Source organism: Streptococcus oralis, assembly GCF_964238205.1.
Taxonomy (GTDB): Bacteria; Bacillota; Bacilli; order Lactobacillales; family Streptococcaceae; genus Streptococcus; species Streptococcus oralis_CZ.
Genome location: NZ_CAXSLF010000004.1, coordinates 57,672 through 173,014, shown reverse-complemented (window position 1 = coordinate 173,014; position 115,343 = coordinate 57,672). Strand labels below are relative to the sequence as shown.

The window sequence follows — 115,343 nt, the reverse complement described above, 5'->3', positions numbered from 1 at the left end:
ATCGACCACCTCCAAAGTGTGGCAGATGTATTGAAAGCCATTAAAGATAAAATCTAACATATAACAACATGCAAGTCATGTTGTTTTTTTGTTTCTCGAAAAAAGATAAGATTTTGAAATTTTACAGTTGAGTTTACGAATAAAGAGATGAGAACAAAAAAGGAGGATTACTGATGTATGTGACAGGTCTTTATCCGTGGTTGATCAAGTGGTTTTTAAAATAAATTTGACTTAGTTGTTTATTTTGAAATTATTTTATCGAATAGATAAGTAAGAAGAAAAGGAAAGGAGTTTGATTAATGTATTTACCAATTTTACTTCCATGGTTTATCAAATTGTATTTTAAATAAAATAAATTTATTCATTAATTTTAAAATGATTTCTCGAATAGATAAGTGAGAAGAAGAGGAAGGAGATTAGAAATGATTATTTCAGTTATTTATCCAACTTGGCTTTTAAAATAGTTTAAAGGTTAAAAATTATAAACAAAAAACTATAAAAATAAAGGAGGAAACAAATGACAAACTTTGACAAAATGGAACAGAACTTTGTAGCTCTTACGGAAGAAGAGCTGATGGAAGTGGATGGGGGAGTTGCACCACTAGTAGTAGCATTTGGAGTAGCTGCGTTTAAAGGTTTTTCTGTAACAGGGGGCGCTATTATGCTAGGAGCAGGACTTTATCACGTTGGAAAAAATTTGAAATAAAACTTTAGGTGAGTTTTATGAATATAATGTTGAAAAATATATATGTAGGATTTGTTTTAATATCTTACAGTATATTATTAATTTATTCTCTACTTAATTTAGAAAAGGTATCATTGGAGAACTGCATTCTGTTAGTGGTATTGACATACTATATTAATAGAAAAGAAATATTTAAAGTGAAAGTGAATTAGAGTAAGGAGATTCAAAAATGGAGATTTTAGTAAATGATAGTCGTTTTACAGCAATGACAGAAAATGAATTAGCAACGGTCGCTGGAGGAGTAGTTCCTGCAGCAGCAGTAGCTGTTCCGGTAGGAATTAAGGTTGCGGGGTATGTTGTCGGAGGAATATCTGCTGTAGGACTAGCTGTATGGGGTTATTTTAGCTAAGATAAAATACTTTGTAGAAATCAGATACATACTATTAAAAATTAAATAGGATTGTCATAAAAAATTTTTTATCGGGATTTTCTGAAGGTTATTTTATCGTGTCAGTCATTATCTATATTGTAACGTATTTGATTTTGAAAAAACCGATCAATACCTTGTTTTATCTAGAAACCTATCCAATTCTGTTTGGTCTGTTTTATGTAGGGTATAAGTGTAATTCAGAAAATAAAAAATGATCTATTAGAAACTAATCATTAAGTTGAACTAAAAAGGAATAAAAGTGAACTTGTATGAAAAATCTAAAAAATGTAATGGGAGCCTTTTTAATTATTTTTGGAGTGCTTTGCATATTAGGAGATTTAAATGTAATTACCTTTAATGTTGAAAAATATTTCCAAACAGAGTTATTTGTTCCGATGCTTATTTTGATGATGAGTTATTTAGATTCAGGTAAAGACAAGGTTTAAAGAGAATTATTATTAGTATGTGGCAAATGCTATAGAATAATCATCTTTTAGTTGTTATCAATGAAATAAGAACTAAAAAAATGGAGAAATAAATGAATATCTCAGAAGAATTTGCGGCAATAATTATATCAGCCTCAGGAATAGTAGGACTTTTGGTTGGAGTAGCTATTGGATTAGCTAGTATTGTTTAAAAAGGAGTAGATGAAAGATGAAGAAACTGAATAAAAAATTTGCTATTATGACAGAGGAAGACTTGGCTGTAACTAAGGGAGGTTTCATTGCTAGTGCTTCTACGGCGATTGCTTGGGGAGTTTTAGGAGGAACTTCTTATATGTTTGGACGTTATCTAGGAAGTAGACGTTAATTTAAAAATTTGTGGCAAATCGTAAAAAAATTTGAAAAGGTAAGAAATATTAATCATTATACTTATATTTTCTAGGTAGGACGTTTGTTCTACCTATTTTTATTTAGGAAAAAGTGCCGTTCAGGTGCAGTTATTGTTTTTTTAGAAATAATTTTCTTTTTGCTTCTTTGTTTGGATAAAATAATCTTACAAAGTTTTCTTTGGAGATTGTTAGGAAAAGGAGTAGGATATGAAATTTAGTAAACGGCATTATCGTCCTCAGGTAGACCAGATGGACTGCGGTGTGGCTTCATTAGCCATGGTCTTTGGTTATTATGGTAGTTATTATTCTCTGGCTCACTTGCGAGAGTTGGCCAAGACGACCATGGATGGGACTACGGCTTTAGGCTTAGTCAAGGTTGCTGAGGAGATAGGTTTTGAGACGCGAGCAATAAAGGCGGACATGACCTTGTTTGATTTGCCGGATGTAACTTTTCCTTTTGTGGCTCATGTGCTTAAGGAAGGGAAATTGCTCCATTATTATGTGGTGACTGGGCAGGACAAGAACAACATTCATATTGCTGATCCAGATCCTAGTGTTAAGCTGACCAAGATTTCTCGTGAGCGCTTTGCCAAGGAGTGGACAGGAATCACTATTTTTATGGCACCATCTCCGACTTATAAGCCTCATAAGGAACAAAAAAATGGTCTGCTTTCCTTTATCCCTATATTAGTGAAACAGCGAGGTTTGATTGTTAATATCGTTTTGGCGACCCTCTTGGTGACCTTGATTAACATTGTGGGTTCTTATTATCTGCAGTCTATCATTGACACTTATGTACCAGATCAAATGCGCTCGACACTGGGAATTATTTCGATAGGGCTAGTCATCGTTTATGTCCTTCAGCAAATCTTATCTTATGCCCAGGAGTATCTCTTGCTTGTTTTGGGGCAACGCTTATCCATTGATGTGATTTTGTCCTATATCAAGCATGTTTTTCATTTGCCCATGTCCTTTTTTGCGACACGACGGACAGGGGAAATAGTGTCTCGTTTCACGGATGCGAATAGTATCATCGATGCACTGGCTTCGACTATTCTGTCAATCTTTTTGGATGTATCTACTGTCTTGATTATTTCAGTAGTTCTATTTTCGCAGAATAGCAATCTCTTTTTCATGAGTTTACTAGCCCTTCCTATCTACACAGTGATTATCTTTGCTTTTATGAAGCCCTTTGAAAAGATGAATCGGGAAACTATGGAAGCCAATGCGGTTCTGTCTTCTTCTATCATTGAGGACATCAATGGCATTGAGACCATCAAGTCCTTAACTAGTGAAAGTTTACGCTACCAAAAGATTGACAAGGAATTTGTAGATTATCTGAAAAAATCTTTTACTTACAGTCGGGCAGAAAGTCAGCAAAAGGCTCTGAAAAAGCTTGCCCAACTCTTGCTCAATGTTGCCATTCTCTGGATGGGGGCTCTCCTAGTCATGGATAATAAGATGAGTTTGGGCCAGTTGATTACCTATAATACCTTGCTTATTTACTTTACAAATCCTTTGGAAAATATCATCAATCTGCAAACCAAACTTCAGACAGCACAGGTTGCTAATAACCGTCTCAATGAAGTTTATCTGGTTGCATCTGAGTTTGAGGAAAAGAAAACAGTCTCGGATTTGAACTTGTTAGAAGGGAATATAGCTTTCAAGCAGGTTCACTACAAGTATGGCTATGGTCGAGATGTCTTGTCGGACATCAATCTAACCATTTCGCACGGTTCTAAGGTGGCTTTTGTGGGGATTTCAGGGTCCGGTAAGACGACGTTGGCTAAGATGATGGTTAATTTTTACGATCCTAGTCAGGGAGAGATTAGTCTGGGTGGTGTCAATCTCAATCAGATTGATAAAAAGGCTCTGCGCCAGTATATCAACTACCTGCCTCAGCAGCCCTACGTCTTTAACGGAACGATTTTGGAGAATCTTCTCCTCGGAGCTAAGGAGGGGACGACCCAGGAGGATATCTTGAGAGCAGTGGAGTTGGCAGAGATTCGGGAGGATATTGAGCGCATGCCACTGAATTACCAGACAGAATTGACTTCGGATGGAGCTGGCATTTCAGGTGGACAACGTCAGAGGATCGCTTTGGCGCGTGCTCTCTTGACCGATGCGCCTGTCTTGATCTTGGATGAGGCGACCAGCAGTCTAGATATTTTGACCGAGAAGCGAATTGTCGATAATCTCATGGCTTTGGATAAGACCTTGATTTTCATCGCCCACCGTTTAACCATTGCTGAGCGGACAGAGAAGGTTGTCGTTTTGGATCAAGGCAAGATTGTCGAAGAGGGTACACATATGGATTTACTGGCTCAGGGTGGTTTTTATGCCCACTTGGTGAATAGTTAGAGAGGAGAAAAGATGCAATCAGAATTTTTAGAAAGTGCAGAGTTTTACAATCGTCGTTACCATAATTTTTCTAGTTATGTGATTTTTCCAAGTTTTATCTTGTTTTTGTTCCTGATCGTTTTTTCAATCTTTGCACAAAAGGAGATAAGCTTGACAGCTGGAGCTACGGTAGAACCTGCTCGTATCATTGCTACCATTCAGTCTAGTAGTAATAGTAAGATTGTTGCGAACCATTTGGCTGAAAATAAGTTTGTCAAGCAAGGGGATCTTCTCGTTCAATACCAAGAGGGAGCAGAAGCAGTTCAGGCTGAGAATTATGCTAGTCAGTTGGAAATGCTCAAGGATCAGAAGGTTCAACTGGAGTATTTAAAAGCAAGCCTTCAAGCAGGAAGTGATCAATTTCCTGAAGCAGATAAATTTGGTTATCAGAATAGTTTTTTAGATTATCTAAATCAAGCTGCTAGTCTTCGAAGTCAGGTTGAGCAGCAAAATGCTAGTATATCATCTCAAAATGCAGCAGCCAGTGGTAGTCAGGCAGAGTTAGGCAATCTCATCGGAGAAACTCAGTCCAAAATTAAAGAATATCAGCAAGCCAAGTCTGCTATTCAGGGTGATGGACACTTAGAGAGTGATCATCCAGCTTATGCTATTTATCAGTCGACAAAGGAGCAAGGATCGGAAACCAAACAGCAGGCCTTATCTCAGCTAGATGCTCAAATCACTCAGTTGGAGTCAACTCTTGCAGGTTATCGAGTACAGTATGCAGGTTCAGGAGCCCAGCAAGCTTATGCATCTGGATTGGGAAGTCAGTTGGAGTCATTAAAATCTCAGCAACTAGCCAAGGTAGGCCAGGAATTAACGCTCTTGGATCAGAAAATTCTTGAAGCGGAGTCGGGTAAAAAGATTCAAGGGAATCTTTTAGAGAAGGAGAAAATTACAGCAACAGAAGATGGTGTTCTACATTTGAATCCTGAGCATAGTCGATCTACCATCATTCCAGAAGGAACTATCCTCGCTCACCTTTTTCCGCAGTTGGCTAGAGAGAGGAAGGCAAAACTGACAGCTTATATCAGTTCTAAGGAAGTGGCTGGTCTCAAGCCTGGAAATGAGGTACGATTTACAACGGTAACGGATGCCAATAAGCAGCTAGTATTGACATCCAAGATTACGAATATCGATACCAGTGCGACTCAGACAGAAAAGGGCAATTTCTTTAAATTAGAGGCAGAGACGGATTTGAATGCTGAACAAGCAGAAAAACTTCGTTATGGACTTGAAGGTCGTTTGACTATGATTACAGGTAGGAAGAGTTTTTTACGCTACTATCTTGATCGTTTTTTGAAACAAGAATAAAGTTCTCATTTTAACTCAATTCAATCTTAGAAAATCGCAAATGAAAATTCGTTTGCGATTTTTCTGTACTTTTTCAGATATGATATCAAATATAGTTCGTGAAATATTTGATTTTTGGTGTCTGTTGTGTTAGAATGATGTAAAGTAATACGAAAGGCGAACAAGAAAATGTCCAGTAAACTTATTTATACGGGAAAAGCTAAAGATATCTATACTACAGAAGACGAAAATGTGATTAAGTCGGTCTACAAGGACCAGGCAACCATGCTGAATGGAGCTCGCAAAGAGACCATTGAGGGTAAAGGTGTGCTGAATAATCAGATTTCGTCTCTTATTTTTGAAAAATTGAATGCGGCTGGTGTGGCGACACACTTTCTCGAACGTATTTCTGACACAGAACAACTCAACAAGAAAGTGACAATCATTCCTTTGGAGGTTGTTCTTCGTAACGTGACTGCGGGTTCTTTCTCAAAACGTTTTGGTGTGGAAGAAGGTTTGAATCTGGAAACTCCAATCGTTGAATTTTACTACAAGAACGATGATTTGGATGACCCATTCATCAATGATGAGCATGTGAAGTTCTTGGATATTGCCAATGATGAGCAAATTGTTTATATCAAGGAAGAAACGCGTCGTATCAATGAATTGCTGAAAGATTGGTTTGCACAAATTGGTCTTCGCTTGATTGACTTCAAATTGGAATTTGGTTTTGATAAGGACGGTAAGATTATCTTGGCAGATGAATTCTCACCAGACAACTGCCGTCTTTGGGATGCGGAAGGTCATCACATGGATAAAGATGTTTTTCGTAGAGATTTGGGCAGTTTAACGGATGTTTACAAGGTCGTTTTAGAAAAATTGCAGGGCTTGAAGTAACTTGTTTGAAACGGAAAACCTTCGTCTTCGATAACCTATTTGAATAGAAATAAAGGAAATAAAATGGATAAACGTATTTTCGTTGAGAAAAAAGCTGATTTTCGTGTGAAATCGGACTCATTAGTAAAAGAATTGCAGCATAATCTTCAGTTGAAAACGTTGAATGATCTTCGAATCGTTCAGGTTTACGATGTCTTTAATTTGGCAGAGGACTTGTTTGCGCGTGCGGAAAAACATATCTTCTCTGAACAAGTGACCGATACTGTTTTGGACGAGGCTGCGGTTAAGGCTGATCTTGAGAAGTATGCATTCTTTGCTATCGAAAGTTTGCCGGGTCAATTTGACCAACGTGCGGCATCTTCACAAGAAGCTTTGCTGTTGCTTGGTAGTTCAAATGATGTAACAGTTAATACAGCGCAACTTTACTTGGTTAACAAGGATATTGATGCGAATGAGTTGGAAGCTGTCAAAAATTACCTCTTGAATCCAGTGGATTCTCGTTTCAAAGATATCACTGTTGGCATTGCGAAGCAGGATTTCTCTGAGTCTGACAAGACCATTCCAAACTTGGATTTCTTTGAAAGCTATACAGCAGAAGATTTTGCTAAGTATAAGGCTGAGCAAGGCTTGGCAATGGAAGTGGATGACCTTCTCTTCATTCAAGATTACTTCAAATCTATTGGACGTGTGCCAACTGAGACTGAGTTGAAGGTTTTGGATACTTACTGGTCTGACCACTGCCGTCACACAACTTTCGAAACTGAGTTGAAAACCATCGACTTCTCAGCTTCTAAATTTGAAAAACAATTGCAGGCGACTTATGACAAGTATATTGCCATGCGTTATGAGTTGGGACGCACAGAAAAACCTCAAACCTTGATGGATATGGCGACTATTTTTGGTCGCTATGAGCGTGCCAATGATCGTTTGGACGACATGGAAGTGTCTGATGAAATCAATGCCTGCTCTGTTGAAATTGAAGTGGATGTTAATGGTGTCAAAGAACCATGGCTCCTCATGTTCAAAAACGAAACTCATAACCACCCAACTGAAATTGAACCATTTGGTGGGGCAGCTACTTGTATCGGTGGTGCCATTCGTGATCCATTGTCAGGACGTTCATACGTTTATCAAGCCATGCGTATCTCAGGTGCTGGTGATATCACAGCTCCAATTTCAGAAACTCGCGCTGGTAAATTGCCACAACAGGTGATTTCTAAAACAGCGGCTCACGGTTATTCTTCATACGGTAACCAAATTGGTCTTGCAACAACTTATGTTCGTGAATACTTCCACCCAGGTTTCGTCGCTAAGCGTATGGAGCTAGGTGCAGTTGTCGGTGCGGCTCCTAAGGAAAATGTTGTCCGTGAAAAACCTGAAGCAGGTGATGTGATTATCTTGCTTGGTGGTAAGACTGGACGTGACGGTGTCGGTGGTGCGACAGGTTCTTCTAAAGTTCAAACGGTTGAATCTGTTGAAACAGCTGGTGCTGAAGTTCAAAAAGGGAATGCCATCGAAGAACGTAAGATTCAACGTCTTTTCCGTAATGGAGAAGTGACACGTCTAATCAAGAAATCAAATGACTTTGGTGCTGGTGGTGTCTGTGTGGCTATCGGTGAATTGGCAGATGGTCTTGAAATTGATCTAGACAAAGTACCATTGAAATACCAAGGATTGAACGGTACAGAAATTGCTATCTCTGAATCTCAAGAGCGTATGGCTGTAGTGGTTCGTCCAGAAGATATAGCTGCCTTTATTGCAGCATGTAACAAAGAAAATATTGATGCTGTTGTCGTTGCGACGGTGACTGAGAAACCAAACCTTGTCATGCACTGGAATGGTGAAACCATTGTTGATTTGGAACGTCGTTTCCTTGATACAAACGGTGTACGTGTGGTTGTAGATGCTAAGGTGGTTGACAAGGATGTCAAGCTTCCAGAAGAACGTCAAACATCTGCTGAAACCCTTGAAGCTGATACTCTTGAAGTCTTGGCTGACCTTAACCATGCCAGTCAAAAAGGTTTACAAACCATCTTTGATAGCTCAGTTGGTCGTTCAACAGTTAATCATCCACTCGGTGGTCGCTACCAAATCACACCAACGGAAGCTTCTGTACAGAAATTGCCAGTTCAACATGGTGTGACAACAACTGCTTCTGTCATGGCGCAAGGATTCAACCCTTATGTAGCAGAATGGTCTCCATACCATGGCGCTGCTTATGCGGTTATCGAAGCAACTGCTCGTTTGGTTGCTGCTGGTGCAAAATGGTCTAAGGCTCGTTTCTCTTATCAAGAATACTTCGAGCGAATGGATAAACAAGCAGAGCGTTTTGGTCAACCAGTGGCTGCTCTCCTTGGATCCATTGAAGCTCAGATTCAACTTGGTTTGCCATCTATCGGTGGTAAAGACTCTATGTCTGGTACCTTTGAAGAATTGACCGTACCACCAACCTTGGTTGCTTTTGGTGTGACAACAGCAGATAGCCGTAAGGTCCTATCTCCAGAATTTAAGGCTGTTGGTGAAAATATTTACTATATTCCAGGTCAAGCTTTGGCACAAGAAATTGATTTTGATCTTATCAAGTCTAACTTTGCTCAATTTGAAGCAATTCAAGCTGACCATAAAGTCACATCTGCATCAGCTGTCAAATATGGTGGTGTGGTTGAAGCTCTTGCCCTTGCAACATTTGGTAACCATATTGGTGCAAACGTTGAATTAGCTGGCCTTGACACTAGCTTGACAGCTCAATTGGGTGGATTCGTCTTCACATCGCCTGAAGACATTGCAGGTGTTGCCAAGATTGGACGAACAGTAGCTGACTTTACACTTACTGTCAATGGTGTAACACTTGATGGACACAAACTTGACAGTGCCTTCCAAGGTAAATTGGAAGAGGTTTACCCAACGGAATTTGCACAAGCAACTGAGTTGGAAGAAGTACCTGCAGTGGCATCAGATGCTGTGATCAAAGCTAAAGAAACAGTTGGGACACCTGTGGTTTACATCCCGGTATTCCCAGGTACTAACTCTGAGTATGATTCAGCTAAGGCCTTTGAAAAAGAAGGTGCCAAAGTCAACTTGGTACCATTTGTAACACTGAATGAAGAAGCGATTGTCAAGTCTGTTGACACCATGGTTGATAATATCGAAAAAGCAAATATTATCTTCTTTGCAGGTGGCTTCTCAGCAGCCGATGAACCAGATGGATCAGCTAAATTTATCGTTAACATCTTGCTCAATGAAAAAGTGCGTGCAGCCATTGATAGCTTCATCGAAGGTGGTGGTTTGATTATCGGTATCTGTAACGGATTCCAAGCTCTTGTCAAATCAGGTCTTCTTCCATATGGAAACTTTGAAGATGCAAGCAGCACGAGTCCAACCCTCTTCTACAATGATGCTAACCAACACGTGGCCAAGATGGTTGAGACACGTATTGCCAACACCAACTCACCATGGCTTGCCGGAGTAGAAGTTGGTGACATCCATGCCATTCCAGTATCACATGGTGAAGGTAAATTTGTCGTGACAGCTGAGGAATTTGCAGAGCTTCGTGACAATGGTCAAATCTTTACCCAATATGTTGACTTCGAAGGGAAACCAAGCATGGATTCAAAATACAATCCTAACGGATCTGTCAATGCTATCGAAGGTATTACAAGTAAGAACGGTCAAATTATTGGTAAGATGGGTCACTCAGAACGTTTCGAAGATGGTCTCTTCCAAAATATTCCAGGAAATAAAGACCAGCACCTCTTTGCATCAGCTGTGAAATACTTTACTGGGAAGTAAGATTTGCAGATTTTTTAATAGATAACCATCAGTGAATGTAAAATCAAGTAGATGTAACTTGCGATAATTGCAAATGATTTGTTGTTGCGAGTGAAACGAGCTTCTACCGTATCATTCCGTTGTAGTATTGTTAAGGAATGATACACAAATAAAAATTAGGTATATAAAATGACATACGAAGTAAAATCTCTTAATGAAGAATGTGGTGTTTTTGGTATCTGGGGCCACCCAGATGCTGCCAAAATGACCTATTTTGGACTCCATAGTCTTCAGCACCGTGGTCAGGAGGGGGCAGGTATCCTCTCCAATGACCATGGACAATTGAAGCGTCATCGTGATATGGGGCTTTTATCAGAAGTCTTCAAAAATCCTGCTAATTTGGATAAATTGACAGGAACTGGAGCGATTGGACATGTGCGTTATGCGACTGCGGGAGAAGCTTCTGTAGACAATATCCAACCTTTCCTCTTTCGCTTTCACGATATGCAGTTTGGTTTGGCTCATAACGGTAATCTGACCAATGCAGAATCTCTCAAGCAAGAATTGGAACAAAGAGGGGCAATCTTCAGTTCAACCTCTGATTCAGAAATCTTGGCTCACTTGATTCGCCGTAGCCACAATCCAAGTCTAATGGGTAAAATCAAAGAAGCACTCAGTCTGGTTAAAGGTGGTTTTGCTTATCTCTTGATGTTTGAAGATAAGTTGCTTGCAGCCCTTGATCCAAACGGCTTTCGTCCTCTGTCAATCGGAAAAATGGGGAATGGAGCAGTAGTGGTTTCATCTGAAACCTGTGCCTTTGAAGTCATCGGTGCTGAGTGGATTCGCGATGTGAAACCAGGCGAGATTGTTATTATTGATGATAATGGCATCCAGTATGACAGCTATACAAATGATACTCAACTGGCTATCTGTTCCATGGAGTATATCTACTTTGCCCGTCCTGACTCCAATATCCATGGTGTCAATGTCCATACGGCTCGTAAGCGAATGGGAGCTCAATTAGCACGTGAGTTCAAGCATGAAGCTGACATTGTGGTCGGTGTGCCAAACTCCTCACTCAGTGCAGCTATGGGCTTTGCCGAAGAATCAGGTCTGCCAAATGAAATGGGTCTTATCAAGAACCAATATACACAACGGACCTTTATCCAGCCGACTCAAGAATTGCGCGAGCAAGGAGTTCGAATGAAATTGTCTGCCGTTTCTGGTGTCGTTAAAGGCAAACGTGTGGTCATGATTGATGACTCTATCGTACGAGGAACAACATCACGTCGCATTGTTCAGCTTTTGAAAGAAGCAGGAGCATCAGAAGTGCATGTTGCCATTGGTAGTCCTGCTCTTGCCTATCCATGTTTTTACGGGATTGATATCCAGACACGTCAGGAGTTGATTGCGGCCAATCATACCGTTGAGGAAACTTGCCAAATCATTGGTGCGGATAGCCTGACTTATCTTTCTATTGATGGATTGATTGACTCTATTGGGATTGAAACAGATGCGCCAAATGGCGGTCTCTGTGTGGCTTACTTTGATGGGAACTATCCAACTCCTCTCTATGATTATGAAGAAGAATATCGTAGAAGTTTAGGAGAAAAAACAAGTTTTTACGAATAAAAAATCCCATTGAAGGAAAGGAAAAGGAAAAAACAAATGACAAATAAAAATGCATACGCTCCACGTCTCACTACTGACTAAAAGCTAAAGCATTTGTCAGTAGACGCTTTCTCCTATGGGACCAAAGCTAGAGACCTGACTAGTATTTTTAGATAAAATAATTGTTTATCTAAAAATACGTCGCAGTCTTTCTCAAAAAAAGAAAAGGAATGAATAAAATGACGAATAAAAATGCTTATGCGCAGTCTGGTGTGGACGTTGAAGCGGGTTATGAAGTTGTTGAACGGATCAAAAAACACGTGGCACGTACGGAGCGTGCAGGTGTCATGGGAGCTCTTGGTGGTTTCGGCGGTATGTTTGACCTTTCAAAAACAGGTGTCAAAGAGCCGGTTTTGATCTCAGGTACAGATGGTGTCGGAACTAAACTCATGCTTGCTATTAAGTACGACAAGCATGATACCATTGGTCAAGATTGTGTAGCCATGTGTGTCAACGATATCATTGCTGCAGGGGCAGAGCCTCTTTACTTCTTGGACTATATCGCAACTGGGAAAAATGAACCAGCTAAACTAGAACAAGTCGTTGCAGGTGTTGCAGAAGGTTGCGTGCAAGCCGGTGCAGCTCTCATCGGTGGGGAAACAGCTGAAATGCCTGGTATGTATGGTGAAGACGACTATGACTTGGCTGGATTTGCTGTCGGTGTTGCAGAAAAATCTCAAATCATCGATGGCTCAAAAGTAGCTGAAGGGGATGTGATTCTGGGGCTTGCTTCAAGCGGTATCCACTCAAATGGTTATTCACTTGTCCGTCGTGTCTTTGCGGACTATACAGGTGAAGAAGTTCTTCCAGAACTTGAAGGCAAAAAACTTAAAGACGTTCTTCTTGAACCAACTCGTATCTATGTCAAAGCAGCTTTGCCACTCATCAAAGAAGAATTGGTCAACGGGATTGCCCATATCACAGGTGGTGGTTTTATCGAAAATGTACCACGTATGTTCGCTGATGACTTAGCTGCTGAAATTGATGAAAGCAAAGTCCCAGTTCTTTCAATTTTCAAAGCCCTTGAAAAATATGGCCAAATCAAGCATGAAGAAATGTTTGAAATCTTCAACATGGGGATTGGTCTTATGCTTGCGGTTAAACCAGAAAATGTGGAACGTGTCAAAGAACTTCTTGACGAACCTGTTTATGAAATTGGTCGTATTGTGAAGAAAGATGGCGCAAGTGTGGTGATTAAATAATGGCTAAAAAAATTGCTGTTTTTGCCTCTGGTAACGGCTCAAACTTTCAGGTGATTGCGGAACAATTTCCAATAGAATTTGTTTTTTCAGATCACCGTGATGCCTATGTCCTTGAGCGTGCAGAAAAACTCGGTGTTTTATCTTATGCCTTTGAACTTAAAGAGTTTGAGAACAAGGCCGACTACGAAGGAGCCATCGTCGAACTCTTGGATGAACACCAGATTGACCTCGTTTGTCTGGCAGGCTACATGAAGATCGTCGGTCCAACCTTGCTAGCAACTTATGAAGGCCGTATCATCAATATTCACCCAGCTTACCTCCCTGAATTTCCAGGTGCTCATGGCATTGAAGATGCTTGGAATGCAGGTGTAGACCAGTCTGGCGTGACTATTCATTGGGTGGACTCTGGTGTTGATACCGGTAAGGTCATCAAACAAGTCCGTGTGCCACGCCTTGAAGGGGATACCCTTGATATTTTCGAGACTCGCATCCACAAAACAGAGTACAAACTTTATCCAGAAGTCTTGGATAGTTTGGGAGTGGCACGCAAATAAGGAAGCGCTAGAGCTGAAGGAAAATTTTCGACTGTAGCAGAGAAAGAACTTTTTTAAAAAAGGAAAAGAAAGAAAATGACTAAACGAGCACTTATTTCAGTCTCAGACAAAGCGGGCATTGTTGAATTTGCCCAAGAACTTAAAAAACTTGGTTGGGATATCATCTCTACAGGTGGGACCAAGATTGCCCTTGATAATGCCGGTGTTGATACCATTGCCATTGACGATGTGACTGGTTTCCCGGAAATGATGGACGGTCGTGTGAAGACCCTCCATCCAAATATTCATGGCGGACTCTTGGCTCGTCGTGACTTGGATAGCCACTTGGAAGCGGCTAAAGACAACAAGATTGAGCTCATTGACCTTGTTGTGGTCAACCTTTACCCATTCAAGGAAACGATTCTTAAACCAGATGTGACTTACGCGGATGCGGTTGAAAATATCGATATTGGTGGGCCATCTATGCTTCGCTCTGCAGCGAAGAACCACGCTAGCGTCACAGTTGTGGTAGATCCTGCTGACTATGCTGTTGTTCTTGACGAATTGTCAGCGAACGGCGAAACAAGCTACGAAACTCGCCAACGTTTGGCAGCGAAAGTCTTCCGCCACACAGCAGCCTATGATGCCTTAATCGCAGAATACTTCACAGCTCAAGTAGGGGAAAGTAAACCTGAGAAACTCACTTTGACGTATGACCTTAAGCAACCAATGCGTTACGGTGAAAACCCTCAACAAGACGCAGACTTCTACCAAAAAGCTTTGCCAACGGATTACTCCATTGCATCCGCTAAACAGCTGAATGGGAAAGAATTGTCCTTCAACAATATCCGTGATGCTGATGCCGCTATCCGTATCATCCGTGACTTCAAAGATCGTCCAACCGTGGTGGCTCTCAAACACATGAACCCATGTGGGATCGGTCAAGCTGACGACATCGAAACTGCTTGGGACTACGCTTATAAGTCTGACCCAGTATCCATCTTCGGCGGTATCGTCGTTCTAAACCGTGAAGTAGATGCTGCGACAGCTCAAAAAATGCACGGTGTTTTCCTTGAAATCATCATTGCACCAAGCTATTCTGACGAAGCACTTGAAATCTTGACGACTAAGAAGAAAAACTTGCGCATTCTTGCCTTGCCATTTGACGCACAAGATGCCAGCGAAGCAGAAGCAGAATACACAGGTGTTGTTGGTGGTCTCCTCGTTCAAAACCAAGACGTTGTCAAAGAAAGTCCAGCTGACTGGCAAGTGGTGACTAAACGCCAACCAACTGAGACAGAAGCGACAGCTCTTGAGTTTGCTTGGAAGGCTATCAAGTACGTCAAATCTAACGGTATCATCGTGACCAATGACCACATGACACTTGGTGTTGGCCCAGGTCAAACCAATCGCGTGGCTTCAGTCCGCATCGCTATTGACCAGGCTAAAGACCGTCTTGATGGCGCTGTTCTTGCTTCAGACGCCTTCTTCCCATTTGCGGATAACGTGGAAGAAATCGCCAAAGCAGGTATCAAGGCTATCATCCAACCAGGTGGATCAGTCCGTGACCAAGAGTCAATCGAAGCGGCTGATAAATATGGCTTGACTATGGTCTTCACAGGAGTGAGACATTTTAGACATTAAGAAAATGAAAGGGAAGAAAACAGTTTCTTTCCTTTTTTTGATTAAAAAGCTGAACGAAACAAGATTAAAACGAACGTTTATGGTATAATGTTAGTAAATAATTCGCAAAAGAGGTTGAGAGATGAAACTGTTGGTTGTTGGCTCAGGTGGTCGTGAGCATGCGATTGCTAAGAAATTATTAGAGTCTAAAGACGTTGAGAAAGTTTTCGTGGCACCTGGAAATGACGGTATGACCTTAGATGGACTTGATTTGGTAAATATCTCTATTTCCGAACATTCTAAGTTGATCGACTTCGCAAAAGTCAACGATATTGCTTGGACCTTTATCGGTCCAGATGATGCCCTTGCTGCTGGAATCGTGGATGATTTCAATGCAGCTGGGCTCAAGGCTTTTGGTCCGACAAAAGCTGCGGCTGAGCTGGAGTGGTCCAAGGATTTTGCTAAGGAAATCATGGTCAAGTACGACGTTCCGACAGGGGCCTATGGGACCTTTTCAGACTTCAAGGAAGCTAAGGCTTACATCGAGGGAAAAGGCGCTCCAATAGTCGTCAAGGCAGATGGTTTGGCCCTTGGGAAAGGTGTCGTTGTTGCGGAGACAGTTGAGCAAGCAGTTGAAGTCGCTCATGAGATGCTTTTGGACAATAAATTCGGTGATTCAGGCGCGCGCGTGGTCATCGAGGAATTCCTTGACGGGGAAGAGTTCTCTCTCTTTGCCTTTGTCAATGGAGACAAGTTCTATATCATGCCAACGGCTCAGGACCACAAACGTGCTTATGATGGCGACAAGGGTCCTAACACTGGTGGGATGGGTGCCTATGCACCAGTTCCTCACTTACCACAGAGCGTGGTTGACACAGCGGTTGACACCATTGTCAAGCCAGTTCTTGAAGGCATGATCAAAGAAGGTCGTCCGTATCTTGGTGTCCTTTACGCGGGGCTTATCTTGACAACTGATGGACCGAAAGTCATCGAGTTCAACTCACGCTTTGGAGATCCAGAAACGCAAATCATCTTGCCTCGTTTGACATCTGACTTTGCAGAAAACATCACTGACATTTTGGATGGCAAAGAGCCAGCCATCACTTGGACGGACAAGGGTGTGACACTAGGTGTGGTTGTAGCCTCAAATGGCTATCCACTCGCTTATGAGAAGGGTGTCAAGCTTCCAGCTAAGACAGAAGGTGACATCATCACTTACTATGCCGGTGCAAAATTCGCTGAAAATAGCCAAGACCTCCTCTCAAACGGCGGACGTGTCTACATGCTCGTCACAACAGCAGACACCGTCAAAGATGGCCAAAACATTATCTACAACGAACTCAACAAACAAAACACAGAAGGGTTGTTCTACCGAAATGACATTGGTAGTAAAGCAATCAAAGATTAACAGATATTATAGTTGTCATTGGCGAGCGAAAGCGAGCTAGAATAGGATAATGGTCGCCGTGGTGAAAGGACAGAACAGTGAATGTTCTGGTCGGGGGGGAACTTTGAGACCTTAGGCTCAAAGTTTAGGAATGAAACCGAAGGTTTGCTTCCGTCCCCACCACCTAAGACCATTATCAAAAAAGAAGAGGATATTATTAACTATGAAACCAGTAATTTCCATCATCATGGGATCAAAGTCCGACTGGGCAACCATGCAAAAAACAGCAGAAGTCTTAGACCGCTTCGGTGTAGCCTACGAAAAGAAAGTTGTTTCCGCACACCGTACACCAGACCTCATGTTCAAACATGCGGAAGAAGCACGTAGTCGAGGCATTAAAGTCATCATCGCTGGTGCGGGTGGCGCTGCCCACTTGCCAGGGATGGTTGCTGCAAAAACAACCCTTCCAGTCATTGGTGTGCCCGTCAAATCACGTGCGCTTAGCGGTGTGGATTCTCTCTACTCTATCGTTCAGATGCCGGGAGGCGTACCAGTCGCAACTATGGCTATAGGTGAAGCAGGTGCGACCAACGCTGCTCTCTTTGCCCTCCGTCTCCTCTCAGTAGAGGACCAGGCTATTGCGACAGCACTTGCTAATTTTGCTGAAGAACAAGGAAAAATCGCAGAGGAGTCTACAAATGAGCTCATCTAAAACAATCGGAATTATTGGTGGCGGTCAGCTTGGTCAGATGATGGCCATTTCTGCTATCTACATGGGTCACAAGGTTATCGCGTTAGATCCAGCAGCTGATTGCCCAGCCTCCCGTGTGGCGGAAATTATCGTGGCTCCTTACAACGATGTGGATGCTCTACGTCAGTTGGCAGATCGCTGTGATGTTCTCACTTACGAATTTGAAAATGTGGATGCCGACGGTTTGGATGCTGTTATCAAGGATGGGCAACTCCCTCAAGGGACAAACCTGCTTCGCATCTCCCAAAATCGCATTTTTGAAAAGGACTTTCTCTCAAACAAGGCCAAAGTCACCGTTGCACCTTACAAGGTTGTGACCTCAAGTCAAGACTTGGCAGTTATCGATCTATCGAAAAACTATGTCCTCAAGACGGCGACTGGTGGTTACGATGGCCATGGTCAGAAGGTCATTCGTTCGGAAGCAGACTTGGAAGAAGCCTATGCACTAGCTGATTCAGCAGACTGTGTCTTGGAAGAATTTGTCAACTTTGACTTTGAGATTTCTGTCATCGTGTCAGGAAATGGAAAGGATGTGACAGTTTTCCCAGTTCAGGAAAATATTCATCGCAACAACATTCTTTCAAAAACCATTGTGCCAGCTCGCATTTCTGAAAGTCTAGCAGACAAAGCCAAAGCTATGGCAGTGCGAATTGCTGAACAACTGAACCTTTCCGGAACTCTTTGCGTGGAAATGTTTGCGACTGCTGACGACATCATTGTCAATGAAATTGCACCACGTCCACACAACTCAGGCCACTACTCGATTGAAGCCTGCGACTTTTCTCAGTTTGACACTCATATCTTGGGCGTTCTGGGAGCACCATTGCCAGACATCAAACTACATGCACCAGCAGTCATGCTCAATGTTCTCGGCCAGCATGTCGAGGCTGCTGAAACATATGTGACAGAAAATCCAAGCGCTCACCTCCACTTATATGGTAAAATAGAAGCGAAGCACAACCGCAAGATGGGACACGTGACTTTGTTTAGTGATGAACCGGATGAGGTAGAGGAATTTGGGAAAGGGATTGATTTTTAAGTGAAAATAGCGATTCTAGGACTCGGAGTGATCGGGACCACTTATGCCTACGCCTTTCAAAAAGCAGGCCATCAAGTGGAACACGTACTGAGAGATAGTAAGAAAAACAATGCACCGAAGGAGTTGTCAGTTGATCTGCTAGATGGTCGCTATCATTCCAAAGGTGAGAACAATCATGATACTTATGAGGTTCATGTGGCAGAAGCTCATTCGGAATATGATTTTATTTTTCTCAGTGTGCGTCATGGACTTGTCAAAGAAGCTGTGGAAACCTTGCGAAAAAACAATATCAAAGGCACCCTTGTTTTCTTTTGTAATTTCTGGGATAATCGAAAAGAGGTCCAAGAGTGGGCAGGGGATTACGACTATATTTTGGCCTTTCCGACAGCGGGTGGTCATATACAGGAGAACCATTTGGATGGTGTCTTGTTCGACCATTTAATGCTAGAAGGTGAGCAAAAAGCACACATTTCTAACTATGCTGATCTGACGGCTTTACTAGTTTCTGCAGATTTGAAGTGGGAAGTGCCTCATGATATGGTCGAGTGGATTTGGATTCACATGGCGATTAACGCAGGTGTCACTTCGACAGCTGCTCGCTCAGGAAATTTGGAAAATCCAGAAGAACTGGCTTTGAACTTGATGAATAGTTCATCGGAATTATCATTGGCCATCAAGGCCATTCGAGAAGCTTTGAAAGTCGTAGAAGCGCGTGGCGTGAATTTGAAGCTTTACCAAGCAGAACTATTGCCATACAAAATTCCCGCTTGGATAGCCGGCAAGGCCATGAAAGTCATGTTTGCGAAAAATGAGCTGACCCGAAAAATTATGACTTTGCACAATGATAAACAGGACATCTTCTATTGTTGTCAAAGTGTTTATCAGACCGGTCAGGTGTTAGGTGTGAATATGCCTATTCTGGAAGCAAATATGAAGGGCATTTCGATTTAGGAGTTTTTTATGATACAACTCATTGTCAACGCATTTGTCGAAAAAGAGAAGACTGGAGCAGTCGTCGAAGTCTTGTATGCTAGTAGTGATCACGAAAAGGTGAAAGCTAAGTATGAAGAGTTTCTTGCTCAATATCCTGAAAACTATTTAGCTATCTATGATCTACCGTTAGATACGGATTTGAATACACTCGATCACTATCCATCTGTGTGGATTGGGAAAGAAGAATTTGAATAAAGTGATTGCCGCTTGCTAACTGATGTGAAACATCAAAAGAAAGGAAAATATAACAATGATCGAACGTTACTCTCGCCCTGAGATGGCGAACATTTGGAGTGAAGAAAATAAATACCGTGCTTGGCTTGAGGTGGAAATCTTGGCTGACGAGGCATGGGCTGAATTGGGAGAAATCCCTAAGGAAGATGTGGCTTTGATTCGCGAGAAGGCGGACTTTGACATCGACCGTATTTTGGAAATTGAGCAGGAGACTCGTCACGATGTGGTGGCTTTCACGCGTGCGGTTTCTGAGACGCTTGGTGAAGAGCGTAAGTGGGTCCACTATGGTTTGACTTCTACTGACGTAGTCGATACTGCCTACGGTTACCTTTACAAGCAGGCCAACGACATCATCCGCAAGGATCTTGAAAACTTCCTCAATATCATCGCTGACAAAGCGAAAGAACACAAGTTCACTATCATGATGGGGCGTACCCACGGTGTGCACGCTGAACCTACAACTTTTGGTCTAAAATTGGCGACTTGGTACAGCGAAATGAAACGTAACATCGAGCGTTTCGAGCATGCGGCTGCTGGCGTGGAAGCTGGTAAGATTTCTGGTGCGGTTGGTAACTTTGCCAACATCCCACCATTCGTTGAAAAATACGTCTGCGATAAATTGGGAATCCGTGCTCAAGAAATCTCTACACAGGTTCTTCCTCGTGACCTTCACGCTGAGTACTTTGCAGTTCTTGCTAGCATCGCAACTTCTATCGAGCGTATGGCGACTGAGATTCGTGGTCTTCAAAAATCAGAACAACGTGAAGTAGAAGAGTTCTTTGCAAAGGGTCAAAAAGGGTCTTCAGCAATGCCGCACAAACGTAACCCTATCGGTTCTGAAAACATGACAGGTCTTGCGCGTGTGATCCGTGGTCACATGGTAACAGCTTATGAAAATGTATCACTCTGGCACGAACGTGATATCTCTCACTCATCAGCTGAGCGGATCATTGCACCAGATACAACTATCTTGATTGACTACATGCTCAACCGTTTCGGAAACATCGTTAAGAACTTGACAGTCTTCCCAGAAAACATGATCCGCAACATGAACTCTACATTTGGTTTGATCTTCAGTCAACGTGCTATGCTTGCTTTGATTGAAAAAGGTATGACGCGTGAGCAAGCTTACGACCTTGTACAACCAAAGACAGCTCAATCATGGGATAACCAAGTAGACTTTAAACCACTTCTTGAAGCAGATCCAGAAGTGACTTCACGCCTGACTCAAGAAGAAATCGACGAAATCTTTAACCCAACTTACTATACCAAACGTGTGGATGAGATCTTCGAACGCATCGGTTTGGGTGACTAATAATCACAATAAAAAGCGAGACTTTTGTCCCGCTTTTTATTTGTGCTTAATCTTTTTTCTTGCTAAGTCCGTAAGCTGTGAGAGCAGTCATAAGACCAGTAGCAATCAACCATTCTGAACCTTGGCTTCCTGTTTCAGGAAGTTTATTTTCTTTTGCTACAGGAGCTGGACCTTGAGGAAGAGCTTTGTTTTCCTCAGCAGGAACAGTTGCTGGAGCTGGTTCATTTGGAATTTCTAGTTTTGGTTTTTCTTCAGCGATAGCTGCTTGACCATGTTCATCGCCGACATGAGTGACAGGATTTCCAACTTCGATCACTTGAGCGACTGGTTCTTGAGCGACAACACTTGTAACCAATGTTTTAACTTCAGATCCATCAGCAGCAGTAGTTACAGAGTAGAAATGGCTACGACGACCGTTGACACCTGCAGTTACTAGACGAGTTTGTCCCTTAGGTAGTGAAGGAGTCTCGCGAGTGATGGTTGTAAATGGAATTTCTTCATCTTCGATGACTACTCGAGGTTTATTTACAACAGGAGCTTGACCTTTTTCGTCTCCTACATGAGTTGTTAATGTTCCAACTTCGACAACTTGATTGACAGCTTCTTTCGTTACTTGTCTTTCAAGAACTGTTTCTGTTTGCTTGCCATTTTCAGTTACAACTGAAAGATAGATAGTCCGTTCACCTTTGACACCTTCAGTGATGACTTTCTCTTGTCCTGCTGGAAGGTTAGGATTTTCTTTCTTAACAATCTCAAACGGAATTTCTTCTGTCTTAACTAGAAGCTCTGGTCGGTTTTCAACTGCAGCAGCAGTTTCACTCTCATCGAGGCTTCCTGAGTGAGTGGCAGCTGGTTTAAGACCAAGTCTAGCAGCTTTGAGATTAGCTACAAGTGTGTCCAATTCAGCTTGTTTGTTACGATTGAGGTTGTAGTTAAGAGCGTCTTTAGCAGCCTTGAGAGCGTTGAGACTTTCTGTACTGTATCCTTCTAAGTTTTCAGGGATTTGAGCAAGTTCTTCGCGTAGTGCTTTGTAGTCAGCACGGAAGTAGTCTTTGTTGTGATCTGCAAAGGCAGTCATGAGTTCAAAGATTTCTTCTTCCTTGTATTCTGCGCTTGGTCTATCAGCCCAGATAGCTAACATACTACCAACAGTAGGTAGGTCAACTTCAGGATATTTAGTTGATGCTAACTGGTTAAATGGAGTTTTTTCAGTATTTTCAATAGCTTTCTTGAGGAAGCCACCGCCATCTTCTGGTTTTTGACCGAGAATGTAGTACCAATCTCCATTTGTGTTAAGGAATTTATAACCTTTGCTTGCTAGATATTGAGGAGACGCAAGGTTGTAACCCCACCAGCCTTTAGACCAGTAAGAGATGATAACGTCTTTATCAAACTCAACATCATCCTTGTCTTCATAGTAGAAGCCGTCGTTAAAGGCCATTGGTTGAAGACCTTTTTCTTTAGCCATGGCAGCTAGACTATTAGCGTATTCAGCAAATTTACCGTAGAGTCCATACCACTTGAGGTAGTACCAACCTTGAGCGTTGGTAGCGTCATTGGCATACTCATCTGTACCATAGTTAAAGATCTTAGTCTTGCCTGCAAAGAAGTCCATGTACTTGCCAATAAGGGCTTTTGTAAAGTTCATTGCTTCTTCGTTTTCAAGGTCCATAGTTGTTTTTGAAACCTTGTCAAAGTTAGCTTGAGGGTTTGCAATGCCTAATTTTTCCATAGCGACAAGCATAGCATCCATGTGACCTGGGCTATTGATAGCTGGGATCAATCCAATCCCTTTGTCCTTAGCATACTGGATAAGCTCAGTGATTTCAGCTTGGTTCAAAGTAGTTCCGTTAGGATCATCGTAGTAAGATTTTGTTCCTTCTATGATGGCCTTTTTCACATCGTCGCTTGCATAAGTCTTGCCGTTTGCTGAGATACTCATATCATCCAAGAGGAAGCGAAGTCCATCATTTCCAAGTAGCAAGTGGAGGTCAGAGTAGCCGAGCTCACTAGCCTTGTCAACGATACGTTTAAGTTGGTCTAGCGTGAAGTATTTACGACCAGCATCGATAGAGATGACCTTGTTCTTAGCTAGTTTTTCAACTTCACGTTTAGCATCTTCTTCTTTTTGAGCTTCTGGAGTGAAGGTCAAGTTGCTAACAGCTTCTTGGAGTTTTGCGATCGCTTGATCAATAGTATCTTGTTGAGCACGGCTGAGGTTGCTATCGAGAGCACGGATGGCTTTTTCAGCATCTTTAACGGCTGCAATACTTTCTTCTGTGTAGCGAGTAAGGTCTGTTGGAACTTCTTTCAGAGCTTGTTCAGCAGACTCGTAGTCAGCAGCGAAGTATTCAGCATTTGAGTTTGCGAATTGACGCATGAGTTTGAAGAGACGAGATGGAGAGTAGCGAGCAGATGGAGTATCAGCCCAAGCAGCTACCATACCACCGATAATAGGAACGTCAGCTCCTTCTGTTTTTGGTACAGAAGTAATCGGTGTGCTCTTAATACCGTTCAATCCTTGGTCCAGGTTGTACCAACCTTGTCCGTCGGCATTACGGCCGAGAACGTAGTACCAAGCATCGTTAGTATTGAGGATTTCGTGTCCTTTTTCAGCTAGTAATTTAGAAGAAGCGACATCGTAACCGCCCCAGCCACCAGTCCACATAGAGACGATGATGTCCTTGTCAAAGGTACCAAAACTTGTATCGCTATTATAGTAGATACCGTCGTTGAAGGCCATAGGTTTTAGACCGTGAGATTTGACGATACGAGCTAGGTCATTAGCATAGGCGATGAATTTGTCATAGCCCTTGTCTGGGAATCCATCTTCTGGATACCATTTATAGGCTTGAAGAACGCTCCATCCTTTAGCATCCGTAGCATCGTTAGCGTACTCATCCAAACCGATGTTGAAGATTTCAGACTTACCAGCAAAGTAGCCTGCATACTTGTCAATCAAAGCTTTTGTGAAGGCAACTGCTTTTTCATTGTCAAGGTCGACAGTACGTGCTGATTCTTTACCAAAATAGTTAAAGTTAGGCTTTTCAATACCCAGTTCTTTCATGGCATTGAGGATAGCGTCCATGTGACCAGGACTGTTAACAGATGGGATAAGTCCAATACCTTTATCTTTAGCATAGTTAATCAAGTCGGTCATTTGGCTTTCAGTTAGATGATTGCCGTTTGGATCGTTGTAGTAGGCATTTGTTCCATTTTCAATAGCACGTTTGACATCATCGCTTGCATAAGTCTTGTCCCCTACAGTTAGAGACATATCATCAAGCATAAAGCGCAAGCCATCATTGCCGACTAGGAGATGAAGATCAGTGTAGCCATAGTGTTTGGCTTTGTCGATGATTTCTTTCAATTGTTCAGGAGAGAAGTATTTACGCCCTGCATCGATTGAAACGATTTTCTTTTTAGCTAGTTTTTCATTGACTTGAGCTGCTTTCTCTGTAGCGACTACAGGAGCTTCAATTTTAGCAACTTCTTTGTTTTCTGCCTTTTCTGGTTCTGGCTGCTTAGCTTCTTCAGTTACTTCTGGTTTTGCTGGAGTTTCTTCAGTTGCAACAGTTTTTTCTACGATAGGTGCAGGAGTAGCTTCAACTTTTGGTGCTTCAGTGTTTGTTACAGGTGTCACTGGAACTGCAGGAACTACGGCTTCTGGTGTAGGACTAGTTTCAAGTTTTTCTTCGCTGGCCTGTGGAGACGATTCACCTGTAGCTTGGATAGTAGGTTGATTCTCTGTTGTAGTAGGTACGACTCCATCAGCGGCAACAGCTTGCGCATGAAAGGCAAAGCCGATCAAGACAGAAGCTGCTCCGATTGCGTATTTACGAATAGAGAAACGCTGTTTATTTTCTGGTTTCATTAAATAACCTCCTAATTTATTGTTTTGGTAGCGTTTTCACAAACTGATTCCATTGTATTATCTGAAACTAGTAAAGTCAAGTATTTTAATAAAATACCTATAAAAAATATAAGAAGTTATTTAATTTGAACTAATTTTCAATTTTTACTCTGTTTTTAGTAAAATTTCTCCAAATTATAGTTTAAAGTCATTTGATATTTCCTACTAAAAGCTAGCGTGCTATAATGAAAAACAGAAAAGCCTGAAACGATTGTCTCAGACTTTTTAATGTTTAGTGATCGCGACCACATGAGATAAATTTAATCTTATAGAAATCAGAACGTTTGTAAGTTTCAATGTATTCCAATACTTGGCCAGTTGACTCAAGTTTAGTTGTCTTGGTTTGGAGAACAGTTGGGAACTGAGAGTCGATTCCTAGGATAGAAGCAGCATGTTCTGGAGTTGGAAATACAATTTCATTGATTTCTTCAAAATGCTCGTCATTCATGTGAATGTGGTAGTCCAATTTGAAACGATTATAGATAGAACTATAGTATTCAAGATTTGGATAGTTTGCATTGATGTATTGTTCAGGGATATAAGATGTGTGGTAGATATAAGTAACACCGTTAGATTCACGGATACGTTCGATTTTGTAATAAAATTGATCGCCACGCAATCCCAATTTTTCTAAGTAGTTAAGATCGTTACCGCGTTCAATAGAAAGAACGGTGACTTTATCGTCCTTGGTTTCAAAAATTTCTACATCAGAAAATTCCACGAGTTTGTGCTTGCGAGCGCGAGCCACAAAGGTTCCTTTTCCTTGTTGGCGGACAATATAACCGTCTTTAGCAAGGTCGTTTAAGGCGCGAACAACAGTGATTGAACTTACGTCATACATTGAAATCAATTCTGCTTCAGTGTAGAACTTGTCGCCACTTGCAAATTGACCTGAAATGATTTTGTTTTTCAATTCATCTTTGATATATTGATACTTTGGAATTGCCATATTTTCACCTCATTTTTTCCTTCTCCATCTTCGATTTTACCATAAATAGTTTGAAAATGATAGTAAATAATGTAAAAAAATAAAATAATATTCTAAGCGATTGACTTACATATTATTTACGGTTAAAAACTCATACATTTATGCTATCTAGATCGAAAATATTTAAGAAAAAAAATTTTTACAAGAATTTTAGAAAACAATTCAGTAAAAAAAAGAAAAATTTTAAATAATTTTCGAAAAATCTATTGACAAGATGGATTCATTAGTTTATCATTTAATATAACAACAAATGAAAGCGCAAACGGAAAAGTATGGGGTGGTAAAATGACAAGGTTTAAAATTGAGGATGATTTTTACCTAGATGGGGAACCATTCAAAATTTTATCTGGTGCCATTCATTATTTTAGAATTCCTGAAGAAGACTGGTACCATTCATTGTACAATCTCAAGGCTTTAGGTTTTAACACTGTTGAAACCTACGTCGCTTGGAATTTGCATGAGCCAACTGAAGGAAACTTCAATTTTGAAGGCAATCTTGATATTGAAAAATTTCTTCAGACAGCTCAGGACTTAGGCTTGTATGCTATTGTTCGACCATCTCCCTTTATCTGTGCAGAGTGGGAATTCGGTGGTTTACCAGCATGGCTTTTAAATAAAGACATGCGAATCCGTTCTTCTGATCCAGCCTTTGTTGAAATGGTAGGACGTTACTACGATCATTTACTTCCGCGTCTTGTTTCAAGATTGTTGGACAATGGTGGTAATATCCTCATGATGCAGGTTGAAAATGAGTACGGTTCATACGGTGAGGACAAGACCTACTTGCGTGAGATTCGCCGATTGATGGAAGAACGTTCAGTGACTTGTCCGCTCTTTACATCTGATGGTCCATGGCGAGCAACTCTGAAAGCTGGTACCTTGATTGAAGATGATCTCTTTGTGACAGGGAACTTTGGTTCAAAAGCTAACTTTAACTTCTCGCAAATGCAAGAGTTCTTTGATGAGTATGGCAAGAAATGGCCACTCATGTGTATGGAATTCTGGGATGGATGGTTTAACCGATGGAAAGAACCAGTCATCACGCGTGAGCCAGAGGAGTTAGCAGAAGCCGTACATGAGGTGCTAGAGCAAGGCTCTATCAACCTTTACATGTTCCACGGTGGAACTAACTTTGGTTTTATGAATGGTTGTTCAGCTCGAGGAACCATCGATTTACCACAAGTAACATCTTATGATTATGACGCTCTCCTTAATGAAGCGGGCAATCCAACTGCTAAATACCTGGCAGTTAAGGAAATGATGGCGACTTACTATCCTGAGTATCCACAATTAGAGCCACTTTACAAAGAGAGTATGGAAGTCGAAAACATTCCACTGGTTGAGAAAGTTTCTCTCTTTGAAACCTTGGATAGCCTAACAAGTCCTATCGAGAGTCTCTATCCTAAGAAAATGGAAGAGTTGGGACAAAGCTATGGCTACCTACTCTATCGTACAGAAGCTAGCTGGGACGCAGAAGAAGAACGCATCCGTATCATTGATGGACGCGATAGAGCTCAGCTATTTGTAGATGGGAAATGGGTCGCAACTCAGTACCAGACTGAAATTGGAGAAGATATCTTCTATCAAGGAAAAAAGAAAGCGCTCTCTAGATTTGACGTCCTTATTGAAAATATGGGGCGTGTCAATTACGGGCATAAGTTCCTAGCAGATACACAACGAAAAGGGATTCGTACAGGTGTCTGCAAAGACCTACACTTTATGCTGAACTGGGAACACTATCCGCTTCCACTAGATAATCCTGAAAAGATTGATTTCTCAAAAGGATGGACAGAAGGACAACCTGCCTTTTACGCCTACGACTTTGAAGTTGAGGTGCCAAAGGATACCTACTTAGACTTATCTGAGTTTGGTAAAGGGATTGCCTATGTCAATGGCCATCATCTCGGACGTTTCTGGAATGTTGGTCCAACCTTATCGCTTTATATTCCGCACAGCTATCTCAAGGAAGGTGCTAACCGCATCATTATCTTTGAAACTGAAGGGGAGTATAAAGATCACATACATTTAACTCGTAAACCTACACTAAAACATATAAAGGGGGAAAATTTATGACAATTGTAGGATGCCGTATCGATGGACGTTTGATCCACGGACAAGTAGCAAACCTTTGGTCTGCTAAACTTAATGTTTCACGTATCATGGTCGTTGACAATGAAGTTGTTAACAACGATGTTGAAAAGAGCGGATTGAAACTTGCAACACCACCAGGTGTAAAACTTAGCATTTTGCCAGTTGAAAAAGCTGCAGCCAATATCCTTGCTGGTAAATACGATAGCCAACGTCTTTTGATTGTAGCACGCAAACCTGACCGTTTCCTCGGTTTGGTAGAAGCAGGTGTGCCACTTGAAACTGTCAATGTCGGCAACATGTCTCAAACACCAGAAACACGTGCGATCACACGTTCTATCAACGTTGTAGATAAAGACGTGGAAGATTTCCACAAATTGGCGGAAAAAGGTGTTAAACTTACTGCTCAAATGGTTCCAAATGATCCAGTTTCAGACTTTTTGAGCTTATTAAAATAGGAAAAAATTTTTAGGAGGTCATTGTTATGATACAATGGTGGCAAATTTTACTTCTCACTCTGTACTCAGCTTATCAAATCTGTGATGAGTTGACGATCGTTTCTTCTGCAGGTTCCCCTGTATTCGCTGGTTTCATTACTGGTTTGATCATGGGAGATTTGACAACTGGTTTGTTTATCGGTGGTAGCTTGCAGTTGTTCGTACTTGGGGTAGGTACCTTTGGTGGTGCTTCTCGTATCGACGCAACTTCTGGTGCGGTTCTTGCGACTGCTTTCTCAGTTTCACAAGGTATCGAAACTGACCTTGCGATCACTACAATCGCTGTACCAGTAGCGGCACTTTTGACTTACTTCGACGTACTTGGTCGTATGACTACTACATTCTTCGCACACCGTATTGATGCTGCGATCGAACGCTTTGACTACAAAGGAATCGAACGTAACTACCTTCTTGGTGCGCTTCCATGGGCTGCTTCTCGTGCCCTTCCAGTATTCTTCGCTCTTGCTTTTGGTGGAGAATTCGTACAAGCAGTTGTAAACTTTGTTAAAGAATTCCAATGGGTTGCAGACGGTTTGACTCTTGCAGGTCGTATGCTTCCAGGTCTTGGATTCGCTATCTTGCTTCGTTACCTTCCAGTTAAACGTAACCTTCACTACCTTGCTATGGGATTCGGTTTGACAGCTATGTTGACTGTACTTTACTCATACGTAACAGGTCTTGGTGGAGCAGTTGCTGGTCTCATTGGCACTCTTCCTGCTGACGTTGCTGAAAAAATTGGCTTTGCCAACAACTTCAAAGGTTTGTCTATGATCGGTGTCTCTATCGTAGGTATCTTCCTTGCAGTTGTTCACTTCAAGAACAGCCAGAAAGTTGCTGTAGCAGCACCTTCTACACCATCAGAAAGTGGGGAAATTGAAGATGACGAATTCTAATTACAAATTAACAAAAGAAGATTTTAATCAAATTAACAAACGTAGCTTGTTCACTTTCCAATTGGGATGGAACTACGAACGTATGCAAGCATCAGGTTACCTTTACATGATCTTGCCACAATTGCGTAAAATGTATGGAGATGGAACTCCTGAGTTGAAAGAAATGATGAAAGTTCATACTCAATTCTTCAACACTTCACCATTCTTCCACACAATCATCGCTGGTTTTGACCTTGCCATGGAAGAAAAAGATGGCGTTGACTCAAAAGATGCGGTTAACGGTATCAAGACAGGTTTGATGGGACCATTCGCTCCTCTTGGAGATACTATCTTTGGTTCACTTGTACCTGCTATCATGGGATCTATCGCTGCAACAATGGCTATCGCTGGTCAACCTTGGGGTATCTTCCTTTGGATTGCAGTTGCAGTAGCGTATGACATCTTCCGTTGGAAACAATTGGAATTTGCATACAAAGAAGGGGTTAACCTTATCAACAACATGCAAAGCACTTTGACAGCTTTGATTGAAGCTGCATCTGTTCTTGGTGTATTCATGATGGGTGCTCTTGTAGCAACAATGATCAACTTTGAAATTTCATATAAATTGCCAATCGGTGAGAAAATGATTGACTTCCAAGATATCTTGAACTCAATCTTCCCACGCTTGCTTCCAGCAATCTTCACAGCATTCATCTTCTGGTTGCTTGGTAAGAAAGGTATGAACTCAACTAAAGCAATCGGTATCATCATTGCTCTTGCTGTTGGACTTTCATTCATCGGTAAATTCTTACTTGGAATGGGCGCATAATTTATGACTAAATCATTAATTTTAGTGAGTCATGGACGTTTTTGTGAAGAACTTAAAGGTAGCACAGAAATGATTATGGGTCCACAGGAAAATATTCATGCAGTTGCTCTTCTTCCAGAAGATGGACCAGAAGATTTCACTGCGAAATTTGAAGCCGCTGTCGAAGGTTTGGATGATTTCCTAGTCTTTGCTGACCTCCTTGGTGGAACACCATGTAATGTGGTGAGCCGTCTGATTATGGAAGGTCGTGACATTGAACTTTATGCAGGAATGAATCTTCCAATGGTTATCGAATTTATCAATGCGAGTCTAACTGGCGCTGATGCAGATTATAAGAGTCGTGCTTCAGAAAGCATTGTCAAAGTTAATGATTTATTGGCAAGCTTCGATGACGATGAAGATGAATAATACTCTTCAAAAATCAAATTCAAACCACGTCAGCTTCGCCTTGCCGTACTTGAGTACAGCCTTCGGCTAGCTTCCTAGTTTGCTCTTTGATTTTCATTGAGTATACGATGTGACAACGTGAAAACCGTTAGAGCATTTTATATAGAATATACATGGGAATGGGGCTTACTCCCATTCCCATATTTTAAATAAAAAACAATATAATAATAGATTAGAGGGACTCAATGCTAGATTATACAAAAGAAGAATTGCTTGAGTTGGGGGCAGAAATCACAACTCGCGAAATTTACCAACAACCAGACGTTTGGCAAGAAGCTTTTGAAGCTTATCAAGCACGACGTGATGAAATTGCAGCCTTCTTGCAAGGAATTGCTGATAAACATGACTACATCAAGGTTATCCTGACTGGTGCTGGAACTTCTGCTTATGTAGGTGATACTCTCGTTCCTTACTTCAAGGAAGTTTATGATGAACGTAAATGGAATTTTAATGCTATTGCGACAACTGATATCGTAGCAAACCCACAAACTTATTTAAAAAAAGATGTGGCGACTGTTTTGGTATCATTCGCGCGTAGCGGGAACTCACCTGAGAGTGTGGCAACAGTTGACTTGGCTAAGGCCTTGGTTGATGAACTTTATCAAGTAACTATCACATGTGCGGCTGAAGGGAAATTGGCTCTTCAAGCGCATGGTGATGACCGCAACCTCTTGTTGCTACAACCAGCTGCTTCTAACGATGCTGGCTTTGCTATGACTTCAAGCTTCACTTCAATGATGTTGACAGCACTTTTGGTATTTGATCCAACAGAATTTGCTGTTAAAGCTGAACGTTTTGAAGTGCTATCTAGTTTAGCTCGTAAAGTACTTGACAATGTAGCAGATGTCAAAGAGTTGGTTGACCTAGACTTTAATCGAGTGATTTATCTAGGTGCGGGCCCATTCTTCGGACTTGCTCAAGAAGCACAGCTTAAAATTTTGGAATTGACTGCTGGTCAGGTTGCGACTATGTATGAAAGCCCAGTTGGCTTCCGTCACGGTCCAAAATCTCTTATCAATGAAGATACTGTCGTTTTGGTCTTTGGTACTACAACAGATTATACTCGTAAGTATGACTTAGACTTGGTTCGTGAAGTTGCAGGTGACAAAATTGCTCGTCGTGTTGTTCTCTTGAGTGACCAAGCCTTTGGACTTGAAAATGTTAAGGAAGTAGCGCTTGGCTGCGGTGGCGTTTTGAATGATGTTTACCGTGTCTTCCCTTATATCGTTTACGGTCAGTTATTTGCTCTTTTGACTTCGCTTAAAGTTGGTAACAGACCAGATACACCATCACCTACAGGTACAGTGAACCGTGTTGTTCAAGGTGTCATTATTCACGAATTTGAAAAATAAGGAAGAATCTATGAGTAAATTAACATTAAGCCCAAATAAACTTGCTTGCTTGCAAAAACTCTCAGACGAAAATGGTATCATCTCAGCTCTTGCTTTTGACCAACGTGGTGCTTTGAAACGCCTCATGGCTCAATACCAGACAGAAGAGCCAACAGTTACTCAAATGGAAGAACTTAAAGTGTTGGTAGCGGATGAATTGACTAAATACGCTTCATCTATGCTTCTTGACCCTGAGTATGGACTTCCAGCGACTAAAGCTCTTGCTCCAAATGCTGGTCTTCTCCTTGCTTATGAGAAAACTGGATACGATACAACAAGCACAAAACGCTTGCCAGACTGCTTGGATGTTTGGTCTGCAAAACGTATCAAGGAACAAGGTGCAGATGCTGTTAAGTTCTTGCTTTACTATGACGTAGATAGCTCTGACGAACTCAACCAACAAAAACAAGCCTACATTGAACGTATTGGTTCTGAGTGTGTGGCTGAAGACATTCCATTCTTCCTTGAAATTCTTGCTTACGATGAAAAGATTGCTGATGCAGGTTCTGCTGAATACGCTAAAGTAAAACCACACAAGGTTATCGGTGCGATGAAAGTCTTCTCAGACCCACGCTTTAACATCGATGTTTTGAAAGTGGAAGTTCCAGTCAATGTGAAATACGTTGAAGGATTTGGGGATGGTGAAATTGTTCATACACGTGAAGAAGCAGTTGCTTTCTTCAAAGCTCAAGATGAAGCTACTAATCTTCCTTACATCTACTTGAGTGCTGGCGTGTCAGCTAAGCTCTTCCAAGAAACTCTTGTATTTGCTCACGAATCAGGTGCAAACTTCAATGGTGTTCTTTGTGGACGTGCTACATGGGCAGGATCAGTTGAAGCTTACATCAAAGACGGTGAAGCAGCCGCTCGCGAATGGCTCCGTACAACTGGTTTTGAGAACATCGATGAACTCAATAAAGTACTTCAAACAACAGCTACTTCATGGACTGAACGTGTAGAAGCATAGAATAGAAATAGAAGGAATTACTTTTGTTAAGAAAATATTTATGGTTTCTTGACAAAGGTGTCTGTAAATCATAAAATAAAACCATAGAACGTGAATGCGCTTTCTATGGTTTGTTTACTTAATTGAAATAGAAAAAGGAGAGAAGGATGAAAGCATACACAGAACGTGTATTTGGGAAAGTTGATGGCAAGGATATCCTCGCTTACCGTTTTGAAACGGAGGCAGGTTATCAACTGGAAATCATGACTTATGGAGCCACAATTCTACGCTATGTAACTCCAGATAAGGCTGGCAATTTTGCCAATGTTATTCTTGGTTTTGATGATTTTGAAAGCTATGTGGGCAATAGCCCTAAACATGGAGCAAGTGTAGGTCCAGTTGCAGGTCGTATCGCAGGTGCAACATTTGAACTCAATGGGAAGACCTATGAACTCGAAGTTAACAATGCTAGCAACTGTAACCACAGTGGCTCAACTGGTTGGGATTCTAGCTTGTTTGAGCTAGTCGAAGTGAGTGACCATGGTTTGACTCTTTACACAGAAAGAGCAGACGGTACAGGAGGTTTCCCTGGAAATCTTAAGATCTGGATTAGTTACAACATGGAAGAAAGTGGTGCCTACGAGGTTAGTTACAAGGTAACGACAGACCAGGATACCTTGGTCAATCCAACTAACCATAGCTACTTTAACTTGTCAGGTGATTTCACTCAGACAGTTGACCGCCATGTTTTCCAACTGAATACAGAGGGTATCTATCCAATAGCTCCTGATGGTGTTCCAGCTAAAACCCCAGATGCTAACCGTGATGTGGTCAAACATATCTATAATGGTGCCTTGTTGAAGGATATCTTTGCAGAAGAAGATGAGCAAATCCAACTCGTATCTGGTTTGGACCATCCATTTGCGCTTCCTGCAGGACATGACAATACTGGATTCCTCTATGACCAAGGTTCAGGTCGCTTCTTGCTCTTCAAGACAGAGGCTCCTTGCTTTGTGGTCTACACAGCAAACTTTGTGGACGAGAGTGTCATCATCGCTGGTCAGCCAATGATTCAGCACAATGGAATTGCTCTAGAAGCGCAAGCTTTACCAGATGCTATTCATAGCGATCTTAAAGATCAAGTCATCCTCAAAGCAGGCCAAACTTTCACTAGCAAAACTCGTTACGAGCTTGTCGTGAAATAATGATTATTCTTTGAGTAAACCTAGACTTTAATCGTTAGTTATTTACTAGCTGTTAGAGTTTAGGTTTTTTGATTCTTGAAAAATAAGGAAATAATCTAAAGTTTAGAAGATAATTCTATATATCAAATATTTTTACTGAATAAAGAGGATTGACTTATATTGATAGTTCAATGCTGAAATAATATCTAATAGATTTATTTATATGATAGCTCTTTTGCTAAAAATAAGGTATAATTATAATGGAATAAATCTAGGCTTTTGACTAAAAAATACTAGATTTTTATAAAGATTTTTGGGAAAAAACTCTCTATAGAGACTCGTGTTCTTGGTCGAAGTTATAAGGGGAAGATTAGCAATGGTATCAGTATCTGGAAAATTCTGTATATTTTCACATAAAAATAAACAACATCAGCGCTTTTTTCAACTTTTACCTGATGGTCAAATCAAGGATATTGGTGGAACCGGTCATGATAATGAGCGGTTTTGGCATATGCAGGAGAATAAGCTTCAACTATTTTCTAGCTCGAAAGAGTTGACGGCGGTTTTTGACTGTTGTTATGAGGAAGTAGGCTATTCCTATTGGGAAGGTCTGCATCAGGGAACGATTCCTCTGGAAATTCGTATCTATGATTCGCGTTCAGATCTGTTTGATTACCTAACGAAATTTACCAGTCGCTATTTGATTGACTATGGGTCCTTAACAGTGGGCAATCATACTTATGGTATTCCTCAATTAGTTGATTATGATCATGGAGGCCAGGTCATTATTGGTGATTATTGTTCTATTGGACAAAATGTTCAATTTGTAACAGCAAATCATGATGTGGAATTGATTACTACTTATCCATTTAAGAGTTTGGAGTTGTTTTACACAGACAAGCCCCTGGATATGACGGATGACCACATATTGAAGATTCCTACTCGTGTTGGGAATGATGTTTGGATTGGAAACAATGTTCAGATTATGGCAGGGGTAGCTATTGGAGATGGAGCGGTGATAGCAACAGGTGCTGTAGTAACCAAGGATGTGGAACCCTATGCTATTGTTGGAGGAAATCCTGCTAAGCTTATTCGTTACCGAATAACAGATTCTACTGCCCGTAAGCAAATGCAAGAAATTGCCTGGTGGAACTGGTCAGAGGAATTGATTGCTGAGAGGCTGGATAAAATCATGAGTAAAGATATTTCAGCTTTCATCAAAGGATTTCTTCCACAAACTAGAGAAAGCTAGTAGTGAGTTGGGAATCTACGGGAGAGCCGTTTCCCTAACTTAAGAATAGTACAAAGAGAAATATAAAAATGACAGAAAAAATTAGTGTAATTGTACCCGTATATAACGTTGAAAAATACCTTAGACAGTGTTTGGATAGCATTCTTAGTCAAACCTATCAAAATTTAGAGATACTGATTATCAATGATGGCTCAACTGATGGAAGTGATGCGATTTGTCGAGAGTATCTTAAAAAGGATGAACGAATTTCCTATCATATTAAGGAAAATTCTGGAATTTCTGACACAAGAAATGTTGGACTACAACTGACATCTGGCGAATATGTGACCTTTGTTGATTCAGATGATTGGATAGAGAAAAACTATGTAGAAGAATTGTATAACAAGTTAATAACTTATAACGCAGATATAGCGATAGCTAATTATTATCTCTATAATGATGCAGAGAGTCTCTTTTATTTCTTTATGGGAGAGCAGGATTATTATGAGCGCCTCTATACCCCTGTGCAGCTAATTGATGGACTTTATGAGAAAAAATTTAATAAGAGTCTTGCACTTATATCTGCTTGGGGAAAACTTTACAAACGTTCCTTGTTTGATGAGTTATTATTTCCAAAGGGACGAATAGGGGAAGATGGTTTCTTTAATTTGAAGGCTTTTTTGATCTGTGAGAGAGTGGTCTATCTAAATAAGGGTTTATATGCTTATCGGGAACGCTCTGGAAGCCTCTCTCGTACTTGGACGGATGACTGGATGTCTGCCTTGGTTTATGCGATGGAGGAACGATTGGCGCTTTTAGCTAGTCGAGGTTATCCTCTTGAAAAACATATTAATGTTTATCGAACGATGCTAAAATCATGTCTGGAGAATGGTAGGCTTCATGGTTTAGAGAGTAGTGAGACTTATCGTCAAATTAAAGAGAAAAATCATGTATTAAGTTATGTGCCAAAATCGCAAACTGAACCGCAACATGCCATTGTACTTGCAGCTAATTATCCTTATGTGGACCAAGTGCTAGCAACTATTAAATCAGTTCTCTATCATCATAGAAATATTCGTTTCTATCTGATTAACGGTGATTTTCCGCAGGAGTGGTTTACGGGGATCAATCGGCATTTACAGTGCCTGGATAGTGAAATTATTAACTGTCGAGTAAGTATGGAGCAGATTCAACAGTATAAGACAGATATTTCCTATACCGTTTTCCTTCGCTATTTTGTCCCTGATTTTGTCAAGGAGGACCGTGTCATATATATGGACTGTGATATGGTGGTGACAGGACCTCTAGATGAGCTCTTTTCACTTGACTTAGAAGGTCATCCTATCGCAGCAGTTAGAGACCACGGAGGACGTGTTTTCTATAATCGTGAGATCTTTAATGCAGGATTTTTAGTCATTGACAATGCTTATTGGAAGGCAAAACAAATGAGTCAATACCTGATTGAGATGACGAATAAATGGCATGATAAGGTAGATCAGGCAGACCAATCTATTCTCAATATGGTGTTTGAAAATAATTGGTTGGAATTACCTTTTGATTTTAACCATGTGGTTCTTCATAGTCATTTTACCAGCTACCAGATTCCAAATGGGCAGTCTTATCCTAAGGTTATCCATTATTTATCTCACAGGAAGCCTTGGTTTCCACTGGCTGCACAAACCTATCGTGATGTTTGGTGGTTTTATGCTCAATTGGACTGGTCAGAAGTCTCAGAGAATATTGGTTTAGAACCTCTTCGTGAGACGATGCTTTATCCTGAAGGCAGACCCTTTACCTGTCTCATTTACACAAGTATGGCAGAAATACCACATTTGGAAGACTTCATTCGAGCACTTCCGCAAGTAAACTTTAAAATAGCAGCTCGTGTGCATGTAGCAGACAGTTTAGCAAGATTGATAAGGTATTCTAATGTAACAGTTTATTCTGGAATTAGTGAATTGCATGGACTAGATGATGAATTGGTTATGACAAGCAATGTACTATTAGATATCAACCCAGGAGAAAAAACGATTGAAATTCTGGATCGTTTTAGTCGAGATCATAAACCAATCTTGGCATTCCAAGACTTAAAATCAACTGAGCATGGTCAACGACTTTTTGCAAGAGAGAACTGGCAAGAGCTAGCAAGATCTATTGATAAGATTAGAAAAGGAGAGGACTAACGATGGTGGACTTTCACAAAGTAGGGGAGTATCAACATATTGAAATTGCTTCTACAGCTAATGTAGAAATAGGACAGGATGTCACTATACGTTCTTTTGTAAGTGTAGAGGTGGGACATGGAGCGACTCTAAAGCTAGGAAATCGCGTTTTTTTCAATGATCATTGTACAATTCGTTGTGGGAAATACATAGAGATTGGAAAAGATACCATGTTTGGAGATGGTGTACGTATTTTTGATCATAATCACCAGTATTCAAATTATCATGTGGAAAAAATCAGTTTTAATACTGGGCCAGTTATCATAGGAAAAAACTGCTGGATTGGCTCTAATGTTGTCATTCTTAAAGGGGTAACTATTGGCGATAATGTTATCATCGGTGCAGGAGCAGTCATCCATAAGGATATTCCAAGTAATTCAATCGTATTCAGCAAGGAAGAGTTGGTGATAAAGGAACGTCCTCAGTTGGATTATCATGTGTTTACTTTAACGGCTTCGGATACCCTAGAAAATTTAACTTATCTTGTGGAAAATTTACCTGAGGTAGCCTTTCATATTGCAGCAAAAACAAATGTTTCGGATTGTTTAGAGGCCTTTAATGCTTATGACAATGTCACTCTTTATACAAATGTTCACCATGGTGACATTATCGAAGATTTATTAGAAAAAGCAGATATTTACTTAGATATCAATCATTGGGGACAGGTTGATGAGATTGTCGACCGTGCCATTGCTAAGGGGAAAACTGTGCTGGCCTTTGATAATGTAGCCCATCGAGCAGAACTCCTTGATAAAGTGTTTGCTCATGAAGAACCGCAAAAAATGGTAGATGAGATTCGACAGATTTTATTAATCAATAGAGAAGAAAATAAACGTTAGATAAAAGGAATATAAAATCGATTTTTATTTAGATATCAATCATTTTAATGAAATTATGAATATCACTCAGGAGATTCATAAATTAGGGAAACCGATCTTTGCTTTTGATAATACTAGTAAGGATCAAACAGGAGGAAGTCAGATTTTTTCTTCACAAACTCCTGAAACGATGGTAGTAGCGATAAAAGCTTACCTCAATTCGTTAGATAAATGAGAAAGTTTTAGTAGATAATCTAATCATTCGTTAGTTCACTTCTTTTATGGAGTCTATGATTTGATGCTTGTGATTAGAGTTTAGTTTGGAGTTAAAGAATGCTTTACACTTTTAATCTTATGGTTGGTTTAGAACCAAATGGTGTAGATGTTGCTCAAGCATATCGTGGGAAGGTTTTTCGCGACTTGGACCTTCCTGCCAGTTTTGTTTTTACACAGGTCCCTCCTCGATTTAAATGGGACTATTACCTTTCTTTGGGTCATCTTGAGGAAGAAATCCTATTAGCACATATGTTGTTGACAGATCAGCGTGATATGAGTTTAGGGATCCGTATAGATGATATGAAGCAGCTCTTACAGCTGACCGCTGAATATAAGGAAAATAATCACGAGTTGAGTTTTCAAGAACAAGATGGTGTGACTACCATTCTACATAAAAACAGTCTAAAATCGGATTATGTGGATTATGTAGATTATTATGTATTTGGTCGTTTACTTCGTAGAGAACATTATGGTAAGAAAAAGCTGTTCACAGAATTTTTTACAGCAGTGGATACTGGATTTGGTCTAGAAGCTAGAGTTGTTCGCCGACTGTTTCATAATAGAGATGGTTCAGTAGCCTTTGAAGAGATTAAGAAAGAACCTGGTGAGAATACTGAAGCAGTTTATCGGTGTGGAGGGGAGTGGTTCTATAGTGAGTCTGAATTTTTAGAGCGAGCCTTATCAGAGTTGCAGTTTAGTAAAGAGGATCATGTATTTCTTGATCGGCTAGAGAATCTTCCCTTCACATCACCTCTTTTACGTTTAAAAGGAGAAGCAAGATTATCCTGTGTTGTGCACTCCATCCATCATTGGGGAGATCAGATCAATTCTGAATACTATCACCTTTTTCAATATGCCGAAGAATTTGATGATATTTTAGTATCAACACAAGCACAAAAGGAAGAATTAGAAGGGCATTTAGGATTACTAGGAAAAACTGGTCAAGTTCGCGTTCTTCCAGTAGCTGCCCTAGAACAGTTGCAATTAGCTGATGAACGAAAACCTTATACTGTGATGATTGCCGCGCGGTTTGAACGCCGAAAACGATTAGACTTAGCAATCAAAGCCATCGTTGCTTTTCATGAAATTTGTCCAGATGTCAACTTAGATATCTATGGTCAAGGGATGCTATGGCAGGATATTGAAGCAGAGATTGCCAATCTAGGAGCACAAAATTATATCCATCTTAAGGGGCATCAGACAATTTCAAACCGTTTCAAAGAGTATGAACTTTACCTGGCTACCTCGGAATGGGAAACTTTTGGTATAACTTTGTTAGAAGCAATTGGTTCTGGACAAGCTCTTGTTGGTTTAGATGTACCTTATGGAAATCAGACATTTATTCAAGAGGGTAAAAATGGTTATTTAGTTCCTTTTGATGCTCGTTCGGATGAGGAAATTGTGGTTGATTTAACAAAAGCTTTAGAGAAAGCCTTCAAACAAATCAAACAGTTCAGGGAAGGCTCTTATCGCTTGGCTGAAGAATATTTATCAGACTGCATAACAAAAAAATGGTATGAATTGTTGACTAGAGAATGGGAATAAAAAAGAAATGATGTATTATTATCTGACGAGGGAATGGTCTTCAGATGACGATCGCCTAAAAAAAGATTTAGAACTCATGGGGATGGATCTGAAACCATTAATGATTAACAATATTTTTACTAGTTTTTTTTCTAATCATGAAAATTCAAGTCCCTTACACATGACTCAACTTCCCTTACCTCGATTTTGGGAGGTTCTTTCTACAGGTGATATCGTTGCGGAAGGAAATAAAAAAGGGAAGATTTTCTGTTATCCTCAGTGGCCACAAATGGTGGAGGTAGTCGAATGGTATGATAACAAAGGTGTTTGTTGTGCCAGAGATCATTACGATTTATCGGGAACTTGTTTTCATAGAGAAATTTGGAGTGGTGGGAAAAAAGAGATAGACATTTATGGTCAGGAAAATCAAGAGCAACTCTATCTTTTTTCATCTCATAATCGTGCACTTTATCGAGAGGCAAACGGTCAGGAACAGGGGCTTTCTTCAATTGATGAAGCAAGAAAACTGATTTTAGATAAACAATTATCTACAGGTGATTGTTTAGTATTATCAGATATAAGCTTACTTAGGGAGATACCTAACTTCTCATCTAATCAGTTAGTATTTTATATGAGAGAAGAGTTATCCGCGGAAGATATTTCGTATCTAAAAGATCGTTGTGGGAAACTACTGACTCGAGATTTGAAATTAAAGATAGACAATATGAATCTTCCCCTGATTTATCTACCAACGTTTCTTGGCGCCTTTAGGGAGTTTCATCCGCATATTTTAATTTTGACAGATACGCAAGAACTAGAGCAAATTGAAGTCCTTGTATCTGCCCTACCGAATTTTGAATTTCATATTGCTGCTTTAACAGTAATGGGAGGGCGCCTGCTAGATCTGGATTGTCATGCAAATGTTCATCTCTACCCAGGTCTGTCTAGAGAGATATATGAGAAACTTTTACAAACGTGTAGCATTTATCTGGATATTTCTCATGCGCAGGAAATACTTGATGGTAGCCGTGCAGCTCTTGAAAATGGCATGATCCTTTATGCTTTTAAGGAAACGTGTCACCAGCCAGAGTTTTATGCTACTGACCATGTGTTTCCAAGGGATTGTATCGCAGAGATGATTGACGAACTATCCCAACTTGCAAATCCAGAAAAATATCAATCTGCTTATGATAAACAAAAGATGAATCCGTGCTTAGTGACCAGGGAAGAATTGAAGTTACTTCTTTAAATGACGAATAAATAAGGGAAGTATCGTGAATTCCAAATATTTTTATGGCATCTATTGTTATACTGGGGATAATATAGAAGAATAGTACTAAATAAAATCTAGATCTTGTCCGATATGTATTCGTAGGGTTCAAGTTTACTTTATTCGTTTAAAAATAAATAAGTATTTAATAGATAGGATAATTGAGAAAAGAAAAGGAGAATGGGGTAGTGAGAAGGGCAATCGTACTTGCAGGTGATAATGGTTATATGGAGAAGTTAGAAGTTGCCATAAAATCTATTGTTGCAACAAACAGTCATATTAATTTTTATGTTATCAATGATAATCTTCCTCAGGAGTGGTTCTGGTTGATGAATAATCGCTTAGAGTCTGTTCAGTCAGAAATTCAGAATGTTAAAATTTCTTCCGATCAGATAAAGGGCTATTCCTTGCCTATGGATCATCTTTCTTATGCAACTTTTTATCGCTATTTTATTGGTGAAGTAGTCGCAGAGAATCGAGCTCTTTATATAGATGCAGATATCGTTGTTACAGGCGATTTAACTCCTCTCTTTGAGATGGATTTAGAAGGATATGCTTTAGCAGCTGTAACTGATGGTTTAGATGTGAATAAATTCAATGCAGGTGTTTTACTGATTGATACTGCTCTTTGGAGAGAAGAAAATGTCTGTCAGCAACTATTGGAGTTAACCAATCGTTATCATGAGGAAGAATTTGGTGATCAAGGGATCTTAAATCGATATTTTAGAGGACGCTGGAAAAAATTACCAGAAAAATATAATGTGATGGTTGGTATGGATACCTTTGCTCATACTTTTAATGCTTTTGAGTGGTATGATCGAGCGAATCAGTTAGAAAAAGAAGCGGTCATCATTCATTATGCAGGAGATAAGCCATGGAATCAGTGGAATTTGAATCGTTGTCGCGATATTTGGTGGTTCTATTATGGATTAGAATGGTCTGAAGTCTTACTTAGAAAGAGTGTTCTCAAACATGGGTTTAAGGATCTGGTGAAGAGGCCTCGTTATCATACAGCGATATTCACAAATTCAGCTACGATGGAACAACTTGAAACTTTGATAGGAGCACTACCTGATGTTCAGTTTGAAATTTTAGCACATACAAATTTTGCACCAGGTGTCATTGCTTTGGAGTCTTATCAAAACGTTTCTCTCTACCCTCGATTTACTCTTTATAACGCTCAGGTGGCGTTAGAGCATATGGATTTTTATCTGGATATTAATTACCATGAAGAAATTTACGATATTATTAACAAGGTAACTACACTTGAAAAACCTATTTTTTCTTTTGATGTTACCCAACATAGTCATAGTGAGAATGAAAATAATGCTTACTGTTTCAGTGTAGATAAAGTTGAGGATATGATTGCCTCAATCCAGCAATATTTGAAGAACTTAGACTAAAAATTGAATAAAGAGAGAAATAAAAATGGAAAAAATAAGTGTTATCGTCCCTGTTTATATGTCAGAGGCCTATCTTGAAAAATGTTTAGATAGCATTCTTCAACAAACTTATCAAAATCTTGAAGTTATTTTAATCAATGATGGTTCAACTGATGGTTCGGCAGCTATTTGTCAACGATATAAAAATCAAGATGCGCGTGTTAAAGTTTACCATAAGCCAAATGGAGGAGTTGCTTCCAGTCGCAATCGTGCCTTGGAAGCTGTGACAGGTGATTACATTGTCTTTGTGGATAATGATGATTGGCTAGAGTTAGACCATATCCAAAGCCTTTATGATTTATTGAAAAAAACGGATGCAGATATTGCAATTGGTAATTTCACTCAGTTTATTGAAGATCAGGGAAGTTTTTTAATCCATGTAGGTGCAGATAACTATTTTGAACAAGTGTATAGCCCTTTTGATTGGTTCCATCATCAATATGACGGAAAATATAATCTTAGTCAATGTTTTACTGTTCCGTGGGCAAAACTCTATAAAGCGGAGCTTTTCAAGGATATTGTCTATCCAACGGATCAGAAGGTAGAAGACGATTATACGACCTATAAGGCTTACCTTCAAGCAGATAAGATTGCCTATATGAATAAAGCCATTTATATTCATAGAAAACGATCCACAAGTGTGACTAGAACAGTTAATCTTGCAGATGTTTATCCTTTAAAGAGTATTGAAGAGCGTCTGACTATTTTGAATCTGATTGGCGCACCTCAGGAGTTGTTGGATAAGGAAATTCAGGCTTATAAATGGCGATTATCCATTCATGAAGAAGAATCATTGAAACGCGGAGATATGGAAGCTTATCAACAGATTTTGGTGAAAAAAGCTATTGAGACCAAGCGTCGGTGAGAGCGATAGGATTTATAGACTAGTTGATTAAAGAAAAATAATTAGTACAACTTATTGTAAAATAAAAAAATTCTCTGAAGTCATAGGATTTCAGAGAATTTTTTCTTATTCTTCATCTGGTGTGAGAATCATCGGAATGATGATTGGTTCACGTTCAGTATTTTCATAAAGGAATGGTCGAATGGCATTTACGATAGCGCCATTGACAGACTGGACGCTGGCATCTTTGTTTTTCAATGCGATACGAATTGCATTGAAAAGGATTCGTTGGCTTTGGCGGATCAAGTCACCAGATTCGCGCATGTAGACGAATCCGCGACTGAGGATATCTGGTCCAGATAGGATCATCTGAGACTTGAAGTCAACGGTTGCGACAGCCAGTACAACACCATCTTCAGATAAATCACGACGATCTTTAAGCACAGCTGCACCGATTTCGCCGATACGATTTCCATCGACGTAGATATCCTGAGCATTGAAATGACCTGCGATACGAGCAGAGTTTGCAGTGAGGGCAAGCACATCACCATTACTCATGATAAAGATATTGTCCTTCTCTACGCCAGTATCCACTGCTAGTCCAGCGTGGACTTTCTGCATGCGGTATTCACCGTGAACAGGCATGAAGTATTTTGGCTTAATCAAGCGGAGCATAAGTTTTTGCTCTTGCTGACCACCGTGTCCAGATGTATGGATGTTGTTAATCTTACCATGGATGACTTCAACACCAGCTTCAGAAATGATGTTAATCAATTTGTTAACGCTAGTGGTGTTTCCTGGAATTGGGCTAGATGAGAAGATAACAGTATCACCAGGTTGGAGTTGCACTTGACGGTGAGTTCCGTTAGCGATACGAGAGAGGGCCGCCATAGGTTCGCCCTGACTACCTGTACAGAGGATCAGAATCTCACCCGCAGGATAGTCTTTGATTTCATTTGGTTCGATGAAGGTTCCCTTAGGAGCCTTGATGTAACCTAGTTCAATCCCGTTGACAATGGCCTTTTCCATAGAGCGTCCAAAGACAGCAATCTTACGACCTGTTTTAACAGCAGCGTCAGTAGCTTGTTGGAGACGGAAGATATTTGAGGCGAAGGATGCAAAGATGATACGTCCCTCGATACCTTGGATAATCTTCATGATCGACTGGCCGACAACCTTTTCAGAGTTTGTAAAGGTTGGCACTTCAGCATTGGTCGAGTCAGAGAGCAAACAAAGTACTCCATCTTCACCTAGAGCTGCCATGCGGTGCAAGTCTGCAGGTTCACCAACTGGTGTAAAGTCAAACTTGAAGTCTCCCGTACAGACGATTTTCCCTTGAGGTGTGTGGATGACAATTCCCAATGGTTCTGGAATCGAGTGGGTTGTTCTAAAGAAAGTTGCTTTAAGGTTTTTAAAGGTCAACTCCGTGTTGTGGTTGATTTCGTGAAGTGTAGCATTACGCAAAAGTCCATGCTCTTCGAGTTTTCCACGGATTAAGGCAAGGGCCAGTGGACCTGCATAGATAGGGATGTTTGCTTGCTTGAGCAAGAAAGGAATCCCTCCGATATGGTCCTCGTGTCCGTGTGTAATCAAGAGAGCCTTGACGCGGTCGATATTTTCTACAATATAAGAGTAATCAGGGATAACGTAGTCGATACCAAGCAGGTCATCCTCAGGGAATTTAATCCCTGCATCAACGATGATAATTTCGTCTTGATATTCGATTCCGTATGTATTTTTACCGATTTCTCCTAGACCACCAATAGCAAAAACGCCAACTTCTTCTGGTTTAAGAGTGTAGGCCATATTAGAACTCCGTAATTTCGAATGCGCCAGTTTCTTTTTCGTAGTCTAGCAATTTGTCAGACAAGAGTTCGATATACTCGATATTATATTCTGGACGATTTTCTTCGACAAGTTGGCGAGCAGCGATACGTCCTTCAAGTTCTGAACTAGCATCGATGTCTAAGTATAGTGAGCGTGTTGTTTCACGACGTGGGCTACGGTCTTTTGTTTCTTGATAAAAAACTTTGTAAATCATATGTTTCCTTTCTGCTTTAAGGTCAGCTTTATTCAAAAATGCTCAGTTTGAAGCTGGTTTGATTCCAGTTCATTTTTTGTCTTTATTGACCTTGATTCGTTACAATTATCTCAATTATAACATAAAAAGGGGAATTAGTAAAAGCAGGAAACATGGAAGTAAGGAGCTTGAAATGGGTTTCATTTTGCCTTGTATAAGTATTTGAAGACTTCAGATGCAAGTGCTATAATAAAGTTAGCAGAGACGTTTCTATACCAAGGAGGTTGCCCTATGTATAACTTATTTTCTTTTGCTATCGGTATTCGTTTGGTAGCTTTTATGATTTTTGTTGCCTGTGTTTACGGAGGAAATGTTTTGTATACTCGGCTAGAGTATCGGAAAGCCAAATTCTTTTGGAAGATTAGCTTCGTGACTCTGTATTCGTTTTTCCTTCTCCTTGTGACTTATGTGGTCTGGTTTGTATTTTACTTTGGTTTGAATACTTAACTTCAGTTGTTTATTTATATCTGCTGATTGAACGAATATCTGGTATAAAAAGATAGCGAATCTAGTTACAAAAAAAATCCATCCCAACTATTAAGATAGGGTGGATTTTTCAACTTTTTCTCAAATTCGGTGTCCAATTTTTCCTCAAACAGAGGTTATATTTTCAGGCCCTATCCTTATTTTTACAGTTATGATTGCTTTGTTCAAAAAAAGAGTTGAAGCATAAAAATAAGACAATACAAACAGATAAATCAATTGGCAATGGTATAGTAGTAATGCTTAAATCGTTGAGAATACTGATTAAACTGTAAGATATGAAGAAAATAAAATTCATCCTTCTATAAATGTGTCTTTTATCTAGCATGACTTATCCAAACTTTTTACGGAGATCTTTTCCAATGGTATAAGCTGCCATAAATAAAGCTATACCAACACCTACACCAAAACCACCCTTGATTTCTTGCAATTCTTTATTGGAAATTTCATGATATTTGTCTAAATCTTTAATCATACTAACCTCCTAAAAAATAACCAGCTGCTAAGCCAGAGCCTACAAGTGCTGTTCCGCCAGCAACAGCTTTCCAAGAAACTGCTACACCAAAGATAACCAAGGGAGCGAGACCACCATCAATATCTGATAATTCATTTTCAGATAGCGATACAAATTGATTGTCAATATTTTCGAAATTTGTCATTGAACTTTCCTCCTTTTTTCTTGTTCACTTTTATATTCGGAAACGAAAAGGAAAAGTTGCGATTTTTTTGAAGATTTCTTTTCACTGTGATTTTTGATACAAAACAAAGAAAATTCCCATGTGCCTTCTTTTGTAGTATAATAGTAAGCAGACAAAAAGATAGGAATGTGTTATGAAAGTATTAGCTTTTGATACGTCCAGCAAGGCTCTCTCTCTTGCTATTTTAGAGGACAAGCAGCTTCTTGCCGAGACGACAATCAATATCAAGAAAAATCACAGTATTACCCTTATGCCTGCCATCGATTTTTTGATGGCAAGTTTGGATTTGACACCTAAGGATTTGGATCGAATCGTAGTGGCAGAGGGGCCAGGTAGCTACACAGGCTTGCGAATCGCAGTAGCAACTGCTAAGACGCTGGCTCATACTCTGAACATCGAGTTAGTTGGGATGTCAAGTCTTTTAGCCCTGGTGCCGAGCCAGCAGGAAGGTTTGGTTGTCCCTTTGATGGACGCACGCCGTAACAATGTGTATGCAGGATTTTATGAAAATGCCCAGCCAGTCTTTCCAGAAGCGCACCTATCTTTTGAAGGGGTGTTAGAAAAAGTCAAGGATGCTGAGCAGGTAGCCTTTGTCGGTGAAGTTGGAGCCTTTGTGGATCAAATCCAAGAACAATTGCCACAAGCCAACTATCTAGAAACCTTACCAAACGCAGCCAATCTTGCTCTTTGGGCCTGGGACAAGGAAGCAGACTCCTTGCACGACTTTGTGCCGAATTACCTCAAGCGTGTCGAAGCTGAGGAAAACTGGCTTAAAAACCATACGGAGTCTGGCGAATCTTACATTAAACGCCTATGATAGAGATTAAACGAATCCACCAGCAGCCTGACTTGGCACAAGCCATCTATGCTGTTATGGCAGATGTTTATCCAGTTAGTCCTTGGACTCTGGAACAAATCCAAGCAGACCTGTCTCAAGACCAGACTTGGTATGCATTGGCTTACGAAGGGATAGAAGTGATAGGTTTTTTAGCTGTTCAGGAGAATCTTTTTGAAGCAGAAGTCTTGCAAATTGCTGTCAAAAAAGCCTATCAAGGTCAGGGGATAGCCTCGGTCTTGTTTGCAACTTTGCCAATAGATAAGGAAATTTTCCTCGAAGTCAGAAAGTCCAACCACCGAGCGCAAGCATTTTACAAGAAAGAAAAAATGGCAGTCATCGCTGAGAGAAAGGCCTATTACCATAATCCAGTTGAGGACGCCATTATCATGAAGAGAGAAATAGATGAAGGATAGATATATTTTAGCATTCGAGACATCCTGTGATGAGACCAGTGTCGCTGTCTTAAAAAACGATGATGAGCTCTTGTCCAATGTCATTGCTAGTCAAATTGAGAGTCACAAACGTTTTGGGGGCGTAGTTCCTGAAGTGGCTAGTCGTCACCATGTTGAGGTCATTACAGCCTGTATCGAGGAGGCGCTGGCAGAAGCAGGGATTACAGAAGAAGATGTAACAGCTGTTGCGGTTACTTATGGACCAGGCTTGGTCGGAGCCTTGCTAGTTGGTTTGTCAGCTGCCAAGGCTTTTGCCTGGGCACATGGACTACCTCTAATTCCCGTTAACCACATGGCTGGCCACCTCATGGCAGCTCAAAGTGTCGAGCCCTCGGAATTCCCCTTACTAGCTCTATTAGTCAGTGGTGGACACACAGAGTTGGTCTATGTTTCTGAGGCTGGTGATTATAAGATTGTTGGTGAAACTCGTGATGATGCGGTTGGTGAAGCCTATGACAAGGTCGGTCGTGTCATGGGCTTGACCTATCCAGCAGGTCGGGAGATTGACGAGTTAGCCCACCAAGGTCAGGATATTTATGATTTCCCACGTGCCATGATTAAGGAAGATAATCTGGAGTTCTCATTCTCAGGTTTGAAATCTGCCTTTATCAATCTTCACCACAATGCTGAGCAAAAGGGAGAAAGCTTGTCCAAGGAAGACCTATCGGCTTCCTTCCAAGCAGCAGTTATGGATATTCTCATGGCAAAAACCAAGAAGGCCTTAGAAAAATACCCTGTTAAAACTCTAGTTGTGGCTGGTGGTGTAGCAGCTAACAAAGGATTAAGAGAACGCTTGGCAGCTGAAATCACTGACGTTAAGGTCATCATTCCACCCCTGCGTCTCTGTGGAGACAATGCGGGTATGATTGCCTATGCCAGCGTTAGCGAGTGGAACAAAGAAAACTTTGCAGGCTTGGAGCTAAACGCCAAACCAAGTCTTGCTTTTGATACTATAGAATAAAAAGTCAGCTTGAAGCTGGCTTTTTTGCTAAAATATTTTATAATATGTTAAAAAAGTAAAAGTTTTTACGAATAGAATAGTAAAGGGAATCTTAAAAAGGGAGTTTGACCATGATTGAAAAACAGGAATTAGGAGAATTTTACAAGGAATTACGTTTGGCGAGAAAGCTCAAGCAGTCAGATGTGGCTTGTGCTGGACTAACAGCCTCTCAGCTATCCAAGTTTGAGTTAGGGCAGTCTATGCTATCTGCAGATAAGTTGATCCTAGCTATCCAAGGGATCAATGTGACCTTCGATGAGTTTGGGCACAAGCTCAACAACTACCAAGAGTCTCCACATATGCGATTTGGTAGAAGGGTTGTGGATCGCTTTGCCCATCAAGATATAGCTGGCTTAGAACAATTGTTGAAAGAAATTGAGCAAGAACAGATGGCGCAGACTTATCGCCGTTTGAACTCTATTGTGATTAAAGATGCTATCCATTCACTAGATAAAAGCTATCCGCTAGCAGAGGAGGATAGCGAGTTTTTAACCACCTATCTCTATGCTATCGAGTCTTGGACCTGGTTTGAACTCTATATTTTTTGCAATACCATGCCTTTTTTGAGCAATCAAGATCTGATCTTTTTATCAACCTCCTTACTCGAAAAATCAAAGGAATTTAAAGAATTGGCACACAATAGACTGTATATGAAAAGTGGCTTTCTCAATATCATCTCAGAGCTTATGGAGCGCAAACTTTTCTCTTACATCCCAATCTTTGAGTCCGAGTTGGAGAGTATGCTCCGTCCGTATGATGTTTTTGAGAAAGTATCATGGCAATTTTTAAAGAAATTGAGTGTTTTCCTTCAAACCAAGGGAAGCAATCAAAAAGAGATTGAACACTTTATCCAATCTCTGCAAATATTAGAAAACCCACAATTATCAGCACTTTTTGAATTACGTTTACAGCAATACAAAGCACTTATCGATTAGTTAGAAATCGCAAATGTGAAATTCCTATCAGAAAAAATGTCAAATATGCGATTTTTAAAAATATGGAATTTTTCGTGTTATACTGTCTTCATTCCATAGTATAGGAGAAAAAAGAATGAAAAAGATCATCTCACGCTACTACTTTTTTGTAGCCATTCTACTTGTCATTGTTTACCAGTACTTCAGTGGTCTGGTTTTAAACAACGATTTTACTGCTGGTCTATCTAAATTTGGCTATTATTTTTCGGATATGATGTTGAAATTTCTTGTGGTTCTGCTTGCTCTTGTTGCCATGATTTGGGCAGGAAAATGGCAACAAATCAACAGTAGAAAATTTAAAGGATCCTATCTTTTTTATTCTTTTTTAGCTTTTCTTGCATTATTTATTTGGAATTTTGTTACATTTTTCCTATTCCCACCTACCCAAAATGGACTTGCTTACCAACTCGCTGTTCCGACTTTTACAGGAGCTACGGCATTTTTGATGTATTTTTTCTATCCTGTGATTGCAGGTCCCATTTTTGAAGAGATGATTTATCGTGGATTGGTGATGACCGCTTTGGAAAAATGGAAAAAATGGGGACTGGACGTGCTTGGTTCTGCTGCTTTATTTGGAATTCTGCATATTAGTGATTATGGTTGGGTCTTGACAGACTTTTTCGTATATATGGGTGGCGGTATCATATTTGCGGTCTTGTTTAGAGTGACAAAGTCTATTTATTGGTCTATTGGACTGCATATAGTCTATAACGGTATCGGGCATATACTTCCTTTGTTATTTTAGAGGATTTTGAGAATCATAAATCAAGTGAAGAGTCCTCATCGTGGTGCTTTTGATTGGGCTGTAGAGCCAACAGGTGAGTGGTTAAGACGTCGTCGGTAAAATAGTATAGGAAGTAATTAAATGAAGAAAATGAAAGAAATGAAATTTCATCTAGCAACTGGCTTGTTGCTTTTGACCTATTACCTCATTTTTAATGTCATACCAGACTTAGATTTTACTGTAGCTTTGTCTGATGAGATCTACTATGTGTTCCAGGTTTTATTAGTACTTATCCTGGGAACTGTATCTACAATTATTTTTGTCAAAAGTGAACATTGGAAAGAGTGCGGTCGTTTCCAGTTTCGTTGGTCTTACCTAGGTGTTTTCTTTCTTTCTTTTTTCTTATTATTTGTGTGGGCAAATCTAGCAACACGTATCTTTCCTCGTACGCAAAATGGAAGTACGGTAGTGGAAATAGCCACCAGTTTGACAGGAATTAGCTATTTTATTACGCGTGTACTTTACGGTAGCCTTATCGCACCTATAGCAGAAGAAATCGTGTGTCGTGGTTTTTTGATGACAAGCTTGTCTAAATTTAAAAACTACTATATTGATGTTCTTGTTTCTGCTGGCATATTTGGCGCTATGCATGTTTTACAGCATGGTTGGATAACGACAGATTTCATACTCTACTTTGTAATGGGCTTGATATTTTGCATGATGTTTCGCTGTACACGCTCTATTTATTGGACCATAGCTTTACATGCTTCATGGAATACCTTCTTGCTTATTGTTAGCTTATTGGTGTTTGGATTTTAGAAGGGTGATATATGAAAAAGATAATCTCACGCTACTACTTTTTTGTAGCCATTCTACTTATCATTGCGGACCAGTTCTTCATCCGTCTGGTTTTACACAGCGACTTGGCTGCTGGTCTATCTGATTTTGGCTATTATTTTTCGAATATGATGTTGAATTTTCTTGTGGTTTTGCTTGCTCTTGTTGCCATGATTTGGTCAGGAAAATGGCAACAAATCAATAGCAGAAAATTTAAATGGTCCTATCTTTTCTATTTCTTTTTAGCTCTTCTAGCTTTTTTTGTTTGGAATTTCGTTACATTTTTTATTTTCCCGTCCACCCAAAATGAAATTTCTTATCAACTGGATCTTCCTACTTTTACAGGTCTTACTGCATTTTTGATGTATTTTTTCTATCCAGTGATCGCAGGTCCCATTTTTGAAGAGATGATCTATCGTGGATTGGTGATGACAGCTCTGGAAAAAGGGAAGAAGTGGGGACTGGATGTGCTTGGTTCGGCTGCTTTATTTGGAATCTTGCATATCAGTAGTCATGGTTGGGTCTTGACAGACTTTTTCGTATATATGGGTGGTGGTCTAATAATGGCAGTCTTTTTTAGAGTGACAAAGTCTATTTATTGGTCTATTGGACTGCATATAGTTGATAATGCCATTGGTCAAATTCTGCCTTTGTTATTTTAGTGGATTTTAAGAATCATAAATAAAGGGATATGTCCTCATCGTGGTGATTTTGATTGGATAAAAGGACTCTGGAGAGGTTTGGCTGAGAGACGATGTAAATAAAATAGAAAAGTATCAATGATGAAAGGGAAAGACAGGAAATTCTACTTGACAACTGTTTTGATCATAGCCACCTATTACTTGATTTTTAATTTTGTAGCAAGGTTAGAATTTGTTAACCAATTATCAGATTTTGGATTTTATGGCTTGCAAATTTTATTGATAGTTCTTGAGGGGATTGCTGCTACAGTGGTTCTTGTAAAGAGTCAAGGTTGGAGAGAATGCGGTCGTTTCCAGTTCCGTTGGGCTTATCTGGGTGTCTTCTTTCTTTTCTTTATACTGATGTTTGTGTGGGTAAATATAACGACTCTGATTTTTCCTAGCACGCAAAATGGGAGCGAAATGATGAAAGAAGCTGCTAACTTGACAGGAATTAGTTACTTTATAATGCGCATTCTCTATGGCAGTCTCATTGCTCCTATCGTTGAAGAGTTGGTTTTTCGTGGGCTTCTAATGACGGCGTTGTCCAAATTTAAAAAGTATTATGTTGATGTCGTCGTTTCCTCCACACTCTTTAGTCTCATCCATGTTTTACAATATGGATGGGTGTTAACAGACTTCATCGTTTATGCAGGTGCAGGTATGCTACTCTCTATGCTATTTCGTTATACTCATTCAGTGTATTGGTCAATGGCTCTTCATATCTTGTGGAATACATTTTTAATCGTTGTTAGTTTATTGGTATTTGGGTACTAAATCTAAAATAGTTTATAAGTTGCATCGTAAGACTGGCCTCCCAGTCTTTTTCTGTTCTTATCAATCAGCAGACTTTGTTCTATTTTACGAATATGTTATAATAATGTTTGCTGTGACTGTTTGAAAAGCAGTTGCTGAAGGAATGATTAGTGAGGAAGTTTATGAAAGAAAAAGGATTTTGGGAAGGTGTGCAGGCAGCCATGCCGACGGCTCTGGGTTATGTTAGTATTGGCCTTGCCTGTGGAATTATCGGATCTCCCTATGTAACACCAGTAGAAATGGGCCTAATGAGTCTCTTTGTCTATGCTGGAAGTGCCCAGTTTGCTATGATAGCCTTGATAGCAGTTCAAGCTCCAGTAGCTGCTATTGCCATGACGGTCTTTTTGATTAATCTGCGCCTCTTTTTGCTGAGTTTGCATGCGTCGACCTATTTTCGCCATACCAGTCTTTGGCAAAACATCAGTATGTCTAGCCTCTTGACTGATGAGACCTATGGCGTTTTGATGGGCGAGTTGGTGCATACGGATAAGGTTAACCCCATGTGGATGCACGGGAACAATCTTAACAGCTATGTAGCTTGGTTTGTCGGAACCGTAGTCGGAACTGCTCTAGGTGGACTTCTACCAAATCCAGAAATTTTTGGCTTAGATTTTGCCCTAGTGGGGATGTTTATTGGGATTTTTTCTTCCCAGTTTCAGATTATGCAAAAACGGATTCCTTTGCGCAATCTCTTCATAATTTTAGCGGTTGTAGCTGTATCTTTCTTTTTGCTCTTGACGGTGGTGTCTCAGTCATTAGCTGTCTTGTTTGCGACCTTGCTAGGTTGTACCATGGGGGTGGTCTTGGATGGTCAGTAAGTATATTTTAATGGCAATCGTCTTTTCTGGTTTGGTGACTTGGATTCCAAGAATGATTCCATTCATCTTAGCCAAGTACAAGGGTTTGCCACCTATTGTCGAGCGTTTTTTAAAATTTCTACCAGTTTCTATTATCTTTGCATTGATTCTTTCAAGTGTTGTGACAGGAAAAGTTGGAAGCCTTCCGCAGATAAAGTGGTTAGACTTTTTAGCAGTCTTTCCAACGGCTTTTGTAGCCTTTCGCTATCGCAATCTGGTAGGGACTGTTCTCTTTGGGGTGGTCTTGATAGCAGTCCTACGTTTGGTCTTTTAATCAGCCATAAAGAAAACCTATCACAAATATAGAAATCATATAATAGCGTAATTCCTTTTTTTCTGTTAAGATAAGATTGTATTCTATTTTGGAGGAAATATCATGAAAAAAATCGTTAAATATTCATCACTTGCTGCCCTAGGGCTTGTAGCCGCAGGTGTATTGGCAGCTTGCTCAGGTGGTGAAAAGAAAGAGGCGGCATCTGGTGAAGCAACATCTGATAAGAAAGAAATCGTCGTAGCAACTAACGCGTCACCAAAACCATTTAACTATGAAGAAAACGGTGAGTTGACTGGTTTTGAGATTGAGGTTGTTCGCGCTATCTTTAAAGACTCTGACAAGTATACTGTCAAGTTTGAAAAGACAGAATGGTCAGGTATCTTTGCAGGTCTTGACGCAGATCGTTACCAAATGGCAGTTAACAACATCAGCTACACTAAAGAACGTGCAGAAAAGTACCTTTACGCAGCACCAACTGCTAAAAATCCTAACGTTCTCGTAGTTAAGAAAGATGATAACAGTATCAAGTCGCTTGATGATATCGGTGGAAAATCTACTGAAGTCGTTCAAGGAACAACATCAGCTAAACAATTGGAAGAATACAACAAACAACACGCAGATAACCCAACTGTCCTTAACTACACAAAAGCTGACTTCCAACAAATCATGGGACGTTTGAGCGACGGACAATTCGACTACAAGATTTTTGATAAAATCGGTGTAGAAACAGTTATCAAAAACCAAGGTTTGGATAACTTGAAAGTCATCGAACTTCCAAGCGACCAACAACCTTACGTTTACCCACTTCTTGCAAAAGGTCAAGATGAATTGAAATCATTTGTTGACAAACGCATCCAAGAACTATACAAAGACGGAACTCTTGAAAAATTATCTCAACAATTCTTTGGTGGTTCTTACCTTCCAGCAGAAGCTGATATTAAATAAGTTTGTAAATCATCCATTCTCTCGTAGGTGGATGATTTTGTAATTTTTAGGCCTATAGTTTCAAACTATAACCCTGCCTATCTAATAACAATTTGCTAAATCAAATAAAGTATGAGATACTATTACAGTATTATTTTTAAAGGAGAACGAATCATGAAAATCAAAAAATGGTTAGGCGTAGCAGCTATCGCTACAGTAGCAGGCCTTGCACTTGCAGCTTGCGGAAATTCAGAAAAGAAAGCAGACAATGCAACTACAGTTAAAATTGCGACTGTTAACCGTAGCGGTTCAGAAGAAGCACGCTGGGACAAAGTTCAAGAATTGGTTGAAAAAGACGGAATTAAATTGGAATTCACAGAGTTTACAGACTACTCACAACCAAACAAAGCAACTGCTGATGGTGAAGTAGACTTGAACGCATTCCAACACTATAACTTCTTGAACAACTGGAACAAAGAAAACGGTAAAGATCTTGTAGCGATTGCAGATACTTATATCTCACCAATCCGCCTTTACTCAGGTAAAAACGGAGAAGAAAACAAGTACACTAAAGTGGAAGAAATCCCAGCAAACGGAGAAATCGCTGTACCTAACGATGCTACTAACGAAAGTCGTGCTCTTTACCTTCTTCAATCAGCTGGTTTGATCAAATTGGACGTTTCAGGAACTGCGCTTGCGACAATCGCAAACATCACAGAAAATCCAAAGAACTTGAAAATCACTGAATTAGACGCAAGCCAAACAGCTCGTTCATTGTCATCCGTTGATGCGGCTGTTGTCAACAACACTTTTGTTACAGAAGCAAAATTGGACTACAAGAAAGCACTCTTTAAAGAGCAAGCTGACGAAAACTCAAAACAATGGTACAACATCATCGTTGCGAAAAAAGATTGGGAATCATCACCTAAAGCTGATGCAATCAAGAAAATTATCGCAGCTTACCACACTGATGAAGTGAAAAAAGTTATCGAAGAAACTTCAGACGGCTTGGATCAACCAGTTTGGTAATAAACACAGGGAGGTGGGAGAGATTTTTCCACCTCTTGCTTTTATATAGAGACTAAAGAAAAGGAATATCCACTTGTATTGATTCCAAAGGTACAAGTCCTAGTAGAAAGGTAGAGAGAAAATGGTTTTCCCTAGCCAAGAAGAACAAATTGAAAAGTTTGAAAAGGATCATGTAGCGCAACATTACTTTGAAGTTTTGCGTACCCTGATTTCTAAAAAATCAGTCTTTGCCCAACAAGTCGGCCTTAAAGAGGTGGCTCGTTATCTAGGCGAGATCTTCAAGCGTGTAGGTGCAGAGGTCGAGATTGATGAGAGTTATACGGCACCCTTTGTCATGGCGCATTTTAAAAGTTCACGTCCAAATGCCAAGACTATCATTTTCTACAACCACTATGACACAGTACCTGCGGATAGCGACCAAGTCTGGACAGAGGATCCATTTACGCTTTCTGTGCGTGATGGCATCATGTATGGACGCGGGGTTGATGATGACAAGGGGCATATCACAGCTCGTTTGAGTGCTTTGAGAAAATATATGCAACATCATGATGATCTGCCTGTCAATATCAGCTTCATCATGGAAGGAGCTGAAGAGTCTGCCTCTATGGACTTAGATAAATATCTAGAAAAACATGCAGATAAACTCCGTGGGGCAGATTTATTGATCTGGGAGCAAGGGACCAAGAATGCCTTAGAACAGTTAGAAATCTCTGGTGGAAACAAGGGAATTGTGACCTTTGATGCCAAGGTCAAGAGTGCAGACGTCGATATCCATTCTAGCTATGGTGGTATTGTGGAGTCAGCTCCCTGGTACCTGATCCAAGCCTTGACCAGTCTTCGTGCTGCTGATGGGCGTATTTTGGTAGAAGGTTTGTACGATGATGTGCAGGAACCGAACGAACGTGAGTTAGCCTTGGTTGAAACCTATGCCCAACGCAATCCAGAGGAAATCAGCCAGATTTATGGCTTGGAATTGCCACTTTTACAAGAGGAACGTACAGCCTTTCTCAAACGTTTCTTCTTTGAACCAGCACTCAATATCGAAGGGATCCAGTCTGGTTATCAGGGGCAAGGAGTTAAAACGATTCTACCGGCTGAGGCTAGTGCCAAGCTAGAAGTTAGATTGGTTCCAGGCTTGGAACCACATGATGTTTTGGATAAAATCCGGAAACAACTAGACAAAAACGGCTTTGATAAGGTAGAATTGTACTATACCTTGGGTGAGATGAGCTATCGGAGCGATATGAGTGCGCTAGCCATTCTCAATGTGATCGAGTTGGCCAAGAAATTCTATCCACAGGGCGTTTCAGTCTTGCCGACTACAGCTGGGACAGGACCTATGCATACGGTATTTGATGCCTTAGAAGTACCCATGGTTGCCTTTGGGCTTGGAAATGCTAATAGCCGAGACCATGGTGGAGATGAAAATGTGCGAATCGCCGATTATTATACCCATATTGAATTAGTAGAGGAGCTGATTAGAAGCTATGAGTAGAGATATTATTAAGTTAGATCAGATCGATGTGACTTTTCACCAAAAGAAAAGAACAATCACAGCGGTCAAGGATGTGACCATTCACATTCAAGAAGGGGATATCTACGGAATCGTTGGATATTCTGGAGCAGGGAAATCAACCCTAGTTCGTGTTATTAACCTCTTACAAAAGCCATCTGCAGGCAAAATTACCATTGATGACGATGTGATTTTTGATGGCAAGGTGACCTTGACGGCCGAGCAGTTGCGTCGTAAACGTCAGGATATCGGGATGATTTTCCAGCATTTCAACCTGATGAGTCAGAAGACGGCAGAGGAGAATGTAGCCTTTGCCCTCAAACACTCTGGTCTCAGCAAGGAAGAAAAGAAGGCTAAAGTAGCTAAACTGCTTGACTTGGTTGGTCTTGCGGACCGTGCCGAAAACTACCCTTCGCAGCTTTCTGGAGGTCAAAAACAACGTGTGGCTATTGCGCGTGCCTTGGCAAATGATCCAAAAATCTTGATTTCAGATGAATCAACTTCTGCCCTTGACCCTAAGACAACCAAGCAAATCTTAGCTTTGCTGCAAGATTTGAACCAAAAACTAGGTTTGACCGTTGTCTTGATTACACACGAGATGCAGATTGTCAAAGACATTGCTAACCGTGTAGCCGTTATGCAAGACGGTCGCTTGATTGAAGAAGGTAGCGTTCTTGAAATCTTCTCAGACCCTAAACAACCTTTGACTCAAGACTTCATCTCAACAGCCACAGGTATTGACGAAGCTATGGTCAAGATTGAGAAACAAGAAATCGTAGAGCACTTATCTGATAATAGTATTCTGGTACAACTCAAGTATGCAGGAGCTTCTACAGATGAGCCACTTTTAAATGAATTGTATAAGCACTACCAAGTAACAGCCAATATTCTCTATGGAAACATCGAAATTTTGGATGGTACTCCTGTTGGTGAGCTTGTGGTTGTCTTGTCAGGGGAAAAAGAAGCCTTGGCAAGCGCTCAAGAGGCCATCCGTCAGGCAGGTGTGCAACTAAAAGTATTGAAGGGAGGACAGTAAGATGGCAGAATTAATTAAAGCATACTTACCAAACGTCTACAAGATGGGTTGGTCTGGTCAAGCTGGCTGGGGAACAGCTATCTACTTGACTCTTTATATGACGGTTCTTTCCTTTATCATCGGAGGTTTCCTAGGACTGGTTGCAGGGCTTTTCCTTGTCTTGACAGCTCCAGGTGGTGTCTTGGAAAATAAAGTTGTTTTCTGGATTTTGGATAAGATTACCTCTATTTTCCGTGCGGTACCATTTATCATTCTCTTGGCAGTCTTGTCACCCTTTTCTCATCTAATCGTAGGAACAAGCATTGGTCCAAATGCGGCTATCGTACCCCTATCTTTTGCAGTCTTTGCCTTCTTTGCCCGTCAAGTACAGGTGGTATTGGCTGAGCTAGATGGTGGTGTCATTGAGGCAGCTCAAGCTAGTGGAGCGACCTTCTGGGATATCGTTGGTGTTTACCTATCAGAAGGTCTTCCAGACTTGATCCGTGTGACGACTGTAACCTTGATTTCACTAGTCGGTGAAACAGCCATGGCGGGAGCGGTCGGAGCAGGTGGTATCGGTAACGTAGCTATCGCCTACGGATTTAACCGTTTCAATCATGATGTAACAGTCCTTGCGACTCTCATCATTATCCTGATTATCTTTACAATTCAGTTCTTGGGAGACTTTTTGACCAAGAAATTAAGTCATAAATAAAAAAAAGAGCCAGCTAGCTCTCAGATTGAAGAAAAAGTCAATTTTGGACAATTTTCTTCAATCTTTTTCTTTTACTAGAGAAAATAAAAAACTCTTAAAAATGGCATGTTTCAGCATTTCTAAGAGTTTTCAAGATGTAGTAAAATTACCGAAAGGATTTGTCTACCTTCTGAGAGCCGTGTGCTTCTTTTTCTATCACATTTTGTCTGCAAACTTCTTACTAAGTTTTTGTCCGATCAAGGCACCAAGTAAAGCACCAATGAGGACACTTGCTACAAAGAGAAGGATAGTACCAGGATTAGGAGCGACCATGATGCGATCAATATAGTCCTGAGATTTTCCACGAGCAACTAGGGTTGCTATGTAAGCTTGAGGTGTCAACCACATGAGTAGGATGGGACCAGTAGTACCAAAAGCAAAAACTAGGAAGGAAAGAAGGTTCTTAATCTTATCTTTGTAGTGGCCAAGATGAGCAATACCATCTGCCACAAGTCCACAGATGATTCCTGGCAGAAAGGCTCCAGCACCATGCTTGCTCCCGAGGAAAAATAGAGAAATTACAAGTCCAATCGTAGTAATCGCTCCAAAACGAGGCACTTTTGCTAAAAGGATTATATAGACGCTACCACCCACAAGAGCAGAAAAGGCAGGGGCGTAAAACATATTTCCAGTGTGGTCGACAAGGTTCCCTAGTAGAACCCCCACTCCGATACAGAGAAAGTAGACAAGAGCAGCTACAAGGGTCGTCAAGATATTCTTTTTCATAAGTTCTCCTTCGTATATCTGATGTTATTCATTGTATCATGCCTGTGGCAGATTGTAAATGCTGGTTTGGAACTAGTATTTATTAGGAAATGTGGTAAAATAGGAAAAAATAAAAGACGAGTGGTAAGAGGATGAAGAATTTAGGAAAAGTTTTTAAAGAGCTACGAGAATCAAGAAAAATTTCCTTGAGAAAAGCAACAGGTGGACGCTTTTCAGCATCCTTATTGTCGCGTTTTGAAAATGGTCAGAGTGAAATATCTGCTCCAAAGTTAATCACAGCTTTGGAGAATATTCATGCGAGTATGGAAGAATTGTTATTTTTGGCGAGAGGTTTTCATCAGGATGCCTATTCTGAATTTAGAAACAGAATAGTCGAGGCTATCGACCCTCAAGATTTGACATCCTTGCGCACTATCTACCAGAGAGAATACCAACAACTTCCTTTTTCAAAGGATAAACAGCAACACATTCTCAATGCTATTTTAATAAAATCCTATATGAAAGCCATTGATGAGACGGTTACATTGACATTTGAGGAAGAAAGAGTCCTACATGATTATCTATTTTCTGTTGAAATTTGGGGATACTATGAACTGTTGTTCTTTTCTTCCTGCTCTCCTCTTTTATCAGTCCAGCTTTTAACAAAGTATACCCGGGAAATGTTGTGGAAGTCAGATTTCTTGCAAGGAGTTGGGAAAAATCGAAATATGATGCACACCCTGCTCCTCAATGGTTTTATGGCCTGTATTGAAGTTGATGATTTTACCAATGCCCTTTATTTCAAAAAACAAATTGAAAAGAACTTCTTTGAAGAAAATGAAACCTATTTTCGAATAGTCTACCTATGGGCAGAAGGTTTGCTTGATAGTAAGCAAGGAAGAGCGGAGGAAGGACAGAGAAAAATGGAGGACGCTATCCGTATTTTCGAGATGATCGGTTGTCGCAAATCTGCAGATTATTATAGAAGTGCCATGAGTGTTGAATATCTGCAACTGGATAAATGAAATTGAAACGATAGGACTGTGAAGATACTTAATAGTAGTAGAAAATTATAGCGTTTTCGTTATTCGTTTAATCTGTTGCATATATTCAAAAAAGTATTCTCGAGGGATTCTTGATGCTATACTAGAACTACCATAAAAGTAGAATGTGAGAAAGAAAGGAATCTATATGAAACTATTACTAAGAAATCAAGCTTACAGAGTTTTGAGCTTATCACGATTTTTCAATGCTTTTGGCGCTTCCATTTTTAATTTAGTATTTGTGGTCTATGCCTCGACTTTGCCAGAGGCTTCTGTTGCCGTTGCCATGGCGAATGTTGTGATGATGCTTCCAACTCTTTTTACAGTTTTTGTGGGAATTCGGGCAGATTATACCAAGGACAAGGTCAAATGGATGACCTATGTCGGTTTATTTCAGGCGGTTTTATTTTTTCTAGCAGCCCTAGTTGTTCAGCAAGCTAGTTTCTTTGCCTTTTCGACCCTTTGCCTCATCAATGTCCTTAGTGATGTAGCCAGTGATTTTGCTGGTGGCTTGCGAATGCCTCTCGTTAAAGAGAAGGTCGCGGAGCAGGATCTGATGGAGGCCTATTCCTTTTCGCAGTTTATTACCTACATCTCTGCGATTGGCGGCCAAGCTTTTGGAGTTTGGCTATTAGGGGTGTCAACACAGAACTTTTCGCTCGTAGCGGGAATCAATGCCTGTTTCTTCCTCGTATCAGCCTCTGTTCTCTTTTTAGGAAAAAGCAAATTGAGCCTGTCAATTTCATCTGCTGATGGTGAAATCCTAAAGAATGAGAAGCTTTCTATCAAAGACCAATTTCTAACGATTTACCGAAATTTACGCCTTGTTTTTCTTAAAAGTGGACAGAAAAACTTTGGTTTTATGCTCTTTGCTGTTTTGCTTATCAATGCCTTGGGTGGCGCTTTGGGTGGAATTTATAATATATTCTTTTTGAGCCATTCACTTTTGGATTTTTCTTACACAGAGGCGTTATTTATCAGTCAATTCTGTGCTTTGTTAGCAATCATCATCAGTAGCCTTACGGGCAATGATTATGTTGGGAAACAGTCCTTGCCTAGATTGATGATGTGGGCTACCGTAGGACTCAGTCTAATTGGTCTGGCTAACGTATTCAATCAAGTCGTGCTTGGTTTGCTATTTCTCTTTTTAACTCTGTATGTGTCTGGTAAAGTTTCACCAAAGATTAGTGCCATGCTCATGAAAAATCTAGCTCCAGAAGTTTTAGCTCGTACCAGTAATTTTTTAGGTTTATTGTTTACCTTATCCATACCTGTGGGAACAGCTTGTTTTTCACTTGTAGCCGTATGGAATATACAGTTGACTTGGATGCTATTTGTTGGTTTTTCCTTGCTAGCTATTCTTTTGACAGTTATTAATCTCAAAAATGATATCTAAATCCAAATTTTTTTCTCACTGTCTTAATCCCTCTATTTATGGTAAAATAAGACTATTAAGTTTAAAGAGGATTCCCTATGAAATTACAAAAACCAAAAGGAACGCAGGATATTTTACCTGCTGAATCTGCCAAATGGCAGTACGTTGAGGGCTTTGCCCGTGAGATTTTCAAGCGCTATAACTATGCGGAAGTGCGCACGCCTATTTTTGAGCATTACGAGGTCATCAGCCGCTCTGTCGGCGATACAACGGATATCGTAACTAAGGAAATGTATGACTTCTATGATAAGGGTGACCGCCATATCACCCTCCGTCCAGAAGGAACTGCGCCCGTTGTCCGTTCTTATGTGGAAAATAAACTCTTCGCCCCAGAAGTGCAAAAGCCAAGTAAGTTCTACTACATGGGGCCAATGTTCCGCTATGAGCGCCCACAAGCAGGTCGTTTACGCCAATTCCACCAGATTGGAGTGGAGTGCTTTGGATCTAGCAATCCAGCTACCGATGTAGAAACGATCGCTATGTCAGCCCACTTCTTGAAAGCAATCGGTGTTCAAGGTGTCAAACTACACCTCAACACTCTTGGAAATCCTGAGAGCCGTGCGGCTTACCGTCAGGCCTTGATTGACTACTTAACACCGCTCAAGGAGACCTTGTCTAAGGATAGCCAACGTCGCTTGGAGGAAAATCCTCTCCGTGTCTTGGACTCTAAGGAAAAAGAAGACAAGGTGGCTGTGGAGAATGCACCATCTATATTGGATTACCTGGATGCAGAAAGCCAAGCTCACTTTGATGCTGTTCGTCAGATGTTGGAAAATCTCGGAGTAGCCTATATCATCGATACCAACATGGTGCGTGGTTTGGACTACTATAACCACACGATTTTTGAGTTTATCACAGAAATCGAGGGCAATGACTTGACAGTCTGTGCAGGTGGTCGCTATGATGGCTTAGTTGCTTATTTCGGTGGTCCTGAGACTGCTGGATTTGGTTTTGGACTTGGTGTTGAGCGTCTTCTTTTGGTCCTTGAAAAACAAGGTGTAGCACTTCCTATCGAAAACGCCCTAGATGTCTATATCGCAGTCTTGGGAGAAGGAGCAAATGTTAAGGCCTTGGAATTAGTACAGGCTCTTCGCCAACAAGGTTTCAAAGCAGAGCGTGATTACCTCAACCGCAAGCTTAAAGCTCAGTTTAAGTCAGCCGATGTCTTTGCAGCTAAGACCCTCATCACTCTTGGAGAGAGCGAGGTCGAAAGCGGACAAGTGACAGTTAAGAATAACCAAACTCGAGAAGAAGTTCAAGTTTCGCTTGGTGCTATCAGTCAAAATTTCTCAGAAACCTTTGAAAAACTAGGATTTTAATAACACATAAACTGGTCAGGATTTTACTCCTGACCGTTTTCTTTTGCAAAATGACAAAAATCATAAACTTTTTGACAAATATGCTTGTCAAAAAGAAAAAGATGTGTTACAATATAATCAAGTTAAGAGAAAAGGAGAAAGGAACAATTATGTGGGCATTAGGATTTGTACCTCTTGTGTTTATGTTTTATCTCTATCATACCCAAAGGGTCAAGAAACTAGAGAATAAAATCAAAAGAATTGAGCAAAAACAGAAAGGAAATAAAGAAATGTCAAGATTATTAAAAGAATTGATTGGGAAAAAACCAACAATCTTTGGACAAGTTTTTGGGACAGACAATTGGGAAGTTGTAGATGTTGATGAGGAGTGGGTCAAGCTACGCCGTGTAAATAAAAAAGGAAAAGAAAAATTCAAACTACAACGCATTGAGGATATCCAAACCGTTGAATTTGACGGAAAGTAGGTGTGTGACATGCAACTAAAAAATCGTCTAAAAGAGCTTCGGGCTCGCGATGGCCTCAATCAAACCGAACTGGCCAAGCTAGCAGGCGTGTCCAGGCAGACCATTAGTCTACTGGAGCGAGATGAGTACACGCCATCCATCGTCATTGCCCTGAAGATTGCTCAGATATTCCATGAGCCAGTCGAGTCAGTCTTTCGCCTAGAGGAGGATGAATGATGAACAAGTATAAAGGGATTTATTATCTATGTATAGTTGTGTTTATCGTTAATCTTTTGGCCATGATTGGAACCCTATTTGGTTGGTTTACTATCGTTGAAAGTAAATATCTCTTCTGGATAAATTTAGTTCTACTATTGGTCTTTAGATGGGTAGAGAGAAAGATAAAGTTTAAAGAGATCGTAAAAGGAGAAAAATTATGAAAGAATTTTTAGCAGGTTTTCAAGTAGATACTGAGAACAAAGAACTTGCAGGTGTTTGTGCAGGTCTAGGAAACTATTTTAACATCCAGACCAATGTCGTTCGTTTGGTGACAGTCTTGTTGTTTCTTTCTTCGACGGAGTTCGGGATTATAACAGTGACTCTCTATGCTTATCTAGCAGGTTGGCTTGGCAATGAGCCATTAGGAGATGGAGCGAAAAAAGCAAGAAACCAAGCTATTATCTTACTTGTTGTTTGTTTGCTTTTGGTGTCACTTGGAGCAGAGGGATTGACAGCTATTTTTGAATCAGGTAAATCCTTTGGTCAGTGGTTGGCTGGATTGGTTTAGAGGGGGATGAATATGAAAAAGAAACGAGTGCTATATTTATTATTATTGTTTATATCAGCATTTATTACAGGTATGTTTATGGGACGTGCTTTGGCAATGGGAGTCAGTTTCAATCTAACAGATTTGATTCCTTGGCTTTCTGGCTCTAGTTTATTATTGGCATTGATTAGCATCCTTTTGGCTTTCAATTTCCTAAAGAAAAGTAGGGGATTTCACTCCTTGTATCAAGAGGAAATGGATGACAATCTGAATGAAACTTATTATGTGCAAATGTATCGAAATCTTGAGTTTGGAACAATTGCTTCTAACATAGTTTCAGTTACGACTTTGTTAGCATTTTTTATATCGGCGACTGAAGTGCTTATACTTGGTAATAGTTATTTAACCTTAGTACTCTCTTTACTAGGTTTGATGTTGCTATTTGTTGTTCAAAAATATTTATTAAAGACAATTTCGATTGTTCGTCAGTTCGATTTGGCATTTTTCTCCATGCCAAAGGATGTGTTAGATTATGTAAATTCTTACGATGAAGGAGAACGACAAGCTAATTTGGAACAAAGTTTTCGGGTTTTATTCCAATTAAACCAATATGTTTTACATGGTTTGTATATTTTGATTACTATCGTTTCTGTGCTTACAAGAGAAATTCAGTTATTAGCCCTTTTAGCCGTAGCTGTAGTTCATATCTATATCAATTTAATGCAGATACCGATGATAAAACGTTATTTCAAATAGAAACGATCACTGAAACTACTAAAAGTTATTAGTTGGTTTAGATAGAGGTCAGAAAATGAAAAATAATCGTAAATGGTTGAGAGTAGTAGTGTGTATGTTAAGTGCTTTTGTAGGAGCCTTTGCTTACACTCTTAGAGGTATAGCTGAACAGATTCAAATGTCACAAGTCTTACACACTGTTTATGGACTTGCTCTCGTTATTGGAGGAATTTCCTTCGTTTTAGCCATGTATTATCTTGGTAAAAGTCGAGAAGTTTATACTCTTTATCAAAGGGGGACAGAGGAAGAAGATAGTGATCAGACTTATGTAAGAGCCTATCGTTACTTAGATTATGGTTTGGTTTCTTCAAATGTTTTGATGATAGCAATGATGACCAGTGGGATCATATTGATTTCTCCGATATTTAAGAATACCTTGCTAATTTTTCCTGCTCTTATTCTATTATGCTTATACATTATTGTTGCCAATTACTTGCTGCGAACTATTTTTATCGTTAGACACTATAAACTGTCTGTTTATTACACTCCAAAAGATATTTTAGCCTATCTTAACAGTTATGATGAGGGAGAAAAGCAGGCGGAGATGGAAAGTGCCTATTTAACTCTGTTTAGGTTGAATCAGATTTTACTGCCATCACTCTATTTTTTATTGATAGTATTATCAGTTGTTTTACGAGAAATACAAGTAGTTGCCTTAGTTCTTTTAGTCGTCATTCATCTTTATATAACTATCGCACAATTAAGAAAAACAAAACGTTATTTTAAATAAAAGGAGTTTCTATGATTCGTGTTGAAAATGTAAGCAAAAGTTTTGGGAACAAAAAAGCCCTTCATCAGATTTCTTTTGAGATTAAGGAGGGTGAAATCTTTGGTTTTCTTGGGCCTTCTGGTTCAGGTAAAACAACCATGATCAATGTCTTAACTGGCCAGTTAACTGCAGATCAAGGTAACACAATTTTGTTAGGCAAGAATTCTCAAGATTTAACCTCAAATGATTTGGAACAAATCGGTATAGTTAGTGATGGCAGTGGTTTTTATGAAAAGATGAGTCTTTACAAAAATCTTCTCATTTACGCTAAGTTATATGGCCTCAAGTCAGATAGAGTAAATCAGGTGCTCAAACAGGTTGGTTTGGCAGATGCTAAAGATATTATCGCAGAAAAACTGTCTACAGGAATGAAACAACGAATGTTCTTGGCCCGTGCCCTTCTTAATGCTCCTAAGATTCTTTTTCTAGATGAGCCAACCAGTGGGCTAGACCCTACAACATCTAAGATGATTCATACCCTACTTCAAGAATTAAAGCAAGCTGGGACAACTATCTTTCTGACCACGCATGATATGAATGAAGCAACTTTGCTTTGTGATCGCTTATCTCTTTTAAATAAGGGAAATTTAATAGAGTATGGAAGTCCACAAGAGATTATTCAAAAATACCATGTGGATAAGAAAGTACGTGTAGGTTATAAAGATGGAAGAGAACAAATAGTTCTGTTTGAAGAATTGCCGCATTTAGACACGACAGATTTGATGGTTGTTCACTCTTGTGAACCAACTTTAGAAGAGATCTTTATCAGATTGACAGGAGAAAAGTTAGATGTTTAGAAAATTAAATGCCTTACTATGGTTAAGATTACAAGTTCTTATTAGCAATTCAACTTTGTTAGCCACTTTATTGATGCCTTTTGGTATTGCTGTTTTATTAAATGAATTTTTAAATAAGAATGGAGAAGTGAGCCTATTTTTACTATCTGCTAGCTTGACGATGGTCTTGAGCATGGGAAGTGGTTACATGGTATCGATTATGATGGCAGAAGATAAGGAAAAACGAAATCTCAAATCACTCATTCTAAGTGGTGTGACAGCAACAGAATATACTTTCAGTATGCTTGTTCTCCCTATTCTGATAATGTTACTTGCTATGATTGTGCTTCCCATCTATCTTAAAGTAAACGTATCTGGTTATTTATTTGCCTATGCTATCTATTTGCTTCTAGCAACTATTTGTATTATTTTTCTCAACCTTCTAATCGGTGCAGTATCAGATACTCAATCTAAAGCGCAAGTCTATAGTATCTTTCCTATGTTAATTGTCTCTTTTTTACCCACGATTGCTTCTCAAAATGATACGGTTCAAAAACTGTTGGACTATTCTTTTATCGGTCCTTTTGTAGGTCTATTAAAAGAAGGTGGAGGAGAATTGTCTCTGGAAAATCTTGGTCTTTTATTGTCATGGGTCCTTGTTCTAGGCCTAGCATGTCTCTTTGAATTGAAAAATAGTTATAAAGGAAAATAGGAGAATCTTATGAAAACACTTCAAAATATCGGTTGGTATAGTCTTACTTTCTTATCATTTATTATGGTCTATAGTTTTATTCAGGGCGTAGGCTTAGAAACCATGAAAATAGGTGCGCCTGAATATGTTGCTGTCCCAATTTATGTCTTATTAGCAGGAATTTTCACCTTCGTTACCTACAAGTGGTATAAGACAGGAACCGTTACGATTGAAAAAACAGCCCTTAACAAATACATCTGGTTGCCTGCCTTGGTATGGGCCCTTGTCATTGTTGCCCAATTCTTTTTGCCAAATGATCCATCAGTCAATCAACAGACGGCAGAACAATTGACTCATAATCAACCTCTCTTCGCTTTCTTCATGATAGTTGTCTTTGCGCCCCTGACAGAAGAGTTAACCTTTAGAGGTATGCTAGCTCGTTATGTCTTCCCTCAGCAGGATAACATCAAGCAGACAGCTCTCTTTCTACTAGTAACAAGCATCATCTTTGCCCTTGTTCATTTCCCTGGAACTCCACAACAATTCCTAGTGTATGGTTCCCTCGGTTTGAGCTTGGGGTTGGCTTATATCAGCAAGGGTGGACTGGCTTACAGCATTGCTTTACATGCTTTAAATAATTTAATCGGATTTTTAATGATTCTCATGCTATAATAGACTCAGGAGGAAGTCATGAAACGAGTGATATTATTAGCAGTGATTCAGGCAGTTGTTCTCTTCTTTATCATTGGAGCGCTTGCCTATGCTTTTAAAGGGGATTTCTTTTATAACCATCTAGCAGTTATCTTTGCACCAATCGCAGGGATTATGCGATTTGCGACAGCCTATGCAACGGAGATTGTTCTCCCTAAAAAGGCTGCAGAGATTGCTGAAAAGCGAAAAAAATAAAGAAATACCAAGTAAAATAAGATCCAGCGAATGACTTTGCTGGATTTTTTCATTTATAGCAGGATTCTTCTCAACTTTTCTGATGATTTTCATGAAGAGCCTGCGCTTTTATGGTAAAATAGTAACAGAATAAAAGAGGAGAGAAAACATGAAACGTAGTATGTATGCTGGTCGTGTTCGTGAGGAGCACATCGGACAAGAAATTACCTTGAAAGGCTGGGTTGCACGTCGTCGTGACCTTGGTGGTTTGATCTTTATCGACCTTCGTGACCGTGAAGGGATTATGCAGTTGGTTATCAATCCTGAGAAAGTTTCTGCGGAAGTGATGGCAACAGCTGAAAGCCTTCGTAGTGAATTTGTCATCGAGGTGACTGGACAAGTTGCAGCACGTGAGCAGGCCAATGATAAATTGGCGACTGGAGCGGTTGAACTGAATGTAACGGCTCTTACTGTGCTTAACACAGCCAAAACAACACCATTTGAAATCAAGGATGGCATTGAAGCGAACGATGATACGCGTCTACGTTACCGTTACCTTGACCTTCGTCGTCCAGAGATGTTGGAAAACCTTAAACTTCGTGCCAAGGTAACTCATTCTATCCGTAACTACTTGGATGAGTTGGAATTTATCGATGTGGAAACACCATTCCTTTCTAAATCAACACCAGAAGGGGCGCGTGACTACTTGGTGCCATCTCGTGTTAATAAGGGCCATTTCTATGCCCTTCCTCAAAGTCCGCAGATTACAAAACAGTTGTTGATGAATGCTGGATTTGACCGTTACTACCAAATCGTTAAATGTTTCCGCGATGAAGATTTGCGTGGTGACCGTCAGCCTGAATTTACCCAGGTCGACTTGGAAACTTCATTCCTTACTGAGCAAGAAATCCAAGATATCACAGAAGGCTTGATTGCGCGCGTGATGAAGGAAACAAAAGGGATTGAAGTAACACTGCCATTCCCTCGAATGAAGTATGATGATGCTATGGCTCTTTATGGTTCTGACAAGCCTGATACTCGTTTTGAGATGTTGCTTCAGGACTTGACAGATCTTGTCAAGGGTGTAGATTTCAAAGTCTTCTCAGAAGCTCCTGCGGTTAAAGCCATTGTAGTTAAAGGTGCAGCAGACAATTACTCTCGTAAAGATATTGACAAGATGACAGAGGTAGCTAAGCAGTATGGTGCTAAAGGTCTTGCTTGGGTCAAGGTAGTTGACGGTGAATTAAACGGACCAGTTGCGAAATTCTTGACTGGTATCCAAGCAGACTTGGCAACAGCGCTTGGTCTTGAAGATAAAGACTTGGTTCTCTTTGTTGCTGATACGCTTGAAGTAGCTAATGCAACACTTGGAGCCCTTCGTGGACGTATTGCTAAAGAATTAGGCTTGATTGATCAGGATAAATTTAACTTCCTTTGGGTTGTTGACTGGCCAATGTTTGAATGGTCTGAAGAAGAAGGCCGTTATATGAGCGCCCACCATCCATTTACCCTTCCTCAAGCAGATACTGCTCATGAACTCGAAGGTGAATTGGCTAAGGTTCGTGCCATTGCCTATGATATCGTCTTGAATGGTTATGAACTTGGTGGCGGTAGTCTTCGTATCAACCAAAAAGAACTTCAAGAACGTATGTTCAAAGCTCTTGGTTTCTCAGCAGAAGAAGCAAATGACCAGTTTGGTTTCCTTTTGGAAGCTATGGACTATGGATTCCCACCACACGGTGGCTTGGCTATCGGTCTTGATCGTTTTGTCATGTTGCTTGCTGGAGAGGAAAATATCCGTGAAGTCATTGCCTTTCCTAAGAATAACAAGGCTAGCGACCCAATGACGCAAGCACCATCAACAGTAGCTCTTAAACAACTAGAGGAACTTAATCTACAAGTAGAACAAGATGAAACAAACGAAACTAACTAAAAAGTGGTACCATTATCTTCGTCGCTTTGCTTATCGAGTAAAGATTTTGCGTGTTTTACAAAGTATTTCTCGAGAAAAATACGATGAAAAAATCTCAGCTTCTCTGGTATATGGTTTTCTATCAGCAGTAGCCGTCAATTTCTTTTTCCAACCAGGGCACGTTTATTCAAGTGGTGCGACAGGTTTGGCCCAGATTATATCTGCCCTTAGTAACCACTGGTTTGGTTTTCATTTCCCGATTTCAGTAGCCTTTTATGCCATCAATATTCCTCTCATGATTTTGGCCTGGTACCAAATTGGGCATAAGTTCACGATTTTTACCTTTATCACGGTATCCATGAGCTCGCTCTTTATCCAGTTTGTGCCAGTGGTGGTCTTAACAGAGGATCCCATCATCAATGCCCTTTTTGGGGGTGTCGTTATGGGACTGGGGATCGGCTTTGCTTTACGTCATAACATCTCCAGTGGTGGAACAGACATTGTCAGCTTAACCATTCGTAAGAAGACTGGGCGTAACGTCGGAAGTATCTCTTTCTTGGTCAATGGCACAATCATGCTGATTGCAGGAGTGACCTTTGGTTGGAAATATGCCCTTTATTCCATGATTACCATCTTTGTATCAAGTCGTGTGACAGATGCAGTTTTCACCAAACAAAAACGCATGCAGGCTATGATTGTCACTAGCAATCCAGATGCCGTCATTGAGAAGATCCATAATAAATTGCATCGTGGAGCAACCATGATCCATGATGCTGAAGGAACTTATAACCACGAACGTAAGGCTGTTTTGATTACAGTTATCACTCGTGCAGAGTTCAATGATTTTAAATTGATCATGAAGCAAGTCGATCCAACAGCCTTTGTTTCTGTTTCAGAAAATGTTCATATTCTAGGACGATTTGTCGAAGTCGAAAACTAATCAATTATAAAAATAGATTACAAAAAACCAACTCTAAGCAAAAAATGTTAGAGTTGGTTTTTCTTATTTTTCAATGATTTCATGTGCAATCACTTGACGATAGCAGATTTGACGATTTTCTTTGACATCATTGATGATTTGAAGAATCGTTTCAAACGAAGTGCGACCAAGAGCAAGACTATTAATATTGACATAGGCCGCTAGGTTTAATCTTGGATTAACAGAGTCAAAGCTGAGAACAGGGACATTAAGCTGATGTTCGTTGAGGTAGTTACAAACACCTTCAGCTAAGAGGCTATCTGTTGTGATAACAGCATCGGTTTTTGGATCGTATTCAAAAAGTTGTTTGCTAAATTTATAGCCCTTTTCTTCAAGAAATTCATCTGCAAAGAAGGTACGATGACTATCAAGATCTAGTTTGTGTTCTTGAAGGGCTTGCTCGTAACCTCTTAGACGATCCTGGGTAACGTAGAGTTTCTTGGTACCACCGATGAAAGCAATGCGGCTGCATCCTTTTTTGATGAAGTATTCGGCTGCATCAAATCCGGCTTGGATGTTATCGTTGTCAACAAGCGGAATAAAAGGTGATAGTGATTTCCCAAGGATGAGGAAGGGAAATTGTTCTTCAGTAACGAGTTTAACCAAGGGGTCATTTTCTTGGGCATACAAGAAGATAAGACCGTCTACACGCTTTCCATAGACCATCTGTGAAATGGCATTTAAGCGCTCTTTTTCGTCTTTTCCAGTTGCAATCTGGATGGCATAGTGGTTTTCTGAAGCAACTTGTGCAATCCCTCTAAGGACAGAAGGAAAGAAAGGATTTTGATAGAAAACGTCTGAATCATCTGGAAGAACCAAGCCGATAACCTGCGTATAACTACTAACCAGGCTTCGGGCATTAAGATTAGGATGATAGTTGAGTTCCTTCATAGCTTTTCGAACTCGTTTTTTGGTTTCATCACTAATGGTTGATTTGTTTTGAATAACACGGGTTACGGTTGAGGGTGAAACACCTGCAGCCTTGGCCACGTCTTTAATCGTAACAGGCATAATAATCTCCTACTTATGGTAGTCTGGATCACGGAAATGCGTTTTGTAAAAGATAGTGACCAGGTATAGAACAAATAAAATGTTTTGAACAGTAATCAAAGTTGCCATATTTTGGCCTAGGAGACCGAGAATCATGGCAAGTAAGGTTGGTAATCCTAAACAGTTCAAAATGAAATGATAGCACTCTTTGTAGCTTTTAAATGAAAAGAGACGCGATTTTTTCGTAAAGTAGAGCAAGAGGCTAGCACCTAAAGCAACAATAAAAAAATTAAGTCCAAAGAGGAAGCTAGAACCAAGCACAAGAAAGAGACTAATATAGACGCGATTCTGTTGATACCAGTCTTTAGAAATGGCTTGTGTTAAGCTTTCCTTGCTTTGGAAGCTCTCAGTCGTTATCGCGTGATAGCGAATGCTGGTCAATTCTTTTCCTTGCTTACTGATGATGAGTTTCTCAGGTTCAAAGTTCAGAAGTAATTCCTCAGGGAAGTTTGAACTAGAAGGGTCTCCGATTTGGATAGAAGCTTGATGAGGAGATGAACCTGTATAGCTCAACTTACCATCTACAATCTTTGCATTGGCAGCCAAATCCTGAACCACACTATCCGTCAAAGGAGTGTAGACATCATCGATGAAAGTTTCTAAAGGATGAGTTTCCTGAGAACTGTTCTGGATGGCAATAGGGACCATAGACAAGCTAATCAGGAAAATACTGGTAAAAATCAGTTGAAACCAGTTGAGACCAAAACGTTGAGATAGGGGCTTACGAAATCCCCAGATACTATTAAAATAAGAAAATGGATATGGTAACATAAATCTCTTTCTATAGGCATTTTTCTATATGAGTATTATATAGAGAAATGTATTTTATTTCAAGCAGGGGAGACAAATCCTTGTTAAAAGTAGACTTTTAATAAAAATTATCAACTAACCATGAGGGGATTTTCAATAAGTTCTTGTTTTTCATCAGACTATATCAGCACAAGTTCAAAAAAGAAAAAGGATGGCGGGAGTATATTACCCCTTGTCGCCACCACTTGTAAGTCCTGAAACAAAGTTCTTTTGTAGGAAGAAGAAGAGAATACAGATTGGAAGGGCGATGAGGATAGCACCTGCTGAGAAGTAGGCGATCTTCATGTTTTTCACATTGCTAACGAAGGTTTGGAGACCTACGGCAACGGTAAAGTATTCTTTCTCACGAAGCAAGAAACTAGAGAGGATGTAGTCTCCGAAAGGTCCCATGAAGGCCCAGAGAGCTTGTACAGCAACCATTGGGCGAACCAGTGGAAGAACAATTTGCCAGAAGCGGCGGAAGTGTCCTGCACCGTCTAGTTTTGCAGATTCGTCTAGAGACATTGGCACTGTATCGAAGTAGCCTTTCATGAGCCAAGCATTCATTGGGATACCTCCACCAACGTAGAGGAAGATGAGGAACCAGCTGTGGTTAAGGGCGTTCAACATAAGTGCCATAACGAAGAAGGCAGTCAAAGCGGCCATTGTTGGCACCATTTGGATAATCAAGAAGAAGACCAAACTTTGTTTACGAGCCAAGAAGTTGTAACGGCTATAAGCATAACCAGCAAGTACGATAATACTTGTTTGCACAACCATGGTAATCAAGGCGATAATCAAAGTATTGAGGTACCAAGTACCGTATAAGGTTTCAGTGAAGAGTCCTTTAAAGTTATCAAAATTAAAATCGATGTTGCTGTCTAGTTTAAAGGCTGCCACGTTACCTGCCTTGAAGGCTGACATGATAGTAATCAACAGTGGATAGATAATCACGATTGAAAGGCCAATCAAGTAAAGGTAAGTAAGGGTTTGAGTCAGTCTACGTTTGAGTTTAATTGAGTTATTCATCTTAGACGTCCTCCATATCAAATGCGTGTAGTTTCTTGAATGCGATCATAGAGATTGAGATGACAATGATAGAAATAATCAAGGTAACAGCTGCCGCCATAGAGTATTGAGGAGATGTACCTGTTGTCAAGCGGTAGATCCATGAGATCAAGATATCAGTTGAACCAGCTCCCCCTCCGACAGTACCAGGTCCTCCACCATTGAAGAGGTACATGATAGAGAAGTTGTTAAAGTTGAAGGTGTATTGGCTAATCAAAGTAGGTGCTGCAACAGCCAAGATCATTGGGAAAGTGATGTTGCGGAATTTTTGCCAAGCATTGGCACCGTCAATATAAGCTGCTTCGTAAAGGTCGTTAGGAATAGATTGCAAGATACCCAAAGTCAAAACGTAGATATATGGGAATCCAAGCCAGCCTTGCATCATAATCAAGGCAACCTTAGTCCAAGTTGGGTCTGTTTTCCAAGGAATAAGCGCCCCATCAAGGAAAGGAAGAACCTTAGCAAAGAGAGGGATAACTTGGGTATTGATTGCTCCAACACTATCGTTAAACATGTTTGAGAATGTCAAGATAGTGATGAAGGCTGGGACAGCCCAAGGAAGAAGGAAAATAACACCAAAGATACGTTTTCCTTTGATAAATGGTTGGTTAGCAATGATAGCTGTGAAGATACCAATCACGATCTGTAAAGTTGAGGCAGATAAAGCCCAAATGATAGTCCAAGAAAGAACAGAACCAAAGGCAGAACGGAAGGTGCTCAAGCTCCAAATGTTTGTAAAGTTGGTCAAACCAACCCAGTCTAACAATTTGTTTGGTGGCAAGTGTTGGAAGTCATAGTTTGTGAAGGCAATCATCAAGGTTACGACAACGGGGAAGATGATTGCAAAGGTCATGGCAATATAAGACGGAATAATCAAGAGATAAGGGAAGCCATTTTCATAGATTCCTTTGATCATATCTTTTAGCGTAAGTGGTACTGGAATTCCATTGTTAATACGTTTTGCGATAGTATGTGCATCTTTAATATTTGAGAAATAAAAGAGTACATAAACGACTACAAAGATTAAATGGAAGGCACCACGAATCAGCATGAAGAGGGAATTATCACGACCTGGCTTGTCACCAAGAGTAATGAGGTTGCTCAATTCAGGGGCTGCAAGTGCTAGGAAATAAAGGACAAATACGATGGTTACACCAAGGAAGATAAAACCTTTTGCCTTTTGTTTGTTGTAAATCTGTCCTAACCCAGGAATGAGAGACAGCAGTGCTGCTTTACTAGGTTGTTGCTTTTCCATAATAACTCCTTTCATAGGATACTGGTTTCTAATTAAAACCTAAACTATATATGTTTTCTATTGATAAATTCAAAGGGGGATTTGAATTCCACCCCCCTTGAACAAATTTTTTATTCACCAAATTTTTGTTTGATTGTTTCTTTGATCAATGTTACAGCATCGTTTGCAGCTGTCTTAGCATCTTTCTTACCACTTACAGCTTCAAATAGCATTGTTTTAGCTGGGTCCCAAACAGCTGACATTTGAGGGATGTTTGGCATTGGTTGAGCATTTTGGAACTGTTTGATAACAGCTGTTGTCAACTCATCGTTTTTACCTTCAGCATATGAACGAGCCTCAGTGTTAGCTGGGATTTCGTTAGTTTTATCGTAGAAGGCTTTTTGTTCTTCAGTTGAAACAAGGAAGTCTACAAATTTTTGAGCAGCTTCAAGGTTCTTAGTACTTGATGGGATGATCCAAGCTTTACCACCACCGAATGTTTCATAGTTTTTACCGTTTGGAAGAGTTGGGATAGTTGCAACACTGTAGTTTACTTTAGCATCTTTGAAGGCCTGAGCTTTCCAAGGACCATCGATGATAGCAGCTGTTTTACCTTCTTGGAATTGAGTTTGGATTAGGTTTGGAGCTCCTTCTGTATCTTGCATACCTTTAGGCCATTTTTCGTACCAAGTTTTAGCGTAGTTGATAGCAGTGATAGCTCCTTCGTTTGCAAGTCCGATATCTTTAGGATCTTTACCGTTTTGGCCGAATACGTAACCGCCGTTACCAGCAAGAAGTCCGTATGCATAGTAGAAGTTTGTCCAGTCAGCAAGGAAGGCAGTTGTTTTACCATCTTCACCAGCGAAGGCATATTTGCTATCTTTAGCAAGTTCTTCTAATTCAGCAAAAGTTTTTGGAGCTTCTTTAATCAAGTCTTTATTATAGTACAAAACAAGTGACTCGATAACAGCAGGAGCACCGTAAACTTTACCGTCAGCAGCTGTTACAAGAGATTTAGTTTTATCATCTGTTTTAGCACCGTCGCTCAATTTCACTTCTGAAAGTTGTCCGTCTTTACCAAGGCTACCTACTCGGTCGTATGGTGCCATCATAACGTCAGCAGCTTTACCAGATTGGTTATCTAGAGAAAGGTTATCGAGACCACCCATTTGGTCTCCTGTTTTGATAGTAACTTTTACTCCAGCTTCTTTTTCGTAAGCTTGTGCAGCTGATTCAGCAAATGCTTTATATTGGTCTTCAACGTATAAAGTAAGTTCTTTACCTTCAGATGAACCAGAATCAGCCGCTTTATCAGCAGTTTTGCTTCCGCAAGCTACCAAAAGCAAGCTAGCAAGAGTAGCAGTACCAAGTACAGCTGCGCTCTTCATGAATTTAGTTGACATAGTGTATTCCTCCTAAAGAATAACAAATTTTAATTTCGAGGAAACGCAAACGTTTTCCCTTATGACCATAGTATAGCACAAACAGAAAACGGTTGCAAGCGTTTTTTTGAAAAAATTTTAAAAAGCTTGTTGCTGGCTAATTCCTAAAATTGTTTGTATAATAGAAGAGAAATAGAAAATCATGCAAATTTCGATTCAAAAATAATTGAAGGGAAACGATTGCATGATTGGGATGCTTAATGAAAGGATTTTAAAAATAAGAATATAGTAACTTAAAAGTTTATCAATAAAAAATAAATCATAAAAGTTTTTTAAAAACGCTTGCATTTCTTTTTGAAATGGGTTATACTTTACTTAGCGCAAACGTTTGCGCACAAATTTGAAACAATTAATTAAAAAAACACTTGAGGTGCTATTATGAAAAAACGTCAAAGTGGTGTGTTGATGCACATCTCATCACTTCCAGGAGCTTACGGAATCGGATCATTTGGTCAAAGCGCCTATGATTTCGTTGACTTCTTGGTTCGTACCAAACAACGTTACTGGCAAATCCTTCCTTTAGGAACAACAAGCTACGGAGATTCTCCTTATCAATCTTTCTCAGCCTTTGCTGGGAACACTCATTTTATCGATCTTGATATTTTGGTAGAGCAGGGCTTGTTAGAAGCAAGTGATCTTGAGGGAGTAGACTTCGGTAGCAACCCAACTGAAGTTGATTACGCTAAGATTTATTACGCACGTCGTCCGCTTCTAGAAAAAGCAGTTAAACGTTTCCTTGAAGTTGGGGATGTCCAAGATTTTGAAAAATTTGCTCAAGAGAACCAATCATGGCTTGAACTTTTTGCAGAGTATATGGCTATCAAAGAGCATTTTGATAATCTCGCTTGGACAGAGTGGCCAGATGCAGATATTCGTGCGCGTAAAGCTTCAGCTCTTGAAAGCTACCGTGAACAATTGGCAGACAAACTTGTTTACCACCGTGTAACCCAATATCTCTTCTTCCAACAATGGTTGAAATTGAAAGCATACGCTAACGAAAACCACATCGAAATTGTGGGGGATATGCCGATCTATGTTGCTGAAGATTCAAGCGATATGTGGGCAAATCCACACCTCTTTAAAACAGATGAAAACGGGAAAGCAACTTGCATCGCAGGATGCCCACCAGATGAGTTTTCTGCGACTGGTCAGCTTTGGGGGAACCCAATCTATGACTGGGAAGCAATGGATAAAGATGGCTACAAATGGTGGATTGAACGCTTGCGTGAAAGCTTCAAAATCTACGATATCGTGCGTATCGACCACTTCCGTGGATTTGAATCTTATTGGGAAATTCCAGCTGGTTCTGAAACAGCAGCACCTGGTAAATGGGTGAAAGGACCTGACTACAAACTCTTTGCAGCGGTTAAAGAAGAACTTGGTGACTTGAACATCATCGCAGAAGACCTTGGATTTATGACTGACGAAGTTATCGAGCTTCGCGAGCGCACTGGATTCCCAGGAATGAAAGTCCTTCAATTTGCTTTCAATCCAGAACACGAAAGTATCGACAGCCCACACTTGGCACCAGCCAACTCAGTTATGTACACTGGAACACACGATAACAACACTGTTCTTGGTTGGTACCGTGATGAGATTGATGATCCAACTCGTGAGTACATGGCTCGTTACACAAACCGTAAAGAGTACGAAACAGTGGTGCATGCTATGCTTCGTACAGCTTTCGCATCAGTAAGTTTCATGACGATTGCTACTATGCAAGATTTGCTAGAGTTGGATGGTTCAGCTCGTATGAACTTCCCATCTACTCTTGGTGGAAACTGGTCATGGCGTATGACAGAGGAACAATTGACTCCTGCTGTCGAAGAAACTTTGCTTGACTTGACTACAATTTATCGCCGTATCAATGAAAATTTGGTAGAATTAAAGAAATAAGACATTATCAGGAGACACAAAAATGTTACCATTAAAAGAATTTGTACAAAATCGTTACAATAAATCTATCGCAGAATGCAGCAACGAAGAGCTTTATCTTGCTCTTCTTAACTACAGCAAACTTGCTAGCAGCCAAAAACCAGTGAACACTGGTAAGAAAAAAGTTTACTACATCTCAGCTGAGTTCTTGATTGGTAAACTCTTGTCAAACAACTTGATTAACCTTGGTCTTTATGACGAAGTTAAAAAAGAACTTGCTGATGCAGGTAAAGAGTTGATCGAAATTGAAGAAGTAGAATTGGAACCATCACTTGGTAACGGTGGTTTGGGACGTTTGGCAGCCTGCTTTATCGACTCAATCGCTACACTTGGTTTGAACGGTGACGGTGTTGGTTTGAACTACCACTTCGGTCTTTTCCAACAAGTTCTTAAAAACAACCAACAAGAAACGATTCCTAACGCTTGGTTGACTGACCAAAACTGGTTGGTTCGTTCAAGCCGTAGCTACCAAGTACCATTTGCACACTTTACATTGACATCTACTCTTTACGATATCGATGTACCTGGATACAAAACAGCTACTAAAAACCGTTTGCGTTTGTTTGACTTGGATTCAGTTGATTCTTCAATCATCAAAGATGGTATCAACTTTGACAAGACAGATATCGCTCGTAACTTGACTCTTTTCCTTTACCCAGACGATAGCGATAAACAAGGTGAATTGCTCCGTATCTTCCAACAATACTTCATGGTTTCAAACGGTGCGCAATTAATCATCGATGAAGCAATCGAAAAAGGAAGCAACTTGCACGACCTTGCTGACTACGCAGTTGTACAAATCAACGATACTCACCCATCAATGGTTATCCCTGAATTGATCCGTCTTTTGACTGAACGTGGTATCGAGCTTGATGAAGCAATCTCTATCGTTCGTAGCATGACTGCTTACACAAACCACACAATCCTTGCTGAAGCCCTTGAAAAATGGCCTCTTGAATTCTTGGAAGAAGTGGTTCCTCACTTGGTACCAATCATCAAAGAATTGGATCGCCGTGTTAAAGCAGAATACAAAGATCCAGCTGTTCAAATCATCGATGAGAATGATCGTGTACACATGGCTCACATGGATATCCACTACGGATACAGTGTTAACGGGGTTGCGGCTCTTCACACTGAAATCTTGAAGAACTCAGAGTTGAAAGCTTTCTACGACATCTACCCAGAAAAATTCAACAACAAAACAAACGGTATTACTTTCCGTCGTTGGCTCATGCATGCTAACCCAAGCTTGTCTCACTACTTGGATGAGATTCTTGGACGCGAATGGCACCACGAAGCTTCTAAATTGGAAGACCTTCTTTCATACGAAGATAAGGCTGCTGTCAAAGAAAAATTGGAAAGCATTAAAGCTCACAACAAACGTAAATTGGCTCGTCACTTGAAGGAGCACCAAGGTGTGGAAATCAATACAAACTCTATCTTTGATATCCAAATCAAACGTCTCCACGAGTACAAACGTCAACAAATGAACGCTTTGTATGTCATCCACAAATATCTTGACATCAAGGCTGGTAACATCCCTGCTCGTCCAATCACAGTATTCTTTGGTGGTAAAGCAGCTCCTGCTTACACAATTGCTCAAGACATCATCCACTTGATTCTTTGCTTGTCAGAAGTAATCGCGAACGACCCAGAAGTAGCCCCACACTTGCAAGTGGTTATGGTTGAAAACTACAACGTTACTGCAGCAAGCTTCTTGATCCCAGCATGTGACATCTCAGAACAAATCTCATTGGCTTCTAAAGAGGCTTCAGGTACTGGTAACATGAAATTCATGTTGAACGGAGCTTTGACTCTTGGTACTATGGACGGGGCTAACGTGGAAATCGCTGAATTGGTTGGCGACGAAAACATCTACATCTTCGGTGAGGATTCAGAAACTGTTATCGACCTTTACGCGAAATCAGCATACAAATCAAGTGAATTCTACGCACGTGAAGCTATCAAACCATTGGTTGACTTCATCGTGAGCGACGCTGTTCTTGCAGCTGGAAATAAAGAGCGCTTGGAACGTCTTTACAACGAATTGATCAACAAAGACTGGTTCATGACTCTTCTTGACTTGGAAGACTACATCAAGGTTAAAGAGCAAATGCTTGCTGACTACGAAGACCGTGACGCATGGTTGGATAAAGTCATCGTTAACATTGCCAAAGCAGGATTCTTCTCATCTGACCGTACAATCGCTCAGTACAACGAAGATATCTGGCACTTGAACTAAGATATAAAATTTAATAGTTAGTACACTATCTAGCAAAAAAGCGAGTTTCAATTGAAATTCGCTTTTTTTGAATGTTATGGATTTGAGGTTGACTGGTCTCAAAAGAAAAGATAATTTGTCAATAATTTCTAGACTTAAAAATCAGACCTAGCGAACACTAAGAAGGCTGGTTGTACTACCTTTAAACCTCAGGTTCTTCTTAGCTATTACCTCAAATTTCTTGTATTTGTTTACAAACAGTATTATAATATTATTATAGTAAAGAAAGAGGGTGTTCTTATGTGGAAAAAATATTTTTCAAAATATAAATGGACTGATTTATTTTGGATTCTTTTTGTAATTTGGTCATGCCTTTATATGGGTAATAGTTTCTCGTTTCCGCTTACTCATCAAGAAATCTCTTTTCATGGATGTTGTTATGGGGTATCACTTGCCTTATATCACTTGCTATTTATTGATAAATTTGTCATTTCGAATCGAAAATAAATGGAGAGGTCAAAACTTTTAATACTTTTCGGAAAGACAGTTAAAATCGTGTTTTAAACCCGCATCTCAAGAAGAGGTGCGGGCTTTGTAGTATCTCAAAAATTTATTTACAGTGCTTTTCCGACCAGAATCTCTGCTTCGATGGTAATTTCTGTCAACTGACTCCAGTTAATCTTGCTCTGGTCGACATGAAAGAGCAGGGGCGTCATGCTGAGTAAGGCTTGGCGTTGCTCTGTTGTGATAGGTTTGGTCAGAGAAACAATCTGACTAGATTGGATGCTGAAGTGTTCTTGGAAGTGTTCCTTAATATCTTGATTAGAATAATCCTTCTTTGTCAGCTGGTCCTGTACCATTTGACGGATTTCCTTGAGGTGGTTTTCAGTAGGAATGACCTTGATTAAGATGCCGTCCTTTGATAAGACTCGTCGGAATTCTCCGTAGTTGGCAGGTGAGAAAATATCAAGTAGGATATCCATGCTGGCGTCTTTTATAGGAAGGCGAGCTAAGTCACCAACAAACCAATTGACTGCCCAGTTGGGTTCACTTTTGGCAGCGATTTGAATCGAGTCTTTTGAAATGTCAAAGGCATAAAAGGTTTTTTCAGGGTGCACTTCTTGGAGTTTACGAGAGTAGAAGCCTTCGCCACAACCTATATCCAAGACTATTTTTGCGGATGGTTTAGTCGCTAGTAAGTCCGAGATGCCTTCTAAAATAGCCTGATAAAACCCAGCTTCTAGGATTTGCTGGCGATTTTGGAAGTTTTCCTTGTCGTAGTTGGCAGATTGCTTGATTTGAGGTGCCAGATTGACATAGCCGAATTTTGCAAGGTCAAAAGAATGGCGATTATCACACTTGAGACTAGTTTCTACCAAGGTGAGTTTTTTTTGGCAGATAGGGCAGGAAAAGGCAGTCGCAGAAGCAAAACGCTGGAGTTTTGGTTTGAGGTTTGTATTCATAGTTTAAGTGTATCAAAAGAGGCAAATGAAAGCAACTTTAGGAATAAGTAGATGGGAGATTCAGTAGAAATAAAACTAATTCTCCAATTTATAGAATAAAATTGCTTTTATATCTAAATTTCTATATAATAATGATAAGGAGGAAATAAGTATGTTAAAAGAAGTATTAACCGTTGCAAAAGTTGCGAAAAAATCATCACTCTTTTTGGGTGGTGTCGCATTTGGTACCCTTGGCTTGAAAATCTTAGCAAGTAAGGAAGCTAAAAAAGGTTATTCTAAAGCTTTGGCTAAGGCTTACAAGTTGAAAGACGGGCTAGATGCATCTGTTTCTGTTGTGAAACAACATGGAGACGATGTCTTGCAAGATGCCAAATATTTGTACGAGCAAGAGAAAAAAGAAGAGCAATTAGATAGCCTTATAGGAGAATAATATGTCTTTTAAAGTGCTACATAGAGGATACCAACATATCCGACTATCATCTTCTTTTTCACTCACCTTGGATATTCAAGACTATCTTCGTTCCTTGGCGAGAGATGAAAAGGGGATTGAGTCTATCCAGTTTTACATGGATCAACAGCACTTTACTCTACGTATAAAAGAAGGCTTTTCTGTATTAGATAATGCAGAAGCCTTTTTAAAAAGAATTGATAAAGGGAAAGTTTCTGAGTTGATGACTCTTCCCATTCGTAGAGAAGAGAGTGCTTATTCTATTGTTTCAGGTGCAGCGATTAAGCGTGTACTTTTTCGTAGTTTTGTGCCGTATCCTATTCGCTATATATGGACTTGTTATCAGGCTTTTGGCTATATTAGAGAAGCCTATCAAACACTAGCGCGTAAGGAACTAACAATGGAAGTCTTGGACTGTTCGGCGATTTTATTGTCCTTGTTTATGAACCAATCCAAGACGGCAAGTAATATCATGTTTATGCTTGATTTGGGGAATCATTTAGATCAATGGTCCTTGAAAAAAACTGCAACGGATTTAGAACAGAGTCTTCTTGCAAAAGAGAGCGATGTATTCTTAGTACAGGGTGATACGGTTGTTAGTATCAAGAGTTCCGATGTTCAAGTAGGAGATGTCTTGGTCCTATCTCAAGGAAATGAAATTTTATTTGATGGACAAGTAGTTTCAGGTTTAGGTATGGTCAACGAAAGTTCCTTGACAGGAGAGAGTTTTCCAGTTGAAAAAAGAGAGTCTGATTTGGTTTGTGCAAATACAGTATTAGAAACTGGAGAGTTACGCATTCGTGTAACCGATAATCAGATGAACAGCCGTATTTTACAGCTGATTGAGTTGATGAAGAAATCTGAAGAAAACAAGAAAACGAAACAACGCTATTTCATCAAGATGGCGGACAAGGTCGTCAAATATAATTTCTTGGGGGCTGGGCTGACTTACCTATTAACAGGTTCTTTTTCTAAGGCTATTTCTTTCTTATTGGTCGATTTCTCCTGCGCTTTGAAAATCTCTACTCCTGTAGCTTATTTGACAGCTATCAAGGAGGGGTTGAACCGTGAAATGGTAATTAAGGATGGGGATGTTCTGGAGAAATATCTGGAAGTCGATACCTTCTTATTTGATAAGACGGGAACAATCACAACTAGTTATCCGATAGTTGAAAAGGTGTTACCTTTTGGAGACTATAGTGAGGAAGATATTCTCAGAATCAGTGCCTGTCTTGAGGAACACATTTATCATCCTATTGCTAATGCCATTGTCAAGCAAGCTGAGATAGAGGGGATTGAACATGAGGAAATGCATGGGAAACTCCAATATATTGCAAGTAAGGGGATCAAATCTCATATAGATGGGCAACCAGTTCTTATTGGGAATTATGTCTTGATGCAGGATGAACAGATTCATATCAGTTCAGAACAAAATGCTTTAATTGAAGAGTACAAGAGTCACTACAATCTCTTATTCTTAGCCTACCAGAATGAATTGATTGGAATGTTCTGTATTCATACTCCTTTGAGAAAAGAAGCAAAAGCAGCCTTGGAGAAACTTAAGGCACAAGGGAAAAAATTGATTCTGGCAACAGGGGACACCTTGGTTAGAACAGAGGAATTAGTCAAAGATTTGCCCTTTGATCAGGTCTATACAGACTTGAAACCTGATGGGAAATTTGAGCTAGTAGAGGAACTGCAGAAAGCAGGTCACACTATTTTGATGGTTGGAGATGGATTGAATGACTCAGCAGCTCTAACCCTATCAGATATCGGTGTGGTGATGAATGAGAGTGCAGACATTTCTAAGCAGATGAGCGATATCTTATTGTTAGATAATCGCTTGGATTTCTTCCAAGAGTTGGATTGGCTATCATCATCTTTGCAAACACTCATCAAGAAGAATATTCAAGATACCGTTATCGTAAATAGTAGTTTGATTGGCTTTGGCTTGTTTAATTGGCTCAGTCCTTCAAATCTCTCTATCTTACATAATCTAACAACCTTACGTATTGTACTGCGTAGCCTGTCTATTAAGGCTAGATAGATATGGTTATCAACAACAAAAAGGAGTTACCTTTCTCGAGGTTAACTCCTTTTTTTATAGGTAAATGTTGAACAGTTTAGTAAGTCAATACAAAATATTTCTTCTTCCCACGTCGGATAACAGTGAGTTCGTTCTCTAACTTATCTGCGTCACTCAAGACATAGTCAAGGTCTTGAATGCGGTCGCCGTTGACGTAGATGGCTCCGTTTTGAACATCTTCACGGGCTTGGCGTTTTGAGTTAACCACACCAGATGACACGAGAAGTTCTACGATATTGTGATTTTCATCTGCTTGTACTTGGTAGTTTGGCACGCCACGAAGTCCTTGTTTGAGTTCTTTGACAGAAAGGTTTTTGATATTTCCAGCAAAGAGTTGCTCAGTGATGTTAAGAGCTTCTTTGTAAGCTTCTTCTCCGTGAACAAGTGTTACGACTTCACGAGCGAGGACTTTTTGAGCCAAGCGTTCGTGTGGAGCTGCTTCAAATTGTTTGCGGATGTCTTCAATCTCATCAAGTGACAAGAAAGTAAAGATTTTCAAGAAGCGAACAGCGTCAGCGTCCATAACATTCATCCAGAATTGGTACATTTCGTATGGAGAAGTCTTTTCAGGGTTGAGCCAAACAGCGTTCCCTTCAGATTTACCAAATTTCTTACCAGTTGCGTCTGTGATGAGTGGAACAGTGATAACATGGCCAGTCTTGTCAGCTTTACGACGAAGCAATTCTGTACCAGCTGTCATATTTCCCCATTGGTCAGAACCACCGATTTGGAGGGTTACATTGTGGTCTTGGTTAAGGACAAAAAAGTCGTACCCTTGCATGATTTGGTAGGCAAACTCAGTGTAAGAAATCCCTGTTTCGATCCGTTTCTTCACAGACTCCTTGCTCATCATGTAGTTGACAGTGAAGTATTTTCCGATATCACGGAGGAAGTCAATGAAGCTGATGCTGCCAAACCAGTCGTAGTTGTTGACCATGACAGCTTTATTTTCACCATTTTCAAAATCAAGAAAGCGAGAAAGTTGTCCTTGGATAGACTTGACCCAGCCATCTACTGTGTCTTTTGTTTGGAGACTACGCTCAGCATCTTTGAAGGACGGATCTCCGATGAGACCTGTAGCACCGCCAACGAGCGCATAAGGTTTGTGACCTGCTAACTGCAAACGACGACTTGTCAAAATTGCGACAAGGTGGCCTAGGTGAAGGCTGTCAGCAGTTGGATCGTAGCCAGTATAATAAGAAACTTGACCTTCTTCTAGGGCTTTACGCAAAGCTTCTTCATCAGTCGTTTGAAAAATCAAACCACGCTCTTTTAGCTCATCAAAAATGTGCATGTGTCTTTTCTCCTTTTTAAAATATTGTTTCTACCTATTGTACCACAAACTTAGCAAATAACCTAGTAAAATCGGGAAGAAAGTTGCTGCTTGGACTTTTTTGGAAACGAGTGAAATATGGTATAATAGCACTAGCTTATACTCAATGAAAATCAAAGAGCAAACTAGGAAGCTAGCCGAAGGCTGTACTCGAGTACGGCAAGGCGAGACTGACGTGGTTTGAAGAGATTTTTGAAGAGTATTATTTTCAGAGAAATAGATAAAAATAGTTGAGAAAGGGGCTGAAAAATGTCTCATATTATTGAATTGCCAGAAGTATTGGCCAACCAGATTGCAGCAGGAGAAGTTATCGAGCGTCCTGCTAGCGTTGTCAAAGAATTAGTTGAAAATGCTATTGATGCTGGCTCAAGCCAGATTATCGTTGAGATTGAAGAAGCTGGACTTAAGAAGATCCAAATCACCGATAATGGTCACGGGATTGCCCACGATGAAGTAGAGTTGGCCCTCCGTCGTCATGCCACTAGTAAGATTAAGAATCAAGCGGATCTTTTTCGGATTCGGACCCTCGGCTTTCGTGGTGAAGCCCTGCCTTCTATCGCATCTGTCAGTGTTTTGACTTTGTTGACAGCGGTGGACGGTGCCAGTCACGGGACCAAGCTAGTGGCTCGTGGGGGAGAAGTTGAGGAAATCATTCCAGCGACCAGTCCTGTTGGGACCAAGGTTTGTGTGGAGGATCTCTTTTTCAACACACCGGCCCGTCTCAAGTATATGAAGAGTCAGCAGGCAGAGTTGTCTCACATCATTGATATTGTCAACCGTCTGGGGCTAGCCCATCCTGAGATTTCTTTTAGCCTGATTAGTGATGGCAAGGAAATGACACGAACAGCTGGTACGGGTCAACTGCGCCAAGCCATTGCTGGGATTTATGGTTTAGCTAGTGCCAAAAAGATGGTTGAGATTGAGAATTCTGACCTAGACTTTGAAATTTCAGGTTTTGTGTCCTTGCCGGAATTAACGCGGGCTAATCGCAACTATATCAGTCTTTTTATCAATGGCCGTTATATCAAAAACTTCCTACTCAATCGTGCCATTTTAGATGGTTACGGTAGCAAGCTCATGGTGGGGCGTTTTCCACTAGCTGTCATTCACATTCATATTGACCCTTATCTAGCGGATGTCAATGTGCACCCGACCAAGCAAGAGGTGCGGATTTCCAAGGAAAGAGAATTAATGGCGCTGGTTTCAGAAGCTATTGCAAAGAGTCTCAAGGAACAGACCTTGATTCCAGATGCCTTGGAAAATCTGGCAAAATCTACTGTTCGCAATCGTGAAAAGGTAGAGCAAACAACTTTGCCACTGAGAGAAAATACGCTCTATTATGAAAAAAATGAACCGACAAGACCGACACAAGCTGAGGTGGCAGACCATCAGGTGATCCTTACTGAAGAGAAACAGGATTTGAATCTGTTTGCTAAGGAAACCTTGGACCAGCTGACCAAGCCTGCTAAACTGCATTTTGCAGAGAGAAAGCCTGCTAGCTATGACCAACTGGACCATCCAGAGTTAGATCTAGCTAGTTTGGATAAGGCTTATGATAAGTTGGAGCGGGAAGAATCTTCAAACTTCCCAGAGTTGGAATTTTTTGGTCAGATGCACGGGACCTACCTCTTTGCCCAAGGTAGAGATGGGCTTTACATCATAGACCAACACGCAGCTCAGGAGCGGGTTAAGTATGAGGAGTATCGCGAAAGTATTGGCAATGTTGACCAGAGCCAGCAGCAACTCCTAGTGCCCTATATCTTTGAATTTCCTGCGGATGATGCCCTTCGTCTCAAGGAAAGAATGTCTCTCTTAGAGGAAGTTGGCGTCTTTCTAGCAGAGTACGGGGAGAATCAATTCATCCTGCGCGAACATCCCATTTGGATGGCAGAGGAGGAAATCGAGTCTGGGATCTATGAAATGTGCGACATGCTCCTCTTGACCAAGGAAGTTTCTATCAAGAAATACCGAGCTGAACTAGCGATTATGATGTCCTGCAAGCGGTCCATCAAGGCCAACCATCGTATTGATGACCACTCGGCTAGACAGCTCCTCTATCAGCTCTCTCAATGTGACAACCCATATAACTGTCCGCACGGACGTCCTGTTTTGGTGCATTTTACCAAGTCAGATATGGAAAAGATGTTCCGTCGCATTCAAGAAAATCATACAAGCCTACGCGAACTAGGGAAATACTAAATTTAAAGGAAAATTATGTACGAATATCTAAAGGGTATTATTACCAAAATTACTGCTAAATACATTGTTCTAGAAGCTAACGGGATCGGCTACATTTTGCACGTGGCTAACCCCTATGCTTACTCAGGACAAGTCAATCAAGAAGCGCAAATCTATGTCCATCAAGTTGTTCGCGAAGATGCTCACCTGCTTTACGGCTTTCGTTCAGAAGACGAGAAAAAACTCTTTCTCAGCTTGATCTCGGTGTCAGGCATTGGTCCTGTATCAGCTCTTGCTATTATCGCAGCTGATGACAATGCAGGGCTCGTTCAAGCTATCGAGACAAAGAATATCACCTACTTGACTAAATTCCCTAAAATCGGTAAGAAAACAGCCCAACAGATGGTCTTGGATCTAGAAGGTAAGGTGGTTGTGGCCAGTGACGACCTCCCTGCTAAGACTGCTGTTCCATCTAGCAGTGACAATCAAGAATTGGAGGAAGCTATGGAAGCCATGTTGGCCTTGGGCTACAAGGCGGCTGAGCTTAAGAAAATCAAGAAATTCTTTGAAGGAACGACTGATACAGCTGAAAACTACATCAAATCTGCCCTTAAGATGTTGGTGAAATAGGAGATTTCTATGCCAAAACGCTGTGGCTGGGTCAAAATGAACAACCCGCTATATGTAGCTTACCATGATGAAGAATGGGGTCAGCCCCTCCATGATGATCAGGCCCTTTTTGAGTTGTTGTGTATGGAGACCTATCAGGCCGGTCTATCTTGGGAAACGGTGCTCAATAAACGCCAGGCCTTCCGTCAAGTTTTTCATGGTTACCAAATTCAAGCTGTTGCAGACATGACGGATGAAGAACTGGAAGCTTTGATGAATAATCCAGCAATTATCCGCAATCGTGCCAAGATTTTTGCGACGCGAGCTAATGCCCAGGCCTTTCTACAAGTTCAGAAAGAGTATGGCTCTTTTGATGCTTATCTCTGGTCTTTTGTGGATGGGAAAACCATGGTCAATGATATTCCGGACTACAGTCAAGCACCAGCCAAAACGCCTTTGTCTGAAAAAATATCCAAGGGTCTCAAAAAACGAGGCTTCAAGTTCACAGGACCAGTCGCTGTTTTATCCTTTCTACAAGCTGCAGGATTAGTTGATGACCACGAGAATGATTGTGAATGGAAGGGTCTTAAATGATGTCTAACAAAAATAAGGGAATTCTGATTTTTGCGATTCTCTATATAGTTCTCTTTGTGTTTGATGGTATACGAGTATTTGATGCTCCATTGCCTTCTTCTGCAGGGACTTATTTAGTCTATACCATCATGTTTGTGTATGGTTGCTTCTTATTTAAGTCACTATTGCTCCAAAAGTGGGAAGAGGTTAGAAGTTCTAAAAGGAAATTTATCTTTGGGGTTTTAAAAGGCTGGGTCTTGCTTTTCCTTTTAACCATTCTCTTTGGGCTCCTATCGGAAATAGTGAAACAGGTGTTGGGATTAAGCGGACAGGGACTAAACGAGGCTAATATACAAACTGCCTTTAAAGAGCAACCACTACTGATAGCGGTTTTCGCCTGCATCATTGGACCTTTAGTGGAAGAGCTCTTTTTCCGTCAAATTTTATTGAGATATTTGAGGAAAAGTCTGCCAACTTGGCTGAGTGTCTTTTTGGTTGGTCTTGCCTTTGCGCTTACTCATATGCACAGTTTGTCTTTGTCAGAGTGGGTCGGTTCAGTCGGTTATCTAGGTGGTGGCCTGGCCTTTTCAATTATTTATGTGAAAGAAAAGGAGAATATCTACTATCCCTTACTGGTTCATATGTTAAGCAACAGCCTTTCCTTGATCATTTTAGCTATCAGTAGTATGTGATGAAAATGCCAGTAATGATAATGAGAAAAAGCTGAGAAATTCATCTCAGCTTTCTTTGTTATAGTCAAAGCGAATGACTTGCTCCGTTGCGTCTACATACGCGTGGACTCCAAAGGGAACAATTGCTCTTGGTGTAGCATGGCCAACGTTTAGATTATAGACAATCGGGATATTGCTATCAATGGTGTCCATTAAAGCCTCCTTATAGTCGTCATAGAAGGTTTCATCCATAGGTTTTCCGACCAAGAGTCCACTGATAACTTCAAATATCCCAGTGTTCTTTAAAGCCTGCAACATTTTTTTGAAATCATCAGGTTCAGGCTTTTCTTCACTTGTTTCTAGCAATAGAATCTTTCCTTCCCAGTCGGATAAGTCAGGAAAAAGTTTGTATTTTTGGCAGAGGTCTGTGCTATCTGCGTGTAGAGAGTTGTCAAAGATATCGTAGAGGGATTCGAGGCAACCGCCGAGGATTTCCCCTTCGAATTGGGCATTTCCTTGCAACAAGTCAAAACCAGTGTTTGCATGACTGACACGAGGTGTCCCCAGAGCCTTGGGACTGAAGTCAGTTCTTTCCTCATACCAAACGTCACTAGGGCGGATTTCCGAGATTCTTCCCGTCTCAATCAATTCTTTGAAGTAGTGGAGGCTATATGGCAACATTTCTTTGTCTAACTCACAAATGTCTGCTAGAAATGATTGGCCGTAAAAAGTCTTGATGCCTAGTTTATGCAACATGAGGTGGTTCATGGTCGTATCCGAGAAGCCAAGAAAAATCTTTTGTTTGATAACTGTTTCTAGTTGGTCATTTTCAAAAAGATAGGGTAATAAACGATAGGTATCGTCTCCACCGATGGCACATAGTATCATGTCGATGCTATCATCAGAAAAGGCCTGAATTAAATCCTCTGCACGTGCTTCAGGATGGTTCTTGATAAAGTCTAAGCCTTTTAGCGAATGAGGTAAAAAGATAGGATTGAGTCCGAGGTCCTTGAGACGTTGAATACCCAAGTCCACTTCGTGCTTGACAAAGTCTTCACCCATAGTCCCACTAGATAAACTTATAATACCAATAGTAGAAGTCATATATTATCCTCCTAAAAATAAATTGATGCTATTGTATCACAAAAGATGAGGGGAAACAACAAGAATTAGAGTCAGAAGAAGACTTTTAGATCGAGAAAATAGTAAAAAAGCAACCGCTCGATGTGGTTGCTTTTTATAGTAGTTGTATTCTTATAGAGCAGTAAGGAAAGTCAGTCCGCCAAGGATAACCCCGGCTGAGTTTGGAATGATTAGAATCCAGTCTTTCTTAGGCTCTTTTGTCCATCCATAAATGACCCAGATTAAGCAAGAGACTGCTGCTGATAAAGGTTGAAATGGTTGAGCTTTGTTTCCTTGTAAATTGGCAAAAATTTGAGGGATGTAGGCTATAAATACAATAATTCCGATAAAGGCACCAATTGAACCAACAATTTGATTAATTCTCTGTTTAGTCATATATATTTCTCCTTATTACTTTATTAGTATAACAGAAAAACAACTTGGATTCAAGGATAAAACCTTGGGATTCTAAGGAAAGCCTTTACATTAGAACGTTTTTAGAAAATGTAGCTACTCTTCTTTGGAGGATCGAAAAATGGTTTGGAGCCAGAATAAAAGTAGTCTGTCTACAAAACACACTACTTTTATTGTTTATCTTAATATCTAGCTGGTCCTGCACTTGCGCTCTTGATGTTGAAGCGTTTCTTGAGGTAGAAACGTAGGGCAAGGAGAGCTCCACCGATCACCAACAAAACAAGTGGAGGGAGACTAATGTTGATGGCTTGTGGAATGAAGTTACTCAAGAAGAGGATGAGAACCCAAGCAAACATAGTCGCTAACATAACCAAAAGCGATTTCCAGAATGGAGGGCGTTGACTACGGTCAGTATCTGGTCCGTAGTAGCGGTAGATGAAGTGATAGAGCAGGTAGAAGGCAACCCCACCAAAGGCCCCTACACTGATAAGTGTTACCAATCCGTAAGCCACTGGTTGGTTTGAGAAGAAGCTCATCAAGGCACTAACTACTGCAAACAGTCCTGTAATGAAAAGGGCTGAATCCAACATCATCAGTTTTGGATCGTCGTTTTCTTTTGGATGTTCTTTTTCGTATTGCTCTTTTTCGCTAAAGCTGTGAGCCCAGTGAGTTGGTGCTCCGTAGATAGAGCGAGCGGTCACACCTTTTGGTTGTTCTTCTAGGATATGAGGAATGGCCTCTTCAAGGATGGCCTTGATTTCAGCGTCGGTTTTTCCATCTTTAAGAAACTGCTGGGTTGCAATGTGGATAAATTCTTGGTTTTTCTTGGTTAATTCTTTTAAATCAATCTGTGACATAATAACTCCTGTTTAGAACCATTTTTTATGGATGAGGTAAAGAGTGAGAGAGACACTCATAGCAAAGGCGATAAAGACGATGAGCCAGAAAGCATGCGGTTCTCCGTTTAAAGGAATTTCATTATCCTTAAAGTTCATTCCGTAGGCTGAGAAAATCATGGTCGGGATGGACATAACGATGGTCACGAGGGCCAAGGTTTTCATGATATTGTTCTGGTTGTTCGAAATGATAGAAGCAAAGGTCTCTGTCATAGAGTGAAGGACGTTTCCATAGATGTCCGCCATCTCGATGGCCTGTTGCGTTTCAATCAAGGTATCTTCCAGTAAGTCTTCGTCTTCGAGATATTTCTTGATATTGCTAGTTGCGCTGGTCAATTTTTTAATCACGCGCTCATTTGTCTTAAGCGAAGCTTTGAAGTAGACGATAGTCTTTTCCAACTCCATGAGTTCAATCAATTCTTCGTTTCGAGTAGATTTGTGAAGTTGACTCTCAATCTGCTCACTCTTACGTTCAATCGAACGGAGGGCAGTTAGGTAAATCTCCGCATTGCGGTATAGGATTTGGAAGATGAAGCGCGAACGCATGAAGGTATAGAAATTCCGAAGTCTACGATTGATAAAGACATCAAGAAGTGGTAGAGGCTCCAAGCAAGTGGTAATAATAGCCTCTTCTGTGAGGATAATCCCCAAGGGAATGGTCACGTAGTAGGTCTGGTTGTTTCTTTCCTCAGTAATGGGAACGTCCACGATGATCAAGGTGTACTCATCTTCGATGGTGATACGTGACATCTCTTCCGCATCGAGCGGTGCACGGAGATCGGCGATATCAATATCAAAGGCTGAGGCGATTTCCATCGATTCGCTTTGAGTAGGATTGACGAGATTGATCCAAGTGCCCGGCTGGAGCGTATCGATCTCTTTAAATTCAGTTGTTGTTGAGAGAAAGACTTGTTTCATATCTCCGATCCTTTCCTAATCTAATCCGTGTTTCAGTGATTTTTGACACCGTACTATTATACTACAAAATCGGCTTTTTTGGTAATAGAATTTCACTTTTTTTGGTATAATGGAAAGCAACAATGAACTAGAAAGAAGTAATATGCAAGATAAGATTGTCATCCATGGGGCACGCGCCCATAATTTAAAAAATATAGATGTGGAAATTCCGCGTGACAAGCTAGTTGTGGTGACGGGACTATCTGGATCAGGAAAGTCTAGTTTAGCCTTTGATACCCTTTATGCAGAAGGGCAACGTCGCTACGTTGAAAGTCTGTCAGCCTATGCTCGTCAGTTCTTGGGCAATATGGAAAAGCCAGATGTGGATTCTATCGATGGTCTCAGCCCTGCCATTTCCATTGACCAGAAAACGACCAGCAAAAATCCTCGTTCGACGGTTGGAACAACGACGGAAATCAACGATTATCTACGTCTTCTCTATGCACGTGTAGGGACACCCTACTGTATCAATGGGCACGGAGCTATCAAGGCTTCGTCTGTAGAGCAGATTGTGGATAAGGTTTTGGAATTGCCAGAACGCCAGCGTCTGCAGATTTTGGCTCCTGTTGTTCGTAAGAAAAAAGGGCAACACAAGACGCTGATCGAAAAGATTCAAAAGGACGGTTACGTCCGTGTCCGTGTCGATGGGGTTGTCTACGATGTGACCGAAGTTCCTGAACTTGAAAAGAATAAACAACACAACATTGACGTGGTGGTAGACCGTATCATCATCAAGGATGGTATCCGTAGTCGTCTCTTTGATTCGATTGAAGCAGCTCTCCGTATCGCTGAAGGTTATGTCGTTATTGATACTATGGATGATTCAGAGTTGCTCTTCTCAGAACACTATGCTTGTCCAGTCTGTGGTTTTACAGTTCCAGAGCTAGAACCCCGTCTCTTCTCCTTCAATGCACCCTTTGGCTCCTGTAGTGAGTGTGATGGTTTGGGAATCAAGCTAGAGGTTGATACGGACTTGGTAGTGCCAGATGCTAGCAAGACTCTTCGCGAGGGCGCTTTGGCGCCTTGGAACCCTATCTCTTCTAACTATTATCCAAACATGCTGGAACAAGCTATGACAGCTTTTGGAGTGGATATGGATAGGCCTTTTGAGGACTTGTCTGAGGCGGATAAACATCTCATTTTCTATGGTTCAGATGGGAAAGAATTCCATTTCCACTATGAAAATGAATTCGGTGGAGTTCGTGATATCGATATTCCATTTGAAGGAGTGCTTGGTAATATCAAGCGTCGCTATCATGAAACCAATAGCGACTACACTCGTACTCAGATGCGTCTTTATATGAACGAGCTAACTTGTGAGACCTGTCACGGTTATCGTCTCAATGACCAAGCCTTATCTGTTCGTGTAGGAGGAGAGAAAGGTCCTCATATCGGAGAAATTTCAGACCTCTCCATCGCAGATCATTTGGAAGTTATTGAACAGCTAACCCTATCTGAAAATGAAGCTATTATCGCTCGTCCAATCCTCAAGGAAATCAAGGATCGCTTGACCTTCCTCAATAATGTCGGGCTTAACTATCTAACGCTTTCTCGTTCAGCGGGAACTTTATCAGGCGGGGAGAGCCAACGTATTCGCTTAGCGACCCAGATTGGTTCTAATCTCTCAGGAGTTCTCTATATCCTAGATGAGCCGTCCATCGGTCTTCACCAAAGGGACAATGACCGCCTAATTGCCAGTCTGAAAAAGATGCGTGACTTGGGGAACACCTTGATCGTGGTAGAACACGATGAAGATACCATGCGAGAAGCCGATTATCTGATTGACGTTGGCCCTGGAGCAGGTGTCTTTGGTGGAGAAATTGTTGCTGCAGGAACGCCTAAGCAGGTAGCTCGCAACAGCAAGTCCATCACAGGACAGTATCTATCAGGAAAACGCGCGATTCCAGTGCCGTCAGAACGCCGTGTAGGCAATGGTCGCTTTATCGAAGTGACAGGTGCGCGTGAGAACAACTTGCAAAATATCACCGCTCGCTTCCCACTCGGGAAATTCATTGCAGTGACAGGTGTCTCTGGTTCAGGGAAGTCTACCTTGATTAACAGCATCCTCAAAAAGGCTATTGCACAAAAGCTCAATCGCAATTCAGACAAACCTGGTAAGTTTAAGACGATTACAGGAATCGAGCATATCGATCGTCTGATAGATATTGACCAAAGTCCAATCGGACGAACACCGAGGTCCAACCCTGCGACCTATACAGGTGTCTTTGATGACATTCGAGACCTCTTTGCTCAGACAAATGAAGCCAAGATTCGTGGCTATAAGAAGGGGCGTTTCAGTTTTAATGTCAAGGGTGGGCGCTGTGAGGCCTGCTCGGGTGACGGGATTATCAAGATTGAAATGCACTTCTTACCAGATGTATACGTAGCTTGTGAAGTTTGTCATGGGACTCGCTACAATAGCGAAACCCTGGAAGTTCACTACAAGGAAAAGAATATCTCGCAAGTTTTGGATATGACGGTCAATGACGCAGTAGAATTTTTCCAACACATTCCGAAAATTCAACGCAAACTCCAGACTATCAAAGATGTTGGTCTAGGTTATGTGACCTTAGGACAACCAGCTACGACACTTTCTGGTGGAGAAGCGCAGCGTATGAAGTTGGCTAGTGAACTCCACAAGCGCTCGACCGGTAAATCCTTCTACATTCTAGATGAGCCAACGACTGGGTTGCATACTGAGGACATCGCTCGTCTGCTCACCGTTTTGTCCCGCTTTGTCGATGATGGAAATACAGTTCTCGTCATTGAGCACAATCTGGATGTTATCAAAACAGCAGACTATATTATCGACTTAGGACCAGAAGGTGGTGTTGGAGGCGGAACTATTATCGCAACAGGGACACCAGAGGAAGTAGCTGCTAATGAAGCTAGCTATACAGGACAGTATTTGAAAGGAAAGTTACATCATGAATAAACGTGTGCAAGCATTTTTAGATAAAATGCAAGAAAAAGAACTAGATGGAATCATTATCAATAACCTTAAAAATGTCTACTATTTGACAGGATTTTGGGGTTCAAATGGGACAGTCTTTATCAGTCGTGACCGTCAGGTCTTAGTGACAGATGCCCGCTATATTATCGCTGCCAAGCAAGAAGTTACTGGTTTTGAGATTTTTGCAGAGCGTGATGAGTTAGCTACTATCGCAAAGATTGCAAAAGACATGGGACTTTCTCGTATCGGGTTTGAAGATGAGATTTCAGTTTCTTATTACCACCGTATGCAAACAGCCTTTGAAGGTTTAGAACTAGTTCCACAGACTCAGTTTGTTGAAGCCCTTCGTATGATTAAGGACGAGACAGAGATTGCGACTATTCGTAAGGCTTGTTCCATCTCAGACCAAGCTTTCCACGATGCTCTTGACTTTATCAAGCCAGGTAAGACAGAAATTGAAATTGCCAACTTCCTGGACTTCCGTATGCGTGAATTAGGCGCTGCTGGTTTGTCTTTTGATACGATTCTAGCGAGTGGAATCAACTCTTCTAAACCTCATGCCCACCCAATGCACAAGCCAGTAGAACTAGGCGAAGCTATTACCATGGACTTCGGTTGTCTTTATGATCACTATGTCAGTGATATGACTCGTACTATTTACCTAGGTCATGTCAGTGATGAACAAGCAGAAATTTACAACACCGTTTTGAAGGCCAACCAAGCTCTGATAGACCAAGCTAAGGATGGCTTAGGTTTCCGTGATTTTGATAAAATCCCTCGTGATATTATTGTTGAAGCAGGCTATGGAGAATACTTTACACACGGTATCGGGCACGGTATCGGACTTGATATCCACGAAGAACCTTACTTTAGCCAAACTTCCAAAGAAGTTATCAAAACTGGTATGGTCTTGACTGATGAACCGGGTATTTATATTGAAGGTAAATACGGAGTTCGTATCGAAGATGATATCCTGATTACAGATACCGGTTGTGAGTTATTAACCCTTGCTCCAAAAGAATTAATCGTAATCTAAGAAAAATGAGATAAATCGTTGACTTTTACTAGTTAAAGGTTTATACTGAAAGGCGAAAACGGTAGGTGAGGCTACCATAGGGATACGGATGACTACCGCAAAGCAGTGGAGACACTACTCGTTGGTCAACAGTCCTGGTCGCAAAGGTCAAGACTAAGCTCATTACATCGCCCTATGGAGTTAAAGCTTGAACGAAAACAGATAATCAGTTTTTTAGTCCTGCCATTTTATGGCAGGATTTTCTGCTGTTTTAGAACAAAGAAAGGAGACAAACGATGCAAATTGACGATCATCCAGAACCGCACATACACAGCCAATCGCTGATTTGTGTCGTTCTGTCCTTATAAAGTGATTGGTCCCTGTGTATGAAATCACCATTCATACAGATAGGAGAAACCAATGAAAACTACAAAAGAAAGATTAGCAGCAGCTATTCAAACACCATTAAAAGAGAGTCTAGCTTTTTATCATACAAGTCTAAAAGGCTTAGATTCAGAACAAGTCGAAGAAAACCGTGACCTATATGGTGAAAACACCATCACAAAAGGTCAAGAGGATTCCATCTTTAAAAAGATTTATGAGTCCATTATCAATCCTTTCACAATCATTTTGCTTGTGATTGCCTTTATCTCTCTCGTTACAAACGTCTGGCTTGCCAAACCTGGTCAAGAGGATCCAACGACTTCTATCATTATCGTTGTCTTGGTTTTGATTTCAGGAGGTATCCGTTTTGTCCAAGAATTGCGGAGCGACAAGGCAACAACCAATCTTTCAAAAATGATTGTCAACACTGCAACTGTTATTCGTGATGGTCTTGAACAAGAGTTACCCATCGATGAGTTGGTTGTAGGAGATCTCGTGAAATTGAGTGCGGGAGATATGATTCCTGCAGATGTTATCTTGTTTGAATCCCGCGACTTTTTCGTTCAACAGTCAGGTTTGACTGGAGAAAGCGATGCAGTCGAAAAGCTTGCTTTAAATAAAGCTACTAGTCAAAATGTAGAGAGTCTTTTAGAAGCAGAATCCTTGGCATTCATGGGGACAAACGTTATCTCAGGAAGTGCTACAGCTATGGTTCTCGCTGTTGGTGATGACACCATGATGGGAGCTATTGAGCAGACTCTCAACACCTACGATGAACCAACTTCTTTTGAACGTGAAATGAACAGCATTTCTTGGCTCTTGATCCGCTTGATGCTTGTCATGGTTCCGATCGTGTTTTTCGCAAATGGTTTGACCGATGGAGACTGGCTAGAGGCTGGAGTCTTTGCCTTGAGTGTCGGTGTTGGACTTACACCAGAAATGCTTCCGATGATTATTACAGCTAGCTTGGCCAAAGGTTCCATTATCATGGCCAAGGAAAAGGTGGTTATCAAAAAACTCAATGCTATCCAGGACTTAGGAGCCATCGATATCCTATGTACGGATAAAACTGGAACTCTAACGCAAGATGAGATTGTCTTGGAATACCCTTTGGATATCCATGGCGATTTGGATATGGCTGTCTTAAGAAGAGCTTATCTAAATTCACATTTCCAAACCGGTTTGAAAAACTTGATGGACCGTGCCATTATCAGTAGAACTGAAAAAGAAGCTAAAGAACACGCTATTCTACAAGATTTGGATACTAGCTTCCAAAAAATCGATGAACTGCCTTTTGACTTTGAACGCAGACGCATGAGTGTCATTGTCAAAGACGACAGCAATGTCGTTAGCATGGTTACCAAAGGTGCTTTGGAAGAAATGTTGACCATTTCGACTTATGTGGAATATCGCGGAGAAATCATTCCCCTAACCGAAGACATTCGCCAAGAAGTATTAGCAGAAGTTGGCCAATTAAACCGTCAAGGTTTGCGTGTTTTAGGTGTTGGTTACAAGTCAGGTCTACGTGAAGATTATGCCTATGCTGTGACTGATGAAAGTGACATGATCCTTACAGGTTACCTTGCCTTTTTGGATCCGCCAAAACCATCTGCAGCACCAGCTATTCAAGCTCTACTTGAGCATGGTGTCAAAACAAAAATTTTAACTGGGGATAACGAAAAAGTAACCCAAGCCATTTGTGAAAAGGTTGGTTTGGACGTTGAGCATATGATCTTAGGGGCTGACATTGACCAAATGACAGATCAAGAATTGGCAGAAGCGGTTGAAAGTGTAACAGTATTTGCTAAATTGTCTCCGGATCAAAAAGCGCGGATTATTCTACAGTTAAAGAAAAATGGTCACGGTGTTGGTTATATGGGGGACGGTATTAATGACGCTCCATCCATGAAGGTGGCAGATGTCGGTATTTCTGTAGATACAGCAGTCGATATCGCTAAGGAAACAGCGGATGTTATTTTGCTAGACAAGGATCTCATGGTCCTTGAAACTGGTATCGTTGAGGGCCGTAAGGTCTACGCCAACATGACCAAGTACATCAAGATGACCGTTAGCTCAAACTTTGGGAATATCTTCTCACTCCTTGTTGCGAGTATTTTCTTACCATTTTTACCAATGGCTCCTGTTCATCTCATTGTCCTAAACCTAGTCTATGATTTGTCTTGTGTGGCATTGCCATTTGATAATGTGGATCAAGACTTCCTTAAACAACCCCATACATGGGAAGCAAAATCCATTACGCGATTTATGGTTTGGATGGGACCAATCTCATCTGTCTTTGATATTTTGACCTTTATCTTCCTCTACTTTATCATTGTTCCTTTGGTGACAGGTCATCATTATGTCCATGGATCTGAATCTGCCCTTCAGTTTATTATCTTGTTCCAAACAGGATGGTTCATCGAATCTATGTGGTCTCAAACCATGGTCATCCATATGCTTCGTACAGCAAAAGTTCCTTTTGTACAAAGCAGACCAGCTTGGCTTGTGATTTTGATGACTCTGATTGCAGCCTTTTTCGTAACTAGTCTACCCTATGGACCGCTAGTAAATATTCTTCGTTTAGCTCCATTAGGACTTCCTTATTTCCTATTCTTAATCTGTATTATTTTCTTGTATATGTTTAGCGTCACAGTTATTAAGAAATTTTACATTAAGAAATATAAAGAATGGTTATAGTTCGTATTTTGTCAAGAAAAAAGTTCAAAAATTGCCAAAAAAGTTAAAATTTTTTAAAAATAGGTCGCAAGTCCGATGTTTTTTATGGTATAATAGTCTAAACTGATAGTAACATGTAGCGAAAGGGGTAGGTACATGATCAAAATTTATACAGTCTCAAGTTGTACTAGCTGTAAAAAAGCGAAGACCTGGCTCAATGCCCACCAGTTAAGTTATAAAGAACAAAACCTCGGTAAGGAAGGAATTTCGAGAGAAGAACTACTTGATATTTTGACAAAAACAGACAATGGAATTGCAAGTATCGTATCATCGAAAAATCGTTATGCAAAGGCCCTTGGTGTTGATATCGAAGATTTGAGTGTGAATGAAGTGCTCAACCTGATTATGGAAACACCACGTATCTTGAAAAGTCCGATTCTTGTAGATGAGAAACGCCTACAAGTAGGCTATAAAGAAGACGATATCCGTGCCTTTTTGCCACGCTCTGTCCGTAATGTGGAAAATGCAGAAGCGCGTTTACGTGCGGCTCTATAAAACATCAAGGCTGGGAGTGACTCCTGGCCTTCTCTAATATTTAATACTCTTCGAAAATCAAATTCAAACCACGTCAGCTTCACCTTGCCGTACTCAAGTACAGCCTGCGGCTAGCTTCCTAGTTTGCTCTTTGATTTTCATTGAGTACAAATTTGATAACATGTGAGGATTTATGAAAAAGTTAGTCATTGGAACATTCGCAGCACTATTTTTGCTCGTTGGATGTGGTCAGAAAAAAGAAACAGCCGCTTCAACTACTGAGAGTTCTCAGGAAGCTCTACAGTCTACCTTGCCCGTATTAGAAAATGCAACCAAGAATACAGTTGTTACCAAGACCTTGGTTTTGCCAGCTGATGAGAGTGGAGCACAGCAAACTCAAATCATTACTTACAAAGGCAATCAATTTTTAAGCTTGACCATTCAGCAGAAACGTCCTGTATCAGAAGATTTAAAAAATTATATTTCTGAGCGAGGATTAGATGAAGCTAAAAAAGCTCTTAAAGAAGCTGAGGACAAGGATGAGTCTGTTCAAGCGGCTCGAAAAATTTCAGGCTTTACCATTGAAACGACTCTTTTAAATGAGAAAGAAATGGAAACCAAGACTAGCTATGATTTCCAAACACTGGATCTCAAAAAAGCGAGTGAAAACGAATACTTGAAGAATGTTGGACTGGAAAATCTATTGAAAAACGAACCAGAGGACTATATTGCTAATCGTGTTGCAAATGGGGCAACAGTCCAGTAAAAAGTCAGAGAAAATCAGCAGAATCAGACTGTGTGATTTGTAGAACGACCGCGAATGTGCTATAATAGTACTATTCTAAGGAAAGAGGGTGTTAGAATGGGATTTACTGAAGAAACCGTACGTTTTAAATTGGACGATTCCAATAAAAAAGAAATCAGTGAAACATTGACAGATGTCTATGCTTCTTTGAATGAAAAGGGCTATAACCCTATTAACCAGATCGTGGGCTATGTTCTCAGTGGAGACCCAGCTTACGTTCCTCGTTATAACAATGCACGAAATCAAATCCGTAAGTATGAGCGAGATGAAATCGTTGAAGAACTGGTTCGCTACTACCTTAAAGGACAAGGAGTCGATCTATAATCTATGAGAATTATGGGATTGGACGTTGGTTCCAAAACGGTAGGAGTAGCGATTAGCGATCCGTTAGGTTTTACGGCACAAGGGCTTGAAATCATCCAAATCAATGAAGATCAAGGTCAGTTTGGTTTTGAACGCCTCAAGGAACTCGTTGAAACCTATAAGGTAGACCGTTTTGTTGTTGGTTTGCCTAAAAATATGAACAATACCAGCGGACCACGCGTGGAAGCCAGTCAAGCCTATGGGGCTAAACTAGAAGAACTCTTTGGTCTACCAGTAGAGTATCAAGATGAACGCCTAACTACGGTCGCTGCAGAGCGTATGTTGATTGAGCAAGCGGATATTAGTCGTAATAAGCGTAAAAAAGTTATTGATAAATTAGCCGCTCAATTGATTTTGCAAAATTATTTAGATAGAAAATTTTAAGACAGAGGAGAAACTATGTCACACGATCACAACCACGATCACGAAGAACGTGAACTTATTACACTTGTAGATGAGCAAGGAAACGAAACTTTATTTGAAATCCTTTTGACTATTGACGGAAAAGAAGAATTTGGTAAAAACTATGTTCTTCTTGTGCCAGTTAATGCAGAAGAAGATGAAAACGGCGAAGTTGAAATCCAAGCTTATTCATTCATCGAAAATGAAGATGGAACAGAAGGCGAATTGCAACCAATCCCTGAAGATTCAGAAGATGAATGGAACATGATTGAAGAAGTCTTCAACAGCTTTATGGAGGAGTAAAAACATCCAGTGGATGTTTTTAGCCCAGTTCCTTAAAATAAGAGAGAACTGGTAATTCCGGGGAACGTTTTTAGCCCAACTCCTAGAAACTGGAAAGAGTTGGAACGTTCGGGGAACGTTTTTAGCCTTACGCTAAAAGTAAAGACCGTAAGTAAGTCTGGGAGACTGTATCAGCCCAGTTCCTTGAAATAAGAGAGAACTGGTAAGTCCGGGGATGTTTTTACTCCTGCTTCTAGAAATAAGAAAAAGCAGGAACGTCCGAGGGACATTTTTCTCCCATACTAGAATTAAATACTAGCTAATGAAGTAAAAAGCGAAGAGAATCTTCGCTTTTTTATTAAGGATTAAGGAGATTAAGCGTGTTTGAAGTAGAAAAATGGCTTCATAGTCGAATCGGTTTGAATTTCAGATCAGGTTTGGGGCGGATGCAGAGAGCGGTAGACTTGCTGGGGAACCCTGAGCAAGCCTATCCTATTATCCATGTGACAGGGACAAATGGAAAGGGTTCAACCATCGCCTTTATGAGAGAGCTCTTTGTTTCGCACGGCAAGAAGGTGGGGACCTTTACTTCGCCCCACATTGTTAGCATCCATGATCGGATTTGCATCAATGGTCAACCCATATCGGACGCAGACTTTATCCGTTTAGCAAATCAAGTTAAGGAAATGGAGCAAAGACTTCTAGAAACCCACGATCAGCTATCTTTTTTTGAATTGTTAACTGTGATTGCTTTGCTTTATTTTAAAGAACAAGAGGTGGATCTAGTTCTATTAGAAGTTGGAATTGGTGGCTTGCTTGACACGACCAATGTGGTGACTGGAGAAATCGCAGTTATTACATCAATCGGCCTAGATCACCAGGAGACCTTGGGCAATAGTCTGGAAGAAATCGCTGAACAGAAAGCAGGAATTTTTAAGCCAGGAAGAACAGCAGTGATTGCAAACTTAGCTCCTGAAGCCCAGCTCGTTTGTCAAAAGATATCAGAAGATTTAGATGTTACTCTCTACCAAGCTGACCGAGATTTTTCTTTCAAATCAGGAGTTTTTTCTTCTTCTATTGCGAACTTGTCCCGACTAAAACTAGGTTTGGAAGGAACTTATCAAGAGGAGAATGCTGCTTTGGCTTTGCAGGTATTTCTGTTGTTTATGACAGCGAGAGGTGAAAAAGTCAATGAGGAAGCTATCCGGCGTGCTCTGAAAACAACCAGCTGGGCTGGGCGTCTAGAAGCTGTGACGGAGCACATTTATTTAGATGGTGCCCATAATCTACCGGCTTTAGAACGATTGGTTGAATTTATCCAGGAAAAAATTCAGCAAGGTTATCAACCTCAAATCCTTTTTGGTGCTTTAAAGCGTAAAGATTACAGTGGCATGCTTGGTTATCTGACAGATCATTTACCTGATACAGCTCTCTATGTGACGAGTTTTGACTATCAGGGATCTTTGGAGGAGCAGGATTTGAGCGGCTATCATAGAGTTGCTTCCTATCGAGACTTTATAGATGATTTTGAAAAGTCTGCAGGTGAGAAAGACTTACTGTTTGTTACAGGTTCCCTCTATTTTATATCTGAAGTTCGTGCCTACCTTATAAAAACATAGTTGCTTGATTGACCTTGTTTCCTTTATTTGATATAGTATAAGTAGAATAATTCTGCAGTTTTTCTGCCTTTAGCTCCTGAAAGGAAGGAGACCTTATGTCACTAAAAAAATTTACACTTTCTCTTGCTACTGTGGCCAGTCTTAGTCTTTTAGTTGCTTGCTCGTCAACAACTGAGTCGACACCTTCATCCCAAGCAAGCACTAGCTCTGAAGCGAGCACTAGTCAAGTATCAGAAACCAGTGCTTCTAGTTCTACTACTAGTGCAAAGACTGACACAACTACTAATATAGATGGGACCTACAAGGGCCAAGACGAGGGTGATAGCATTACTCTTGTAGTTACTGGAAATACCGGAACGTGGACAGAAGTTGAAGCGGACGGAGATCAAGAGGTTAAGAAGGTGACCTTCGAACCAGAAAATCAGAAAGTCATCATCGGTGATGATGTCAAGATTTATGTGGCAGAAGAGAACCAGATTATTATCGATGACATGGGCCGCGGCGTTTCTGATCGTATTGTCTTAAAAAAATAGATATTCTGTAAGGATTTGGATCTGGCTAAAACAGGTGCAAATCCTTTTTCATTGACTTTGAGCTCAAAAAAATTCCATACTTTCAAGGTAGCTAATGTCTACCACAAAAGTATAGAATGAGTGAAATTAAAGAAATCGTTCTTGTAAAAAGTGAGCGACGCCATCTTCTTCGTTGGTCAATGGTAATTGCTCGTCTGCGAAAGGTAACAGAGCAGGATTTGCATTTTTCATGGCATAGCCTTTACCTGCAAAAGAAAGCATCTCTTGGTCATTATGTTCGTCACCAAAGGCAATTAAATTCTGTTTGTCTATGTTCATGACATTGAGAAGATATTCAAGGGCAAAGGCCTTGTGAACTCCTTTGGGAGTGCATTCAAGGATATTTAAGGGGCCACCCCAAGTATTAATATTGAGTTGGTGCTTGTAGAAGCTGTTCATCTCTTCTGCTAGTGCATATTTATCGTCTGCCCTAGTTTGTAATAGAATACAGTTAGGCCCCTTGGTCACTAAATCAGACTGGAATTGATTTTCTGGGCGAAAGTTTTCAACACCAAATAATTTAGGGTCGGCAATTTCTTTGTTTGGGGTTGTAATGTAAAACTTTTTACGGTATTCACCTGCGATAAAGTCTGCCTCAATATCCTCTTTTCGTTTCACGATATCCAAGAGGTATTTTTTGTCCACAGTCAGACACTTTTCATGTTTCCAAGTCTTACCTGGTAGGTGAGTTAGTGAGCCGTTGAAGTTGATCATAGGGGTTTCAAGTTCAAGTTGGTCATAAAAATCTTTGGCCATACGGTAAGGGCGACCAGTTGCGATAACAACTTGGTGGCCTTTTTTAGAGATTTTCTTAATCGTTTCAATAGTAAAATCAGAAAGTTTGCTTTCAGAGTTGAGCAAGGTTCCGTCCAAATCGACGGCAATCATTTTTTTAGTCATAAAATCCTCCCGAATCTAGTTTCAGATAAGATGTTTTCTATTATATCAGAAAGTGACTAGAAAAGCTGATAATAAGCGAAAATAGAGACAATAATATCTCATAAGAATTTTTAAAATTAGAAAAAACATCTTGAAAAGATGAATGATTGGTGATATAATGGTAGTATTGTTCGTAAAATGACAAAGGAGATTAAAAATGGACAAACTATTTAAACTAAAAGAGCACGGGACAGATGTCCGTACAGAGGTTCTTGCTGGTTTAACAACTTTCTTTGCAATGAGTTATATTCTCTTTGTAAACCCTCAAATGCTTTCACAAACAGGAATGCCTGTTCAGGGTGTATTCTTGGCGACAATTATCGGTTCTGTTGTGGGAACTTTGATGATGGCCTTCTATGCTAACTTGCCATATGCGCAAGCTCCAGGTATGGGACTAAATGCCTTCTTCACATTTACCGTCGTATTTGGGATGGGTTATAAATGGCAAGAAGCCCTTGGAATGGTCTTCATCTGTGGGATTATTTCATTGATTATTACATTGACCAATGTTCGTAAAATGATCATCGAATCTATTCCTACAACTCTTCGTTCAGCGATTTCAGCAGGTATTGGGGTTTTCCTTGCTTATGTTGGGATTAAAAATGCTGGTCTCTTGAAATTCTCGATTGACCCAGGTACTTATACAGTAGCAGGTGAAGGAGCAGATAAGGCTCAAGCAGCACTTACTGCAAACTCAGCAGCTGTTCCAGGATTGGTAGACTTCAACACTCCAGCTGTCTTGGTAGCTCTTGCAGGTATTGCCATTACTATCTTCTTCGTTGTTAAGGGGATCAAAGGTGGTATCATCCTTTCTATTTTGACAACGACAGTTCTTGCGATTGCTGTTGGTCTTGTTAATTTGTCTAGCATTGACTTTGCAAGCAATAATCTTTCATCAGCAGTTAACGACCTAGGAACTTTGTTTGGTGCTGCTCTTGGTTCAGAAGGATTGGGATCTCTGATTTCAAACACTTCTCGTTTGCCAGAAACCTTGATGGCCATTCTTGCTTTCTCATTGACAGATATTTTTGATACTATCGGTACTCTTATCGGTACTGGTGAAAAAGTTGGTATCATTGCAACAAGTGGTGAAAACCATGAGTCAGCTAAATTGGATAAGGCTCTTTACTCTGACTTGGTGGCAACTTCAGTAGGTGCTATTGCAGGTACTTCAAACGTTACAACTTATGTTGAGTCTGCAGCGGGTATCGGTGCTGGTGGACGTACTGGTTTGACAGCTTTGGTTGTTGCCATCTGTTTTGCCCTATCAAGCTTCTTTAGCCCACTTCTAGCAATTGTTCCAACAGCTGCAACTGCACCAATTTTGATCATCGTCGGAATTATGATGCTTTCTAACTTGAAAAATATCCCTTGGGATGATATGGCTGAAGCTGTTCCAGCTTTCTTCACATCTATCTTTATGGGATTCAGCTACTCAATCACACAAGGGATTGCTGTTGGTTTCTTAACTTATACTTTGACGAAGGTTGTCAAAGGTCAAGTGAAAGATGTGCATGTCATGATTTGGATTTTGGATGCCTTGTTTATCTTGAACTACATCAGTATGGCTCTTAACTAATGAAAAAAACTAAAAAAAGAGGGGAGTCTCCTCTTTTTTTGTTGATGGAAATATCACAAAATAAAACTTTTTGGTATAATAATTACATGTACACAAAAAATGAAGATGAGTTGATTGCACTTGGGGAAAAGCTAGGGCACTTGTTAGAAAAAAATGATGTGTTGATTTTGACTGGTGAATTAGGTGCTGGGAAAACAACGCTAACAAAGGGTCTGGCTAAGGGATTAGGCATTCATCAAATGATTAAGAGTCCTACTTATACCATTGTTAGAGAATATGAAGGACGTCTCCCCTTGTATCACTTAGATGTTTATCGCATCGAAGGGGATGCAGATTCTATCGACTTGGATGAATTTCTTTTTGGTTCAGGTGTAACGGTTATTGAGTGGGGACATCTATTGGGGGAAAATCTTCCATCAGATTATCTGGAGTTAGAAATCCTTAAAAAAGATGAGGGCCGAGAAATCGTCTTTCATGCTCATGGCCAAAGAGCGACAGAACTTTTGAAAGGATTGACGGATGGAGTATGATCTTTTAATCCGTGAAGCGGAAGCCCAGGATGCTTCAGCGGTCATTGCTCTCTTAGATCAAATTGGTCAAGAGACTAGTTTTACCAGTCTGGATGAAAATGGGATTGCAATGAGTGAGTCTGAAATGCAACATTTTTTGGATAAGCAGGCCCAGTCGGATAATCAAATTACCCTACTCGCTTTTTTGAATGACGAGTTAGTAGGAATCATCAATACAACAGCTGATCAACGTCCGCGAGTCCGTCATATTGGAGATGTCTTTTTAGGAATAAAAAAAGCTTACTGGGGAAATGGTCTCGGTAGTATCTTGATGGAAGAAACTATTGAATGGGCCAAATCAAGTGGTAGTATTCGACGTTTACAATTGACAGTTCAAAAAAGAAATCTTGCTGCGGTACATCTGTATGAAAAAATGGGCTTTAACATAGAAGGATTACAGGAACGTGGTGCTTGTATAGAAGGAGGAGAATTTCTAGATGTTTACCTAATGGGTCAACTGATAGATGAATAAAAGTATGGCAAAAAAGATAATCGGAATGTTTTTAGGCTTTGTTCTTGTGACAGTACTTGGTGTGGGAGCTTATGCCTATACGATTTACCAACAGAGTACGCAGACTTTGGCCAAAACCTATAAAAAAATCGGAGAAGAAACCAAGGTCATTGAAGCGACCGAACCTCTGACGATTTTGCTTATGGGAGTGGACACAGGGAATGTTGAACGTACAGATCCATGGGCTGGTAATAGTGATTCAATGATCTTGGTGACGGTGAATCCTAAAACCAAGAAGACAGTCATGATGAGTTTGGAGCGCGATATTCTCACACAAATCCAGCAGCCAGATGGTAGTGTAACGGAGGCAAAACTCAATGCCGCCTATGCCAATGGTGGAGCAGAGTTGTCTATTTCAACGATTCAAAAAATGATGAATATCCACATTGACCGTTATGTGATGGTCAACATGCATGGACTTCAAAGAATGGTTGATGCAGTAGGTGGAATTACAGTGAACAACACTCTAGGTTTCCCAATCTCTATCCAAGATCAGGAACCATTTAATACAATTTCTATCGGTGTTGGTGAACAGAAGCTAAATGGTGAAGAAGCCCTTGTTTATTCACGTATGCGTTATCAGGATCCAGAAGGAGACTATGGTCGTCAAAAACGTCAGCGTGAAGTGATTCAAAAAGTTGTTGAGAAGATTCTTAGTCTGAACAGTGTGAGTCACTATCAAGAGATTCTGAAGGCTCTTAGTGACAATATGCAGACAAATATCGAAATTACAACAACAACGATTCCTCAGTTGATGGGTTATCAAGATTCATTTAAGAATATTGAGTCTCAACAATTGCGTGGAGAAGATGCAATGCTTCAAGGGACATCTTACCAAATCGTGACATCTGAGCATATGTTAGAGATGCAAAATCTTTTACGCCGTTCGCTCGGGCAACCAGAAGTTACGAATTTGGAGACCAACGTAGTCTTGTATGAGAATCTTTATGGTCAGGGGCAGTTGCCTCAATCTACTAGTGTTGCAGTAGAAGAGTTAGAATAATAGGAAACTATTGGTCAAATCGTAGGAATTATCCTGCGATTTTTTCAAAGAAATCCGAATAGGTAAGTAGGAGGAAAAAATGAAAGCAGAAATTATAGCTGTTGGAACAGAGATTTTGACAGGTCAAATTGTCAATACCAATGCGCAATTCTTGTCTGAAAAGTTGGCTGAAATCGGTGTAGATGTCTATTTTCAGACAGCTGTAGGAGATAACGAGGCTCGTCTCTTATCCTTGTTAGAAATTGCTCAGAATCGCAGTAGTCTAGTTATTTTAACAGGTGGCTTGGGGCCAACGGAAGATGATTTGACCAAGCAAACTTTGGCCCAATTTTTGGGACGTGACTTGACTTTTGATCCTCAGGCTCAGGCTAAGCTAGATGACTTTTTTGCTCATCGACCAGATTATGCTAGAACTCCAAATAATGAACGCCAGGCTCAAATCGTTCAAGGTTCAACTCCATTACCAAACGAAACAGGGCTGGCAGTCGGTGGCATGATCGAGGTGGCTGGGGTAACCTACGTCGTTTTACCAGGACCTCCAAGTGAATTGAAACCTATGGTCTTAAATGAGTTGCTTCCAAGATTGACAACGGGATCTAAGCTCTATTCACGTGTGCTTCGTTTCTTTGGGATTGGTGAGAGCCAGCTAGTGACCATATTATCAGATTTGATTGACCAGCAGACGGATCCAACCTTGGCGCCTTATGCTAAAACTGGGGAAGTGACGCTTCGCTTATCGACCAAGGCTAAGAGTCAAGAAGAAGCGGATCGTGTTCTAGATGCTTTAGAACAAAAAATCCTTGAAAGAGAAACCTTTGAAGGTGTTTTACTTCGAGAAATTTGCTATGGCTATGGGGAAGAAACCAGCTTGGCTAGCCTGGTAGTAGAAGAGTTGAAAAAGCAAAAGAAAACTATCACTGCAGCAGAAAGCTTGACTGCAGGTCTTTTTCAAGCTACTTTGGCAGATTTTTCAGGTGTATCTTCTATCTTTAAAGGTGGCTTTGTGACCTATAGTCTTGAGGAAAAAGCTAAGATGCTTAATATTCCACAAGCGGAATTGGAAAAACACGGAGTCGTCTCAGCCTTTACTGCTGAAAAAATGGCTGAACAGGCGCGAATCAAGACTCAGTCAGATTTTGGCATTAGTTTGACAGGAGTGGCTGGACCAGATAGCCTAGAAGGTCATCCAGCAGGTACAGTCTTTATCGCTTTGGCGCAAGCTTCGGGGACAGAAGTTATCCAGGCCAATATCGCAGGTAGAAGTCGTGCAGATGTGCGAGAAATTGCAGTCTTACATGCTTTTAACCTAGTTCGCAAAGCTTTATTAAGTGCTGGAGATTTGTTATAATAGAAGAAGGTCTAAGGACTATTAGAATACAGGAGAATAAAATGGCGAAAAAACCAACAAAAAAATTAGACGAAATTGGCAAAAAATTTGGTGCTGATCGTGAAAAAGCCCTAAACGATGCCCTTAAATTGATTGAAAAAGATTTCGGTAAGGGATCAATCATGCGCTTGGGTGAACGTGCAGAGCAAAAGGTCCAAGTGATGAGCTCAGGTTCTTTGGCCCTTGATATCGCACTCGGATCAGGTGGTTATCCAAAGGGACGTATCATCGAAATCTACGGGCCAGAATCATCAGGTAAGACAACGGTTGCCCTTCACGCTGTAGCACAAGCCCAAAAAGAAGGCGGAATTGCTGCCTTTATCGATGCGGAGCACGCTCTTGATCCAGCCTATGCAGCAGCGCTTGGTGTTAATATCGATGAATTGCTCTTGTCACAACCAGATTCAGGTGAGCAAGGTCTTGAAATTGCTGGGAAATTGATTGACTCAGGTGCAGTTGATCTTGTTGTTATCGACTCAGTTGCTGCCCTTGTACCTCGTGCAGAAATCGATGGAGATATCGGAGATAGCCACGTTGGTCTTCAAGCTCGTATGATGAGCCAGGCTATGCGTAAACTCGGAGCTTCTATTAATAAGACTAAGACAATTGCTATCTTCATTAACCAATTGCGTGAAAAAGTAGGAGTTATGTTTGGTAATCCAGAGACAACTCCTGGTGGACGTGCCCTTAAATTCTACGCTTCTGTCCGTTTAGATGTTCGTGGAAGCACACAAATCAAGGGAACTGGTGACCAAAAAGATACGAGCGTAGGTAAGGAAACCAAGATTAAGGTTGTTAAAAACAAGGTAGCTCCACCATTCAAAGAAGCCTTTGTTGAAATCATGTATGGAGAAGGAATTTCAAGAACTGGTGAGCTTTTGAAGATTGCAAGTGATCTTGACATCATCAAGAAAGCAGGAGCATGGTACTCTTATAAGGATGAGAAAATCGGGCAAGGTTCTGAAAATGCTAAGAAATACTTGGCAGATCACCCAGAAATCTTTGACGAGATTGACCACCAAGTTCGTGTCAAGTTTGGCTTGATTGAAGATGATGCAGTGGCCGATGAAAAAGTTACACCTGTGGAATCAGAAGTAGCTAATCAAGAAGTGACTCTTGACCTTGGCGATGATCTTGAAATCGAAATTGAAGATTAAAAAGTAAAAGTGGTGGAGGCATCCCCACTTTTTCTGTTATCTTGGACTAATACTCAATGAAAATCAAAGAGCAAACTAGGAAGCGAGCCGCAGGTTGCTCAAAGCACTGCTTTGAGGTTGTAGATGAAACTGACGAAGTCAGTAACCATATATACGACAAGGCGAAGCTGACGTGGTTTGAATTTGATTTTCGAAGAGTATAAAGAACTGAAACAATGAGAGTATATGGTTTGCTAAAACTAGCATCTTCTGATAAAAAGTAGAAAGACTATTGAAAAAGATTTGGTTTGATGATAAAATAAATTCAAAGAAAAATTAGTATAAGGAGATTCTTATGGAAAAACGTTTAGTTCGTAATGTTCAAGATAAAAAAATTGCTGGTGTTTGTGCAGGTCTTGCTGACTATTTTGATATTGACCCTACTCTGGTTCGTGCACTTTGGATCCTCTTCACTTTGTTAGGTGGTTCAGGAGTGCTTGCTTATATCATTCTATGGGTTATTATGCCTGAAGCAGGAACAGAAGCGTAAACTTCGTGCATCTTTATGAGACAAATCATGATAAGAGAGTGGGACAGAAATCGGTAATTCGTTAGAATTCGATTTTGTCGTCCCACCTCCGCACAGTTGAGTAGGGCTGTAAAAGCTGATGAAATCAGCGTAGTAGAGCCCACTCAACCACTGCGTCTTGCTCGACAATCCAAAGATAATTGAGAGGCTAGGACAAAAGTCCTAGCCTCTTATTTGTGATATGCGGTGATAATTTTTTCCAAGTTTTCATCTTATTTCGGAATCACAAAAAATCACCTGTAGTGCAGGTGATTGTATATTGGTTACAGAGAAAATTACAAATCTTTAATGGAGACTCAAGGTTGCCATCCAGACTAGTGTTCACTAAAGCGACGGTACTCGATGTGGAAGTCAAAATAATTTTCTTCTTGTAATTTTTGGAAGATATCACGGTAGGCTTCTTCATCAAAGTGGTCGCCACGATAGAGAATTTCGAAACTCATTCCCTCGTATTCCAAGAAGGCGTTGGCAGTTTTAAAGCCATTTTGTAAGTAAAAGTCCATGCGAGCTTTTCGCTGTTCGAGGTTATCGCATTCCTCATCCAAACGTTCAACTTCAAGAATCATGGTACGCTGGTAAAAATCAATGAGTTTTTCAATAATTTCTCTCCCGTAGCCATGACTGCGGAGATGGGGCATAATGGCAAAAAAGCTGATGTAGAATGCTTTTTGATTGGCAATAGCAAAAGCGAAGCCAACAAATTCTTCCTCGTTATAAAAAGCGAAAAAGTGAGCGTCATCCCTATCTTGGTAACGTAAAAATTCTTCCAAAGGTACTCTTTCTTCTTCAGGAAAAGCTTCCTTGTTTAATTGGTCAACTTTTTCAAGATCTGGGAATACATCTGTAATTAACTGGCTGGTTAAGGTCATACCTAACCTCCTTTTCTGTCATGATTATACCAGATTGTCTGTATATAGGCAACGCTTTCTTATCCAAACTCTCTTGTTCCCCTACTGGAAAGCTGATATAATAGCCTTATGAATAAAAAATCAACGGTGGACCTGATTCATGGCCCCATCCTTCCCGCGCTAATTAGTTTTGCATTACCGATTCTACTATCCAATATCTTTCAGCAACTTTATAATACGGCTGATATTTTGATTGTTGGACGTTTTCTAGGGCCAGACTCCTTGGCGGCTGTTGGGGCAACAACGGCTATCTTTGACTTGATTATCGGTTTTGCTCTCGGAGTTGGCAATGGAATGGGAGTGGTGATTGCCCGCTATTATGGAGCC

At 40.5% G+C, this 115,343-nt stretch carries 113 protein-coding genes and 1 riboswitch (2 of these 114 cut by a window edge); of the genes, 93 read left to right on the top strand and 20 right to left on the bottom strand.

Annotated elements, in window-relative coordinates; translation table 11 throughout:
• The 20 genes from ACESOD_RS07165 to purB all read left to right on the top strand — a co-directional run.
• Positions 1-57 carry the final stretch of an acyl carrier protein gene (locus ACESOD_RS07165; protein WP_000130002.1) on the top strand. Its footprint begins 180 nt before the window's first position, so the window shows 57 of its 237 coding nt (coding positions 181-237); its start codon lies off the left edge, out of view; its stop codon occupies positions 55-57.
• A 460-nt stretch (positions 58-517) separates the two neighbouring features.
• Positions 518-706 (top strand): class IIb bacteriocin, lactobin A/cerein 7B family, encoded by a 189-nt coding sequence (locus ACESOD_RS07160; protein ID WP_320692675.1) that lies wholly within the window; start codon positions 518-520, stop codon positions 704-706.
• A gap of 208 nt (positions 707-914) precedes the next feature.
• Positions 915-1,094, top strand: a complete 180-nt coding sequence (locus ACESOD_RS07155) for a Blp family class II bacteriocin (RefSeq protein WP_320692674.1) — start codon at positions 915-917, stop codon at positions 1,092-1,094.
• 56 nt (positions 1,095-1,150) lie between these two features.
• A complete protein-coding gene (locus ACESOD_RS07150) occupies positions 1,151-1,330 on the top strand; it encodes a hypothetical protein (RefSeq protein ID WP_320693298.1) in 180 nt (59 codons plus the stop codon).
• A 54-nt stretch (positions 1,331-1,384) separates the two neighbouring features.
• A complete protein-coding gene (locus ACESOD_RS07145) occupies positions 1,385-1,561 on the top strand; it encodes a hypothetical protein (RefSeq protein WP_186822188.1) in 177 nt (58 codons plus the stop codon).
• A 208-nt stretch (positions 1,562-1,769) separates the two neighbouring features.
• Positions 1,770-1,925 carry a hypothetical protein gene (locus ACESOD_RS07140; protein WP_223339111.1) on the top strand — a complete coding sequence of 52 codons (156 nt, stop codon included), beginning with the start codon at positions 1,770-1,772 and terminating at the stop codon, positions 1,923-1,925.
• Between the two features lie 229 nt (positions 1,926-2,154).
• Positions 2,155-4,308, top strand: coding sequence for a peptide cleavage/export ABC transporter ComA (gene comA, locus ACESOD_RS07135; protein WP_373094661.1), 2,154 nt, complete (start codon positions 2,155-2,157; stop codon positions 4,306-4,308).
• Positions 4,309-4,320: 12 nt separating this feature from the next.
• On the top strand, positions 4,321-5,661 hold the full coding sequence (locus tag ACESOD_RS07130) for a bacteriocin secretion accessory protein (RefSeq protein WP_373094659.1): 1,341 nt from the start codon (positions 4,321-4,323) through the stop codon (positions 5,659-5,661).
• 168 nt (positions 5,662-5,829) lie between these two features.
• Complete coding sequence (purC, locus tag ACESOD_RS07125; RefSeq protein ID WP_070457953.1) at positions 5,830-6,537, top strand: phosphoribosylaminoimidazolesuccinocarboxamide synthase; 708 nt, start codon at positions 5,830-5,832, stop codon at positions 6,535-6,537.
• A 63-nt stretch (positions 6,538-6,600) separates the two neighbouring features.
• Positions 6,601-10,326 (top strand): phosphoribosylformylglycinamidine synthase, encoded by a 3,726-nt coding sequence (locus tag ACESOD_RS07120; protein ID WP_373094657.1) that lies wholly within the window; start codon positions 6,601-6,603, stop codon positions 10,324-10,326.
• Between the two features lie 168 nt (positions 10,327-10,494).
• Positions 10,495-11,937: an amidophosphoribosyltransferase gene (gene purF / locus ACESOD_RS07115; RefSeq protein WP_373094655.1), complete on the top strand. Its 1,443-nt coding sequence runs from the start codon at positions 10,495-10,497 to the stop codon at positions 11,935-11,937.
• Positions 11,938-12,155: 218 nt separating this feature from the next.
• The gene (gene purM / locus ACESOD_RS07110; RefSeq protein WP_373094653.1) at positions 12,156-13,178 is read left to right on the top strand and encodes a phosphoribosylformylglycinamidine cyclo-ligase; all 1,023 of its coding nucleotides are present in this window, start codon (positions 12,156-12,158) and stop codon (positions 13,176-13,178) included.
• Positions 13,178-13,732, top strand: a complete 555-nt coding sequence (gene purN, locus ACESOD_RS07105) for a phosphoribosylglycinamide formyltransferase (protein WP_373094651.1) — start codon at positions 13,178-13,180, stop codon at positions 13,730-13,732. The genes purM and purN overlap by 1 nt, the downstream gene beginning before the upstream one ends.
• A gap of 75 nt (positions 13,733-13,807) precedes the next feature.
• A complete protein-coding gene (gene purH, locus ACESOD_RS07100; RefSeq protein WP_049526810.1) occupies positions 13,808-15,355 on the top strand; it encodes a bifunctional phosphoribosylaminoimidazolecarboxamide formyltransferase/IMP cyclohydrolase in 1,548 nt (515 codons plus the stop codon).
• 121 nt (positions 15,356-15,476) lie between these two features.
• Positions 15,477-16,742, top strand: a complete 1,266-nt coding sequence (gene purD / locus ACESOD_RS07095; RefSeq protein WP_373094649.1) for a phosphoribosylamine--glycine ligase — start codon at positions 15,477-15,479, stop codon at positions 16,740-16,742.
• Between the two features lie 202 nt (positions 16,743-16,944).
• Positions 16,945-17,433, top strand: coding sequence for a 5-(carboxyamino)imidazole ribonucleotide mutase (gene purE / locus ACESOD_RS07090; RefSeq protein WP_045762511.1), 489 nt, complete (start codon positions 16,945-16,947; stop codon positions 17,431-17,433).
• The gene (purK, locus tag ACESOD_RS07085) at positions 17,420-18,511 is read left to right on the top strand and encodes a 5-(carboxyamino)imidazole ribonucleotide synthase (protein ID WP_373094646.1); all 1,092 of its coding nucleotides are present in this window, start codon (positions 17,420-17,422) and stop codon (positions 18,509-18,511) included. Before purE ends, purK begins: the two co-directional genes overlap by 14 nt.
• Positions 18,512-19,462, top strand: a complete 951-nt coding sequence (locus ACESOD_RS07080) for a ketopantoate reductase family protein (protein ID WP_373094644.1) — start codon at positions 18,512-18,514, stop codon at positions 19,460-19,462.
• A 9-nt stretch (positions 19,463-19,471) separates the two neighbouring features.
• Positions 19,472-19,699: a phosphoribosylaminoimidazole carboxylase gene (locus ACESOD_RS07075; protein WP_373094642.1), complete on the top strand. Its 228-nt coding sequence runs from the start codon at positions 19,472-19,474 to the stop codon at positions 19,697-19,699.
• A gap of 55 nt (positions 19,700-19,754) precedes the next feature.
• Complete coding sequence (gene purB, locus ACESOD_RS07070; RefSeq protein ID WP_373094640.1) at positions 19,755-21,053, top strand: adenylosuccinate lyase; 1,299 nt, start codon at positions 19,755-19,757, stop codon at positions 21,051-21,053.
• Positions 21,054-21,099: 46 nt separating this feature from the next.
• Here purB and strH read toward each other — a convergent pair whose 3' ends face one another.
• Both strH and ACESOD_RS07060 read right to left on the bottom strand, forming a co-directional pair.
• Positions 21,100-24,927, bottom strand: coding sequence for an LPXTG-anchored beta-N-acetylhexosaminidase StrH (strH, locus tag ACESOD_RS07065; protein WP_373094638.1), 3,828 nt, complete (start codon positions 24,925-24,927; stop codon positions 21,100-21,102).
• Between the two features lie 271 nt (positions 24,928-25,198).
• Positions 25,199-25,915 (bottom strand): GntR family transcriptional regulator, encoded by a 717-nt coding sequence (locus ACESOD_RS07060; protein ID WP_301559247.1) that lies wholly within the window; start codon positions 25,913-25,915, stop codon positions 25,199-25,201.
• Positions 25,916-26,239: 324 nt separating this feature from the next.
• Here ACESOD_RS07060 and ACESOD_RS07055 point away from each other — a divergent pair, with 324 nt between their 5' ends.
• From ACESOD_RS07055 to ACESOD_RS06985, 15 genes are all read left to right on the top strand, one after another.
• Positions 26,240-28,027, top strand: coding sequence for a glycoside hydrolase family 35 protein (locus tag ACESOD_RS07055; RefSeq protein ID WP_373094636.1), 1,788 nt, complete (start codon positions 26,240-26,242; stop codon positions 28,025-28,027).
• Positions 28,024-28,500 (top strand): PTS system mannose/fructose/N-acetylgalactosamine-transporter subunit IIB, encoded by a 477-nt coding sequence (locus ACESOD_RS07050; protein WP_070458000.1) that lies wholly within the window; start codon positions 28,024-28,026, stop codon positions 28,498-28,500. The genes ACESOD_RS07055 and ACESOD_RS07050 overlap by 4 nt, the downstream gene beginning before the upstream one ends.
• 26 nt (positions 28,501-28,526) lie before the next feature.
• Positions 28,527-29,432, top strand: a complete 906-nt coding sequence (locus tag ACESOD_RS07045; protein ID WP_373094634.1) for a PTS mannose/fructose/sorbose/N-acetylgalactosamine transporter subunit IIC — start codon at positions 28,527-28,529, stop codon at positions 29,430-29,432.
• Entirely contained in the window at positions 29,419-30,240 is an 822-nt protein-coding gene (locus ACESOD_RS07040) for a PTS system mannose/fructose/sorbose family transporter subunit IID (protein WP_373094633.1), read from the top strand. Before ACESOD_RS07045 ends, ACESOD_RS07040 begins: the two co-directional genes overlap by 14 nt.
• Positions 30,241-30,243: 3 nt before the next feature.
• Positions 30,244-30,648: a PTS sugar transporter subunit IIA gene (locus tag ACESOD_RS07035; RefSeq protein WP_373094632.1), complete on the top strand. Its 405-nt coding sequence runs from the start codon at positions 30,244-30,246 to the stop codon at positions 30,646-30,648.
• Positions 30,649-30,872: 224 nt separating this feature from the next.
• A complete protein-coding gene (locus ACESOD_RS07030) occupies positions 30,873-32,039 on the top strand; it encodes an SIS domain-containing protein (protein ID WP_373094631.1) in 1,167 nt (388 codons plus the stop codon).
• Positions 32,040-32,049: 10 nt separating this feature from the next.
• Positions 32,050-33,045, top strand: coding sequence for a tagatose-bisphosphate aldolase (gene lacD / locus ACESOD_RS07025; protein ID WP_373094630.1), 996 nt, complete (start codon positions 32,050-32,052; stop codon positions 33,043-33,045).
• 146 nt (positions 33,046-33,191) lie between these two features.
• Positions 33,192-34,229, top strand: coding sequence for an aldose epimerase family protein (locus ACESOD_RS07020; RefSeq protein WP_373094629.1), 1,038 nt, complete (start codon positions 33,192-33,194; stop codon positions 34,227-34,229).
• 355 nt (positions 34,230-34,584) lie between these two features.
• A complete protein-coding gene (locus ACESOD_RS07015) occupies positions 34,585-35,460 on the top strand; it encodes a CatB-related O-acetyltransferase (RefSeq protein WP_373094628.1) in 876 nt (291 codons plus the stop codon).
• 68 nt (positions 35,461-35,528) lie between these two features.
• Complete coding sequence (locus ACESOD_RS07010; RefSeq protein ID WP_373094627.1) at positions 35,529-37,622, top strand: glycosyltransferase; 2,094 nt, start codon at positions 35,529-35,531, stop codon at positions 37,620-37,622.
• A 2-nt stretch (positions 37,623-37,624) separates the two neighbouring features.
• On the top strand, positions 37,625-38,500 hold the full coding sequence (locus ACESOD_RS07005; RefSeq protein ID WP_373094626.1) for a DapH/DapD/GlmU-related protein: 876 nt from the start codon (positions 37,625-37,627) through the stop codon (positions 38,498-38,500).
• A 312-nt stretch (positions 38,501-38,812) separates the two neighbouring features.
• Positions 38,813-40,300: a glycosyltransferase gene (locus ACESOD_RS07000; RefSeq protein ID WP_373094625.1), complete on the top strand. Its 1,488-nt coding sequence runs from the start codon at positions 38,813-38,815 to the stop codon at positions 40,298-40,300.
• Positions 40,301-40,307: 7 nt separating this feature from the next.
• Positions 40,308-41,528 carry a hypothetical protein gene (locus ACESOD_RS06995; protein ID WP_373094624.1) on the top strand — a complete coding sequence of 407 codons (1,221 nt, stop codon included), beginning with the start codon at positions 40,308-40,310 and terminating at the stop codon, positions 41,526-41,528.
• 209 nt (positions 41,529-41,737) lie between these two features.
• Entirely contained in the window at positions 41,738-42,952 is a 1,215-nt protein-coding gene (locus ACESOD_RS06990; protein WP_373094623.1) for a glycosyltransferase, read from the top strand.
• A gap of 25 nt (positions 42,953-42,977) precedes the next feature.
• Positions 42,978-43,856, top strand: a complete 879-nt coding sequence (locus ACESOD_RS06985) for a glycosyltransferase family 2 protein (protein ID WP_373094622.1) — start codon at positions 42,978-42,980, stop codon at positions 43,854-43,856.
• A gap of 105 nt (positions 43,857-43,961) precedes the next feature.
• Here the strand turns inward: ACESOD_RS06985 and rnjA are convergent, their stop codons facing one another.
• Together rnjA and ACESOD_RS06975 are read right to left on the bottom strand one after the other, a co-directional pair.
• On the bottom strand, positions 43,962-45,641 hold the full coding sequence (rnjA, locus tag ACESOD_RS06980; protein WP_373094621.1) for a ribonuclease J1: 1,680 nt from the start codon (positions 45,639-45,641) through the stop codon (positions 43,962-43,964).
• 1 nt (position 45,642) lies between these two features.
• Entirely contained in the window at positions 45,643-45,876 is a 234-nt protein-coding gene (locus tag ACESOD_RS06975; protein WP_000639568.1) for a DNA-dependent RNA polymerase subunit epsilon, read from the bottom strand.
• 270 nt (positions 45,877-46,146) lie between these two features.
• Here ACESOD_RS06975 and ACESOD_RS06970 point away from each other — a divergent pair, with 270 nt between their 5' ends.
• The gene (locus ACESOD_RS06970; RefSeq protein ID WP_373094620.1) at positions 46,147-46,362 is read left to right on the top strand and encodes a hypothetical protein; all 216 of its coding nucleotides are present in this window, start codon (positions 46,147-46,149) and stop codon (positions 46,360-46,362) included.
• A gap of 367 nt (positions 46,363-46,729) precedes the next feature.
• On the opposite strand, the gene ACESOD_RS06965 is transcribed toward ACESOD_RS06970, so the two are convergent.
• Complete coding sequence (locus tag ACESOD_RS06965) at positions 46,730-46,873, bottom strand: bacteriocin (protein ID WP_000588573.1); 144 nt, start codon at positions 46,871-46,873, stop codon at positions 46,730-46,732.
• A 1-nt stretch (position 46,874) separates the two neighbouring features.
• On the bottom strand, positions 46,875-47,057 hold the full coding sequence (cibA, locus tag ACESOD_RS06960) for a fratricide two-peptide bacteriocin subunit CibA (RefSeq protein ID WP_049502797.1): 183 nt from the start codon (positions 47,055-47,057) through the stop codon (positions 46,875-46,877).
• Positions 47,058-47,229: 172 nt separating this feature from the next.
• Here cibA and tsaB point away from each other — a divergent pair, with 172 nt between their 5' ends.
• The 15 genes from tsaB to ACESOD_RS06885 all read left to right on the top strand — a co-directional run bounded on the left by tsaB (position 47,230) and on the right by ACESOD_RS06885 (position 59,744).
• Entirely contained in the window at positions 47,230-47,913 is a 684-nt protein-coding gene (gene tsaB, locus ACESOD_RS06955; protein WP_373094619.1) for a tRNA (adenosine(37)-N6)-threonylcarbamoyltransferase complex dimerization subunit type 1 TsaB, read from the top strand.
• Positions 47,910-48,347, top strand: a complete 438-nt coding sequence (rimI, locus tag ACESOD_RS06950; protein ID WP_373094618.1) for a ribosomal protein S18-alanine N-acetyltransferase — start codon at positions 47,910-47,912, stop codon at positions 48,345-48,347. The genes tsaB and rimI overlap by 4 nt, the downstream gene beginning before the upstream one ends.
• Complete coding sequence (gene tsaD, locus ACESOD_RS06945) at positions 48,337-49,347, top strand: tRNA (adenosine(37)-N6)-threonylcarbamoyltransferase complex transferase subunit TsaD (RefSeq protein ID WP_373094617.1); 1,011 nt, start codon at positions 48,337-48,339, stop codon at positions 49,345-49,347. The genes rimI and tsaD overlap by 11 nt, the downstream gene beginning before the upstream one ends.
• Before the next feature lie 110 nt (positions 49,348-49,457).
• Complete coding sequence (locus ACESOD_RS06940; RefSeq protein ID WP_373094616.1) at positions 49,458-50,321, top strand: XRE/MutR family transcriptional regulator; 864 nt, start codon at positions 49,458-49,460, stop codon at positions 50,319-50,321.
• A gap of 115 nt (positions 50,322-50,436) precedes the next feature.
• Entirely contained in the window at positions 50,437-51,105 is a 669-nt protein-coding gene (locus ACESOD_RS06935) for a CPBP family intramembrane glutamic endopeptidase (RefSeq protein ID WP_373094615.1), read from the top strand.
• Positions 51,106-51,225: 120 nt separating this feature from the next.
• Complete coding sequence (locus tag ACESOD_RS06930; RefSeq protein ID WP_373094614.1) at positions 51,226-51,903, top strand: CPBP family intramembrane glutamic endopeptidase; 678 nt, start codon at positions 51,226-51,228, stop codon at positions 51,901-51,903.
• Between the two features lie 11 nt (positions 51,904-51,914).
• Positions 51,915-52,583 (top strand): CPBP family intramembrane glutamic endopeptidase, encoded by a 669-nt coding sequence (locus ACESOD_RS06925; protein WP_373094613.1) that lies wholly within the window; start codon positions 51,915-51,917, stop codon positions 52,581-52,583.
• 120 nt (positions 52,584-52,703) lie between these two features.
• A complete protein-coding gene (locus ACESOD_RS06920; protein WP_373094689.1) occupies positions 52,704-53,378 on the top strand; it encodes a CPBP family intramembrane glutamic endopeptidase in 675 nt (224 codons plus the stop codon).
• A gap of 161 nt (positions 53,379-53,539) precedes the next feature.
• Positions 53,540-54,235: an AzlC family ABC transporter permease gene (locus ACESOD_RS06915; RefSeq protein ID WP_373094612.1), complete on the top strand. Its 696-nt coding sequence runs from the start codon at positions 53,540-53,542 to the stop codon at positions 54,233-54,235.
• Positions 54,225-54,548 (top strand): AzlD domain-containing protein, encoded by a 324-nt coding sequence (locus tag ACESOD_RS06910; RefSeq protein ID WP_049548103.1) that lies wholly within the window; start codon positions 54,225-54,227, stop codon positions 54,546-54,548. Before ACESOD_RS06915 ends, ACESOD_RS06910 begins: the two co-directional genes overlap by 11 nt.
• Positions 54,549-54,650: 102 nt before the next feature.
• On the top strand, positions 54,651-55,493 hold the full coding sequence (locus tag ACESOD_RS06905) for an amino acid ABC transporter substrate-binding protein (protein ID WP_060955090.1): 843 nt from the start codon (positions 54,651-54,653) through the stop codon (positions 55,491-55,493).
• Positions 55,494-55,646: 153 nt separating this feature from the next.
• Positions 55,647-56,501, top strand: a complete 855-nt coding sequence (locus ACESOD_RS06900) for a MetQ/NlpA family ABC transporter substrate-binding protein (protein WP_060955091.1) — start codon at positions 55,647-55,649, stop codon at positions 56,499-56,501.
• A 121-nt stretch (positions 56,502-56,622) separates the two neighbouring features.
• Positions 56,623-57,996: a M20 family metallopeptidase gene (locus ACESOD_RS06895; protein ID WP_373094611.1), complete on the top strand. Its 1,374-nt coding sequence runs from the start codon at positions 56,623-56,625 to the stop codon at positions 57,994-57,996.
• The gene (locus ACESOD_RS06890; RefSeq protein WP_320692657.1) at positions 57,989-59,050 is read left to right on the top strand and encodes a methionine ABC transporter ATP-binding protein; all 1,062 of its coding nucleotides are present in this window, start codon (positions 57,989-57,991) and stop codon (positions 59,048-59,050) included. Before ACESOD_RS06895 ends, ACESOD_RS06890 begins: the two co-directional genes overlap by 8 nt.
• A gap of 1 nt (position 59,051) precedes the next feature.
• Entirely contained in the window at positions 59,052-59,744 is a 693-nt protein-coding gene (locus ACESOD_RS06885; RefSeq protein ID WP_004250431.1) for a methionine ABC transporter permease, read from the top strand.
• 195 nt (positions 59,745-59,939) lie between these two features.
• Here ACESOD_RS06885 and ACESOD_RS06880 read toward each other — a convergent pair whose 3' ends face one another.
• Entirely contained in the window at positions 59,940-60,509 is a 570-nt protein-coding gene (locus ACESOD_RS06880; RefSeq protein WP_373094610.1) for an MptD family putative ECF transporter S component, read from the bottom strand.
• Positions 60,510-60,640: 131 nt separating this feature from the next.
• Between ACESOD_RS06880 and ACESOD_RS06875 the strand changes: the two genes are divergently transcribed.
• The 15 genes from ACESOD_RS06875 to ACESOD_RS06805 all read left to right on the top strand — a co-directional run bounded on the left by ACESOD_RS06875 (position 60,641) and on the right by ACESOD_RS06805 (position 72,262).
• Entirely contained in the window at positions 60,641-61,513 is an 873-nt protein-coding gene (locus ACESOD_RS06875; protein ID WP_373094609.1) for an Rgg/GadR/MutR family transcriptional regulator, read from the top strand.
• 166 nt (positions 61,514-61,679) lie between these two features.
• Positions 61,680-62,927, top strand: a complete 1,248-nt coding sequence (locus tag ACESOD_RS06870; protein WP_373094608.1) for a transporter — start codon at positions 61,680-61,682, stop codon at positions 62,925-62,927.
• A 77-nt stretch (positions 62,928-63,004) separates the two neighbouring features.
• A complete protein-coding gene (gene hisS / locus ACESOD_RS06865) occupies positions 63,005-64,285 on the top strand; it encodes a histidine--tRNA ligase (protein WP_373094607.1) in 1,281 nt (426 codons plus the stop codon).
• Positions 64,285-64,749, top strand: coding sequence for a hypothetical protein (locus ACESOD_RS06860; RefSeq protein ID WP_373094688.1), 465 nt, complete (start codon positions 64,285-64,287; stop codon positions 64,747-64,749). The genes hisS and ACESOD_RS06860 overlap by 1 nt, the downstream gene beginning before the upstream one ends.
• Positions 64,750-64,758: 9 nt before the next feature.
• Positions 64,759-64,965, top strand: coding sequence for a helix-turn-helix transcriptional regulator (locus ACESOD_RS06855; RefSeq protein WP_049508780.1), 207 nt, complete (start codon positions 64,759-64,761; stop codon positions 64,963-64,965).
• Positions 64,965-65,168: a hypothetical protein gene (locus ACESOD_RS06850; RefSeq protein WP_320692673.1), complete on the top strand. Its 204-nt coding sequence runs from the start codon at positions 64,965-64,967 to the stop codon at positions 65,166-65,168. Before ACESOD_RS06855 ends, ACESOD_RS06850 begins: the two co-directional genes overlap by 1 nt.
• The gene (locus tag ACESOD_RS06845) at positions 65,165-65,515 is read left to right on the top strand and encodes a PspC domain-containing protein (RefSeq protein ID WP_373094606.1); all 351 of its coding nucleotides are present in this window, start codon (positions 65,165-65,167) and stop codon (positions 65,513-65,515) included. The genes ACESOD_RS06850 and ACESOD_RS06845 overlap by 4 nt, the downstream gene beginning before the upstream one ends.
• 6 nt (positions 65,516-65,521) lie before the next feature.
• Positions 65,522-66,250 (top strand): DUF3169 family protein, encoded by a 729-nt coding sequence (locus ACESOD_RS06840; protein WP_373094605.1) that lies wholly within the window; start codon positions 65,522-65,524, stop codon positions 66,248-66,250.
• Positions 66,251-66,305: 55 nt separating this feature from the next.
• A complete protein-coding gene (locus ACESOD_RS06835) occupies positions 66,306-67,019 on the top strand; it encodes a DUF3169 family protein (protein WP_373094604.1) in 714 nt (237 codons plus the stop codon).
• 11 nt (positions 67,020-67,030) lie between these two features.
• Complete coding sequence (locus ACESOD_RS06830; protein ID WP_373094603.1) at positions 67,031-67,855, top strand: ABC transporter ATP-binding protein; 825 nt, start codon at positions 67,031-67,033, stop codon at positions 67,853-67,855.
• Positions 67,848-68,546, top strand: coding sequence for an ABC transporter permease (locus tag ACESOD_RS06825; RefSeq protein ID WP_223140304.1), 699 nt, complete (start codon positions 67,848-67,850; stop codon positions 68,544-68,546). Before ACESOD_RS06830 ends, ACESOD_RS06825 begins: the two co-directional genes overlap by 8 nt.
• A gap of 9 nt (positions 68,547-68,555) precedes the next feature.
• The gene (locus ACESOD_RS06820) at positions 68,556-69,197 is read left to right on the top strand and encodes a CPBP family intramembrane glutamic endopeptidase (RefSeq protein WP_223140303.1); all 642 of its coding nucleotides are present in this window, start codon (positions 68,556-68,558) and stop codon (positions 69,195-69,197) included.
• An 18-nt stretch (positions 69,198-69,215) separates the two neighbouring features.
• Positions 69,216-69,431 carry a hypothetical protein gene (locus ACESOD_RS06815; protein ID WP_060955102.1) on the top strand — a complete coding sequence of 72 codons (216 nt, stop codon included), beginning with the start codon at positions 69,216-69,218 and terminating at the stop codon, positions 69,429-69,431.
• Positions 69,432-69,579: 148 nt separating this feature from the next.
• A complete protein-coding gene (aspS, locus tag ACESOD_RS06810) occupies positions 69,580-71,343 on the top strand; it encodes an aspartate--tRNA ligase (protein ID WP_373094602.1) in 1,764 nt (587 codons plus the stop codon).
• Positions 71,321-72,262, top strand: a complete 942-nt coding sequence (locus ACESOD_RS06805; protein WP_000814911.1) for a YitT family protein — start codon at positions 71,321-71,323, stop codon at positions 72,260-72,262. The genes aspS and ACESOD_RS06805 overlap by 23 nt, the downstream gene beginning before the upstream one ends.
• A 63-nt stretch (positions 72,263-72,325) precedes the next feature.
• On the opposite strand, the gene ACESOD_RS06800 is transcribed toward ACESOD_RS06805, so the two are convergent.
• From ACESOD_RS06800 to ACESOD_RS06780, 5 genes are all read right to left on the bottom strand, one after another.
• Positions 72,326-73,312: a LacI family DNA-binding transcriptional regulator gene (locus ACESOD_RS06800; protein WP_373094601.1), complete on the bottom strand. Its 987-nt coding sequence runs from the start codon at positions 73,310-73,312 to the stop codon at positions 72,326-72,328.
• A gap of 9 nt (positions 73,313-73,321) precedes the next feature.
• Positions 73,322-74,122, bottom strand: coding sequence for a DUF1189 domain-containing protein (locus ACESOD_RS06795; protein WP_000938212.1), 801 nt, complete (start codon positions 74,120-74,122; stop codon positions 73,322-73,324).
• A gap of 204 nt (positions 74,123-74,326) precedes the next feature.
• Positions 74,327-75,169: a sugar ABC transporter permease gene (locus ACESOD_RS06790; RefSeq protein WP_001065639.1), complete on the bottom strand. Its 843-nt coding sequence runs from the start codon at positions 75,167-75,169 to the stop codon at positions 74,327-74,329.
• 1 nt (position 75,170) lies between these two features.
• Positions 75,171-76,463 carry a carbohydrate ABC transporter permease gene (locus ACESOD_RS06785; RefSeq protein WP_000414976.1) on the bottom strand — a complete coding sequence of 431 codons (1,293 nt, stop codon included), beginning with the start codon at positions 76,461-76,463 and terminating at the stop codon, positions 75,171-75,173.
• 110 nt (positions 76,464-76,573) lie between these two features.
• The gene (locus ACESOD_RS06780; protein WP_000104721.1) at positions 76,574-77,845 is read right to left on the bottom strand and encodes an extracellular solute-binding protein; all 1,272 of its coding nucleotides are present in this window, start codon (positions 77,843-77,845) and stop codon (positions 76,574-76,576) included.
• Between the two features lie 417 nt (positions 77,846-78,262).
• Between ACESOD_RS06780 and malQ the strand changes: the two genes are divergently transcribed.
• From malQ to ACESOD_RS06765, 3 genes are all read left to right on the top strand, one after another.
• The gene (malQ, locus tag ACESOD_RS06775; protein WP_000747308.1) at positions 78,263-79,780 is read left to right on the top strand and encodes a 4-alpha-glucanotransferase; all 1,518 of its coding nucleotides are present in this window, start codon (positions 78,263-78,265) and stop codon (positions 79,778-79,780) included.
• Positions 79,781-79,802: 22 nt separating this feature from the next.
• Positions 79,803-82,061: a glycogen/starch/alpha-glucan family phosphorylase gene (gene glgP, locus ACESOD_RS06770; RefSeq protein ID WP_373094600.1), complete on the top strand. Its 2,259-nt coding sequence runs from the start codon at positions 79,803-79,805 to the stop codon at positions 82,059-82,061.
• 279 nt (positions 82,062-82,340) lie between these two features.
• Positions 82,341-82,547, top strand: a complete 207-nt coding sequence (locus tag ACESOD_RS06765) for a hypothetical protein (RefSeq protein ID WP_083280541.1) — start codon at positions 82,341-82,343, stop codon at positions 82,545-82,547.
• A gap of 107 nt (positions 82,548-82,654) precedes the next feature.
• Here the strand turns inward: ACESOD_RS06765 and ACESOD_RS06760 are convergent, their stop codons facing one another.
• Positions 82,655-83,503, bottom strand: a complete 849-nt coding sequence (locus ACESOD_RS06760) for a putative RNA methyltransferase (protein WP_075227019.1) — start codon at positions 83,501-83,503, stop codon at positions 82,655-82,657.
• Positions 83,504-83,654: 151 nt separating this feature from the next.
• On the opposite strand from ACESOD_RS06760, the gene ACESOD_RS06755 reads away from it, so the two are divergent.
• Positions 83,655-83,933 carry a DUF6110 family protein gene (locus ACESOD_RS06755; RefSeq protein ID WP_000910910.1) on the top strand — a complete coding sequence of 93 codons (279 nt, stop codon included), beginning with the start codon at positions 83,655-83,657 and terminating at the stop codon, positions 83,931-83,933.
• 1 nt (position 83,934) lies between these two features.
• Positions 83,935-85,998, top strand: a complete 2,064-nt coding sequence (locus tag ACESOD_RS06750) for a heavy metal translocating P-type ATPase (RefSeq protein WP_373094599.1) — start codon at positions 83,935-83,937, stop codon at positions 85,996-85,998.
• A 76-nt stretch (positions 85,999-86,074) separates the two neighbouring features.
• Here the strand turns inward: ACESOD_RS06750 and tyrS are convergent, their stop codons facing one another.
• Positions 86,075-87,331 (bottom strand): tyrosine--tRNA ligase, encoded by a 1,257-nt coding sequence (gene tyrS, locus ACESOD_RS06745; protein WP_000546884.1) that lies wholly within the window; start codon positions 87,329-87,331, stop codon positions 86,075-86,077.
• 288 nt (positions 87,332-87,619) lie between these two features.
• On the opposite strand from tyrS, the gene mutL reads away from it, so the two are divergent.
• Genes mutL through ACESOD_RS06725 form a run of 4 tightly spaced genes read left to right on the top strand, consistent with a single transcriptional unit; the run spans position 87,620 to position 91,422 of the window.
• Positions 87,620-89,569: a DNA mismatch repair endonuclease MutL gene (mutL, locus tag ACESOD_RS06740; protein ID WP_373094598.1), complete on the top strand. Its 1,950-nt coding sequence runs from the start codon at positions 87,620-87,622 to the stop codon at positions 89,567-89,569.
• Positions 89,570-89,584: 15 nt separating this feature from the next.
• Positions 89,585-90,178 (top strand): Holliday junction branch migration protein RuvA, encoded by a 594-nt coding sequence (gene ruvA / locus ACESOD_RS06735; RefSeq protein ID WP_373094597.1) that lies wholly within the window; start codon positions 89,585-89,587, stop codon positions 90,176-90,178.
• A 9-nt stretch (positions 90,179-90,187) separates the two neighbouring features.
• The gene (locus ACESOD_RS06730; RefSeq protein WP_075227899.1) at positions 90,188-90,751 is read left to right on the top strand and encodes a DNA-3-methyladenine glycosylase I; all 564 of its coding nucleotides are present in this window, start codon (positions 90,188-90,190) and stop codon (positions 90,749-90,751) included.
• Positions 90,748-91,422, top strand: coding sequence for a CPBP family intramembrane glutamic endopeptidase (locus ACESOD_RS06725; protein WP_373094596.1), 675 nt, complete (start codon positions 90,748-90,750; stop codon positions 91,420-91,422). The genes ACESOD_RS06730 and ACESOD_RS06725 overlap by 4 nt, the downstream gene beginning before the upstream one ends.
• Positions 91,423-91,467: 45 nt before the next feature.
• On the opposite strand, the gene ACESOD_RS06720 is transcribed toward ACESOD_RS06725, so the two are convergent.
• The 4 genes from ACESOD_RS06720 to ACESOD_RS06705 form a co-directional block, all read right to left on the bottom strand.
• On the bottom strand, positions 91,468-92,505 hold the full coding sequence (locus ACESOD_RS06720) for a S66 family peptidase (protein WP_373094595.1): 1,038 nt from the start codon (positions 92,503-92,505) through the stop codon (positions 91,468-91,470).
• A 150-nt stretch (positions 92,506-92,655) separates the two neighbouring features.
• The gene (locus ACESOD_RS06715; RefSeq protein ID WP_004250486.1) at positions 92,656-92,919 is read right to left on the bottom strand and encodes a SemiSWEET family transporter; all 264 of its coding nucleotides are present in this window, start codon (positions 92,917-92,919) and stop codon (positions 92,656-92,658) included.
• A gap of 200 nt (positions 92,920-93,119) precedes the next feature.
• Positions 93,120-93,794 (bottom strand): DUF1129 domain-containing protein, encoded by a 675-nt coding sequence (locus tag ACESOD_RS06710; protein ID WP_373094594.1) that lies wholly within the window; start codon positions 93,792-93,794, stop codon positions 93,120-93,122.
• A gap of 12 nt (positions 93,795-93,806) precedes the next feature.
• Positions 93,807-94,751, bottom strand: coding sequence for a magnesium transporter CorA family protein (locus tag ACESOD_RS06705; protein WP_070458240.1), 945 nt, complete (start codon positions 94,749-94,751; stop codon positions 93,807-93,809).
• Between the two features lie 142 nt (positions 94,752-94,893).
• Between ACESOD_RS06705 and uvrA the strand changes: the two genes are divergently transcribed.
• From uvrA to ACESOD_RS06655, 10 genes are all read left to right on the top strand, one after another.
• Entirely contained in the window at positions 94,894-97,725 is a 2,832-nt protein-coding gene (gene uvrA / locus ACESOD_RS06700) for an excinuclease ABC subunit UvrA (RefSeq protein WP_373094593.1), read from the top strand.
• Positions 97,718-98,779 (top strand): M24 family metallopeptidase, encoded by a 1,062-nt coding sequence (locus ACESOD_RS06695; RefSeq protein ID WP_373094592.1) that lies wholly within the window; start codon positions 97,718-97,720, stop codon positions 98,777-98,779. The genes uvrA and ACESOD_RS06695 overlap by 8 nt, the downstream gene beginning before the upstream one ends.
• A gap of 53 nt (positions 98,780-98,832) precedes the next feature.
• Positions 98,833-98,986, top strand: a riboswitch (M-box (ykoK) riboswitch).
• 192 nt (positions 98,987-99,178) lie between these two features.
• Positions 99,179-101,839, top strand: a complete 2,661-nt coding sequence (gene mgtA / locus ACESOD_RS06690; protein WP_373094591.1) for a magnesium-translocating P-type ATPase — start codon at positions 99,179-99,181, stop codon at positions 101,837-101,839.
• Positions 101,840-101,974: 135 nt separating this feature from the next.
• Positions 101,975-102,373, top strand: a complete 399-nt coding sequence (spx, locus tag ACESOD_RS06685) for a transcriptional regulator Spx (protein ID WP_000591164.1) — start codon at positions 101,975-101,977, stop codon at positions 102,371-102,373.
• A gap of 172 nt (positions 102,374-102,545) precedes the next feature.
• Positions 102,546-103,118 (top strand): SP0191 family lipoprotein, encoded by a 573-nt coding sequence (locus ACESOD_RS06680; RefSeq protein ID WP_000737513.1) that lies wholly within the window; start codon positions 102,546-102,548, stop codon positions 103,116-103,118.
• A gap of 96 nt (positions 103,119-103,214) precedes the next feature.
• Positions 103,215-103,481, top strand: a complete 267-nt coding sequence (locus ACESOD_RS06675) for an IreB family regulatory phosphoprotein (protein WP_000507060.1) — start codon at positions 103,215-103,217, stop codon at positions 103,479-103,481.
• Positions 103,482-103,484: 3 nt separating this feature from the next.
• Positions 103,485-103,904 (top strand): Holliday junction resolvase RuvX, encoded by a 420-nt coding sequence (ruvX, locus tag ACESOD_RS06670; RefSeq protein ID WP_049502846.1) that lies wholly within the window; start codon positions 103,485-103,487, stop codon positions 103,902-103,904.
• A 15-nt stretch (positions 103,905-103,919) separates the two neighbouring features.
• The gene (locus ACESOD_RS06665) at positions 103,920-104,225 is read left to right on the top strand and encodes a DUF1292 domain-containing protein (RefSeq protein ID WP_000017624.1); all 306 of its coding nucleotides are present in this window, start codon (positions 103,920-103,922) and stop codon (positions 104,223-104,225) included.
• Positions 104,226-104,584: 359 nt separating this feature from the next.
• On the top strand, positions 104,585-105,823 hold the full coding sequence (locus ACESOD_RS06660; RefSeq protein ID WP_373094590.1) for a bifunctional folylpolyglutamate synthase/dihydrofolate synthase: 1,239 nt from the start codon (positions 104,585-104,587) through the stop codon (positions 105,821-105,823).
• 95 nt (positions 105,824-105,918) lie between these two features.
• Positions 105,919-106,356 (top strand): SP_0198 family lipoprotein, encoded by a 438-nt coding sequence (locus tag ACESOD_RS06655; protein ID WP_373094589.1) that lies wholly within the window; start codon positions 105,919-105,921, stop codon positions 106,354-106,356.
• Between the two features lie 126 nt (positions 106,357-106,482).
• Here the strand turns inward: ACESOD_RS06655 and ACESOD_RS06650 are convergent, their stop codons facing one another.
• A complete protein-coding gene (locus ACESOD_RS06650; protein WP_373094588.1) occupies positions 106,483-107,295 on the bottom strand; it encodes a Cof-type HAD-IIB family hydrolase in 813 nt (270 codons plus the stop codon).
• Between the two features lie 196 nt (positions 107,296-107,491).
• On the opposite strand from ACESOD_RS06650, the gene ACESOD_RS06645 reads away from it, so the two are divergent.
• From ACESOD_RS06645 to ACESOD_RS06615, 7 genes are all read left to right on the top strand, one after another.
• Complete coding sequence (locus ACESOD_RS06645) at positions 107,492-108,913, top strand: NCS2 family permease (RefSeq protein ID WP_049508959.1); 1,422 nt, start codon at positions 107,492-107,494, stop codon at positions 108,911-108,913.
• Between the two features lie 86 nt (positions 108,914-108,999).
• On the top strand, positions 109,000-109,443 hold the full coding sequence (gene tsaE / locus ACESOD_RS06640) for a tRNA (adenosine(37)-N6)-threonylcarbamoyltransferase complex ATPase subunit type 1 TsaE (RefSeq protein WP_049508963.1): 444 nt from the start codon (positions 109,000-109,002) through the stop codon (positions 109,441-109,443).
• Positions 109,433-109,954, top strand: coding sequence for a GNAT family N-acetyltransferase (locus tag ACESOD_RS06635; RefSeq protein ID WP_049526485.1), 522 nt, complete (start codon positions 109,433-109,435; stop codon positions 109,952-109,954). Before tsaE ends, ACESOD_RS06635 begins: the two co-directional genes overlap by 11 nt.
• 4 nt (positions 109,955-109,958) lie before the next feature.
• Positions 109,959-110,996: a glycopolymer--peptidoglycan transferase LytR gene (gene lytR, locus ACESOD_RS06630; protein WP_025171292.1), complete on the top strand. Its 1,038-nt coding sequence runs from the start codon at positions 109,959-109,961 to the stop codon at positions 110,994-110,996.
• Positions 110,997-111,075: 79 nt separating this feature from the next.
• Positions 111,076-112,344, top strand: coding sequence for a competence/damage-inducible protein A (locus ACESOD_RS06625; RefSeq protein ID WP_373094587.1), 1,269 nt, complete (start codon positions 111,076-111,078; stop codon positions 112,342-112,344).
• 41 nt (positions 112,345-112,385) lie between these two features.
• On the top strand, positions 112,386-113,540 hold the full coding sequence (gene recA / locus ACESOD_RS06620) for a recombinase RecA (RefSeq protein ID WP_373094586.1): 1,155 nt from the start codon (positions 112,386-112,388) through the stop codon (positions 113,538-113,540).
• 334 nt (positions 113,541-113,874) lie between these two features.
• The gene (locus ACESOD_RS06615; RefSeq protein ID WP_000415530.1) at positions 113,875-114,069 is read left to right on the top strand and encodes a PspC domain-containing protein; all 195 of its coding nucleotides are present in this window, start codon (positions 113,875-113,877) and stop codon (positions 114,067-114,069) included.
• A 353-nt stretch (positions 114,070-114,422) separates the two neighbouring features.
• On the opposite strand, the gene ACESOD_RS06610 is transcribed toward ACESOD_RS06615, so the two are convergent.
• Positions 114,423-114,977, bottom strand: coding sequence for a GNAT family N-acetyltransferase (locus tag ACESOD_RS06610; RefSeq protein ID WP_373094585.1), 555 nt, complete (start codon positions 114,975-114,977; stop codon positions 114,423-114,425).
• A gap of 108 nt (positions 114,978-115,085) precedes the next feature.
• Here ACESOD_RS06610 and ACESOD_RS06605 point away from each other — a divergent pair, with 108 nt between their 5' ends.
• A protein-coding gene (locus tag ACESOD_RS06605) for an MATE family efflux transporter (protein WP_316108109.1) crosses the window boundary here: on the top strand, positions 115,086-115,343 show its 5' portion. The gene runs 1,113 nt beyond the window's last position; the window shows 258 of its 1,371 coding nt (coding positions 1-258); it begins with the start codon at positions 115,086-115,088; its stop codon lies off the right edge, out of view.

What these genes read in the sequence shown, in the direction of transcription:
- ACESOD_RS07060 (WP_301559247.1), bottom strand. Translation starts at nt 25,915, where the DNA reads ATGGCAATTCCAAAGTATCAATATATCAAAGATGAATTGAAAAACAAA.
- ACESOD_RS06655 (WP_373094589.1), top strand. Translation starts at nt 105,919, where the DNA reads ATGTCACTAAAAAAATTTACACTTTCTCTTGCTACTGTGGCCAGTCTT.
- ACESOD_RS06890 (WP_320692657.1), top strand. Translation starts at nt 57,989, where the DNA reads ATGAGTAGAGATATTATTAAGTTAGATCAGATCGATGTGACTTTTCAC.
- purB (WP_373094640.1), top strand. Translation starts at nt 19,755, where the DNA reads ATGATCGAACGTTACTCTCGCCCTGAGATGGCGAACATTTGGAGTGAA.
- tsaD (WP_373094617.1), top strand. Translation starts at nt 48,337, where the DNA reads ATGAAGGATAGATATATTTTAGCATTCGAGACATCCTGTGATGAGACC.
- ACESOD_RS07030 (WP_373094631.1), top strand. Translation starts at nt 30,873, where the DNA reads ATGCTAGATTATACAAAAGAAGAATTGCTTGAGTTGGGGGCAGAAATC.
- ACESOD_RS06710 (WP_373094594.1), bottom strand. Translation starts at nt 93,794, where the DNA reads ATGTCACAGATTGATTTAAAAGAATTAACCAAGAAAAACCAAGAATTT.
- ACESOD_RS06725 (WP_373094596.1), top strand. Translation starts at nt 90,748, where the DNA reads ATGATGTCTAACAAAAATAAGGGAATTCTGATTTTTGCGATTCTCTAT.
- ACESOD_RS06760 (WP_075227019.1), bottom strand. Translation starts at nt 83,503, where the DNA reads ATGAATACAAACCTCAAACCAAAACTCCAGCGTTTTGCTTCTGCGACT.
- aspS (WP_373094602.1), top strand. Translation starts at nt 69,580, where the DNA reads ATGAAACGTAGTATGTATGCTGGTCGTGTTCGTGAGGAGCACATCGGA.
- ACESOD_RS07010 (WP_373094627.1), top strand. Translation starts at nt 35,529, where the DNA reads ATGACAGAAAAAATTAGTGTAATTGTACCCGTATATAACGTTGAAAAA.
- ACESOD_RS06705 (WP_070458240.1), bottom strand. Translation starts at nt 94,751, where the DNA reads ATGAAACAAGTCTTTCTCTCAACAACAACTGAATTTAAAGAGATCGAT.
- hisS (WP_373094607.1), top strand. Translation starts at nt 63,005, where the DNA reads ATGAAATTACAAAAACCAAAAGGAACGCAGGATATTTTACCTGCTGAA.
- malQ (WP_000747308.1), top strand. Translation starts at nt 78,263, where the DNA reads ATGAAAAAACGTCAAAGTGGTGTGTTGATGCACATCTCATCACTTCCA.
- ACESOD_RS06910 (WP_049548103.1), top strand. Translation starts at nt 54,225, where the DNA reads ATGGTCAGTAAGTATATTTTAATGGCAATCGTCTTTTCTGGTTTGGTG.
- ACESOD_RS06935 (WP_373094615.1), top strand. Translation starts at nt 50,437, where the DNA reads ATGAAAAAGATCATCTCACGCTACTACTTTTTTGTAGCCATTCTACTT.
- ACESOD_RS07000 (WP_373094625.1), top strand. Translation starts at nt 38,813, where the DNA reads ATGCTTTACACTTTTAATCTTATGGTTGGTTTAGAACCAAATGGTGTA.
- ACESOD_RS06780 (WP_000104721.1), bottom strand. Translation starts at nt 77,845, where the DNA reads ATGTCAACTAAATTCATGAAGAGCGCAGCTGTACTTGGTACTGCTACT.
- purK (WP_373094646.1), top strand. Translation starts at nt 17,420, where the DNA reads ATGAGCTCATCTAAAACAATCGGAATTATTGGTGGCGGTCAGCTTGGT.
- ACESOD_RS06720 (WP_373094595.1), bottom strand. Translation starts at nt 92,505, where the DNA reads ATGACTTCTACTATTGGTATTATAAGTTTATCTAGTGGGACTATGGGT.
- lacD (WP_373094630.1), top strand. Translation starts at nt 32,050, where the DNA reads ATGAGTAAATTAACATTAAGCCCAAATAAACTTGCTTGCTTGCAAAAA.
- ruvX (WP_049502846.1), top strand. Translation starts at nt 103,485, where the DNA reads ATGAGAATTATGGGATTGGACGTTGGTTCCAAAACGGTAGGAGTAGCG.
- ACESOD_RS07050 (WP_070458000.1), top strand. Translation starts at nt 28,024, where the DNA reads ATGACAATTGTAGGATGCCGTATCGATGGACGTTTGATCCACGGACAA.
- ACESOD_RS06920 (WP_373094689.1), top strand. Translation starts at nt 52,704, where the DNA reads ATGAAAGGGAAAGACAGGAAATTCTACTTGACAACTGTTTTGATCATA.
- ACESOD_RS07075 (WP_373094642.1), top strand. Translation starts at nt 19,472, where the DNA reads ATGATACAACTCATTGTCAACGCATTTGTCGAAAAAGAGAAGACTGGA.
- ACESOD_RS06635 (WP_049526485.1), top strand. Translation starts at nt 109,433, where the DNA reads ATGGAGTATGATCTTTTAATCCGTGAAGCGGAAGCCCAGGATGCTTCA.
- strH (WP_373094638.1), bottom strand. Translation starts at nt 24,927, where the DNA reads ATGAAACCAGAAAATAAACAGCGTTTCTCTATTCGTAAATACGCAATC.
- glgP (WP_373094600.1), top strand. Translation starts at nt 79,803, where the DNA reads ATGTTACCATTAAAAGAATTTGTACAAAATCGTTACAATAAATCTATC.
- ACESOD_RS06765 (WP_083280541.1), top strand. Translation starts at nt 82,341, where the DNA reads ATGTGGAAAAAATATTTTTCAAAATATAAATGGACTGATTTATTTTGG.
- ACESOD_RS06965 (WP_000588573.1), bottom strand. Translation starts at nt 46,873, where the DNA reads ATGATTAAAGATTTAGACAAATATCATGAAATTTCCAATAAAGAATTG.
- ACESOD_RS07160 (WP_320692675.1), top strand. Translation starts at nt 518, where the DNA reads ATGACAAACTTTGACAAAATGGAACAGAACTTTGTAGCTCTTACGGAA.
- ACESOD_RS07130 (WP_373094659.1), top strand. Translation starts at nt 4,321, where the DNA reads ATGCAATCAGAATTTTTAGAAAGTGCAGAGTTTTACAATCGTCGTTAC.
- ACESOD_RS06615 (WP_000415530.1), top strand. Translation starts at nt 113,875, where the DNA reads ATGGAAAAACGTTTAGTTCGTAATGTTCAAGATAAAAAAATTGCTGGT.
- ACESOD_RS06970 (WP_373094620.1), top strand. Translation starts at nt 46,147, where the DNA reads ATGTATAACTTATTTTCTTTTGCTATCGGTATTCGTTTGGTAGCTTTT.
- ACESOD_RS07045 (WP_373094634.1), top strand. Translation starts at nt 28,527, where the DNA reads ATGATACAATGGTGGCAAATTTTACTTCTCACTCTGTACTCAGCTTAT.
- ACESOD_RS06805 (WP_000814911.1), top strand. Translation starts at nt 71,321, where the DNA reads ATGAAACAAACGAAACTAACTAAAAAGTGGTACCATTATCTTCGTCGC.
- ACESOD_RS07155 (WP_320692674.1), top strand. Translation starts at nt 915, where the DNA reads ATGGAGATTTTAGTAAATGATAGTCGTTTTACAGCAATGACAGAAAAT.
- ACESOD_RS06985 (WP_373094622.1), top strand. Translation starts at nt 42,978, where the DNA reads ATGGAAAAAATAAGTGTTATCGTCCCTGTTTATATGTCAGAGGCCTAT.
- ACESOD_RS06800 (WP_373094601.1), bottom strand. Translation starts at nt 73,312, where the DNA reads ATGCCTGTTACGATTAAAGACGTGGCCAAGGCTGCAGGTGTTTCACCC.
- tsaB (WP_373094619.1), top strand. Translation starts at nt 47,230, where the DNA reads ATGAAAGTATTAGCTTTTGATACGTCCAGCAAGGCTCTCTCTCTTGCT.
- ACESOD_RS07020 (WP_373094629.1), top strand. Translation starts at nt 33,192, where the DNA reads ATGAAAGCATACACAGAACGTGTATTTGGGAAAGTTGATGGCAAGGAT.
- purC (WP_070457953.1), top strand. Translation starts at nt 5,830, where the DNA reads ATGTCCAGTAAACTTATTTATACGGGAAAAGCTAAAGATATCTATACT.
- ACESOD_RS06790 (WP_001065639.1), bottom strand. Translation starts at nt 75,169, where the DNA reads ATGAATAACTCAATTAAACTCAAACGTAGACTGACTCAAACCCTTACT.
- ACESOD_RS06840 (WP_373094605.1), top strand. Translation starts at nt 65,522, where the DNA reads ATGAATATGAAAAAGAAACGAGTGCTATATTTATTATTATTGTTTATA.
- purN (WP_373094651.1), top strand. Translation starts at nt 13,178, where the DNA reads ATGGCTAAAAAAATTGCTGTTTTTGCCTCTGGTAACGGCTCAAACTTT.
- comA (WP_373094661.1), top strand. Translation starts at nt 2,155, where the DNA reads ATGAAATTTAGTAAACGGCATTATCGTCCTCAGGTAGACCAGATGGAC.
- mutL (WP_373094598.1), top strand. Translation starts at nt 87,620, where the DNA reads ATGTCTCATATTATTGAATTGCCAGAAGTATTGGCCAACCAGATTGCA.
- ACESOD_RS06715 (WP_004250486.1), bottom strand. Translation starts at nt 92,919, where the DNA reads ATGACTAAACAGAGAATTAATCAAATTGTTGGTTCAATTGGTGCCTTT.
- ACESOD_RS06625 (WP_373094587.1), top strand. Translation starts at nt 111,076, where the DNA reads ATGAAAGCAGAAATTATAGCTGTTGGAACAGAGATTTTGACAGGTCAA.
- rnjA (WP_373094621.1), bottom strand. Translation starts at nt 45,641, where the DNA reads ATGGCCTACACTCTTAAACCAGAAGAAGTTGGCGTTTTTGCTATTGGT.
- ACESOD_RS06650 (WP_373094588.1), bottom strand. Translation starts at nt 107,295, where the DNA reads ATGACTAAAAAAATGATTGCCGTCGATTTGGACGGAACCTTGCTCAAC.
- ACESOD_RS06825 (WP_223140304.1), top strand. Translation starts at nt 67,848, where the DNA reads ATGTTTAGAAAATTAAATGCCTTACTATGGTTAAGATTACAAGTTCTT.
- ACESOD_RS07015 (WP_373094628.1), top strand. Translation starts at nt 34,585, where the DNA reads ATGGTATCAGTATCTGGAAAATTCTGTATATTTTCACATAAAAATAAA.
- purM (WP_373094653.1), top strand. Translation starts at nt 12,156, where the DNA reads ATGACGAATAAAAATGCTTATGCGCAGTCTGGTGTGGACGTTGAAGCG.
- ACESOD_RS06925 (WP_373094613.1), top strand. Translation starts at nt 51,915, where the DNA reads ATGAAAAAGATAATCTCACGCTACTACTTTTTTGTAGCCATTCTACTT.
- ACESOD_RS07140 (WP_223339111.1), top strand. Translation starts at nt 1,770, where the DNA reads ATGAAGAAACTGAATAAAAAATTTGCTATTATGACAGAGGAAGACTTG.
- ACESOD_RS06870 (WP_373094608.1), top strand. Translation starts at nt 61,680, where the DNA reads ATGAAACTATTACTAAGAAATCAAGCTTACAGAGTTTTGAGCTTATCA.
- ACESOD_RS06995 (WP_373094624.1), top strand. Translation starts at nt 40,308, where the DNA reads ATGATGTATTATTATCTGACGAGGGAATGGTCTTCAGATGACGATCGC.
- ACESOD_RS06850 (WP_320692673.1), top strand. Translation starts at nt 64,965, where the DNA reads ATGAACAAGTATAAAGGGATTTATTATCTATGTATAGTTGTGTTTATC.
- ACESOD_RS06835 (WP_373094604.1), top strand. Translation starts at nt 66,306, where the DNA reads ATGAAAAATAATCGTAAATGGTTGAGAGTAGTAGTGTGTATGTTAAGT.
- spx (WP_000591164.1), top strand. Translation starts at nt 101,975, where the DNA reads ATGATCAAAATTTATACAGTCTCAAGTTGTACTAGCTGTAAAAAAGCG.
- ruvA (WP_373094597.1), top strand. Translation starts at nt 89,585, where the DNA reads ATGTACGAATATCTAAAGGGTATTATTACCAAAATTACTGCTAAATAC.
- ACESOD_RS06905 (WP_060955090.1), top strand. Translation starts at nt 54,651, where the DNA reads ATGAAAAAAATCGTTAAATATTCATCACTTGCTGCCCTAGGGCTTGTA.
- purD (WP_373094649.1), top strand. Translation starts at nt 15,477, where the DNA reads ATGAAACTGTTGGTTGTTGGCTCAGGTGGTCGTGAGCATGCGATTGCT.
- ACESOD_RS06820 (WP_223140303.1), top strand. Translation starts at nt 68,556, where the DNA reads ATGAAAACACTTCAAAATATCGGTTGGTATAGTCTTACTTTCTTATCA.
- rimI (WP_373094618.1), top strand. Translation starts at nt 47,910, where the DNA reads ATGATAGAGATTAAACGAATCCACCAGCAGCCTGACTTGGCACAAGCC.
- ACESOD_RS06750 (WP_373094599.1), top strand. Translation starts at nt 83,935, where the DNA reads ATGTCTTTTAAAGTGCTACATAGAGGATACCAACATATCCGACTATCA.
- purF (WP_373094655.1), top strand. Translation starts at nt 10,495, where the DNA reads ATGACATACGAAGTAAAATCTCTTAATGAAGAATGTGGTGTTTTTGGT.
- cibA (WP_049502797.1), bottom strand. Translation starts at nt 47,057, where the DNA reads ATGACAAATTTCGAAAATATTGACAATCAATTTGTATCGCTATCTGAA.
- ACESOD_RS06730 (WP_075227899.1), top strand. Translation starts at nt 90,188, where the DNA reads ATGCCAAAACGCTGTGGCTGGGTCAAAATGAACAACCCGCTATATGTA.
- ACESOD_RS06855 (WP_049508780.1), top strand. Translation starts at nt 64,759, where the DNA reads ATGCAACTAAAAAATCGTCTAAAAGAGCTTCGGGCTCGCGATGGCCTC.
- ACESOD_RS06755 (WP_000910910.1), top strand. Translation starts at nt 83,655, where the DNA reads ATGTTAAAAGAAGTATTAACCGTTGCAAAAGTTGCGAAAAAATCATCA.
- ACESOD_RS06645 (WP_049508959.1), top strand. Translation starts at nt 107,492, where the DNA reads ATGGACAAACTATTTAAACTAAAAGAGCACGGGACAGATGTCCGTACA.
- uvrA (WP_373094593.1), top strand. Translation starts at nt 94,894, where the DNA reads ATGCAAGATAAGATTGTCATCCATGGGGCACGCGCCCATAATTTAAAA.
- recA (WP_373094586.1), top strand. Translation starts at nt 112,386, where the DNA reads ATGGCGAAAAAACCAACAAAAAAATTAGACGAAATTGGCAAAAAATTT.
- ACESOD_RS06610 (WP_373094585.1), bottom strand. Translation starts at nt 114,977, where the DNA reads ATGACCTTAACCAGCCAGTTAATTACAGATGTATTCCCAGATCTTGAA.
- ACESOD_RS06940 (WP_373094616.1), top strand. Translation starts at nt 49,458, where the DNA reads ATGATTGAAAAACAGGAATTAGGAGAATTTTACAAGGAATTACGTTTG.
- tyrS (WP_000546884.1), bottom strand. Translation starts at nt 87,331, where the DNA reads ATGCACATTTTTGATGAGCTAAAAGAGCGTGGTTTGATTTTTCAAACG.
- ACESOD_RS06815 (WP_060955102.1), top strand. Translation starts at nt 69,216, where the DNA reads ATGAAACGAGTGATATTATTAGCAGTGATTCAGGCAGTTGTTCTCTTC.
- ACESOD_RS06695 (WP_373094592.1), top strand. Translation starts at nt 97,718, where the DNA reads ATGAATAAACGTGTGCAAGCATTTTTAGATAAAATGCAAGAAAAAGAA.
- ACESOD_RS07145 (WP_186822188.1), top strand. Translation starts at nt 1,385, where the DNA reads ATGAAAAATCTAAAAAATGTAATGGGAGCCTTTTTAATTATTTTTGGA.
- ACESOD_RS06875 (WP_373094609.1), top strand. Translation starts at nt 60,641, where the DNA reads ATGAAGAATTTAGGAAAAGTTTTTAAAGAGCTACGAGAATCAAGAAAA.
- ACESOD_RS07040 (WP_373094633.1), top strand. Translation starts at nt 29,419, where the DNA reads ATGACGAATTCTAATTACAAATTAACAAAAGAAGATTTTAATCAAATT.
- ACESOD_RS07035 (WP_373094632.1), top strand. Translation starts at nt 30,244, where the DNA reads ATGACTAAATCATTAATTTTAGTGAGTCATGGACGTTTTTGTGAAGAA.
- ACESOD_RS06830 (WP_373094603.1), top strand. Translation starts at nt 67,031, where the DNA reads ATGATTCGTGTTGAAAATGTAAGCAAAAGTTTTGGGAACAAAAAAGCC.
- purH (WP_049526810.1), top strand. Translation starts at nt 13,808, where the DNA reads ATGACTAAACGAGCACTTATTTCAGTCTCAGACAAAGCGGGCATTGTT.
- ACESOD_RS07120 (WP_373094657.1), top strand. Translation starts at nt 6,601, where the DNA reads ATGGATAAACGTATTTTCGTTGAGAAAAAAGCTGATTTTCGTGTGAAA.
- ACESOD_RS06880 (WP_373094610.1), bottom strand. Translation starts at nt 60,509, where the DNA reads ATGAAAAAGAATATCTTGACGACCCTTGTAGCTGCTCTTGTCTACTTT.
- tsaE (WP_049508963.1), top strand. Translation starts at nt 109,000, where the DNA reads ATGTACACAAAAAATGAAGATGAGTTGATTGCACTTGGGGAAAAGCTA.
- ACESOD_RS06930 (WP_373094614.1), top strand. Translation starts at nt 51,226, where the DNA reads ATGAAGAAAATGAAAGAAATGAAATTTCATCTAGCAACTGGCTTGTTG.
- ACESOD_RS06885 (WP_004250431.1), top strand. Translation starts at nt 59,052, where the DNA reads ATGGCAGAATTAATTAAAGCATACTTACCAAACGTCTACAAGATGGGT.
- ACESOD_RS06675 (WP_000507060.1), top strand. Translation starts at nt 103,215, where the DNA reads ATGGGATTTACTGAAGAAACCGTACGTTTTAAATTGGACGATTCCAAT.
- ACESOD_RS06795 (WP_000938212.1), bottom strand. Translation starts at nt 74,122, where the DNA reads ATGTTACCATATCCATTTTCTTATTTTAATAGTATCTGGGGATTTCGT.
- mgtA (WP_373094591.1), top strand. Translation starts at nt 99,179, where the DNA reads ATGAAAACTACAAAAGAAAGATTAGCAGCAGCTATTCAAACACCATTA.
- lytR (WP_025171292.1), top strand. Translation starts at nt 109,959, where the DNA reads ATGGCAAAAAAGATAATCGGAATGTTTTTAGGCTTTGTTCTTGTGACA.
- ACESOD_RS06915 (WP_373094612.1), top strand. Translation starts at nt 53,540, where the DNA reads ATGAAAGAAAAAGGATTTTGGGAAGGTGTGCAGGCAGCCATGCCGACG.
- ACESOD_RS06895 (WP_373094611.1), top strand. Translation starts at nt 56,623, where the DNA reads ATGGTTTTCCCTAGCCAAGAAGAACAAATTGAAAAGTTTGAAAAGGAT.
- ACESOD_RS07005 (WP_373094626.1), top strand. Translation starts at nt 37,625, where the DNA reads ATGGTGGACTTTCACAAAGTAGGGGAGTATCAACATATTGAAATTGCT.
- ACESOD_RS06975 (WP_000639568.1), bottom strand. Translation starts at nt 45,876, where the DNA reads ATGATTTACAAAGTTTTTTATCAAGAAACAAAAGACCGTAGCCCACGT.
- ACESOD_RS06900 (WP_060955091.1), top strand. Translation starts at nt 55,647, where the DNA reads ATGAAAATCAAAAAATGGTTAGGCGTAGCAGCTATCGCTACAGTAGCA.
- ACESOD_RS06785 (WP_000414976.1), bottom strand. Translation starts at nt 76,463, where the DNA reads ATGGAAAAGCAACAACCTAGTAAAGCAGCACTGCTGTCTCTCATTCCT.
- ACESOD_RS06845 (WP_373094606.1), top strand. Translation starts at nt 65,165, where the DNA reads ATGAAAGAATTTTTAGCAGGTTTTCAAGTAGATACTGAGAACAAAGAA.
- ACESOD_RS06680 (WP_000737513.1), top strand. Translation starts at nt 102,546, where the DNA reads ATGAAAAAGTTAGTCATTGGAACATTCGCAGCACTATTTTTGCTCGTT.
- ACESOD_RS06665 (WP_000017624.1), top strand. Translation starts at nt 103,920, where the DNA reads ATGTCACACGATCACAACCACGATCACGAAGAACGTGAACTTATTACA.
- purE (WP_045762511.1), top strand. Translation starts at nt 16,945, where the DNA reads ATGAAACCAGTAATTTCCATCATCATGGGATCAAAGTCCGACTGGGCA.
- ACESOD_RS07055 (WP_373094636.1), top strand. Translation starts at nt 26,240, where the DNA reads ATGACAAGGTTTAAAATTGAGGATGATTTTTACCTAGATGGGGAACCA.